Annotated in this window: 105 protein-coding genes, 1 tRNA gene and 2 pseudogenes (1 of these 108 cut by a window edge); 62 read left to right on the top strand and 46 right to left on the bottom strand. The window is 57.0% G+C overall.

Annotation, left to right across the window (positions count from 1 at the left end; all coding sequences use genetic code 11):
* The first annotated feature begins 357 nt into the window (after nucleotides 1–357).
* The 11 genes and pseudogenes from purU to CKW31_RS16700 all read left to right on the top strand — a co-directional run bounded on the left by purU (nucleotide 358) and on the right by CKW31_RS16700 (nucleotide 13,197).
* On the top strand, nucleotides 358–1,224 hold the full coding sequence (gene purU / locus CKW31_RS16655; protein ID WP_095097198.1) for a formyltetrahydrofolate deformylase: 867 nt from the start codon (nucleotides 358–360) through the stop codon (nucleotides 1,222–1,224).
* Nucleotides 1,221–2,126 carry a bifunctional methylenetetrahydrofolate dehydrogenase/methenyltetrahydrofolate cyclohydrolase FolD gene (folD, locus tag CKW31_RS16660; RefSeq protein WP_095097201.1) on the top strand — a complete coding sequence of 302 codons (906 nt, stop codon included), beginning with the start codon at nucleotides 1,221–1,223 and terminating at the stop codon, nucleotides 2,124–2,126. Before purU ends, folD begins: the two co-directional genes overlap by 4 nt.
* Entirely contained in the window at nucleotides 2,108–3,349 is a 1,242-nt protein-coding gene (locus tag CKW31_RS16665; RefSeq protein WP_095097204.1) for an FAD-dependent oxidoreductase, read from the top strand. The genes folD and CKW31_RS16665 overlap by 19 nt, the downstream gene beginning before the upstream one ends.
* Nucleotides 3,350–3,361: 12 nt before the next feature.
* Nucleotides 3,362–3,667, top strand: a complete 306-nt coding sequence (locus tag CKW31_RS16670; RefSeq protein WP_095097207.1) for a sarcosine oxidase subunit delta — start codon at nucleotides 3,362–3,364, stop codon at nucleotides 3,665–3,667.
* Nucleotides 3,664–6,585, top strand: coding sequence for a 2Fe-2S iron-sulfur cluster-binding protein (locus CKW31_RS16675; protein ID WP_095097210.1), 2,922 nt, complete (start codon nucleotides 3,664–3,666; stop codon nucleotides 6,583–6,585). Before CKW31_RS16670 ends, CKW31_RS16675 begins: the two co-directional genes overlap by 4 nt.
* A gap of 3 nt (nucleotides 6,586–6,588) precedes the next feature.
* Complete coding sequence (locus CKW31_RS16680) at nucleotides 6,589–7,170, top strand: sarcosine oxidase subunit gamma (protein ID WP_095097213.1); 582 nt, start codon at nucleotides 6,589–6,591, stop codon at nucleotides 7,168–7,170.
* 140 nt (nucleotides 7,171–7,310) lie between these two features.
* A complete protein-coding gene (locus CKW31_RS16685; protein ID WP_095097216.1) occupies nucleotides 7,311–8,093 on the top strand; it encodes an IclR family transcriptional regulator in 783 nt (260 codons plus the stop codon).
* A 314-nt stretch (nucleotides 8,094–8,407) separates the two neighbouring features.
* Nucleotides 8,408–9,340 (top strand): annotated as a pseudogene (locus CKW31_RS30400) (cache domain-containing protein); the annotation flags it as partial.
* A 129-nt stretch (nucleotides 9,341–9,469) separates the two neighbouring features.
* A complete protein-coding gene (locus CKW31_RS30405) occupies nucleotides 9,470–10,198 on the top strand; it encodes a methyl-accepting chemotaxis protein (protein ID WP_371856761.1) in 729 nt (242 codons plus the stop codon).
* 140 nt (nucleotides 10,199–10,338) lie between these two features.
* A complete protein-coding gene (locus CKW31_RS16695) occupies nucleotides 10,339–12,453 on the top strand; it encodes a TonB-dependent siderophore receptor (RefSeq protein ID WP_095097222.1) in 2,115 nt (704 codons plus the stop codon).
* 15 nt (nucleotides 12,454–12,468) lie between these two features.
* Entirely contained in the window at nucleotides 12,469–13,197 is a 729-nt protein-coding gene (locus CKW31_RS16700) for a DUF4198 domain-containing protein (protein ID WP_095097225.1), read from the top strand.
* A gap of 156 nt (nucleotides 13,198–13,353) precedes the next feature.
* On the opposite strand, the gene CKW31_RS16705 is transcribed toward CKW31_RS16700, so the two are convergent.
* Nucleotides 13,354–14,514: a DUF1624 domain-containing protein gene (locus tag CKW31_RS16705; RefSeq protein WP_095097228.1), complete on the bottom strand. Its 1,161-nt coding sequence runs from the start codon at nucleotides 14,512–14,514 to the stop codon at nucleotides 13,354–13,356.
* Between the two features lie 288 nt (nucleotides 14,515–14,802).
* On the opposite strand from CKW31_RS16705, the gene CKW31_RS16710 reads away from it, so the two are divergent.
* Nucleotides 14,803–15,840: an ABC transporter substrate-binding protein gene (locus tag CKW31_RS16710; protein ID WP_095097231.1), complete on the top strand. Its 1,038-nt coding sequence runs from the start codon at nucleotides 14,803–14,805 to the stop codon at nucleotides 15,838–15,840.
* 98 nt (nucleotides 15,841–15,938) lie between these two features.
* On the opposite strand, the gene CKW31_RS16715 is transcribed toward CKW31_RS16710, so the two are convergent.
* The gene (locus CKW31_RS16715; RefSeq protein WP_087265182.1) at nucleotides 15,939–16,694 is read right to left on the bottom strand and encodes an IclR family transcriptional regulator; all 756 of its coding nucleotides are present in this window, start codon (nucleotides 16,692–16,694) and stop codon (nucleotides 15,939–15,941) included.
* Between the two features lie 86 nt (nucleotides 16,695–16,780).
* Between CKW31_RS16715 and CKW31_RS16720 the strand changes: the two genes are divergently transcribed.
* The 3 genes from CKW31_RS16720 to CKW31_RS16730 are packed head-to-tail and all read left to right on the top strand — an operon-like array spanning nucleotide 16,781 to nucleotide 20,749.
* Nucleotides 16,781–18,310, top strand: a complete 1,530-nt coding sequence (locus tag CKW31_RS16720) for an MFS transporter (RefSeq protein WP_095097234.1) — start codon at nucleotides 16,781–16,783, stop codon at nucleotides 18,308–18,310.
* Nucleotides 18,307–19,338 (top strand): HlyD family secretion protein, encoded by a 1,032-nt coding sequence (locus CKW31_RS16725; protein ID WP_095097237.1) that lies wholly within the window; start codon nucleotides 18,307–18,309, stop codon nucleotides 19,336–19,338. The genes CKW31_RS16720 and CKW31_RS16725 overlap by 4 nt, the downstream gene beginning before the upstream one ends.
* 1 nt (nucleotide 19,339) lies before the next feature.
* A complete protein-coding gene (locus CKW31_RS16730) occupies nucleotides 19,340–20,749 on the top strand; it encodes an efflux transporter outer membrane subunit (RefSeq protein WP_095097240.1) in 1,410 nt (469 codons plus the stop codon).
* Between the two features lie 212 nt (nucleotides 20,750–20,961).
* Here the strand turns inward: CKW31_RS16730 and CKW31_RS16735 are convergent, their stop codons facing one another.
* The 4 genes from CKW31_RS16735 to CKW31_RS16750 all read right to left on the bottom strand — a co-directional run bounded on the left by CKW31_RS16735 (nucleotide 20,962) and on the right by CKW31_RS16750 (nucleotide 24,365).
* The gene (locus CKW31_RS16735) at nucleotides 20,962–21,363 is read right to left on the bottom strand and encodes a biopolymer transporter ExbD (RefSeq protein ID WP_095097243.1); all 402 of its coding nucleotides are present in this window, start codon (nucleotides 21,361–21,363) and stop codon (nucleotides 20,962–20,964) included.
* Between the two features lies 1 nt (nucleotide 21,364).
* A complete protein-coding gene (locus CKW31_RS16740) occupies nucleotides 21,365–22,090 on the bottom strand; it encodes a MotA/TolQ/ExbB proton channel family protein (RefSeq protein WP_095097246.1) in 726 nt (241 codons plus the stop codon).
* Between the two features lie 99 nt (nucleotides 22,091–22,189).
* Complete coding sequence (locus tag CKW31_RS16745; RefSeq protein WP_095097249.1) at nucleotides 22,190–23,008, bottom strand: energy transducer TonB; 819 nt, start codon at nucleotides 23,006–23,008, stop codon at nucleotides 22,190–22,192.
* Between the two features lie 310 nt (nucleotides 23,009–23,318).
* Nucleotides 23,319–24,365, bottom strand: coding sequence for a LacI family DNA-binding transcriptional regulator (locus CKW31_RS16750; protein ID WP_095097252.1), 1,047 nt, complete (start codon nucleotides 24,363–24,365; stop codon nucleotides 23,319–23,321).
* A gap of 216 nt (nucleotides 24,366–24,581) precedes the next feature.
* Between CKW31_RS16750 and CKW31_RS16755 the strand changes: the two genes are divergently transcribed.
* The 14 genes from CKW31_RS16755 (at nucleotide 24,582) to CKW31_RS16820 (ending at nucleotide 41,216) form a co-directional block, all read left to right on the top strand.
* The gene (locus CKW31_RS16755) at nucleotides 24,582–26,810 is read left to right on the top strand and encodes a TonB-dependent receptor (RefSeq protein ID WP_095097256.1); all 2,229 of its coding nucleotides are present in this window, start codon (nucleotides 24,582–24,584) and stop codon (nucleotides 26,808–26,810) included.
* Nucleotides 26,811–27,004: 194 nt separating this feature from the next.
* Entirely contained in the window at nucleotides 27,005–28,342 is a 1,338-nt protein-coding gene (locus CKW31_RS16760; RefSeq protein WP_095097259.1) for an LLM class flavin-dependent oxidoreductase, read from the top strand.
* The gene (locus tag CKW31_RS16765) at nucleotides 28,342–29,682 is read left to right on the top strand and encodes a dienelactone hydrolase (protein ID WP_141230161.1); all 1,341 of its coding nucleotides are present in this window, start codon (nucleotides 28,342–28,344) and stop codon (nucleotides 29,680–29,682) included. The genes CKW31_RS16760 and CKW31_RS16765 overlap by 1 nt, the downstream gene beginning before the upstream one ends.
* Nucleotides 29,679–30,716 (top strand): L-glyceraldehyde 3-phosphate reductase, encoded by a 1,038-nt coding sequence (mgrA, locus tag CKW31_RS16770; protein ID WP_095097263.1) that lies wholly within the window; start codon nucleotides 29,679–29,681, stop codon nucleotides 30,714–30,716. Before CKW31_RS16765 ends, mgrA begins: the two co-directional genes overlap by 4 nt.
* A 202-nt stretch (nucleotides 30,717–30,918) precedes the next feature.
* Entirely contained in the window at nucleotides 30,919–31,848 is a 930-nt protein-coding gene (locus CKW31_RS16775; RefSeq protein ID WP_095097266.1) for a sulfonate ABC transporter substrate-binding protein, read from the top strand.
* 143 nt (nucleotides 31,849–31,991) lie between these two features.
* The gene (tauA, locus tag CKW31_RS16780; RefSeq protein WP_095097269.1) at nucleotides 31,992–32,969 is read left to right on the top strand and encodes a taurine ABC transporter substrate-binding protein; all 978 of its coding nucleotides are present in this window, start codon (nucleotides 31,992–31,994) and stop codon (nucleotides 32,967–32,969) included.
* Nucleotides 32,970–32,983: 14 nt separating this feature from the next.
* Entirely contained in the window at nucleotides 32,984–33,775 is a 792-nt protein-coding gene (gene tauB / locus CKW31_RS16785; protein WP_095097272.1) for a taurine ABC transporter ATP-binding subunit, read from the top strand.
* Nucleotides 33,772–34,608: a taurine ABC transporter permease TauC gene (gene tauC, locus CKW31_RS16790; protein ID WP_095097275.1), complete on the top strand. Its 837-nt coding sequence runs from the start codon at nucleotides 33,772–33,774 to the stop codon at nucleotides 34,606–34,608. The genes tauB and tauC overlap by 4 nt, the downstream gene beginning before the upstream one ends.
* 147 nt (nucleotides 34,609–34,755) lie before the next feature.
* Complete coding sequence (gene tauD, locus CKW31_RS16795) at nucleotides 34,756–35,592, top strand: taurine dioxygenase (RefSeq protein ID WP_371856759.1); 837 nt, start codon at nucleotides 34,756–34,758, stop codon at nucleotides 35,590–35,592.
* Between the two features lie 383 nt (nucleotides 35,593–35,975).
* Nucleotides 35,976–37,064 carry an LLM class flavin-dependent oxidoreductase gene (locus tag CKW31_RS16800; RefSeq protein ID WP_095097281.1) on the top strand — a complete coding sequence of 363 codons (1,089 nt, stop codon included), beginning with the start codon at nucleotides 35,976–35,978 and terminating at the stop codon, nucleotides 37,062–37,064.
* Nucleotides 37,065–37,136: 72 nt separating this feature from the next.
* On the top strand, nucleotides 37,137–38,105 hold the full coding sequence (locus CKW31_RS16805; RefSeq protein ID WP_095097284.1) for an aliphatic sulfonate ABC transporter substrate-binding protein: 969 nt from the start codon (nucleotides 37,137–37,139) through the stop codon (nucleotides 38,103–38,105).
* 406 nt (nucleotides 38,106–38,511) lie between these two features.
* The gene (locus tag CKW31_RS16810) at nucleotides 38,512–39,507 is read left to right on the top strand and encodes an aliphatic sulfonate ABC transporter substrate-binding protein (protein WP_095097287.1); all 996 of its coding nucleotides are present in this window, start codon (nucleotides 38,512–38,514) and stop codon (nucleotides 39,505–39,507) included.
* Nucleotides 39,508–39,666: 159 nt separating this feature from the next.
* Nucleotides 39,667–40,500 (top strand): ABC transporter permease, encoded by an 834-nt coding sequence (locus CKW31_RS16815; RefSeq protein WP_095097290.1) that lies wholly within the window; start codon nucleotides 39,667–39,669, stop codon nucleotides 40,498–40,500.
* Nucleotides 40,501–40,502: 2 nt separating this feature from the next.
* The gene (locus CKW31_RS16820) at nucleotides 40,503–41,216 is read left to right on the top strand and encodes an ABC transporter ATP-binding protein (RefSeq protein ID WP_095097293.1); all 714 of its coding nucleotides are present in this window, start codon (nucleotides 40,503–40,505) and stop codon (nucleotides 41,214–41,216) included.
* A 125-nt stretch (nucleotides 41,217–41,341) separates the two neighbouring features.
* Here CKW31_RS16820 and CKW31_RS16825 read toward each other — a convergent pair whose 3' ends face one another.
* A complete protein-coding gene (locus tag CKW31_RS16825; RefSeq protein ID WP_095097296.1) occupies nucleotides 41,342–42,151 on the bottom strand; it encodes a class II aldolase/adducin family protein in 810 nt (269 codons plus the stop codon).
* Between the two features lie 304 nt (nucleotides 42,152–42,455).
* On the opposite strand from CKW31_RS16825, the gene CKW31_RS16830 reads away from it, so the two are divergent.
* Both CKW31_RS16830 and CKW31_RS16835 read left to right on the top strand, forming a co-directional pair.
* Nucleotides 42,456–43,352, top strand: coding sequence for a TauD/TfdA family dioxygenase (locus CKW31_RS16830; RefSeq protein ID WP_095097299.1), 897 nt, complete (start codon nucleotides 42,456–42,458; stop codon nucleotides 43,350–43,352).
* A gap of 277 nt (nucleotides 43,353–43,629) precedes the next feature.
* Nucleotides 43,630–44,316 (top strand): peroxiredoxin-like family protein, encoded by a 687-nt coding sequence (locus CKW31_RS16835; RefSeq protein WP_095097302.1) that lies wholly within the window; start codon nucleotides 43,630–43,632, stop codon nucleotides 44,314–44,316.
* Between the two features lie 180 nt (nucleotides 44,317–44,496).
* Here CKW31_RS16835 and CKW31_RS16840 read toward each other — a convergent pair whose 3' ends face one another.
* The gene (locus CKW31_RS16840; protein WP_095097305.1) at nucleotides 44,497–45,447 is read right to left on the bottom strand and encodes a D-isomer specific 2-hydroxyacid dehydrogenase family protein; all 951 of its coding nucleotides are present in this window, start codon (nucleotides 45,445–45,447) and stop codon (nucleotides 44,497–44,499) included.
* Nucleotides 45,448–45,829: 382 nt separating this feature from the next.
* Nucleotides 45,830–47,137: an LLM class flavin-dependent oxidoreductase gene (locus CKW31_RS16845; RefSeq protein ID WP_095097308.1), complete on the bottom strand. Its 1,308-nt coding sequence runs from the start codon at nucleotides 47,135–47,137 to the stop codon at nucleotides 45,830–45,832.
* Between the two features lie 354 nt (nucleotides 47,138–47,491).
* Between CKW31_RS16845 and CKW31_RS16850 the strand changes: the two genes are divergently transcribed.
* Complete coding sequence (locus tag CKW31_RS16850; protein WP_095097574.1) at nucleotides 47,492–48,391, top strand: AEC family transporter; 900 nt, start codon at nucleotides 47,492–47,494, stop codon at nucleotides 48,389–48,391.
* Between the two features lie 18 nt (nucleotides 48,392–48,409).
* Here the strand turns inward: CKW31_RS16850 and CKW31_RS16855 are convergent, their stop codons facing one another.
* From CKW31_RS16855 to CKW31_RS16880, 6 genes are all read right to left on the bottom strand, one after another.
* Nucleotides 48,410–48,751 (bottom strand): hypothetical protein, encoded by a 342-nt coding sequence (locus CKW31_RS16855; protein ID WP_095097311.1) that lies wholly within the window; start codon nucleotides 48,749–48,751, stop codon nucleotides 48,410–48,412.
* Nucleotides 48,752–49,089: 338 nt separating this feature from the next.
* Entirely contained in the window at nucleotides 49,090–49,926 is an 837-nt protein-coding gene (locus CKW31_RS16860) for an energy transducer TonB (protein ID WP_095097314.1), read from the bottom strand.
* Complete coding sequence (gene tolR, locus CKW31_RS16865) at nucleotides 49,923–50,369, bottom strand: protein TolR (protein ID WP_095097317.1); 447 nt, start codon at nucleotides 50,367–50,369, stop codon at nucleotides 49,923–49,925. The genes CKW31_RS16860 and tolR overlap by 4 nt, the downstream gene beginning before the upstream one ends.
* 13 nt (nucleotides 50,370–50,382) lie before the next feature.
* The gene (gene tolQ / locus CKW31_RS16870; RefSeq protein ID WP_095097320.1) at nucleotides 50,383–51,093 is read right to left on the bottom strand and encodes a protein TolQ; all 711 of its coding nucleotides are present in this window, start codon (nucleotides 51,091–51,093) and stop codon (nucleotides 50,383–50,385) included.
* Between the two features lie 96 nt (nucleotides 51,094–51,189).
* On the bottom strand, nucleotides 51,190–53,127 hold the full coding sequence (locus tag CKW31_RS16875) for a phytase (RefSeq protein ID WP_095097323.1): 1,938 nt from the start codon (nucleotides 53,125–53,127) through the stop codon (nucleotides 51,190–51,192).
* A 63-nt stretch (nucleotides 53,128–53,190) separates the two neighbouring features.
* Nucleotides 53,191–55,734, bottom strand: a complete 2,544-nt coding sequence (locus tag CKW31_RS16880) for a TonB-dependent receptor (RefSeq protein ID WP_095097326.1) — start codon at nucleotides 55,732–55,734, stop codon at nucleotides 53,191–53,193.
* A gap of 527 nt (nucleotides 55,735–56,261) precedes the next feature.
* On the opposite strand from CKW31_RS16880, the gene CKW31_RS16885 reads away from it, so the two are divergent.
* Together CKW31_RS16885 and CKW31_RS16890 are read left to right on the top strand one after the other, a co-directional pair.
* Nucleotides 56,262–57,176, top strand: a complete 915-nt coding sequence (locus tag CKW31_RS16885; RefSeq protein ID WP_095097329.1) for a GGDEF domain-containing protein — start codon at nucleotides 56,262–56,264, stop codon at nucleotides 57,174–57,176.
* A gap of 9 nt (nucleotides 57,177–57,185) precedes the next feature.
* Complete coding sequence (locus CKW31_RS16890; protein ID WP_095097332.1) at nucleotides 57,186–58,223, top strand: AraC family transcriptional regulator; 1,038 nt, start codon at nucleotides 57,186–57,188, stop codon at nucleotides 58,221–58,223.
* A 206-nt stretch (nucleotides 58,224–58,429) separates the two neighbouring features.
* Here the strand turns inward: CKW31_RS16890 and CKW31_RS16895 are convergent, their stop codons facing one another.
* Complete coding sequence (locus CKW31_RS16895; protein ID WP_095097335.1) at nucleotides 58,430–59,296, bottom strand: LysR family transcriptional regulator; 867 nt, start codon at nucleotides 59,294–59,296, stop codon at nucleotides 58,430–58,432.
* A 101-nt stretch (nucleotides 59,297–59,397) separates the two neighbouring features.
* Between CKW31_RS16895 and CKW31_RS16900 the strand changes: the two genes are divergently transcribed.
* Complete coding sequence (locus CKW31_RS16900; RefSeq protein ID WP_095097338.1) at nucleotides 59,398–60,789, top strand: aldehyde dehydrogenase family protein; 1,392 nt, start codon at nucleotides 59,398–59,400, stop codon at nucleotides 60,787–60,789.
* 456 nt (nucleotides 60,790–61,245) lie between these two features.
* Nucleotides 61,246–62,115 (top strand): oxaloacetate decarboxylase, encoded by an 870-nt coding sequence (locus CKW31_RS16905; RefSeq protein WP_095097342.1) that lies wholly within the window; start codon nucleotides 61,246–61,248, stop codon nucleotides 62,113–62,115.
* Here the strand turns inward: CKW31_RS16905 and CKW31_RS16910 are convergent.
* A complete protein-coding gene (locus tag CKW31_RS16910) occupies nucleotides 62,096–62,731 on the bottom strand; it encodes an NAD(P)H-dependent oxidoreductase (RefSeq protein WP_095097345.1) in 636 nt (211 codons plus the stop codon). The genes CKW31_RS16905 and CKW31_RS16910 overlap by 20 nt on opposite strands.
* A 131-nt stretch (nucleotides 62,732–62,862) precedes the next feature.
* Here CKW31_RS16910 and CKW31_RS16915 point away from each other — a divergent pair, with 131 nt between their 5' ends.
* Nucleotides 62,863–63,441: a TetR/AcrR family transcriptional regulator gene (locus tag CKW31_RS16915; protein ID WP_176469905.1), complete on the top strand. Its 579-nt coding sequence runs from the start codon at nucleotides 62,863–62,865 to the stop codon at nucleotides 63,439–63,441.
* Nucleotides 63,438–65,141, top strand: a complete 1,704-nt coding sequence (locus CKW31_RS16920; protein ID WP_095097351.1) for an amidase — start codon at nucleotides 63,438–63,440, stop codon at nucleotides 65,139–65,141. The genes CKW31_RS16915 and CKW31_RS16920 overlap by 4 nt, the downstream gene beginning before the upstream one ends.
* Nucleotides 65,142–65,154: 13 nt before the next feature.
* Here CKW31_RS16920 and CKW31_RS16925 read toward each other — a convergent pair whose 3' ends face one another.
* Nucleotides 65,155–65,583, bottom strand: coding sequence for an NUDIX hydrolase (locus CKW31_RS16925; RefSeq protein WP_095097354.1), 429 nt, complete (start codon nucleotides 65,581–65,583; stop codon nucleotides 65,155–65,157).
* A gap of 338 nt (nucleotides 65,584–65,921) precedes the next feature.
* Here CKW31_RS16925 and CKW31_RS16930 point away from each other — a divergent pair, with 338 nt between their 5' ends.
* Entirely contained in the window at nucleotides 65,922–67,034 is a 1,113-nt protein-coding gene (locus CKW31_RS16930) for an endonuclease/exonuclease/phosphatase family protein (protein WP_095097357.1), read from the top strand.
* A 42-nt stretch (nucleotides 67,035–67,076) separates the two neighbouring features.
* On the opposite strand, the gene CKW31_RS16935 is transcribed toward CKW31_RS16930, so the two are convergent.
* From CKW31_RS16935 to CKW31_RS16960, 6 genes are all read right to left on the bottom strand, one after another.
* Nucleotides 67,077–67,709 (bottom strand): response regulator transcription factor, encoded by a 633-nt coding sequence (locus tag CKW31_RS16935; protein WP_095097360.1) that lies wholly within the window; start codon nucleotides 67,707–67,709, stop codon nucleotides 67,077–67,079.
* Nucleotides 67,702–68,772, bottom strand: coding sequence for a sensor histidine kinase (locus CKW31_RS16940; protein WP_095097364.1), 1,071 nt, complete (start codon nucleotides 68,770–68,772; stop codon nucleotides 67,702–67,704). The genes CKW31_RS16935 and CKW31_RS16940 overlap by 8 nt, the downstream gene beginning before the upstream one ends.
* A 73-nt stretch (nucleotides 68,773–68,845) precedes the next feature.
* Entirely contained in the window at nucleotides 68,846–70,150 is a 1,305-nt protein-coding gene (locus tag CKW31_RS16945) for an AAA-associated domain-containing protein (protein ID WP_095097367.1), read from the bottom strand.
* 10 nt (nucleotides 70,151–70,160) lie between these two features.
* Nucleotides 70,161–71,825, bottom strand: coding sequence for an ABC transporter permease (locus tag CKW31_RS16950; RefSeq protein ID WP_371856762.1), 1,665 nt, complete (start codon nucleotides 71,823–71,825; stop codon nucleotides 70,161–70,163).
* 519 nt (nucleotides 71,826–72,344) lie between these two features.
* A complete protein-coding gene (locus CKW31_RS16955; RefSeq protein ID WP_176469903.1) occupies nucleotides 72,345–72,827 on the bottom strand; it encodes a hypothetical protein in 483 nt (160 codons plus the stop codon).
* Nucleotides 72,828–72,938: 111 nt separating this feature from the next.
* Nucleotides 72,939–73,820: a LysR family transcriptional regulator gene (locus tag CKW31_RS16960; protein ID WP_095097373.1), complete on the bottom strand. Its 882-nt coding sequence runs from the start codon at nucleotides 73,818–73,820 to the stop codon at nucleotides 72,939–72,941.
* 137 nt (nucleotides 73,821–73,957) lie between these two features.
* Between CKW31_RS16960 and CKW31_RS16965 the strand changes: the two genes are divergently transcribed.
* Nucleotides 73,958–75,058, top strand: a complete 1,101-nt coding sequence (locus CKW31_RS16965) for an NADH:flavin oxidoreductase (protein WP_095097376.1) — start codon at nucleotides 73,958–73,960, stop codon at nucleotides 75,056–75,058.
* A 205-nt stretch (nucleotides 75,059–75,263) separates the two neighbouring features.
* On the opposite strand, the gene CKW31_RS16970 is transcribed toward CKW31_RS16965, so the two are convergent.
* Complete coding sequence (locus CKW31_RS16970; RefSeq protein WP_095097379.1) at nucleotides 75,264–76,241, bottom strand: 5'-nucleotidase; 978 nt, start codon at nucleotides 76,239–76,241, stop codon at nucleotides 75,264–75,266.
* 591 nt (nucleotides 76,242–76,832) lie between these two features.
* Between CKW31_RS16970 and CKW31_RS16975 the strand changes: the two genes are divergently transcribed.
* Together CKW31_RS16975 and CKW31_RS30100 are read left to right on the top strand one after the other, a co-directional pair.
* A complete protein-coding gene (locus CKW31_RS16975) occupies nucleotides 76,833–77,183 on the top strand; it encodes a hypothetical protein (protein ID WP_176469904.1) in 351 nt (116 codons plus the stop codon).
* A gap of 115 nt (nucleotides 77,184–77,298) precedes the next feature.
* The gene (locus CKW31_RS30100) at nucleotides 77,299–78,048 is read left to right on the top strand and encodes a hypothetical protein (RefSeq protein ID WP_095097382.1); all 750 of its coding nucleotides are present in this window, start codon (nucleotides 77,299–77,301) and stop codon (nucleotides 78,046–78,048) included.
* A gap of 226 nt (nucleotides 78,049–78,274) precedes the next feature.
* Here the strand turns inward: CKW31_RS30100 and CKW31_RS16985 are convergent, their stop codons facing one another.
* Both CKW31_RS16985 and CKW31_RS16990 read right to left on the bottom strand, forming a co-directional pair.
* On the bottom strand, nucleotides 78,275–79,261 hold the full coding sequence (locus tag CKW31_RS16985) for a DUF6508 domain-containing protein (protein ID WP_095097385.1): 987 nt from the start codon (nucleotides 79,259–79,261) through the stop codon (nucleotides 78,275–78,277).
* A gap of 184 nt (nucleotides 79,262–79,445) precedes the next feature.
* Nucleotides 79,446–79,826, bottom strand: a complete 381-nt coding sequence (locus CKW31_RS16990) for a hypothetical protein (protein ID WP_095097388.1) — start codon at nucleotides 79,824–79,826, stop codon at nucleotides 79,446–79,448.
* A 294-nt stretch (nucleotides 79,827–80,120) separates the two neighbouring features.
* Here CKW31_RS16990 and CKW31_RS16995 point away from each other — a divergent pair, with 294 nt between their 5' ends.
* Nucleotides 80,121–80,675 (top strand): HD domain-containing protein, encoded by a 555-nt coding sequence (locus tag CKW31_RS16995; RefSeq protein ID WP_095097391.1) that lies wholly within the window; start codon nucleotides 80,121–80,123, stop codon nucleotides 80,673–80,675.
* Between the two features lie 389 nt (nucleotides 80,676–81,064).
* Here CKW31_RS16995 and CKW31_RS17000 read toward each other — a convergent pair whose 3' ends face one another.
* The 4 genes from CKW31_RS17000 to CKW31_RS17015 all read right to left on the bottom strand — a co-directional run bounded on the left by CKW31_RS17000 (nucleotide 81,065) and on the right by CKW31_RS17015 (nucleotide 84,179).
* Nucleotides 81,065–81,538 (bottom strand): SMI1/KNR4 family protein, encoded by a 474-nt coding sequence (locus tag CKW31_RS17000; protein WP_095097394.1) that lies wholly within the window; start codon nucleotides 81,536–81,538, stop codon nucleotides 81,065–81,067.
* 67 nt (nucleotides 81,539–81,605) lie between these two features.
* Nucleotides 81,606–82,316, bottom strand: coding sequence for a hypothetical protein (locus CKW31_RS17005; RefSeq protein ID WP_095097397.1), 711 nt, complete (start codon nucleotides 82,314–82,316; stop codon nucleotides 81,606–81,608).
* Between the two features lie 55 nt (nucleotides 82,317–82,371).
* Entirely contained in the window at nucleotides 82,372–83,088 is a 717-nt protein-coding gene (locus CKW31_RS17010; protein ID WP_095097400.1) for a hypothetical protein, read from the bottom strand.
* Between the two features lie 116 nt (nucleotides 83,089–83,204).
* Complete coding sequence (locus tag CKW31_RS17015; RefSeq protein ID WP_256582642.1) at nucleotides 83,205–84,179, bottom strand: hypothetical protein; 975 nt, start codon at nucleotides 84,177–84,179, stop codon at nucleotides 83,205–83,207.
* A 314-nt stretch (nucleotides 84,180–84,493) separates the two neighbouring features.
* Here CKW31_RS17015 and CKW31_RS17020 point away from each other — a divergent pair, with 314 nt between their 5' ends.
* The 6 genes from CKW31_RS17020 (at nucleotide 84,494) to CKW31_RS17045 (ending at nucleotide 88,178) form a co-directional block, all read left to right on the top strand.
* Nucleotides 84,494–84,925 carry an SMI1/KNR4 family protein gene (locus tag CKW31_RS17020; RefSeq protein ID WP_256582643.1) on the top strand — a complete coding sequence of 144 codons (432 nt, stop codon included), beginning with the start codon at nucleotides 84,494–84,496 and terminating at the stop codon, nucleotides 84,923–84,925.
* Nucleotides 84,926–85,046: 121 nt separating this feature from the next.
* Nucleotides 85,047–85,316, top strand: coding sequence for a hypothetical protein (locus CKW31_RS17025; RefSeq protein ID WP_256582644.1), 270 nt, complete (start codon nucleotides 85,047–85,049; stop codon nucleotides 85,314–85,316).
* A 15-nt stretch (nucleotides 85,317–85,331) separates the two neighbouring features.
* A complete protein-coding gene (locus CKW31_RS17030; RefSeq protein WP_095097409.1) occupies nucleotides 85,332–85,658 on the top strand; it encodes a hypothetical protein in 327 nt (108 codons plus the stop codon).
* A gap of 67 nt (nucleotides 85,659–85,725) precedes the next feature.
* The gene (locus CKW31_RS17035) at nucleotides 85,726–86,076 is read left to right on the top strand and encodes a hypothetical protein (RefSeq protein ID WP_095097412.1); all 351 of its coding nucleotides are present in this window, start codon (nucleotides 85,726–85,728) and stop codon (nucleotides 86,074–86,076) included.
* A 126-nt stretch (nucleotides 86,077–86,202) separates the two neighbouring features.
* A complete protein-coding gene (locus CKW31_RS17040; RefSeq protein ID WP_095097415.1) occupies nucleotides 86,203–86,544 on the top strand; it encodes a hypothetical protein in 342 nt (113 codons plus the stop codon).
* Between the two features lie 296 nt (nucleotides 86,545–86,840).
* Nucleotides 86,841–88,178, top strand: a complete 1,338-nt coding sequence (locus CKW31_RS17045; protein ID WP_095097418.1) for a GDSL-type esterase/lipase family protein — start codon at nucleotides 86,841–86,843, stop codon at nucleotides 88,176–88,178.
* 168 nt (nucleotides 88,179–88,346) lie between these two features.
* On the opposite strand, the gene CKW31_RS17050 is transcribed toward CKW31_RS17045, so the two are convergent.
* The gene (locus tag CKW31_RS17050) at nucleotides 88,347–89,369 is read right to left on the bottom strand and encodes an NAD(P)-dependent alcohol dehydrogenase (protein WP_095097422.1); all 1,023 of its coding nucleotides are present in this window, start codon (nucleotides 89,367–89,369) and stop codon (nucleotides 88,347–88,349) included.
* 40 nt (nucleotides 89,370–89,409) lie between these two features.
* On the bottom strand, nucleotides 89,410–90,330 hold the full coding sequence (locus CKW31_RS17055; protein ID WP_095097425.1) for a LysR family transcriptional regulator: 921 nt from the start codon (nucleotides 90,328–90,330) through the stop codon (nucleotides 89,410–89,412).
* An 84-nt stretch (nucleotides 90,331–90,414) separates the two neighbouring features.
* On the opposite strand from CKW31_RS17055, the gene CKW31_RS17060 reads away from it, so the two are divergent.
* Entirely contained in the window at nucleotides 90,415–91,212 is a 798-nt protein-coding gene (locus CKW31_RS17060) for an NAD(P)H-dependent oxidoreductase (protein ID WP_095097428.1), read from the top strand.
* 147 nt (nucleotides 91,213–91,359) lie between these two features.
* Here the strand turns inward: CKW31_RS17060 and CKW31_RS17065 are convergent, their stop codons facing one another.
* Nucleotides 91,360–93,684 carry a bifunctional diguanylate cyclase/phosphodiesterase gene (locus CKW31_RS17065; protein WP_095097431.1) on the bottom strand — a complete coding sequence of 775 codons (2,325 nt, stop codon included), beginning with the start codon at nucleotides 93,682–93,684 and terminating at the stop codon, nucleotides 91,360–91,362.
* Nucleotides 93,685–94,220: 536 nt separating this feature from the next.
* Here CKW31_RS17065 and CKW31_RS17070 point away from each other — a divergent pair.
* Nucleotides 94,221–96,596 carry a membrane-bound PQQ-dependent dehydrogenase, glucose/quinate/shikimate family gene (locus CKW31_RS17070; RefSeq protein ID WP_095097434.1) on the top strand — a complete coding sequence of 792 codons (2,376 nt, stop codon included), beginning with the start codon at nucleotides 94,221–94,223 and terminating at the stop codon, nucleotides 96,594–96,596.
* 195 nt (nucleotides 96,597–96,791) lie between these two features.
* Here the strand turns inward: CKW31_RS17070 and CKW31_RS17075 are convergent, their stop codons facing one another.
* From CKW31_RS17075 to CKW31_RS17095, 5 genes are all read right to left on the bottom strand, one after another.
* Entirely contained in the window at nucleotides 96,792–97,232 is a 441-nt protein-coding gene (locus tag CKW31_RS17075) for a tol-pal system YbgF family protein (protein ID WP_095097437.1), read from the bottom strand.
* Nucleotides 97,233–97,235: 3 nt separating this feature from the next.
* Nucleotides 97,236–97,667 carry a M48 family metallopeptidase gene (locus CKW31_RS17080; protein WP_095097440.1) on the bottom strand — a complete coding sequence of 144 codons (432 nt, stop codon included), beginning with the start codon at nucleotides 97,665–97,667 and terminating at the stop codon, nucleotides 97,236–97,238.
* 92 nt (nucleotides 97,668–97,759) lie between these two features.
* Nucleotides 97,760–99,259, bottom strand: a complete 1,500-nt coding sequence (locus tag CKW31_RS17085; RefSeq protein ID WP_095097443.1) for a M10 family metallopeptidase C-terminal domain-containing protein — start codon at nucleotides 99,257–99,259, stop codon at nucleotides 97,760–97,762.
* Between the two features lie 499 nt (nucleotides 99,260–99,758).
* Nucleotides 99,759–100,040, bottom strand: a complete 282-nt coding sequence (locus CKW31_RS17090) for a HigA family addiction module antitoxin (RefSeq protein WP_095097446.1) — start codon at nucleotides 100,038–100,040, stop codon at nucleotides 99,759–99,761.
* Nucleotides 100,041–100,055: 15 nt separating this feature from the next.
* A complete protein-coding gene (locus CKW31_RS17095) occupies nucleotides 100,056–100,334 on the bottom strand; it encodes a type II toxin-antitoxin system RelE/ParE family toxin (RefSeq protein ID WP_095097577.1) in 279 nt (92 codons plus the stop codon).
* Between the two features lie 491 nt (nucleotides 100,335–100,825).
* Here CKW31_RS17095 and CKW31_RS30105 point away from each other — a divergent pair.
* A pseudogene (locus tag CKW31_RS30105) lies at nucleotides 100,826–100,971 on the top strand (integrase); the annotation flags it as partial.
* 129 nt (nucleotides 100,972–101,100) lie between these two features.
* Here CKW31_RS30105 and CKW31_RS17105 read toward each other — a convergent pair.
* Nucleotides 101,101–101,188, bottom strand: a tRNA-Ser gene (locus CKW31_RS17105).
* A 122-nt stretch (nucleotides 101,189–101,310) separates the two neighbouring features.
* Here CKW31_RS17105 and CKW31_RS17110 point away from each other — a divergent pair.
* From CKW31_RS17110 to CKW31_RS17140, 7 genes are all read left to right on the top strand, one after another.
* The gene (locus CKW31_RS17110) at nucleotides 101,311–101,982 is read left to right on the top strand and encodes a Bax inhibitor-1/YccA family protein (RefSeq protein ID WP_027899209.1); all 672 of its coding nucleotides are present in this window, start codon (nucleotides 101,311–101,313) and stop codon (nucleotides 101,980–101,982) included.
* 103 nt (nucleotides 101,983–102,085) lie between these two features.
* Entirely contained in the window at nucleotides 102,086–102,478 is a 393-nt protein-coding gene (gene tusD, locus CKW31_RS17115; protein ID WP_095097449.1) for a sulfurtransferase complex subunit TusD, read from the top strand.
* A gap of 1 nt (nucleotide 102,479) precedes the next feature.
* Nucleotides 102,480–102,842, top strand: coding sequence for a sulfurtransferase complex subunit TusC (gene tusC / locus CKW31_RS17120; protein ID WP_095097452.1), 363 nt, complete (start codon nucleotides 102,480–102,482; stop codon nucleotides 102,840–102,842).
* Nucleotides 102,842–103,138, top strand: a complete 297-nt coding sequence (tusB, locus tag CKW31_RS17125) for a sulfurtransferase complex subunit TusB (RefSeq protein WP_095097454.1) — start codon at nucleotides 102,842–102,844, stop codon at nucleotides 103,136–103,138. The genes tusC and tusB overlap by 1 nt, the downstream gene beginning before the upstream one ends.
* Nucleotides 103,135–103,470, top strand: a complete 336-nt coding sequence (locus CKW31_RS17130) for a TusE/DsrC/DsvC family sulfur relay protein (RefSeq protein ID WP_095097456.1) — start codon at nucleotides 103,135–103,137, stop codon at nucleotides 103,468–103,470. Before tusB ends, CKW31_RS17130 begins: the two co-directional genes overlap by 4 nt.
* Complete coding sequence (locus CKW31_RS17135) at nucleotides 103,467–104,468, top strand: glycosyl transferase family protein (RefSeq protein ID WP_095097459.1); 1,002 nt, start codon at nucleotides 103,467–103,469, stop codon at nucleotides 104,466–104,468. The genes CKW31_RS17130 and CKW31_RS17135 overlap by 4 nt, the downstream gene beginning before the upstream one ends.
* Before the next feature lie 95 nt (nucleotides 104,469–104,563).
* Complete coding sequence (locus tag CKW31_RS17140) at nucleotides 104,564–105,571, top strand: glutathione S-transferase family protein (protein ID WP_095097462.1); 1,008 nt, start codon at nucleotides 104,564–104,566, stop codon at nucleotides 105,569–105,571.
* A gap of 182 nt (nucleotides 105,572–105,753) precedes the next feature.
* Here the strand turns inward: CKW31_RS17140 and cysG are convergent, their stop codons facing one another.
* From cysG to ftsK, 6 genes are all read right to left on the bottom strand, one after another.
* Complete coding sequence (gene cysG / locus CKW31_RS17145; protein WP_095097465.1) at nucleotides 105,754–107,148, bottom strand: siroheme synthase CysG; 1,395 nt, start codon at nucleotides 107,146–107,148, stop codon at nucleotides 105,754–105,756.
* The gene (serS, locus tag CKW31_RS17150; RefSeq protein ID WP_095097468.1) at nucleotides 107,149–108,429 is read right to left on the bottom strand and encodes a serine--tRNA ligase; all 1,281 of its coding nucleotides are present in this window, start codon (nucleotides 108,427–108,429) and stop codon (nucleotides 107,149–107,151) included.
* A 16-nt stretch (nucleotides 108,430–108,445) separates the two neighbouring features.
* On the bottom strand, nucleotides 108,446–108,820 hold the full coding sequence (gene crcB, locus CKW31_RS17155) for a fluoride efflux transporter CrcB (protein WP_095097471.1): 375 nt from the start codon (nucleotides 108,818–108,820) through the stop codon (nucleotides 108,446–108,448).
* On the bottom strand, nucleotides 108,820–110,142 hold the full coding sequence (locus tag CKW31_RS17160; RefSeq protein WP_095097474.1) for a replication-associated recombination protein A: 1,323 nt from the start codon (nucleotides 110,140–110,142) through the stop codon (nucleotides 108,820–108,822). The genes crcB and CKW31_RS17160 overlap by 1 nt, the downstream gene beginning before the upstream one ends.
* Before the next feature lie 19 nt (nucleotides 110,143–110,161).
* Nucleotides 110,162–110,785 carry an outer membrane lipoprotein chaperone LolA gene (lolA, locus tag CKW31_RS17165; protein WP_095097477.1) on the bottom strand — a complete coding sequence of 208 codons (624 nt, stop codon included), beginning with the start codon at nucleotides 110,783–110,785 and terminating at the stop codon, nucleotides 110,162–110,164.
* Between the two features lie 73 nt (nucleotides 110,786–110,858).
* Nucleotides 110,859–113,261, bottom strand: coding sequence for a DNA translocase FtsK (ftsK, locus tag CKW31_RS17170; protein WP_095097480.1), 2,403 nt, complete (start codon nucleotides 113,259–113,261; stop codon nucleotides 110,859–110,861).
* Between the two features lie 502 nt (nucleotides 113,262–113,763).
* Between ftsK and aat the strand changes: the two genes are divergently transcribed.
* The 3 genes from aat to infA form a co-directional block, all read left to right on the top strand.
* Complete coding sequence (aat, locus tag CKW31_RS17175; RefSeq protein ID WP_095097483.1) at nucleotides 113,764–114,474, top strand: leucyl/phenylalanyl-tRNA--protein transferase; 711 nt, start codon at nucleotides 113,764–113,766, stop codon at nucleotides 114,472–114,474.
* Nucleotides 114,475–114,505: 31 nt separating this feature from the next.
* Nucleotides 114,506–115,213 carry an arginyltransferase gene (locus CKW31_RS17180; RefSeq protein ID WP_095097486.1) on the top strand — a complete coding sequence of 236 codons (708 nt, stop codon included), beginning with the start codon at nucleotides 114,506–114,508 and terminating at the stop codon, nucleotides 115,211–115,213.
* A gap of 100 nt (nucleotides 115,214–115,313) precedes the next feature.
* On the top strand, nucleotides 115,314–115,343 hold the 5' portion of the coding sequence (gene infA, locus CKW31_RS17185) for a translation initiation factor IF-1 (RefSeq protein WP_002553999.1). It continues 189 nt past the right edge of the window; only the first 30 of its 219 coding nucleotides appear in the window; its start codon is at nucleotides 115,314–115,316; its stop codon lies beyond the right edge, outside the window.

Consider the following 115,343-nt stretch of genomic DNA (forward strand, 5'->3'; position numbering starts at 1 on the left):
ATGCATTTTCTGTAGGAGCTGCCGAAGGCTGCGAAGCATTTCTACTGGTATACCGCCATCGCAGCCTTCGGCAGCTCCTACAGGTCCTATGTTTGCTTCGCGACAGCGGTGTGTCTTGGACACAAGGCACGCTTCTGCAGGTTGAATGCTCTCGGCAAGTATTTCCCCGCCTTATAAAAATTCCCCACAGTAAAAAAAGTTTCCAGAAAATTCTGGACGCAGGATTTTCTTTCGCCTATAAAACCGTCTCATGAATATTTAATTCCTGATGGGAATTTTTATTCGCATAGAAAAAAAGTTTTTACTGATGAATTTTCGCCCTGCGCTGAGCTGCCGCCACTTCTCCGAGGACAAGCCATGCAACACGAAAAGAACCATTTCATTCTCAAGATCAGTTGTCCGGCGACGTCCGGCATTGTGGCGGCCGTGGCTTCTTATCTGGCGCACAACAGCTGCTACATCGGTGAAATGGCGCAGTTCGATGATGAGTTCAGCGGGCGGTTCTTTATGCGTGCGGTGTTCCGCTTCAACGATGGACATCTCGGCGATATCGCGGCACTCAAAGCCAACTTCGACGAGGTGGCCAAGGCATTCGATATGCAGTGGGAGCTGCATGACACCCGCGAGCCGATGCGCGTGCTGTTGATGGTCAGCAAATTCGACCACTGCCTGACGGATCTGCTGTACCGCTATCACAAGGGCGAGATGGACATGACCATCACCGCCATCGTTTCCAACCATCTGGACTTGCGGCCGATGGCCGAACGCGAAGGGATTCGGTTTATTTATCTGCCGGTAACCAAGGACAACAAAGCCAGTCAGGAAGCGGAGTTGATGAAGGTGGTCGACGATACTCGCACCGATCTGGTGGTGCTCGCACGCTACATGCAAATCCTCTCCGATGACTTGTGCAAGCAGCTTTCCGGTCGGGCGATCAACATTCATCACTCGTTCCTGCCCGGCTTCAAGGGCGCCAAACCCTATCACCAGGCCTACGAGCGCGGCGTGAAACTGATCGGCGCTACGGCCCATTACGTCACCAGTGATCTGGACGAAGGGCCGATCATCGAGCAGGAAGTACAGCGCGTCGACCACGCCTACCTGCCCGCTGATCTGGTCGCGATGGGCCGCGATACCGAAACCGTAGCGCTGTCCAAGGCCGTCAAATATCACCTGGAACACCGGGTCTTCCTCAATCAGGACAGAACGGTGGTGTTCCCATGAGCGCGAGCAAAATCATTGACGGCAAAGCCAGCGCAGCGCGAGTCCTCGCCCAGGTCAAGCTGGACGTCAACGACTTGAAGAAAGACGCCATCGAACCGGCGCTGGCGGTGATTCTGGTGGGTTCGGACCCGGCGAGTCAGGTCTACGTGCGCAACAAGCTCCTGCGCGCTGAAGAGGCTGGAATCCGCTCCCTGGAATACCGCCTGGAAGCCGACACCACTCAAACTCAATTGCTCGACCTGATCGCAAAATTGAACGCGGACCAAGCCGTGCACGGCATCCTGCTACAGCTACCGTTGCCCGCCCACATCCCGGAAGCTCGCGCGTTACAGGCGATAGATCCGGGCAAGGATGTCGACGGCTTTCACAGTGAAAACGTCGGTGGGCTCAGTCAGGGTCGCGACGTACTGACACCGTGCACGCCCAGCGGCTGCCTGCACTTACTGCGTGAAGCCTGCGGCGATCTGAGCGGCAAGCATGCGGTGGTCATCGGCCGCTCCAATATTGTCGGCAAGCCCATGGCTGCCCTGCTCTTGCAGGCCCATTGCTCGGTCACGATCGTGCATTCACGCAGCGCCGACGCCAAGGCGCTGTGCCGCCTGGCCGACATCGTGATCGCCGCCGTCGGCAAGCCCCGGATGATCGACGCCAGCTGGCTGAAGCCCGGCGCCATCGTGATTGACGTCGGCATCAACCGCATCGAGGACGAAGGGCGCAGCCGACTGGTGGGCGATGTGGATTTTGACAGCGCCCTGCCCCAGGTTTCAGCCATCACCCCGGTACCCGGCGGCGTCGGCCCGATGACCATCGCGTTCCTGATGAAAAACACGGTCACCGCTGCCCGCCAGCAGGCCCTCGCGCAACGTAGCCAATCGGAGGCCGCATGCCTTTCAACCTTCTGAAATACGGGCTGAGTTCGGAGTACCCGGTCGAAGTCGACCTACCGGCTCCCAAAGCGCTCAAATCGTCCTATGACGTGGTGATTATCGGCGGCGGCGGACACGGGCTGGCCACGGCCTATTACCTGTCGCGCTACCACGGCATCACCAACATTGCGGTGCTGGAAAAGGGCTATCTCGGCGGCGGCAACACAGCACGCAACACAGCGGTGATTCGCTCCAACTACCTGACCAGCGAAGGCGTGAAGTTCTATGCCGAATCGGTGCGGATGTTCGAGGGGCTGTCCAACGAATTCGACTTCAACATCATGTACTCCCATCGCGGCCAACTGACCCTGGCGCACACCGATGCCACAGTGCGTTCGTTCCGCCAGCGCGCCGAGGTGAACAAGCATTTCGGCGGCCGCACCGAGATGATCGACCGCCAGCAGATTCGCGAACTGGTGCCGAGCCTGAACCTTGATCCCGGCCACATTCCGGTGCTGGCAGGTCTCTGGCACATGGATGGCGCGACCGCACGGCACGATGCCGTGGCCTGGGGCTACGCCAAGCAAGCGGCCAAGCGCGGCGTGGAGATTCACCAGCTCACTGAGGTTCAGGAGCTGATCATCGAGAACGGCACCATCACCGCGGTGAAGACCAACCGCGGCACCATCAAGTGCGGCTGTGCCGTGCAGGCAGTGGCCGGGATGAGCTCACAACTGATGAAAAAGGCCGGCATTCGCTCACCGATTCAGACCTTCCCGCTGCAAGCCATGGTGACCCAGCCGTTCAAACCGTTCCTCGATCCGCTGGTGAGTTCTTCTGCGCTGCACTGCTATGTGCAGCAGACCAGCCGTGGCGAAGTGGTCTTCGGCGGCGGGTCCGATCCGTACCCACTGTTCAACACCCGTTCGACCCTCGATCTGAAAGAAAGCCTGCTGGCCCACGCGGTGGAAATGTTCCCGTTTCTGGCCAACGCCAAGCTGATGCGGCAGTGGGCAGGGATAACTGACATGACACCCGATTACAGCCCGATCATGGGGCTTTCACCGGTGAAAAATTATTACCTGGACGCAGGCTGGGGCACGTGGGGTTTCAAGGCGACGCCGATCTGCGGCAAGACCATGGCCGAGCTGGTCGCCAGCGGTGGCAAGACCCCGGATCTGATCAAGCCGTTCGGCCTAGAGCGGTTTTCGACCTTCCAGCAAGTCAACGAAATGGGCGCCACCGCGGCCAGCCACTAAGGAGAGCGGAATATGAAGATCATGAATTGCCCGCTCAACGGGCCGCGCAACATCACCGAATTCACCTATGGCGGCGAGTTCAAGCACATGCCGGACCCAGCCACCTGCAGCGACAGCGAATGGGCCGATTACGTGTTCAACAGCGAAGACACTCTAGGGGTAGTCCGCGAATGGTGGATGCACACGCCGTCCAGCTACTGGTTTCTGGTTGAGCGCCATACCGGCAGCGATGAAATCATCCGCACCTTCGATCCCAAAGAGGTGTTCACCTCAAGGGTCGAATTTACCGCCGCCCCCGCCAAGGAGACCGCCCAATGAGCACGCCTGAAGAATTCCGGGGGTCGCGACTGGCCGCGCCCATGGGCCTGCTGATCGACCGCAACAAACCCCTGAGTTTCAGTTTCGACGACCGGCTCTATCAGGGCTTTCAGGGCGACAGCGTGGCCAGCGCCCTGCTCGCCAATGGTCGTTTCCTCTTGTCACGTTCGTTCAAGTACCACCGCCCACGCGGGCCGCTGACCATGGCGGGCCAGGACGCCAATACCCTGATTCAACTGCCCCGTGAGCCCAACGTGCTGGCGGACACTTTAGCCCTTGAAGAAGGCTTGCAGGCCAGCGGGCAGAACTTCAACGGTTCGCTGGACAACGACAAGGATGCCTACCTCGGCAAATTCTCGAAATTCATGCCGGTGGGCTTTTACTATCGCTCGTTCTACAAGCCCAGGGGCGCGTGGAAAGTCTGGGAACCCATCATCCGTAAAAAAGCCGGGTTGGGCGTGCTCGACCTGAAGTTTCAACCGGAGTATTACGACAAGGCCTATCTGTTCACTGACTTGGCGGTGATCGGTGCCGGTCCTGCCGGGTTGCAGGCGGCACTGACGGCCGCCAACGCCGGAGCCAAAGTGCTGCTGATCGAGCAGCAACCCATTCTCGGTGGCTCGCTCACCTACGCCCGTTTCGACATCGACGGCCAGCGCAGCGAACAACTGCGTCGTGAACTGGTGGAAGCTGTCGAGCACCACACCAACATTCGCGTCCTCAAACAAGCCACCTGCAACGCCTGGTTCACCGATAACTATTTGCCGGTGATTCAAGGCGAGCGCATGTACAAAGTGCGCGCCAGCCAGTGCCTGATTGCCAGTGGTTCATTCGATCAGCCGGTGATTTTCCGCAATAACGACCTGCCCGGCGTCATGCTGACCAGCGCCGCGCAACGCCTGATGAAGCTGTATGCGGTCAAGCCCGGCAAACGCGCCGTGGTCCTGACCGGCAATGACGATGGCTACCTCGCCGCGCTGGATCTGCACGAACAGGGTGTCACCGTGGCGGCGCTGGTGGACATGCGTGCCCACCCGGCAGACAGGGGATTGTTGCTGGCCCTCGAACAACGGGGCATCAGCTGTCATCAAGGCAGCACGGTATATGAAGCGCTGCATGAAAAAGGCATGCGTCATGTCAGCGGCGTTGATCTGCGCAAGATTACCGGCCAGGGTCAGGTGGCTGGCAGTGGCCAGATCGTGGACTGTGATCTGCTGTGCATGTCCGGCGGCTACATGCCGGTTTATCAATTGCTGTGTCAGGCCGGCGGCAAACTCAGCTACGACGATCAACTGGCGGAGTTCACCCTGAGCGGCCTGCCGAACAACCTCAGCGTGGCCGGTTCGGCTCACGGCTACCATGCGCTGGACAACGTGCTGGCTGACGCGACTCATGCAGCGGCCAACATCATCGTCGCGTTGAATCTTGAACTGAGCGCCAAGCCGCTGCCCTTGCAGACCGAAGCGCAGGTCAACTTCCCGTGGCCGATTTTTCCACATCCAAAAGGCAAAGATTTCGTCGATTTCGATGAGGACTTGCAGGTGCGCGACATCATCAATGCCACCCGCATCGGTTATCGCGATGTGCAGTTGGTCAAACGCTACTCAACCGTCGGCATGGGGCCGTCACAGGGGCGTCACTCCGCGCTGCCGACGGCGCGGCTGGTGGCTTCGTCGACGCAACGCAGCGTCAGTGAAACCGGCGTGACCACTGCCCGCCCGCCGTTCGAAGCCGAGAAGCTGGCCCATGTCGCCGGGCGTGCGTTCGATCCGTACCGGCAAACCCCAATGCACAAACGCCATGTCGAAGCAGGTGCCAAGATGATGCCCGCGGGCATCTGGCAGCGCCCGGCCTATTACGGCAAACCCCATGAACGGGAACGCTGCATGCAGCAAGAAGCCCTGCATGTGCGCAACAAGGTCGGCATCATCGATGTATCTACACTGGGCGGCCTGGATGTGCGCGGCCCGGATGCCGCCGAACTGCTTAACCGCATGTACACCTTTGCCTTCATCAAACAGCCGGTGGGTCGCTCACGTTACGCGCTGATGACCAATGAGCATGGCGTGGTCATCGATGACGGCGTGTGCGCACGTTTCGCCGAAAATCACTTCTATGTCACCGCCACCACCAGCGGCGTTGATCGCATCTATCAGCAGATGCTCAAGTGGAACGCCCAGTGGCGTCTGGACGTGGACATCGCCAACGTCACGGCAGCAATTTCCGCAGTCAACGTGGCCGGGCCGGACTCACGCAAGGTGCTGGAAAAAGTCTGCTCCGATCTGGATTTATCAGCCGAGAGTTTTCCCTATCTGGGGGTGCGCGAGGGCACCGTCGCAGGGATCAAGGCACGCTTGTTGAGGGTCGGTTTCGTTGGCGAACTGGGCTATGAAATCCACGTACCGGCGCGCCACGCACTCAAGCTCTGGGATGTGCTGACCGAAGCGGGCAAAGAACACGACATGCGCCCCTTTGGCGTGGAAACCCAACGTTTGCTGCGTCTGGAAAAAGGTCACGTGATCATCAGTCAGGACACCGACGGCATGACCCACCCGGCCGAGATCGACATGGGCTGGGCGGTCAGTCGCACCAAGCCTTTCTTCGTCGGACGACGCTCGGTGGACATTCTCGAAGCGCAACCGATGAAACGCAAACTGGTGGGCTTTACCCTGCCGAAAAACAGCCCGCAACCACTGGAAGGTCATCTGGTGCTGAAGGGTCCGGACATCAGTGGCAACGTCACATCCTGCGAATACTCGTCGAGCCTGGGCAAGATCATTGGTCTGGCCTACGCGGCGTTCGATCAGAGTCAACCGGGGCAACAGATTCCGATTCGCGTCGAAGGTGGCGTGGTGATCCAGGCCACAGTCGTAAAACTGCCTTTCTTCGATCCCGAAAACCAACGCCAGGAGCTTTGAGTCATGTCCAGCCTGCAAGCGGAACGTTACATCGGGCCAGGCCCGCTCCAACAATGTGCCCTGATTGACCTGACTGATGTACCCAGAGTCGGTTTTCGCGGCCAGCAAAGCGCCGGGTACCTCAGCGCTCGTGGGTTCTCTTTGCCAGACGCGCCAAACCGCGCCGTAACCCAGGCCGACGGCAGCCACGTTGCCCGGTTGTCCCAGACGGAATACCTGATTCTGGGCAGCCTGGCGGATCAGGGCCAGCGCATCGCCGACGAAGAAGCCCGCTGGGAGCTGGATCACAACGCCAACTACATGCTCCCCCGGCAAGACAGCCACGCCTGGCTGCAGCTCAGCGGCATGCACATCACCGAAGTCATGGCCAAGCTGTGTGGCGTGGATCTGCGACCGCAGGCATTCCCGGCGGGCGCTGTGGCGCAAACCTCAGCGGCGCGTATCAACGTGATTGTGATCAACCTTGGCCCACCGGAGTTGCCCGCGTTCCAGATCCTCTGCGACCGCGCTTCACTGGAATACTTCAAGGGTGCCGTGCTGGATGCCATGGGCGAGTTTGACGGGGTGCTGTTAGAGAACGATTGACCTGTAGGAGCTCACCGAGGTTACGAGGCCAGCGATGGCGGAGTGTCAGACAGACCGCTATCGCTGGCCTCGTAACCTCGGTGAGCTCCTACAGGATTGGGTTCAACGCCAAGAGCCTCCTCCCACCTGTGGAATTGAACATGCTCGACACACCCGAAAAAGACACCGACTACAGCGTCCCTGCCCTGGCCAGGGGATTGAGCGTGTTGGGGATGTTCAACGCCCGGACCCGCAGCCTGAGCATTCAGGAGATCGCCGAGCGGCTGGGTGTCAGCACTTCGGCGGTGTACCGGATTCTGTTCACCCTCACCAGCATGGGCTATCTGAACAAGCTCAACACCCAGTATGAGCTGGGAGCCAGAGTCATCAGTGACGGCTTCAGTTATCTGGCCAGTCGCGACATCGTGGAAGTGGCGATGCCCCATCTGAACCTGCTGCGGGACCGTACTTCGCTGTCCTGCCATCTGAGCATTCGCGAGCAGACCGACAGCCTGTATCTGTTCCGCGCATTTGCAGCGCAACGGCTTTCGGTCAACATCCCCATCGGCACGCGTATTGCCTGTCACTGCACCGCCATGGGCCGGATGCTGCTGACTGCGTTGGACGAAAACGGTCTGGCGCAGTTGTATCAACACGTAAGACTGGACGGCTACCCCACACCCGCCCCGCGAACCCTGCCTGAATTGCAACGCCTGATCGCCGAAGACCGCGAACGCGGCTGGGTAGTGCATCGGTCCGATTACTCCACCGCGATTGCCACTGCTATCCGGGATCACAACGGCCAGGTGACGGCGGCGATCAATCTCTCCGGCCCGGATGCCGTCATGGACCCCGAAGGCGCTACGAACCGCTTCCAGGACCTGCTGTTTGAATGCAGCGCCAATATCAGTCGCGACTTGGGTTTTGCACCGCAAACAATTTGATTCAGGGTCAACGGATTTCCCTCTCGAGCGCACTCAAGAACTCCAGAATCCAGCCGATAGCGGCATACCATAATACTAATTAGCAACACATCTGCGTGCCTGCCAAAACCCTCCTGAGACTGCTCAGGGCGTTAGCCAGAACTGCAATCGGAGCATGGATGAACATCAAACAGAAACTGACGTGGGCATTCGCGGTCATCGCGTCCCTGCCGATCATCGTCGTCGCCAGCATCGTCATCATCAACCTGCGCAGCGATGCAACTGATGACTTCTCCGACAACAGCGGCCGCGAGATACGGCAGGTCGCCAATGCGATGCAACTGTTTTTCGAAGGCATCAGCCAGAATGCCGACTACGTTGCGCTCAATCCATTGGTCACCGGTGCCGGCGACAGTATCAAGAGCTACATGAGCGCCGACGCGCCAAGCCTGCCCGAATCCGATGCTCACAAAGCACTGTTTCAGTTTTTCGAAGGCATTGGCAAAAGCCATCCCGCCTACTCCTATGTTTCCTACGGTATGGCCAATGGCAGCTACGCGATCTGGCCCGCCGACGCGAAACTCGCCAATTACGACCCGCGTCAGCGCCCCTGGTACAAAACAGCCATGGCCAACCCTGGCAAAACCGTGCGCACTGACGCCTACTACTGGGCCAACGACGACGCGGTTCTGGTCAGCACGGTCCGCACGGTCGCCAACACCGTGGGTAACCCCGGCGGCGTGGTCGCGATTGACGTCTCCCTAAAGCAACTGACGACCATTGTCAAACAGATCAAGCTGGGCGAAAGCGGCTATCTGATGCTGATGGAAAACAACGGCACCATCCTGGTCGATCCGCGTAAACCCGAGCACAACTTCAAGAAAATCGGAGAGCTGGGCGACGGCTACGCGCAACTGGCCAAGGCTGGCAGCGGCCTGACCGAAGTGACGCTGGATGGCGAACGCTACATGGCCAACGTCTTCCCTTCCGAGCAGTTGGGCTGGAGCTTCATCGGCCTGATCAAACAAGAAGAGGTTATGAGTTCCGCCACCCGCCTGACCTGGCTGATCGGGGTGATCGCCGCGGTGTTGGCGGTTATTTTCGCCTTGGTCGGGGCCAGCTTTGCTTCACTCATCGTGCGCCCGATTCGCAGTGTAGCCAGCGGTCTGGAAGGCATCGCTCAGGGCGAAGGCGACCTGACCCACAATCTGGATGTGCGCGGTAACGATGAAACGGCGCAACTGGCTAACTGGTTCAACAAGTTCCTCGCAGCGATCCGCAGCCTCATTCAGCACATCGGTCTGGCCGCAAACAAGATTCTCGATACCTCCACCAGCTCCACTCAGGTGTCGAACAACATGGCAGACGCCGCAGGGCGCCAGCGTGAAGCCGTGGACATGGTGTCGACGGCCTTCCACGAAATGGTTGCTACGGCCAACGAAGTCGCCCGTTCGTGCAGTCAGGCGGCCGAATCGGCAGACAACGGCCAGCGTCAGGCCCGTGAAGGCCAGCAACAGATCGACGATGCGGTTACCAGTGTCGATCAACTGAGCGCTGAACTGTCTCAGTCAGCCACCGCGATGGTGCAGCTGGAGAAAGACAGCAACGCCATTCAGTCCATCCTCGACACCATCCGCTCCATTGCCGAGCAAACCAACCTGCTGGCCCTCAACGCAGCCATCGAAGCAGCCCGTGCCGGTGAGCAAGGTCGCGGCTTTGCGGTGGTGGCCGATGAAGTCCGGGCTCTGGCCAAACGGACTGCCGACTCCACCGCCGAGATCGACAACCTGCTCGGCACCCTCGCCCGCCGCACGTCGTCGGTAACGCAACAGATGAACGCCAGCCTCGCCGTGTCGCAGCAATCGGTGGAGAAAATCGGCCAGGCACGCAGCAGCTTCGGGCAGATTCGTGAATCGGTGGACGTGATCCGCGACATGAATACCCAGATCGCAACCGCCGCTGAAGAGCAACACCACGTGGCGGAAGACATCAATCGGCACATCAGTCAGATTCATGGCGATGCGCAGTTGGTGGCCGAACTTGCCGAATCAGCTCGTGCCGACTCCCGTAGCCTGGCAGCGCTGTCCAGCGAACTGGACGGTCTGGTCAAGCGTTTCCGGACTTGATTGATGGCAGCAAGTCGAGGGTGAATCTCGACTTGCTGCAACATCCAGCAACAATCAGCCGCGCCCACCTCTGAAACACAAATAGAAATAATTCCTGATAGACACGTTATACTATAACGAATCTATAAGGAATGTCAGAAATGCCCCCTCGCAAAATGGTCTCATTCGCAGGCCTCGCTTTTGGTCTTTTGGCCGACGCCAGCTACGCAGAAAATACACCGCACACTTATGAACTCGACACGATTACGGTCAACGCTGACGCCAACTATGAGTCAGCGACGGGACCGGTCAGCGGCTATCGTGCCACCCGCTCGGCCACCGCCACAAAGACCGACACCGCAATCAAAGACATTCCGCAATCCATTAGCGTGATCCCCGCCAGCGTGCTCAAGGACGTGGGCAGCTCTAACGTGGAGCGCGCTCTGGACTACGCCGGGGGCGTATCCAGACAGAACAACTTCGGTGGCCTGACCCTCTACGAATACAGCATTCGCGGCTTCACCACGTCCGAGTTCTACAAGGACGGTTTCAGCGCCAACCGGGGTTATCCGAGCACACCGGATGCGGCCAACGTCGAGCGCATCGAAGTGCTCAAAGGCCCCGCTGCCAGCCTGTACGGCCGTGGTGACCCCGGCGGCACGGTGAACATCGTCACCAAGAAACCCCAGGCCGATGCCTTCACCACCCTGCAAACCAGCGCGGGCAGTTGGGATCGCTATCGCACCGCACTGGACGTCAACGCCCCGCTGAACGAAGACAAGAGCGTACTTTCCCGGGTGAACCTCGCGGTGGAAGACAACAACAGCTTTCGCGATCACGTCGAAAGCAAACGGGTCTTCGTCGCCCCGACGTTCAGTTGGCAGTTGAGTCCGGACACACATGTGTCGGTGGAGACTGAGTTTGTCCGCCATAGCTCGACCTTTGACCGAGGCATCGTCGCCCCCAACAACAAGTGGAGCGGCATGTCCCGGCGAACCTTCCTCGGCGAGCCAAACGACGGCGACATCGATAACGACAACAACATGATCCAAGCGGCGTTGGAGCATCAGTTGAATGATTTCTGGTCGCTCCGTCTGGCCAGTCATTACAAGGAAGGCGAGTTGTCGGGCTTCGCTTCGGAGAGCCGTGCACTGAATGCTGACGGTCGCACAGTCAACCGCCGCTACCGCGAACGGGACATGAACTGGCACGACAGCATTACCCAGCTTGAGCTGCGGGGTCTGGTGGACATCGGCAGCTGGGAGCACCAACTGCTGATCGGCACCGAGTACGAGAATTACCGCAAGAACGAGCGCGTGACTAATACCGCCGGCAGCCCTTATGCCATCGATATCTACCAGCCGGTTTACGGCCAGCCCAAGCCCAACGGCATACGCTCCGGCACGGATTTTTTTGAGCACGTCGAAAGTCAGGCGCTGAACCTGCAGGACCAGATCGTGTTCACCGACAAACTGCGCGGGATGATCGGCGCGCGCTTCGAGCATTTCGAACAGAGCATCGACGACTACGCCGTGAACGTCACCAACAGGCAGCAGCACAACGCGCTGACCTACCGCACGGGCTTGCTGTACCAGATCACGCCGCAAATCGGCCTGTTCGCCAACGCCTCGACTTCGTTTAAACCCAATAACGGTACTGACGCTTCAAGAAAGACCTTCGACCCCGAGGAAGGCGTGGGTTATGAAGCCGGGATCAAGACGGAGCTGCTCGACGACCGCTTGAGCGCCACCCTCGCCGCTTTCCATATCGAAAAGGAAAACGTGCTGACGCTGGATCCGGGCACTGACTTCAATCGCGCTGTAGGCAAGGCGCGCAGTCAGGGTGTCGACCTGCAATTCACCGGGCAAGTAACCGATGCAGTCCGGGTGATTGGCGCATTTGCCTACATCGATGCAGAAGTCACCAAAGGCGACACCACTATCCCGACCGGTAGCCGCATTCTGGGCGTGGCCAAACGCAGCGGCAGTCTGCTCGGGGTTTACGAGTTCCAGAATGGTCTGCTTAAAGGCTCGGATCTGGGCGCGGCGTTCACGTATGTGGGCGACCGCTCCGGCGAGGCAGGTACAAGCTTTGAGCTCCCCGCGTACCACACCGTCGACCTGCTGGCCCATTACAAGGCCAATGAAAACGTCACCGTTGGCCTGAACCTGAACAACCTCTTCGACGAGAAATATTTCGAGCGTTCCTACAGCAACTACTGGGTCGCCCCCGGCGAACCGCGCAACTTGACCGTCAGCCTTACCCTCAGCCTCTGATCACAAGGACTTACCATGCACGCTAAAAAAACAATTCTGGCCCTGAGCCTGATAGGCGCCTTCACCGCACAACAGGCCAGTGCCCATGGCCTGTGGACGGAAGAACGTCGCGGCAACATCGAAGTGGTTTACGGCCATGGCGCCGAGGACAGCAAATTCAAAGCGGAAAAAGTCAGCGGCGCCTGGGCCTATGACATGAACGGAAAAATGATCCCGGTGACGGTCGAACGCCTTGCCGACCATGCCCGTCTGCAACCTTTGAGCAGGCCCGCGGTGATGTCCGTCGCGCTGAACAACGGCATGTGGTCACAGACTGCAGACAAGAAATGGACCAACGAAGGCCGCACGAAAGTCCCTGGTGCGGTCACGGCGCTAGAGACGTTCAAGTACAGCCTGGCGATTTATGAACCGGGAGTGAAACTGCCGCCACTGAAGCGTTTGCGGCTGGTCATCATGCCCCAGGCCGACCCGCTGAGTGTCGGGCCAGGCAAAGCGTTACCGGTGCAAGTGCTGCTGGATGGCAAGCCATTGGCGGGAATCAAACTGATCGGTGACTACCGCAGCCAGCCGGATGAGGTCAGCGCAACCACTGACGCCCAAGGCCGGGCCAGTGTCGTGGTACGTAACGAAGGCCTGAACATCATTGCAGCCGAGACTGTAGTGAAGGTCAGCGGCAACCCGGACATCGATGAGCAGGGGCTGTTTACTTCACTGACCTTTGTCGGTGAGCCGCATCACGAGTAACGGCTTGAGCTGAAATGCGATTTCATGTGGGAGCGGTGCTTGCCCGCGATAAGTCTAAACGCGGTTTCACATCAGACCGCGGTGCCTGTATCGCGGGCAAGCACCGCTCCCACAAGGAGAATGCATTCCCCTGTTGCACCCAGGTGTACCCAATACTCAAAAATACTTCAACCACGCAATATCCTTGCGCCGCGCCTTGAAGCTGGCGAACGCCTTGACGGCAGGAAACAATCCGACCGCCAGCAACACCGAGCACAGCCAAACCGCGCCCACCGAATCGAAGCCAAAGTAATTACCTTTGTTCGTGCCCCATATCGCCACGGCAATCAGGTACAGAATCTTCAGCACGTACAGGTGCAGCAGGTAGAAGAACATCGGTGCGGCACCGAACACCAGCAGCGGCTTGAACCACACGCGCCCTGCTGCCTTTTCGAACCAGACCAGCAACAACAGACCGATGCCCAGCGTCAGGCTGAGGAACAGCAGCGATGGCGGGTATTTGGTGATATTGAAGAAGCTCATCAGCGTCTGCACGCTGGTCTCACCGATGGACCACGGCTTCTCGCCGTAACCGTTTACCAGACGCAACAGGAAGAACAGCACCAGCAGACCTAAACCTGCCAGTGCGAGCCTGTTTTGACGCTGGCGCGCATCAGCTCCGGAAGCGAACCAAGGACCCGCCGCGTAACCCAGGGCAATCACACCAATCCACGGCAACAGCGGATAAGACGTGCGCAGACGCAAGCCATCCCAAGGCACCAGCCAACCGCGGTCATGCAGGATCGCCCACGGCACATACATTGCTGAGTCCTGGGTGAAGTGCAGCGTATCCAGCAGGTTATGCCCGGCAATGATTACCACACCGATCACCGCCAGCGCAGGTCTCGGCAGTTTTACCAGGATCGCCAACGCCACCATGCTCAAACCGATGGCCCAGATCACCTGCAGGTACACCGTGGTCGGCGGGAACTGGAAGGTCCAGGCGAAGTTGACCAGCGTGACTTCCAGAGCAATCAGGAACAGCCCGCGCTTGAACAGAAAGCCCGACACCTCTTTCGCACCGTAGCGTTCACCGTAGAGATAAGCCGACAGACCGGTCAGGAAGATGAACAGCGGCGCACACAGATGCGCCAGCGTGCGGCTGAAAAACAATTCAGGCGGCGTGGTGGTCACGTCCATCGGGTCCGAAACCTGGAGGTGCAGCAGGAAGGTTTCGCGAACATGGTCAAGCAACATGAACAGAATGATCAGGCCGCGCAACGCGTCGATCGATTGCAATCGAGTGGAAGCCAACGGCTTCAGAGAATGGGTCGTCATTGAAAAACTCATGGTGAGGGATTGATGCGAAAGCGGCTGCTATCCGTTCAAAACGAACGGCTGCGCAAAATCTTGAAAAAGCTGACAAATGTTATGTTATATCAACAGCCAACACAATTGACTGCGATGAGGCTATGCAGGATCTGCTCCAGAATGCGCAGCGTTGTGCGCAAACCAGCCAGTTAACAGCCATAACGTTATTCACTAATGTTATTTAAATATTTATTCTTATACCTATATCGTCTGCCTATCGCTCGCACATCCCTCTGTTAATCGCTGGAGCACGGCATGACAAACACCTCGACACGTCGCCCTCGAATTTCCCGTCTGGCCACCTCACTGGGCCTGGCGGCATCCCTGCTGACCGGCAGTCTCGCGATGCCGACCGCTGCCCAGGCGGAAGGTCAACTGCGCATCGCCGAACAGTTCGGCATCGTTTATCTGCTGCTCAATGTGGTGCGCGATCAGAACCTGATCGAAAAACACGGCAAGGCAGATGGCGTGGACATCAAGGTCGACTGGACGCAATTGTCGGGGGGCGCAGCGGTCAATGACGCACTGCTGACCGGCGCAGTAGATATTGCCGGTGCGGGAGTCGGGCCATTGCTGACCATCTGGGACCGGACCCACGGCAAGCAGAACGTCAAGGCCGTGGCTTCGCTGGGTAACTTCCCGTACTACCTGGTCAGCAACAATCCCAAGGTAAAAACCATCGCTGACTTCACCGAGAAAGATCGCATCGCGGTCCCGGCGGTGAGCGTTTCGGTGCAATCACGTTATCTGCAATACGCGTCCGCCAAACTGTGGGGCGATGCAGAATATGCGCGACTGGATAAATACACCGTCAGCCTGCCGCACCCCGACGCCGCGGCGAGCATCATTGCAGGTGGAACCGAGCTGACCGGTCACTTCTCCAACCCGCCGTTTCAGGAGCAGGAAGTCGCCGCCAAAGGCGTGCATGTGGTGCTCAACACCTACGACCTGCTGGGTCCGAATTCGCCGACACTGTTGTTCGCCACCGAGAAATTCCGCAACGAGAACCCGAAGACCTACAAGGCGTTCATCGAGGCACTGAGCGAAGCTGAAGACTTTATCCGCAAGGACAAAGGCGCTGCGGCAGACACTTACATCCGTGTCACCAAAGCAAAAATCGACCGGGATGCGCTGCTGAAAATCATCGACAACAAGGACTTCGAGTTCACCATCACGCCGAAGAACACCTACCCACTGGCTGAGTTCCTGCACCGCGTCGGCGCGATCAAGAACAAGCCTGAGTCGTGGAAGGACTACTTCTTCCAGGATGCCAAGCCGCTGCAGGGTAGCTGAGGGGTATACCTACCTGTAGGAGCTGCCGAAGGCTGCGATGGCGGTGTGTCAGGAACATCGCTTTCGCAGCCTTCGGCAGCTCCTACAGGGTCCTGCTCCTATTCAACACCCCGCAACCCACTCATCAACTCTTCCCGGCATTTCAGCAGCGCCTTCTCAATGCTCTCCCTGGCCTGGGCAATTCGCCAGGCCGGGCCGGCCACGTCAATCGAATAGAAGCCCTGCGGCGTCTGCAGACTCACGGCCACCGAAGCCACGCCTTGGGTGTGTTCTTCGTTGCCATAGGAAATCCCGGTTTTCCTGATGCTTTCCAACTGCTCGAGCAGCTCGGGCAATGTGAGGGTATTGGCCGTCAGCGGCTTGATCTTGCGGCCGATCAGTTTGACCACTGATTCATTGTCCATCCTGGCCAGCAAGGCTTTACCGCCACCAATGCCGTAGATGTTCAGAATGCCCCCCGGTCCGGAGGAAACCCTCAAGGAATGACTCGACACCACGGTGTGCAAAATCAATAGCTCAGCCCCCGCAGCACTGGCCAGCACAATGGTTTCGCCAGTCTCCGCCCCCAGCCTCTCAAGGTAGGGTCGCGCCTTCTGCACGATGTCCACATGGCTATGGGAAGCCAGACGCATCAACGCCGGCCCCAGACAGATTCCGCCTCGGCCGTGTACTTCCAGTAGCTCTTCCAGCGCCAGTGCATCGACCAACCGCTGCACCGTGGAACGAGGCAATTCACAACGCTTTGCGATTTCCCCAAGGCTCAAGCCGGCAGGCTCTCCTTCAAGGCTGCGCAGAATCGCTGCTGCCCGGGAAATAACCTGCACGCCACCGCGATCTGGATCCGTCGTTGTCATGGACACACCTTGTCATAAGTACCACTGATTGATACAGTGTACCGCCTTACAGTTAATAGCTGAAACACCCTCAGCAGGATTTTTACGTGTCAGCGCCTCCACCACCGCCCTCTCCCGCTCCCTTCACGCTCCGTCTGGCACTGGGTCTGATCGGTGTGCTGATTGCTGCGCTGACCTCGGGGATCAATGACCGCGTCACTGACATCACGCTGGCCGACATTCTAGGCATGTACGGTCTGGGACACGATGACGGCACCTGGGTCAGTTCGGTCTACGCTGCTGCCGAAGTCTCGGCCATGCTGCTCGCGCCCTGGTTTGCAGTGACCTTTTCCCTGCGTCGCTTCGCCATCGTCGCAACTTTCGCCTTCACGTTTTTTGGGGCAATCATCCCTTTCGCGCCCAATCTGGAAAGCCTGGTCACCCTGCGCGTATTGCAAGGCATCGCTGGCGGTGCGCTGCCGCCGTTGCTAATGACCGCCGCATTACGTTTTCTGCCATGGCATATCAAGTTGTACGGTTTGTCAGCCTATGCGCTGACGGCAACCTTCGGTCCTAACCTGGCGATGCCGCTGGCCGCATTGTGGACCGAAGGTGTCGACTGGCGCATGGTCTTCTGGCAGATCATCCCGTCCGGGCTGATCGGGGCGGCGCTGATTGCGTATGGATTGCCGCAAGATCCGTTGCGCCTGGAGCGCTTCAAACAGGCAGACTGGCGCGGAGCATTGCTGGGGGTCAGCGGCGTCACCATGCTGATCATCGCCCTGACGCAAGGCGAGCGCCTGGATTGGCTCAACTCACCACTGATCACCACGCTGCTGCTGGGTGCTGCGGTGTGTCTGCCCGCGTTTCTGATCAACGAATGGTTTCATCCGCTGCCGCTGTTCAAACTGCAATTGCTCAAGCGCCGCAACTTCAGTTACGGCCTGATCACCTTATGCCTGTTTCTCTTTGTCGGGCTGGCAGGCAGCGCAATTCCGGCGTCTTATCTGACCCAGATTCAAGGCTATCGCCCGCTGCAAACCATGCCGACCGCATTGATCATTGCCTTGCCGCAATTACTGATCGCGCCGCTGGTGGCACTGATGATCAACCGCAACTGGGTCGACTCGCGCTATGTGATTGCCTTCGGCCTCGGGTTGCTGGCCGTCGCCTGTCTGGGCGGCTCGCAGATCACCAGCGAATGGATTCGCGACGACTTCTACCTGCTGCAATTACTGCACACCTTCGGCCAACCCATGGTGGTGGTGCCGTTGCTGATGAACGCAACGGGGGTGATTCAACCCCTTGAAGGGCCCTTCGCCTCTTCGATGGTCAACACACTGCGCGGGCTGTTCTCGGTGATTGCCGGGGCCGCACTGGAAAACTTCGTCACCCATCGCGAGCACTACCATTCCAACGTATTGCTCGACGGTGTGGGGACAAGGCTGCAAGGCCTGGAGCCTCTGCACAGCGTTCAGAGCACCGCAGCGCTGGCCCGCCAAGTCAAGGAACAAGCCTACGTATTGAGTTTCAGCGATGCCTTCCTCGCATTGCTGGCCGTCATCGGCGTTTTGCTGGTCATTCTGCTGACCCTGCCCAAGCGCGCCTACCCACCGCAACCTCCGGTACCGTCATGAAACAGCACAGAACCGCCATTTCCCTGGCCTGCGTCGCCGTCGTCGTTTGCCTCGCTTACATCGGTTATCGCCTGATCAGCGGCGGCACCGTGCAACAGACCGACGATGCTTATATCCGCGCCGACTCGGTATTGGTGTCGCCGCGTCTTTCCGGGCAGATCAGCAAGATCGCCGTTGACGACAACCAGTGGGTCAAGGCTGGCGACCTGCTGGCTGAAATCGACAATGCCGATTACCGGGTCGCGCAGCTGTCGGCCAAGGCCAATGTTGAAGCGGCTGCGGCACAGATCCAGAACCTCAAGGCCAGTATCCAGCGTCAGGCTGCGGTCATTGATCAAGCCTCTGCAACCACACGCGCCACGGCGGCATCGCTCAAATTTGCCCAGGAAAACGCCAAGCGTTACCTGAACCTGTCCAACGCTGGAGCGGGTACTCAACAGGAACGCCAGAAGGCCGATGCCGAACTGCTGGGCTGGCAGGCCGCCCGTGATCGCGATGAAGCCTCGCGTGTCGCGGCGTCCAAGAGTCTCGACGTACTCAAGGCGCAGCTGGAAGTTGCCAAGGCAGCACTGGCCAAAGACGAGGCCGCCTTGCAACAGGCTGATCTGAATCAGTCCTATACGCGCATTACCGCGCCGCAAGACGGCATGGTAGGTCAGCGCTCGGTCCGCGTCGGCGCGTATGTTTCTCAGGGGCAAGCCTTGATGGCCATTGTTCCTTTGCAGGACGCCTTCGTGGTCGCCAACTTCCGCGAAACCCAACTGGCTCACATGCAGCCGCAACAGAAAGTCGAACTGAGCGTGGACAGCTTTCCTGACCACACCTTCAGCGGCTACATCGACAGTATTGCCCCGGCGACCGGAGTCTCGTTCTCGCCTATCGCGCCGGATAACGCGACCGGTAACTTCACCAAAGTGACCCAGCGTCTGCCGGTGAAAATCAGGTTCGATGCCGATCAGGCAGATCTGCAAAAGCTGCGGATCGGCATGTCGGTCGTGGCGCGAATCGATACCGCGCAGGAGCATTGAGATGAAACGTTGCCTCCTGTTCGCCGCTATGGTCAGCCTCGGTGCCTGCTCGGTCGGCCCTGATTTTCAACGCCCGCAAGCGCAGCTGCCGCAGACCTGGCAAGGTAGTGTGCGCCCCGGCGCTACGCCGGGCAGCCCTGCGGACAGCCAGTGGTGGCAGCAACTGGGCGACCCGCAATTGACCGCACTGGTGGAGCGCGCTGCCAAGGCTAATCTCGACGTGCGTGCTGCCAGTAATCGCCTGGAGCAAAGCCGGGTGATGCGTCAGGTCACCGGCAGCCAGCAATTGCCCGGCGTTGCTGCCAATGGCAGTTATCGCCGTGCGCGCAACAGCGCCGAAGGTCTCAATGATCCTTCCGGCGAACAAGGCCAGTCCCCGTTTGAACTGTGGAGCGCGACGCTGGATGCCAGTTGGGAGCTAGACCTCTGGGGCCATGTACGGCGCAACGTCGAAGCCGCCGATGCGGAAATCGAACTGACCCAGGCTCAGCGCGACGGCGTGCTGTTGAGCATCGCCGCCGAAACCGCCACCGATTACATTCGCCTGCGCGGCGTGCAGGCCAAGCTGGGCGTCGCGCGGCAGAACCTCGAGATCGCCAGACAGAGTCGGCAGTTGACGCAGGCTCGTTTCGACAATGGCGTGACCACCAATCTCGATACCTCCAACGCTGCTGCGCAAGTGGCGACCATCGAAGCGGTGATACCAACCCTGGGGGCCGAACAGGACCGCCTGATCAACGCCCTGAGCTACCTCCTCGCCGAGCCGCCTCGCGCACTCAGCACCGAGTTGCTCGAACCGAAAGGCATCCCTCATCCCGCACCGGATGTGCCCCTGGGCCTGCCCTCGGAACTGGCCCGGCGGCGGCCGGATATTCAGCAAAGCGAAGCTGCCCTGCACCGGGCCACTGCGGCAATCGGCGTGGCACAAGCTGACTTTTATCCACGGATCAGCCTGGGCGCGAGCTTCGGTACGCAAGCGCTGGACGGCTCGGATGTGGGGGCATGGAGTTCTCGTCAATGGACCTATGGCCCAAGTCTGTACCTGCCAATCTTTCAGGGCGGACGCCTGACCGGCACTTTGGAACTGCGCAAACGCCAGGAGCAGGAAGCAGCACTTAATTATCAGCGCGTCGTACTGGGTGCCTGGCATGAAGTCGATAACGCCATGACGGACTATGCCGCAGAGAAGCAGAAGCACACCGCCCTGCAGGAAGCCGTCAGCCAGAACAACATCGCCCTGAGCACCGCCCGGGATCGCTACACCCAGGGCGCGGCGGACTTCATCAACGTGCTGAATGTGCAGCGGGCGTTGCTGGATACCCAAAGTGCTCTGGTGGACAGCGCAACGGCGGCGGCGATTGATCGCATCAGACTGTACCGCGCGCTGGGTGGTGGTTGGCCGAAGGGTTAATGCGTCGGCGTGGGACCGGCTTTAGCCGGGAAAGCGATATTTCTGACGACACAAATTGAGCGGCTGTACTGGCCTCTTCCCGGCTAAAGCCGGTCCCACAAGGGGACTCCATTTCAATTCGAAATTGAGTTTGCATAAAAAAACAGGCTGCCCTCATGCCAAAGGAACAGCCTGTAAAAACAACGAAGTTTTTTGAGTAACGTTTCAGCCCATCACTTGGCAGTGATCACCGACAATTTGGTAATCCCCGCCCGCTCAATAGACGCCATGGCCCTGGCCACTTCCCCATAATTCACACCATCGTCAGCCTGCAATTGCACGCGTACGTCGGGGGCTTTTTCCTTGGCGGCCTTGAGGTTGGTTTCCAACAAGTCAGGCTGGATTTCGTCCTTGTTGATGAACAGCTTGCCCTGCCCGTCGATGCTCACCACCAGCGGGTCTTTCTGTTCCACCGGGGCGACCGATTCGGTCTTCGGCAAGTTGATCGGGATCGAATTGGTCAGCAGTGGCGCGGTGACGATGAACACCACCAGCAGCACCAGCATCACGTCCACCAGCGGCGTGACGTTGATCTCGCTCAGGACTTCATCGCTGTCTTGTGTGGAGAAAGCCATCTCAGGACGCCTCCTGCACTTTCTGGCCTACAGCGGGTGCGCCGTGCTTGTTCAGCACCGGATGCAACAGGACGCGGAACGAGTTCTTCTGGGCCAGGCTGTAAAAGTCGTGAGCAAAGTCATCCAGGTCAGCGGCAGTCAGTTTCAAGCGACGCAGGAAGTAGTTGTAAACCAGCACCGCAGGCACCGCGACCGCGATACCGACACCGGTGGCGACCAGTGCCGTGCCGATAGGGCCGGCAACGGTTTCAAGACTTGCCGAACCCGCCGCACTGATGCCTTTCAACGCCGACATGATGCCCCAGACCGTACCGAACAGACCGATAAACGGTGAAGTGCTGCCGATGCTGGCAACCACCGCCAGACCGGTTTCCAGCGAGCGGCGTTCACGCACGATTTGCTGACGCAGGGCACGCTCCAGACGGTCCTGATGATTGATCGCCTGGCTCAGGTCCGTGGCCTGCGCGCCATCCGGCACTTGGATGGCGGCATAACCGGCCAACGCCACACGGGCGGCTGCGCCTGGTTGTTCCTGAGCCAGTTGCGCGGCGGAATCAAGGCTCGATGCGGCCCAGAACTGCTTGTGGAATTTACGATCCTGATTCTTCAGGCGGGTGAACTGCACCCCTTTGAGCAGGGCCAGGCCCCAGGTCACAACGGAAAACAGGACCAGCAGCCAGATGACGGCGTGCTCGACGGATTCGAAAGGGGAAGCAAGTAGGTTCATGGCGCGGCTCTCTCTGAAAAAGGCATGTCTCAGAACAAGACAGGTTGTGTAGCGATGCGCCTTTTGTTCAGGTAGCTCGCAGATTCAAACGAATAAGGGTTAACGAATCTTGAAATCGATGGGCACGCTGACCCAGCCGTCCTGGGCAACATCGCCCTGCTTGGCCGGTACAAAGCTCCAGCGTTTAACCGCTGCCAGGGCCGCGTCGTCGAGTTGATCGCGTCCGCTGCTTTTCTGCAGTTGAATCTCACCCGGCTTGCCGCTGGCCAGTACATGCACACGCAACAACACTGTACCTTCCCAACCGCGACGCATGGCCAGTGCAGGGTATTCCGGGGCCGGGTTTTTCAGGTAACCGGCGTTGGCAGAGGCTGGCGTTACCGGCTTAGGTGCAGGTGGCGCGGGCGGCGCAGGTGCTGCAACCGGTTGCGGCGGCGCCGGTGGAGCTGGCGGTTGCTCAACGGGTTTCGCGACCGGCTTGGGCACAGGTTTTACAACCGGTTTGGGCTTTGGAATCGGCTTGGGCGGCGGCGGTTTGACCGCGAGTTCGTCTTCCACGGGCGGTGGTGGTTCCTCCACCACCGGCTGCACGATGGGCTCGGGCAGCGGCGGAGGCGTTTCTACCACTGGCGGCGCAGGCTGGGAAAACTCGATGGTCATCGGTGGAACTTCGGGTGGTGCGACCGGCAGCGGAGCAGGCGGATTCTGGTTGACCCAGTAAATGACCGCACCGTGCAACACCAGGGCGAACACCCCCAGCAAAACGGCTTCACGACGGCTCAAAATCCTTTTCGGCGTGCTGTGCAGACGCGACAGCGCCAAGGGACCGCGATAAACGCGCCCCAGATCGAGCAGCTCGCCGCCCGGTGCCGGTCGCCACAGCACATCGAGTGCGCCGGCGCTTTGGACATTGCCCATTGTGTGCTCCTGCAAAACCTTCAAATGAAAGCCCGAGCCAGAGCGGATGGCTCTGCGACGACGCTTGAGTTAAATAATCCACGAGACGATATATTTCTTAAAAGAATATTTTCTCAGATGGATATTCGTTAATTGCATAACACTCGATATCAAGTTGCGAATAGGCCTGCGGAAATGGAGATGCCACTGAATGGCGCATAACCTGTGGGAGCGGTGCTTGCCCGCGATACATGAGACGAAGCAGGAAGACATACCGCGTTATCGTTTATCGTCGGAATGCCGCCCAGACCAAGCACCGCTCCCACATGAATCACGTACTCTCCCGCTCAATCACTTCACACTTGAGCAGGTTCAAGCGCTGCAATTCCCCTTCCAGCCCAATCACGCCGAGACTCTGTAACAGCCGTGTGGCAGCCAGCACGCCGATCTCCAGCGCGGGTGGCTTGATGGTGCTCAAACTGGGCAACAGCATCTCGGCAAACGCGTAATCACCAAATCCCAGCACCGCACAATCCTGCGGAATACGCAGCCCGGCCCGCTGCCCTGCGAGCAGTCCGCCCGCAGCCAGGTTGTCGTTGGCAAACACAATCGCATCGGGTTTTTCAGCCGCGCTCATCAACACCTGCATCGCCTGTTTGCCCGCTTCGAACGGGGCTCGATCCGGGTCCGGTGCAAACAGGATCGGCGTCAGCCCCAGCTCGATCAGCGTCGCCGCGCAGCCGTCACGACGCTCAATGGCACTGAAGTCACCCGCAGCGCTGTTCTGCACAAAAGCAATCCTTCGGTAGCCCTTGCCGTGCAGGTAACGCGCAGCGGTGACACCCACCTCGTAGTGGGAAAAGCCGATCTGGATCGGCGCACGATCCGGCTGGTAATCCCAGGTTTCCACCAGCGGAATATCCGTGTCAGCCAGCATTTTCTCCGTGCCAGCGCTGTGAAAATGGCTGGTCACTACCAGTGCTGCAGGTGACCAACCGAGAAAGGCGCGAACAGCGTTTTCCTCCTGCTCGGCCGAGAAGTAACTCGACGCCAGCAGCAACTGATAACCGTGTCGTGTGAGGGTGTCGCTGAAACCTTGGATGGTGCTGGCAAAGATTGGCCCGGAGATGTTCGGCACCACCATGCCGACAATCCGCCCGCGCGCCGACGCCAGACCGCCGGCCACAAGATTGGGGACATACCCCAGCTCAGCCACCGCGGCCGCAATACGCTCGCGGTGCTCGTCAGACACCTGGTCCGGCTGATTGAAATAGCGCGAAACCGTCATCGTCGAGACGCCCACATGTCTCGCTACCGTATCCAGCGTGATACGCCCTGCTCCACGACGTTTACGCGGAGGGCTTTTCTGATCGCTCAAGGCTCGTGCCCTTCTAACAAAAAAGAATATAAAAGTAATTTTTGAGTATTGGACGATCTATCGCGTCCTTGCTGATACTGGCGATGTTAGCGCTAACGGAATGATCTTGTCAGCTACTCGCTTGAGCGAATGCCGCCGGAACACAGCCAACGCCTACATCAGGAGCAGTGACCGAAGAGTCACGGCAGTCAGGGCATCTTTCAAGCGAGCATAGACATGCAACACACCTCTGGGGACATCATCAAACCGGCGCGTCTGGCGCAAGCCATCGCTGCAGCACTGGCCTTGACTTCACTGCCAGGCATCGCCGCCGACGGCAGCACAACCAATACCGACGGCCAGACGGCGACCTTGCAGGCAGTGACCGTGACGGCCACCCGCCGTGAAGAATCGCTGCAGAAAGTACCGGTGGCGGTCTCTGTGGTCGATGGCGAACAGCTGGAACGCGATAACCGCAACGGCGTATCGAGCATCGTCCAGCAGATCCCCAGCCTGAACTTCCGGACCGGCACATCGAACAAAGACACCTCGTTGTTTGTCCGGGGTGTCGGCACCATTTCCACCTCACCCGGCGTGGAGCCGACGGTTGCGACGGTGGTTGATGGCGTGGTCTACGCAAGGCCTGGGCAGGCGACGCTGGACCTGCTCGATCTGGACCGCATCGAAGTGCTGCGCGGCCCGCAAGGCACGCTGTTCGGCAAGAACGCGTCGGCGGGCGTGCTTAACGTGATCAGCAAGGCGCCCACTGAGGAAACCCATGGTTACATCGATCAGTCGTACTACAGCGGCAACGAAAGCCGCACCCGTTTCGGCATCGGCGGCAGTCTGATTCCAGATACTCTCAAAGCCTCGGTCACGACCCTGTTCGGCAGCTATGACGGCAACGTCGATAACAAGACCAACGGTCAGGAAGTCAACGGTTACAACCGCAAGGGCGCGCGCGGCAAGCTGGAATTCACCCCCAACGATGACGTCAAACTGACGGTGATCGCCGACTACATGCAGTCTCACGATGACGCACCAAACGGCGTCGTCAGCTCAACGCTCAACCCGGCCTTTGCCAGAGCCCTCGCGCCGGTTCGCGCCAGCGACCATAACCGGGACATCGTCAGCGATTACCGCAGCCATGTTGAAGACATCAACAAAGGTCTTTCTGCCCAACTGGACTGGAATCTGGGTGACTACACCCTGACGTCGATCACCGCCTGGCGCGGCTGGAACAACACGCAGTGGCAGGACGGCGATCGCTTGTCGAACATCACGGCAGCATTCCCCGGCACTGAAGACAAAGGCGATCTGGACTTCAATCAGTACTCGCAGGAATTGCGCCTGGCTTCACCAAAAGGTCAGTTTCTGGAGTACGTTGGCGGCCTGTATTACATGCACGGCAAGGATGAAGAAACCTATCGCCGCACGCTGGTAATGCCAACCGCCAGCGCCGTGGGTGTCGCCGATTACGGGACGACCAGCGACAGCTACTCGGTGTTTGGCGAAAGCACCCTGAACTTCACTCCAGCTTTTCGCGGGATCGCCGGGTTACGCTGGACTCACGATGAACTTGAATACGATCACCGCAGATTATCGACCTCGCCTACCGCAGTGTCAGGCATCAACCCCGGCACCAGCAGTTCCGGTTCGGTAGATGAAGATGGCTGGTCCGGCCGTCTGGGTCTGCAATACGATCTCACCGACAACGTCATGACCTACCTGACCTACTCGCGCGGCTACAAAGGCCCGGCTTACAACGTGTTCTTCAACATGCAGCCGCGTGATACCGACGCGCTCAAACCGGAGACGTCCAATACCTGGGAACTGGGTGTCAAAGCCACCAGTTGGAACAATCGTCTGGTCACCAACCTGGCGGTATTCCACAGCGACTACGACAACTATCAGGCGAACTTCCTCGACACGGTGGCCGGCAGCGTGGTGACACGCTTGATCAATGCGGGCAGTGTTTCCACCGAAGGCGTGGAAGCCGACTTCGCCTTGCAAGCCACGCAAAACCTCAAGCTTTCCGGCGCAGTGGCCTACACCAAGGCTCGCATCGACACCTTCTCCTGCCCGGCGGGCGCGGCGGCATCGTGCAACGTCGACGGCAAAACCCTGCCCTTCTCCCCAGACTGGAAAAGCTACGTGCGGGCTGACTACAGCATCCCGCTGGACAACGGGCTGGATGTCGAGCTGGGCACTGATTACAGCTGGCAGAGCGAAGTGCAGTACGACATCACCCAAAACCCGAACACAGTACAAGGCGCTTACGGCATCTGGAACGCTAGCGTCGCACTGGCCGACTACAACAACGGTTGGCGCTTGGCGCTACTGGCCAAGAACCTGGCAGACAAGTCCTACTCCCCCGGCCTGGCCGCTACCGGCAACTACATCACCCGGGCGGTACCGCGTGATGACGAGCGGTATTTCGGGGTGCAGTTGCGTAAGGATTTTTGACCGCTGGAGCGAGCGGGCGGCGAGCTGACGTGGGACCGGCTTCAGCCGGGAAGGCGGCATTTCTGACTTATGAAGATGTAATGACTTCAAGGGCCTCTTCCCGGCTAAAGCCGGTCCCACGTCGCATGCAAACATTGGACTCACCACATGAGACCTCGGCTTCAGCAGATGAACGACGAAACAAGGAACACCAAATGAGCAACACACCTCGCCAACTCAGCCTCGGCGCTTTTCTCATGGCCACCGGGCACCATGTGGCGGCCTGGCGGCATCCGGATGTACCGGCCAACGCCGGGCTGGATTTCAAGCATTACAGACATCTGGCCCAAGTGGCCGAAGCAGCAAAATTCGACGCGCTGTTCGTCGCTGACAGCGTGGCTGCTGCAACAGGTGCTAGCGCCAGTCACATGGCGCGCTCCGATCATTTCGAACCGCTGACCCTGATGTCAGCGCTCAGCGCAGTCACCGAACATATCGGCCTGATCTGCACTGCAACCACCAGTTACAACGAGCCGTATCACGTGGCGCGCAAGTTCGCCTCACTGGATCATCTGTCTGGCGGCCGCGCTGGCTGGAATCTGGTGACCTCAGACGCAGCCGCTGAAGCGCAGAATTTCGGCCGCGACGAACACATCGGTCACGCCGAACGCTACAGCCGCGCTCGCGAGTTTCATAAGGTCGTGACCGGGCTGTGGGACAGTTGGGAAGACGATGCCTTTCTGCGCGACAAAGCCAGCGGCGAATATTACGACCCGGCCAAGTTGCATGTGCTGGATCACCAGGGCAAACATTTCCGGGTCAAAGGCCCGCTGAACGTAGCCCGCTCACTTCAGGGTCAACCGGTGGTTGTGCAAGCGGGCTCTTCGGAAGTCGGCCGCGACCTGGCGGCTGAAACCGCTGAAGTGGTGTTCACTGCGCAAACCTCACTGGCCAATGCCCAAGCGTTCTATGCCGACATCAAAGGTCGCATGACGCGCTTCGGCCGCGATCCTGACAGCCTGAAAATCATGCCCGGCGTGCTCGTGGTGGTGGGCGACAGCGAAGCCCTGGCCCAGGATAAATTCGAAGCGTTTCAGGAACTGGTGGAACCCACAGTCGGCGTTGCCCTGCTGGGGCGGATGCTGGGCAATTTCGACCTGTCCGGTTACGCCCTCGACGAACCGCTGCCGCCGCTACCATTGACCGATACCGGGCAGCAAAGTCGCCAGAAGCTGCTGACCCAACTGTCCCGAGATGAAAACCTGACCCTTGCCCAATTGGGCCGTCGCATTGCCGGAGGTCGCGGTCATTACAGCCTGATCGGCACTGCGCCGCAAATTGCTGATCAACTGCAAACCTGGTTCGAAGAACGCGCTGCCGACGGCTTCAATGTGCTGGTGCCGCACCTGCCCGGCGGTCTTGAAGACGTTGCTCGTTACGTGGTGCCTGAACTACAACGTCGTGGCCTGTTCCGCACGGAGTACACCGGCAGTACGTTGCGGGAAAACCTCGGACTGCAACGTCCACGTCATCGTTTTGCCGGAGGATTCTGATGAATTACGGCCCCTTGAAAGTTGTCAGCCTGCTGCTGGTATGGAGCCTGTCGTGCAGCGCGCTCGCGCTCAATGGTGACCCGCGCCCGGATGCACCTGAACTGGCGGCACGCGGTGCTTATCAGGTGGGCGTGCGGACCGTTGACGTGATTCATCGAGATCAGCTCAATATCCTCGCGGCTACCAGTGCCGACAGCAATCCGCGCTATGACAGGCCGCTGCGTCTGGAAGTCTGGTATCCCGCACAACTGAAAACCGGGCAGGCCGAGCTGAGCACTTATATCGATGTGCTGGGTGCGGGCGCCAACAATCCGGCCCGGCCCAATACCGCGTTCACGTTCGAAGGCCGCGCTGCACGCGAGGCACAGCCGCTCAAGGACAAAGCGTTTCCGCTGGTGATCGTGTCCCACGGTTATCCGGGCTCACGCTTGCAGATGAGTTACCTGACCGAGTTCCTCGCCTCCCACGGCTATGTAGTCGTCGCCATCGATCACACGGAATCCACCCGCGCCGACCGGGCCGGTTTCGCCAGTACGCTGCTCAACCGTCCTCTGGATATTCTGTTCGTGCTGGACCAGGTCACGGAGTGGGCGAAGTCAGGCAGTGGCAATCCATTTGCCGGGAAGATTGACGTCAGCCACACCGCGCTGCTCGGTTACTCCATGGGCGGCTACGGCGTGTTGAACGCAGCAGGCGTCGGCACTGGCGCGGCGGCGTTACGCTTTGTCCCCGGCGCTGCCTTGCAGGCCAGACAAGCGGGCAACCCGGATTTCGAGGCTAAAAGAGACATACGCATCAAAGCGCTGATCGCCTTCGCCCCATGGGGAGGACAGCAAAACCTGTTCGATGAGAAAGGGCTGGCGGGATTGCGTGTACCCAGCCTGTTCATCGCCGGTGATCAGGACGATGTGGCCGGTTACGCTGATGGGGTCAGACGCCTGGCGGAGGGCGCAAAAAACGCGGACCGCTACCTGCTGGTTTACGAAAACGCCCGACATAACATTGCGCCTAATCCTCCGCCTGCAGCCGCGAGCAGCCACCCCGACGATTTTTCCGCCTATGCTGAGCCGGTCTGGGACAGCAGCCGCATCAACAACATCAATCAGCACTTTGTCCTGGCCTTTCTCGACCAACAACTCAAAAGCATTGATCGCCAGCCGTGGTTGACGCTTGTGCCACGGGCCGCCGACGGCAAATGGTCGAAAGACGAAACCGGACGCGAAAAACCTGATCACACTTATTGGAAGGGCTTCAAAAATCGCAGCGCTCTGGGCCTGGAGTTTTATCACTGGCCAGCGCAAGCGACCCCGTCTTCGACTACCCAACGAGACCCACAATGACTTATACCGCTGCCGAAAACCGCTACGAAAAAATCCCCTATCGCCGCACCGGCCGCAGTGGGCTGGTATTACCTGCACTGTCGTTGGGCCTTTGGCACAACTTCGGCGACAGCACACCGCTCGACACCCAACGCGCCATGCTGCGTACGGCGTTCGACCTGGGCATCAATCACTTCGATTTGGCCAACAATTATGGCCCGCCGTACGGCAGCGCCGAGAGTAATTTCGGCAAGCTGTTCCGGGAGGACTTCAAGCAGTATCGCGATGAGCTGGTCATCTCCACCAAAGCCGGCTGGGACATGTGGCCCGGCCCTTATGGCCAGGGCGGAGGCTCGCGCAAATACGTGCTGGCCAGCCTCGATCAGAGCTTGCAGCGCATGGGCCTGAATTACGTGGACATCTTCTACTCGCACCGCTTCGACCCGGACACGCCACTGGAAGAAACCGCCAGCGCTCTGGCCACTGCCGTGCAACAGGGCAAGGCGCTGTATATCGGTATCTCTTCTTACTCCGGCAGCAAAACCCGTGAAATCGCTGCGCTGCTGAAAGAGTGGAAAGTGCCATTGTTGATTCACCAGCCCGCCTACAACCTGCTCAATCGCTGGGTAGAAAAGGACTTGCTGGACACCACCGATGAGCTGGGCGCCGGGGTGATCGTCTTCACCGCACTGGCTCAAGGTTTGTTGACGGACAAATACCTCGACGGTGTGCCGCAGGATGCCCGGGTCAATCGTCCGGGTGGCGGTTCGTTGCAGGCTTCTCATTTGTCAGAAGCCAACATTGCTCACGTTCGCGCATTGAACGAGATCGCCAAACGTCGCGGCCAGAGCCTGGCGCAAATGGCGTTAGCCTGGACCCTCCGTGATCCACGCGTGACCTCGGCCTTGATTGGTGCGAGCCGCCCGGAGCAAATCGTCGAGAACGTCGAAGCGCTGAAGAACCTTGAGTTCAGCCAGGAAGAACTGACCGAAATCGACCGCTTCGCCCAGGAAGGCGGTATCAACCTGTGGGAGAAGCCGTCGTTGGCGGAGTGAATCCAAAGCCAATAAATGCACCTCCCTGCGGAATGCAACCTCCCTTGTGGGAGCGGTGCTTGCCCGCGATAAACGATAACGCGGTATGTCGTCAATCCGCGTCTCATGTATCGTCGGAATGCCGCCCAGACCAAGCACCGCTCCCACAAGGGATCCTCATTAGCCTGACGATTTTTTTGCAGTCAGAGATAAGCGAGCAAAAATGAAATCCATCGCATTACTCTTCGCAGGCCTGATTGGCCTTGCATCCGCCCACTCCGCTCTGGCAGATGACCCGCAAACCCTGCGTGTCGGCTACCAGAAAGGCTCCATCGCTTTGGTAATTGCCAAGGAAAAAGGCCTGCTGGAAAAACGCTTTGCCGACACAAAAATACAGTGGATTGAATTTCCCGCTGGCCCTCAAATGCTTGAAGCGCTCAACATCGGCGCGCTGGATTTAGGTTCCACCGGCGATATCCCGCCACTGTTCGCTCAGGCGGCCGGCGCCGATCTGGTTTACGTGGGTGCTGAGCCCGCAAAGCCTGCCGCGGAAACCATTTTGGTGCGCAAGGACAGTCCGCTGCAAAGCGTTGCCGACCTGAAAGGCAAGAAAGTCGCCTTCCAGAAAGGCTCCAGCTCCAACAACGTCTTGTTGCGAGCACTGAACAAAGCCGGGCTGAGCTTCAAGGATATTCAGCCGATCTACCTCACCCCCGCCGACGCCCGTGCCGCCTTCGAGCAAGGCAGCGTTGATGCCTGGGCAATCTGGGACCCGTATGCCTCGCTGGCCCTTATCGAAGGCCACAGCCGTCTGCTGGCCGACGGCACCGGACTGGACTTGTCCGGCCCGATCTACAGCGCACGTCGCGACTACGCCACACAGCATCCGGACTTTATTCACGCCGTGCTGGAAGAGCTCACCGCCGCCGAAGCCCTGACCCGCAGCCAGCGTCAACAGAGCATCGACATCCTGACCGGCTCCATGGGTCTGCCGGAACCGGTGATTACCCGCTACCTGGACAACCGGCCACCGTCGCCGATCCTGCCAGTGGACGCAAAAATCATCGCCGCACAGCAGGCGACGGCGGATCTTTTTTTCCAGAACAAACTGCTGCCGAAAAAGATCAACGTCGAAGAAGCTGTCTGGAAATAACGTTCGTATTTGCGGGGCGGCATATGAGCGATCCCTCAACGAAATCGCTCATAAGCTAATGCAAAAAGGTTATTTATTTAGAGTTTCTTAGATCATTTAGTCTCCTGCCTCAGCCAGTCCCCGGCCTGATTCGGAGCTTCATGATGAAACTGCACTTCCCTCTTCGCCTCCTGGTGGCGCTGTCGTTGACTGGCGCTTCGTATCTGGCTCAAGCCGCGGACTTCACCGTCGCCTATCAAACCACCGTCGACCCGGCCAAAGTTGCTCAGGCCGATAACGCCTACGAAAAAGCCACCGACTCGAAAATCTCCTGGCGTAAATTCGAAAACGGTGCCGACGTCATCACTGCCATTGCCTCCGGTGATGTGCAGATCGGCTACCTCGGCTCCAGCCCTTTCACCGCAGCTGCGACCCGCAAGCTGCCGGTTGAAACTTTCCTGATCGCGACGCAGATTGGCGCCGCCGAAGCCTTGGTCGCACGCAACGGTTCGGGGATCAATTCCCCTCAGGATCTGATCGGCAAAAAAATCGCCGTACCGTTCGTCTCAACAGGTCACTACAGCCTGCTGGCCGCGCTGAAACACTGGAACATCGACCCGTCGAAAGTCACCATTCTCAACCTCGCGCCACCTGCGATCGCTGCAGCCTGGAAACGCGGCGACATCGACGCCACCTACGTTTGGGACCCGGCGCTGGGTGTTGCCAAGGAAACCGGCAAAGTGCTTATCACCTCCGGTGAACTGGCCAAGGTCGGCGCACCGACCTTCGACGCCTGGATCGTGCGCAAGGACTTCGCCGACAAGCACCCTGAAATCGTCAAATCCTTTGCCAAAGTCACCCTCGACGCTTACGCCGACTACCGCAAGGACCCGGCCGCCTGGCTGGCCAAGTCCAGCAACGTCGACAAGCTGGTGAAGCTCTCGGGCGCGAAAACCTCGGACATCCCAGGCCTGCTGCAAGGCAACGTCTACCCGCTGGCCGCAGATCAAAGCGCCCTGCTCGGCGCACCGACCATCGACGCTGTGACCAAAACTGCTGCGTTCCTCAAGGAGCAAGGCAAGGTCGATGCAGTACTGGCTGATTACGCGCCTTACGTCAGCGACAAATTCATCACCCAATAAGCGGAGTTCAGACAATGGCTTTGCTCAAACTGGAGCGCATCAGCGCACAGTACCCCGGCGCGACCGAGCCGGTGCTGGCGGATATTTCCCTCAGCCTCGGTCCCCGGCAATTGCTGGTAGCGCTGGGGCCGTCGGGGAGCGGCAAAACCTCGCTGCTGAATCTGATTGCCGGTTTCGTGCCGCCCAGTGCTGGCAGCATCAGCCTCGACGGCGTCAGGGTCGAAGGCCCGAGTGCAGAGCGTGGCGTGGTGTTTCAGGACGATGCATTACTGCCCTGGCAGGACGTGCTGACCAATGTCGCCTTCGGCCTGCAGCTGGCTGGTGTACCCCGCGAGCAGCGTGAAGCCAAGGCCAGAGAGATGCTCGCACTGGTGGACCTCGCTGGTTTCGATCAGCGCCAGATCTGGCAACTGTCCGGCGGTCAGAAGCAGCGTGTTGGTCTGGCCCGAGCGCTGGCGGCTGATCCCCGCGTACTGCTGATGGATGAGCCGTTTGGTGCACTGGATGCGTTCACTCGCGAACAGATGCAGGAGTTGCTGCTGCAAGTCTGGCAGCGTACTGCCAAGCCGGTGTTCCTGATCACCCACGACATTGAAGAAGCGGTTTTTCTCGCTACCGACCTGATTCTGTTGGCACCGAATCCGGGGCGTATCGCCGAACGTCTGCAGCTGGACTTTGGGCAGCGTTATGCCGATGGAGAGTCGGCCCGCTCGATCAAGTCTGATCCGCGTTTTATCGACACCCGGGAGCATGTCCTGGCCAGCGTGTTTTCCCAGCGCGGCGTCTCTCGGGAGCAACACGCATGAGCAGCTATGAATTGCAGAACACCGCAACTGCAACCGATAAACCAGGCGCCACTCCGGTGAGCTGGAGCCTCGGCACCCGCGCAATCAGCGTGCTGACGCTGGTTGTGCTGTTGGTCGCGTGGTGGGCAGTGACGGCTGCGGCGTTTATCGAACCATTGTTTCTTCCGCCGCCCTCGGCTGTGCTGGAAAAAGCCTGGCTATTGATGACCACCGGCTACATGGACTCCACGCTCTGGCAGCACTTGGGGGCGAGTTTGCAACGCATCGGCCTGGCGCTGTTGGTCGCCGTACTCACGGCTATTCCGGTGGGTATCGCCATTGGCCGCAACCGCATTGCCCGCGGCATCTTCGATCCGCTGATCGAGTTCTACCGCCCTATCCCGCCGCTGGCCTATTTGCCGCTGATCGTGATCTGGTGCGGCATCGGCGAGTTCTCCAAGGTGTTGCTGATCTACCTGGCGATTTTCGCCCCCATCGCCATCTCCACCGCGACCGGCGTGCGCACCGTAGACCCGACCAGACTGCGCGCCGCGCAATCTCTGGGCGCTACTCGCTGGCAGTTGATTCGCCATGTAATTCTGCCCAGCGCCCTGCCGGAAATCCTCACCGGCGTGCGCATCGGGCTGGGTGTCGGATGGTCGACCCTGGTCGCTGCAGAACTGATCGCCGCGACCAGCGGCTTGGGGTTCATGGTTCAGTCTGCGGCGCAGTTCTTGGTGACCGATGTGGTGGTACTGGGAATCCTGGTCATCGCCCTGATCGCCTTTGCCATGGAAATGGGTTTGCGCGCGCTGCAACGCAAGCTGGTGCCGTGGCATGGGCAGAGCCATTAATGATTCTGCCCCATAGATCTCCACAGACCTCGTAGGACCGGCTTTAGCCGGGAGGGGGCCGGTACATTCAATAAACTACTTCGTCAGGAATACTGTCCTCCCGGCTAAAGCCGGTCCTACGACGAACTCCGCAGAAATCCGGATCTTATGATGAACTTCCAGATCTCCCCCCTAAGCCCTGCCCTCGGCGCACAGATCAGCGGCATTGATCTGAGTCAGGAACTGACCCACGAACAACGCGATGCCATCGAGCAAGCGTTGCTCAAGCATCAGGTGCTGTTCTTTCGCAATCAGCCACTGACACCCAGACAACAGGCGCGGTTTGCCGCCAGTTTTGGGGATCTGCACATTCACCCGATCTACCCGAATGTGCCAGAACAACCCGAGGTACTGATCCTCGATACCGCCGTTACCGACGTACGCGATAACGCCATCTGGCATACCGATGTGACGTTCCTGCCGACACCGGCAATGGGTGCAGTGCTCAGCGCAAAACAACTGCCGGAATACGGTGGTGACACATTGTGGGCCAGCGGCATCGCAGCCTACGAAGCATTGTCATTGCCTTTGAAAACGCTACTCGAAGGCCTGACCGCGACGCATGATTTCACCCGCTCGTTTCCGCTGGCTCGCTTCGGCACCACACCTGAAGACATCGCCCGCTGGGAACAGACCCGCCGTCAGTACCCGCCGATCTCGCACCCCGTGATCCGCACGCATCCGGTCAGTGGCCGCAAATCGCTGTTCGTAAACGACGGCTTCACATCGCGTATCAACGAGCTGAGTGAAACGGAAAGTGCGGCGATCCTGAGCTTTCTTTTCAGCCACGCGACCCGCCCGGAGTTCACCATTCGCTGGCGCTGGCAGGCCGATGACGTGGCCTTCTGGGACAACCGCGTCACTCAGCATTACGCCGTGGACGACTACAGGCCGCAGCGACGAGTCATGCACCGGGCGACGATTCTGGGGGATGTGCCGGTTTGAAGATTTGAGCGTCAGGTTACAGAAAACGTTTCCTGTAGGAGCTCACCGAGGTTACGAGGCCAGCGATAGCGGTTTGTCTGACACTCCGCCATCGCTGGCCTCGTAACCTCGGTGAGCTCCTACAAGTCCATATTTGTTAAAGACGAGGTGCCATTCCCACCTGAACGGCGTCCGGGCCAATACTTAGTGGCTGCATTCATGATAATAAAGTCTCATTTAAAAATTTTATTCACATGCAATATTTTTATAATAACCTTAGGCCAAAATAGAATTTCACAGCTCGCTTCTATAGCCATATGTTGCAGGCACGGATTCAGGTTTCGGAATGTTCCATCCCCGACACCTCCCCCCTCATACGGTATGACTACAAGAAGGAGCTGTTCATGAGCATCGAATTCATCGGCTACATCGCCACTCAGCCTGGCTCGGAAATCCACCCGCGCAGCGGCCCGACCATACAGCCCGAGTACGTGGCGAAAGTCGCCAAAGCCCATGAAGACGCTGGTTTTGATCGTGCGCTGGTGGCTTACCATTCCAACAGCCCGGACAGTGCCTTCGTTGCAGCTCACGCATCGAGCGTCACGACAAAACTCAAATTCCTGATCGCTCACCGCCCTGGCTTTATCTCGCCCACGGTGGCGGCGCGTCAGTTTGCGACCCTCGACGTGTTCAACGGCGGGCGCACGGCGATTCACATCATCACCGGTGGCGACGACAAGGAACTGCGCGCCGACGGCAGTCACATCGGTAAAGACGAGCGCTATGCCCGCACCGACGAATACCTGGGCATCGTGCGCCAGGAATGGACCAGCGAAAAACCGTTCGACCATAAAGGCGAGTATTACCAGTTCGAAGGCGCGCACTCGCTGGTGAAGTCCCCGCAACAGCCACACATCCCGGTGTATTTCGGCGGCTCCTCGCCTGCCGCCATCGCTGTAGCGGGCAAGCACGCGGATGTGTACGCGTTGTGGGGCGAGACTTACGAGCAGGTCCGGGCGGTCGTCAAAGAAGTTCGCGCTGAAGCGGCCAAGCATGGCCGGACCGTGCGTTTCAGTCTGTCGTTGCGACCAATCCTGGCGGAAACCGAAGAGAAAGCCTGGGCCCGTGCCGACAGCATTCTCGAACGCGCCAAAGCCATCGCCGAAAACAATGGTTTTGTACGTCGCGAACCACCGAACGAAGGCTCACGTCGCTTGCTGGCTGCCGCTGCACAGGGGTCGCGTCTGGACAAACGCCTGTGGACAGGCATCGCCAAGCTGCTGGGAGCGCAAGGCAATTCGACGTCACTGGTCGGCACGCCTGAGCAAGTCGCCGAAGCCCTGCTGGATTACTACGACCTTGGCATCACCACCTTCCTGATTCGCGGTTTCGATCCGCTGGACGACGCCATCGACTATGGCAAGAAACTCATTCCGCTGACCCGCGAACTGGTGGCCAAGCGCGAGCGGGAAGCTCAGGAAAAAGTCGCCTGATCCGCTTACAAAATCTATCGAGGGCGCGTTGCGCCCTCTTCTTCGTTTGCACACGCCTGTCTTGAGAGTGCCATGTCGAAACCGTCATTGAATATTCGCCTGCGTCGTCCCTTGCTCGCCGGCCTGGCGATTGCTGCAGTCTGGACGTTGATGCTGCCAGCTCAGGCCAGAGAAACTGTACGCATCGGCTATCAGAAGTCCTCGACCCTGATCACCGTGCTGAAAACCCAGGGCACCCTGGAAAAGGCCTTGAACGAGGCGAACATCGACGTCAGCTGGCATGAATTTCCCAGCGGCCTGCCGTTGCTGGAATCGCTGAACATCGGCAACGTCGACATCAGCGCGGATGTTGCCGATACCGTGCCGATCTTTGCCCAGGCTGCACAGGCCAGACTGACCTACTTCGCCGAAGAAACCCCGTCGCCCTCTGCTCAGGCCATCGTGGTGCCCAAGGATTCTCCCATCAAGGAGCTGTCGGATCTCAAGGGCAAGAAAGTCGCCGTGACCAAAGCTGCCGGTACTCACTATTTGTTGATCGCGGCTCTGGCCAAAGGAGGTCTGAAGTTCTCGGACATCCAGCCTGCCTACCTGACGCCTGCCGATGGCCGAGCCGCGTTCGAAAACAACAAGGTTGATGCCTGGGTGACTTGGGAACCCTTCCTGACCAGCGTGCAGCGCCAGTTGCCCACCCGCACCCTGGCGGACGGCACCGGCCTGGCCAGTTACAAGCGCTATTACCTGACGAGCACGCCGTACGCCAAGGCCCACCCCGAAGTGCTCAAACTGGTGTTCGATCAGTTGCAGAAAGCCGGTCACTGGGTCAAAGGCAACCCGAAAGAAGCCGCTGCGCTGCTCGGCCCGCTGTGGGGCAACCTTGATCCGGCCACAGTAGAAATCGCCAACAGCCACCGTACGTATGAAGTACGCCCGGTGAAAGCTGATCAACTAGGCGAACAACAGAAAATCGCCGACGCATTCTTTGCTGCAGGCTTGCTGCCCAAGGCGGTGGATGCCAAGGATGTGGAGATCTGGAAGCCGTAACACCACCAGACCTGTAGGAGCTGCCGAAGGCTGCGATAACGGTGGGTCAGGACGGACGATTTCGCGGCCTCGCGGTGCTCGTGCGCTCCTACAGATTCTGTGGTTACTGCGGAACAGCGCAGTGCAATGGACACTGGGGCATCGATCCTACAGAAAATGCGTGGCAGCCAAAATGACTATCGTCCGTCATCACCGCGAACTGTTGCCCCAGCAACAGTCGTCCAACAGACTGTTCCCCCACCGACAGCAACCCCTTACCCCGCCTCTTCCCAGCCCTTGTATTTCCACGCCCGGCCATCTGGCACAGAGCCTGCAATATTCCTTTTAAGCAGGCAGACGATTAACCGACTGCCATTTTTGTGAATAAGAAAAACCTCCGATACCGCCTTGCCTGGAGCTGTTCCAAATGAACGCTAAAACCCTGTTTTCCTTTACTCGCGTAAAGCTGCTGATCGGCGCCGGTGTGTTGGCTCTGGGCTTGAACCCGCTGGCCTTTGCGGCAGAAACCGCCCCGGCCGAAGTGAAGCTGGATTACGCCTATTACTCGCCGGTAAGCCTGGTGCTCAAGCATTTCGGCTGGCTGGAAAAAGCCCTGCCCGACAGCAAGGTGGGCTGGGTGTTAAGCCAGGGCAGCAACCGCTCGCTGGAATACCTGAACAGCGGCGGCGTCGACTTCGCGTCCTCGGCCAGCCTGGCAGCCGTGCTCAGTCGCGCCAACGGTAGCCCGATCAAGTCGGTGTATGTCTACAGCCGCGCCGAATGGACCGCGTTGCTGGTGCGCAAGGATTCGCCGTACAAGACCATCGCCGATCTTAAAGGCAAGAAAATCGCCGCCACCAAGGGCACTGATCCTTACCTGTTCACCTTGCGCGCCCTGCAACAGGCGGGTCTGAAAAAGGACGACGTGGAGTTGGTGCACTTGCAGCATCCGGATGGCCGCACCGCGCTGGAAAAAGGTGATGTCGACGCGTGGGCCGGTCTTGATCCACACATGGCTGCCAGCGAAGTCCAGGCCGGTTCGCGCCTGCTGTACCGCAACAAGGACTTCAACAGCTATGGCGTGCTGAGCGTTACCGAGAAGTTTGCCAAGGAACACCCACAGACCATCGAAACCGTGCTGAGCGCTTACGAAAAAGCCCGCGAATGGTCGGTCAAGCACCCGGAAGAACTGGCTGAACTGCTGGCCAAGGAATCCGGTTTGCCGCTGGACGTTGCCAAGCTGCAACTGACCCGCACCGACCTGAGCACCCCGCAATTGAGTGGCAAGGATGTCGCGTCTTCCAAAGGCGCAGCGCCGATTCTGGTCTCTGAAGAACTGGTTCGTCGTGGTGTGAACGTTGATCAGGTTATTGATCAACTGATCGATCCTGCCTTCAGCAAGACCTTGACTGCGAGTAAGTAAACCCGGAGCTGCTTCATTCCCTTGTGGGAGCCGGGCTTGCCCGCGATAAGGCTGGACACGATCTAAAGTGAATCGCGTCCAGCCTTATCGCGGGCAAGCCCGGCTCCCACAAAGATCTCCATGATTCAAATAGCTATGCGCTGCCTGATGAGATAACCCATGAACAGCAAAAGCAAAGACCTGCCAGCGCCGCTCGCGCTGCCCATTCCGTCATCCGGCGCTGCATGGAAGCGACGCGGCAAGGGCCTGGTGCTGCCGCTACTGATCATCGTTTTTCTGGAGATCATCGTGCGCATCGGCTGGCTGCCGTCCTATCAAATGCCAGCGCCCAGCGAGATCGCTATGACCCTCGGCGATCTGGCTGACGGGCCGTTGTGGAAGCACATCAGCGCCAGCCTGTTGCGGGTATTGATCGGGTTCGCCATCGGCACCAGCCTGGCATTGATTTTCGCTGCCTGGGTCGGCCTGAGCCGTGAGGCCGAAGCCTACCTGGAACCGACGTTCGCGGGCCTGCGTTCGATCCCGAGTCTGGCCTGGGTGCCGCTGCTACTGTTGTGGCTGGGCATCGACGAGACCTCGAAAATTGTCCTGATTGCGATCGGCGCGTTCTTTCCGGTGTACCTCAACGGCGTGGCGGCGATTCGTAATATCGACCGCAAACTGGTGGAAGTCGGCCAGATGTATGGCTTCAGCCGGGGTCGGCTGACGCGACGCATTCTTTTGCCTGCCGCCCTGCCCGGCCTGTTTACCGGCTTGCGCAGCGGCATGAGCCTGGCGTGGATGTTTCTCGTGGCAGCGGAATTGATCGCGGCCACCAAAGGTCTGGGCTATTTGCTCAGTGACGGCCGCGAAACCTCGCGGCCTGACATCGTGCTGGCAGCCATTATCGTATTGGCGGTGCTCGGCAAGATCAGCGACGGCATTCTGGCAGGTCTCGAAAAACGCTTCCTGGCCTGGCGTGACACGTTCAGCGGCCAGAACACAGGAGAATAGAGATGAGCGAAGTCCTGTTGGATATCAACGTGCACCGCAAGTCGTTCGGCAGCACCACCGTGCTGCACAACGTGCATGTGCGATTGCACGACCGGGAAGTCATCAGCCTGCTGGGACCCAGTGGCTGCGGCAAGAGCACACTTTTACGGATCGTCGCCGGGCTGGAAAAAGACTATCAAGGTGAGTTGAACCGTACCGCTGATGAAATAGCGTTCGTGTTTCAGGAGCCGCGCCTGATGCCGTGGCTGACGGTGGAACAGAACATCGGTTTCAGCGACGACAAGCAGTACGACAAGGCCTGGGTAACCCAGTTGATCGAAGAAGTCGGTTTGACGGGATTTGCCGACGCGCTGCCCAAATCGCTGTCCGGTGGCATGGCGCAACGCGTGGCCATTGCCCGCGGGCTGTACTCGCACCCCAAGGTCTTGCTGCTGGACGAACCCTTCAGCGCGGTGGACGCCTTCACTCGCATGAAGCTGCAAGACCTGCTGCTACAGCTGGCCCAGCGACACGCCATCGCCTTGTTGCTGGTGACCCATGACGTGGATGAAGCGCTGTACCTGAGTGATCGGGTGCTGGTGATGGGCAACCGGCCGAGCAATATCCGTCAGGAGCTGGCCGTGGAGCTGGCGCACCCGAGAGATCGGAGGGATGCCATGTTGGCGAGTCTCAAAGCGCTATCGTTAACCGAGCTGCAGCAGGCACATGTGATTTGATGAACGGGGGTGTCACCCTGAAATTCACTTCTCTGTGGGAGCGAGGCTTGCCCGCGATCGGGTTACAGATTATCGCGGGCAAGCCTCGCTCCCAAAGAACCTACGCAGCCCCGTAGGACCGAGGATCACTCTTTGTAAGAAGTGTCTGAACGTTCCAGTTCGCGAATCAGGGCATTCCAGTGACGGGCAACCCCCGGGCCATGGCCATCAGCGAAAACCTTGGCCTGCTCTTCAACCCGCGCCACGACTTCAGCCGGTGGATAAATCAACTCGTCATTACCCGCCGATTGAGCGGCCACCTGAATGTTGCAGGCATATTCCAGACGATGCAGTTGCTGGAATGCGTGCTCAACGCTGACACCGCCCGTCAACAGGCCATGATTGCGCAGGATCATGACGCTCTTGTCGCCCAGGTCTGCTACCAGCCTTTCGCGCTCATCAAGATCCAGCGCCACGCCTTCGTAGCCGTGATAGGCGATGCGACCCGAGAAGCCCAGCGCGTGTTGGGAGATCGGCAGCAGGCCACCTTTTTGCGCTGAAACGGCGATGCCATCACGGGTATGGGTGTGCAGCACAGCCACCAGATCATGGCGGGCAGCGTGGATGGCGCTATGGATGACGTAGCCTGCGTAGTTGATGCCCAGGCCGGTCGGGTCATCAACGATGGTCCCGTCGATATCGACCTTGACCAGATTCGACGCGCTGATTTCATCGAACAGCAAGCCGAAGGCGTTGATCAGGAAGTGCTCTTCCTTGCCCGGCACCCGCGCCGAAAAGTGCGTGTAAATGTGGTCGGTCCAGCGTTTCTGCGCCGCCAGACGGTAAGCCGCCGCCAGCTTGACCCTTACCTCCCACTCTTCCGGCGATACGCGCTCACGGACACTGCCGGAGCCAGACTGTTGGGATTGAAGAGGCAAGGAACTGACATTGCTCATGGGGCTGCTCCGTAGAAGTTCGGGACCGACAGTGCGGTACGTGTCGGAGCAGCCTAAACGCATAAGAAAACATTTAAAAAGCACATTTTAATCTAAGCTAATTATTAAATTTACTGATCTTGAAATACGCACCGGATTTACCGAATGGAATCAACACATGCATTTTTGTTCTATAGTAATCATTAAAAAGTAGCATATTAAAATAAATCATTATGCTTAGATATCCATCAGCAAACAGTATTCCTATCCGACCCCTCTCCAGGCGGAGGTTAACCCTTGACAAAAAAGAGAGGTGTCATCCGTCATGTCCGCAATTCTCCAACAGCAGACCCAAGCAGCAACTCGTCAGCAACCTCCACTTCAGATCGTCAAATCCCTGGACGTCACCCGCCTGGAACCTACCATTGGCGCCGAGATTGCCGGAGTTGACCTGACCCAGCCGCTCACCGCAGCACAACGTGACGAGATCCGCGCCTTGTTGCTGGAGCACAAAGTGATTTTCTTTCGTGACCAGAACATCAACACCGAGCAACAGATCGCCTTCGCCAAGGCTTTCGGCGAACTGTACGAACACCCGACTACGCAACAGAACGACATCAGCAGACCCTACGCGCACTTGATTCAGGGCCAGGATGCACGTGAGCTGTACGGACCAAAAACCACCGGGCGTTGGCACACCGACACCAGTTGGCTATTGAAGCCCACTTTCGGCGCGATCCTGCGGGCCGTGGACCTCCCGGAAGTTGGCGGCGATACCGTCTGGGCCGACGCTGGTGCGGTGTATCGGGCGCTGCCGGATCAACTGCGCGAAGAAATAGACACCCTGTTTGTAGTCCATGACTTCAAGAAATCCCTGGATGCGGTGGGCTACGACTACCCGATCCTGGCCCATCCACTGGTGCGTACCCATCCGGAAACCGGCGAAGACAGTCTGTTTATCAACTTCTCGCAAAACCCGTCGGTGATCGGCTGGGAACCCGAGCGCAGCAAGCGACTGATCGAACGCCTGCTTCAGGAATTCAACAAGCCCGAGCACCACGTGCGCTTCAAATGGCGCGAGCATTCCATCGCCTTCTGGGACAACCGCTCCACCCTGCACTACCCGGTCTACAACTACGGCGACTACCCGAGACGCATGGAGCGTGTGCTGATCGCCGACGACGATATCCCGCATCGAGTGCGGCGTCCGGCTGACGCCTGAAGTTTCGAAGTTCCCACAGGACCCACTGACGTGGGACCGGCTTCAGCCGGGAAGAGGCCGGGACAGAAGCTGAATCTTCATCTGCAGCAATATCCTCTGCTTGCGGACAAACTTACAACGCCCTAAAGGCTCAGCGCTAGCCGCAAAGATGACCCAAGCAGGCACAGCGCGCAGCTGTGCTGCTCATCGGCGTCCGGCTGGACCGGACTTGGGCAGCCGTCACCGCCGCCCGCTGTTTTCCTTACCGAGTAAAAAACTGACATCAGGAGCATCAACCATGAGCGAATCATTGAACCAGCTGTTGGCAGACCTGCATGCCGAACGCCTGGCCACCTGGGCGCCGGAAGCCTTGCAGGTCAATATCAAACAGCGCCAGACCCTGGTAGATGCCGCGCAACATGCACGCTTTGTGCAGAGCGGCGATCCGATCCCGGACTTCCAGTTGCTCAACGTCGAAGGCGGTACGCTGACGCGTGAAAAACTCACGGCCTATGGCCCCGCAGTGTTGATTTTCTTCCGTTTCGCGGGCTGCCCGGCGTGCAACATCGCCCTGCCTTATTACCAGCGCCAGTTGTTCCCGAAACTACAGGCATTGGGTGTGCCGTTGGTGGCGGTCAGCCCGCAAGTACCGGAGCGACTTATCGACATCAAACAACGTCATGACTTGCAGTTTCAGGTTGCGACCGACAAAGACAATACTCTGGCGCGGCAGTTGGGCATTCTCTACAGCTTCGACGAAGCGTCGCGCAAGGCGGCGTTGAGCAAGGGTGGCGGCGGCATTGGCGAAGTCACCGGCACCGGTACCTGGGAATTGCCACAACCGGCAGTGGTGGTGATTGGTCAGCACGGCGAAGTGATCTTTGCCGACATCAGCCCGGATTGGCTGGTGCGCACCGAGGCGCAGGTGATTGTACAGGTGGTCAGCAAGGCGCTGGGTGAGCGGGCGGTGCAGATCGCAGTTTGAGTGGGATCTGAGCGATTCTGAGTTGGAATACGCCCCTGTGGGAGCGGTGCTTGCCCGCGATAAGGCTGGACACAATCCAAAGTGAACCGCGTCCAGCCTTATCGCGGGCAAGCACCGCTCCCACAAAAAAGCCGCATTTAGTCAGTGGGTTATGTTTTGTTTGATAGGAGTTGTGCCCCTTCAATACCCCCGCTTGAAATCCACCCGTTCAGCCAGCGGCTCCCCCTTGTGAAAGCGCAGCAAGTTGCTCACGAACTGGTCGACAACATTGCCCCACAGGTCGTCGGTAGCCGGAGAAACGTGTGGCGAAAGGCGGATTTTCGGGTGACTGTAGAACGGATGGTCGGCGGGCGATGGCTCCTTCTGGGCGACATCCAGCGTTGCACGGCTCAACTGCCCTGCATCCAGCGCAGCTACCAGTGCGTCCTCATCCACCAGGCTGCCCTGCGCGATATTGATCAGGTGCAGACCCGGCTTCGCATGACTTAGTAGTTCCGCATTGACCAGATGCCGCGTCTCCTCCGTTGCCGGAGCCGCGACAACCACATGATCAGACTCCGCAAACAGTGCCTGCAAAGTCTTCGCACGCTCAACGCCCGGCACATAGAACGGCTTGCCGGAATGGTTGGTGGCAATCACCCTCACGCCCAAGGCTTGCGCGCGAATCGCCAAGGCACTGCCGATCGCCCCGAACCCTACGATTCCCAACACGCTGCCGCTGACCAGTTTTAGAGAATGCCGCTGCCACTGCTCGGCTTCGGATATCCATACCTCGGGAAAACGCTTGGCGCTGGCAAGAATCGCGGCCAACGCAAACTCCGCGACAGCCACCGCAGAAGTGCCTCGGGCCGAAGTGACTTTCGGGACCTCGAACAGCCATTCCGGGTAGGTATCGATCCCTGACGAAGACAGGTGAATCCATTGCAGGTTGAACGGCCAGCCTTCTGGACGTGGCGGTTTCTCACCACTCCCCGCGCGGAACACCGGTCGCGCCAGCAAAATAGTCGCCTCGGCAGGAATCGAGCTCGGCGTACCGGTGACAACCGGCACAAATGTGTACTCAGGCAAACGCTGGCGCAGCAGCTCGTTGACCTCTTCGTCATGCTGAGTGGCGATTACGATCTGTGTCATGAAAACCTCGTGGCTAAACGCGGGGTGGCGCGCAAGGCCACCCGTTCATGGTTAACGGCCATGAGGCCGGATTGAGCATGAACATAAGCGTTGAACACAGGCCTGTGAAATGCCAATGCGATCTAACCTAATATTATTTCTTATTATTACTTTATTTTTTTATATCAGAATACAGCATGAAAATGCATCTTCCGAGGTGAACCCGGTCCTGTAGGAGTGAGCTTGCTCGCGATCCGGTGCGTCAGCGAAAATGTGTTGCCTGACCCGATGCGATCGCGGGCAAGCGCGCTCCTACAGCTGAAAAACCATCCCATGCCGGATAGTTATTTCATATCTGATGAGAGCTCGCGGACTCCTACAGAATCGGACTCAGCCTCGAAGGCTACCCGTGCCGATTAGCCGGAACGGGCAAGCCAAGGTGTTCGCGCAACGTCGTGCCGGTGTAATCCTCGCGGAACAACTTGTGCTTGCGCAGGATGGGCAGCACGCCGTCGATGAAGTGATTCAGGCCTTCCGGGAAGTAAGCCGGCATCAGGTTGAAACCGTCAGCAGCCTCCCCTTCAAACCAGGCGATCAATTCGTCGGCCACGGTTTGTGGCGTACCGATGACAATTTTGTGGCCTCGGGCACCCGCTGCCAGGTTGCAGATCTGTCTCAAGGTCAGCCCGGCGCGATGGGACAGGTCCAGCAGCAACTGGGCGCGGCTTTTCATGTTCTGCGGCAGCGGCAAATCAGGCAATGGCTGGTCCAGATCGAATCCGGAGAGATCGTGGCCAAGACGATCAGCGACCATCAATAGCGCGGCTTCCTGATCGGTCCAGCTTTGCAGTTGATCAAAACGCGCCTGCGCCTCGGCGGCCGTTGCGCCAAGGATCGGCATCACGCCAGGCATCACCAGACAATGTTCGGGCTTGCGGCCCTGCGCGACGACCTGCCCTTTGAGGTCACGATAGAACTCCTGAGCCTCGACCAGGCCCTGCTGCGCGGTGAACACCACTTCGCCGATTCGCGCGGCCAATGCCATGCCCGGCCCAGAGGAACCGGCCTGAATCAACACCGGATGACCTTGCGGCCCGCGCGTGACATTCAAGGGCCCGGCGATGGAGAAAAACTCGCCTTTATGATCCAGCCCATGCAACTTGGCCGGATCTAAAAAGACGCCGGAGTCACGATCCTGGACATAGGCGTCATCCTCCCAACTGTCCCACAGACCGCGCACCACATCGACAAACTCTTCGGCAACCGCGTAGCGCTGGGCGTGGTCAGGATGGGTGGCACGGGTGAAGTTGGCGGCGCTGTCATAACCGGTGGTGACCACATTCCAGGCCGCTCGCCCTGCGGACAGATGATCCAGCGTGGCGAACTGCCGGGCGATAGTGTACGGCTCGCTGTACGTGGTGGACGCCGTCGCAGCCAAACCGATTCGCTCGGTGATGGAAGCCAGTGCGCCGAGCAGTGCCACCGGCTCAAGACGCACAATCATCGACGGGTGTTCCTTGCCGTTGGTGACCAGCTTGTCGCCAAAAAATACCATGTCGAACTTGGCCCGCTCAGCGGCGAGGGTCAATTGGCGGATCAGTGGGAAGTTCTCGCTGCCGGCCTGCGCGCCGGGATATCGCCAGCCAGCGGAATGATGGCCTGCAGCCTGAATGAACAGGCCAAGGCGCATTTGTCGGTCAAGCTTGCTCATGGAATGGCTCGGCAGTTGAGTGGGCGAAAAGTGGTTTTAAGCATAGAACTTAAAGTTATAAAAAAATTTAAAACCTTTCGATTAGATAATAAAAACAATTGCCGGCGGCTGTCCATGTCTTAAATTCCAACAGGGCCATACCTGACACATCGCCCCCGCACAGCAGACGAAGCCCTGTAGGAGCTGCCGAAGACTACGAAAGCGATCGTCCTGATACACCGCGATCGCAGCCTTCGGCAGCTCCTACAAGATCCGTGTCTGCCGCGCGACGGCGTGGGGTCGGGAACCCCAAGATAGGAAACCAGGCCATCCACGGTAATAATGCCCGCACATTTTTTCCCGGAGCCTTATGCCGTGGCCGTGCCGCAAGCTATTTTGCCGATCTTTCTGTTGATTGTTCTGGGCTACTTCCTGCGTCGCCGCGGGACGTTGTCGGCCGAGAGCAACAAGGCCTTTGGCGAACTGGCGTTCAAGTTGTTCATGCCCATGGTGCTGTTCATCGGCATGGCCAAGGCGCCGTTGCACGAGGGTTTGAACACGACGATTCTGGCGGCCTACTTCATTCCGGCGCTGATCATCTTTGCCGGCGTCAATCTGGTTGCTCACTGGCGCATCGGCCACCCTACACCCTTTGGCCTGACGGCGGCCTTCGGCAATAACGGGTTGATGGGTATTGCTCTGGTCGCCAGCCTGTTCGGCAACCCCGGTCTGGTGCTGCTGTTCACTATTCTGGCGGTACACAGCCTGTTGCTGTTCAGCTTTCAGAGCCTTTACAACAGTCTTGCCGGTGATGAGCCTTTCAGCTTTAAAACCCTGGTTGGCAGCCTGGCAAACCCGATGATCATCGGCTTGCTGCTCGGCGTGTTGCTTAACCTGTCGGGGCTGACGATGCCGTTATGGGCGGAGCATCTCACCACCTGGCTGGCCCAGGCTGCCCTGCCTTGCGCCTTGATCGTGCTCGGCGGCAATCTCGCCGGTTACCGCCTGCGCCCCAGCATCGAAGCGGTCGGTATTACCTTTGCCAAACTGCTGATCATGCCAGTGCTGGTATTGGTGACCTGCATGATCATCGGGATCAGCGGCATGCCACGAGCGGTGTTGATGCTGATGGCAGCGACGCCTTGCGGCTTGAATGTATTGGACTTCTCAAGGACGCAAGAAGACGTGCAGAAAACCAGCTCGGCCATTTGTCTGTCGACGCTGGTATCAGCGGCGACCATGCCAATGTGGATGTGGGTTGAAAGCTGGATTTGACCACCCAGCCTTCAATCCTTACAGGCATTCCTGCGCAGCCTGTTCGAAACTGGAAGGCGTAAAGCTGGAAGCCAGCGGTCGGCGTTCATAAAGAAACACTTTGCCGCCAGTTGGGGCTTTGTAGGCCTCAATCACGTTGTCGGCCGCGATAGCGCTGGAAACCACTACCCGATAATGACGCTGACTTTGCGACAGTGTCGGCGTGAACTTGCGGTCCTGCAATTTGGGCATCAGGCAGTCTGTGTACTGCTCAGGGGATTTCGCCGTCTGCAAAACCAGCGTTGGCTGATTGGGAGCAGTGGCACAACCAGCCAACAGTGAACCGGCAATCGCGGCAGTGAAGATGAGGGAAAGGCGCATGGACGAAATCCTGAACTAAAAAAATCTGCCAGCTGGGCAGGGTCTTCAATGCAGGGCATTTTCCGGATTTGCGGAGAAAACAGAAGCTGTACGTCGTGATGATGAATATTGTCGGGAGCAATAGTTCTGCGGGAGCGGTCCCGGTGTCCATGGCACCGCACGGCCTCGCGGCGAACAGAGAGCCCTGTGGGACCTGATTTATCCGGGAAGAGGCCCGTACTACGCTACATAATCGTGGTCAGAACGCTGCCTTCCCGGATAAATCCGGCCCCACATGTCCGGCGTAATACAGATATTTACGCGAAGTTTGACAGGCAGCCACGGCGGCATTTAACCGCTCACTTGATCCGGTAATGAAACGTGTTACGCACCGCAGGTACTGAAACTGCACGACCGTCTACGGTCCGAGGCTGATAACGGAAGGTGGTGGCCGCCGCCAGCGAAGGACGCATGAACATCGGGTGGCAGCCGTCCAGCACCTTGGGGTTTTCCACTTTGCCCTCGGGGGTGACGGTGTACTCCACGGTGCAGTCGCCCTCGATGTTCTTGTCCAGTGCGCGCTGCGGGTAATCGGGGGCTTCCTTGCTCAAGGGTAGATATTGACGACTGTCGACGCTAGCCTGGGCTGCTTGCTGCCGACTGCGTTCGGCGGCCTGGCGGGCCAATTCGGCGTTTTTTGTCTGCTGTTCCTGCTGTTGTCGTTGCTGCGCGAGGCGCTGCTCTTCGGCTTCGCGATTGCGTTTTTGTACTTCCAGTTGTTGCTGCTTTTCGGCCTGGTGCTCGAGCTTCTTTTCCTCTACCCGCTTGCGCGCCAGCGCTGCCTGCTCCAGTTTTTGCGCCTGAACCTGCGGATCCACTCTGGGTTTTGCAGGTTCCGGGATCGGCACAGGGGGCGCTGGTTGCACGACGGCAGGGAGTGGTTCTACCGGCTGCGGCTCGGCGACGGCAACCGACGGTTCGGGCTGAGCAGCAGGAGGCAGCATCACCAAATGGGTTTTCAGCACCATAGGCTGTTCAGGCTTGGGGGGTTCCACCGACCAGCCAGTCACCAGCAGGGCTAATACGACCGCGTGCAGCGCGACAGCCAGACTGGCCGCCAGGCTGTTTTTCCAGAAGCGATTGCGCACAACATCGCTCACCGCAAAGGTCGGGGGGTGCGTGGTCATCGTGCTCATTGCGGGGCCTCGGTCACCAGCCCGAGGTTGCTCACCCCGCTCTGCTGCAAGGCCGACATAGCGGCCACCACGCTGCCGTAACCGGCGTCTTTGTCAGCGCGGATGTAAACCTGGGTGTCGCCGCGCTGCGCCATGATTTGCGCAATCTTGCCGCGCATTTCGTCCAGCCCTACCGCGCTGTCAGTCTGACTCTGGGTATTCAATTCGCTTCCCAGGTTCCAGTAGTAACCGCCTTCGGCCTTCACCGACAGCGTCACGATCTGCTGCCGAGAGTCGTTGGCCAAGGCTTCACTGGCGACTTTGGGCAGCTCGATCTTCACCCCCTGAGTGAGCATCGGTGCAGTGACCATGAAGATCACCAGCAGCACCAGCATCACGTCGATGTAAGGCACCACGTTCATTTCGGCCTTTGGCCCGTGCTTGCGTTGCTGCCTGACTAACATGTGCTTGCTCCTCTCAGGCGGCTGCCGCCAGATTCACCGGCGCACCGTGCAGTTTGCGATGCATGCGTACCTGCAACTCGTTGCCGAAGGCGTAATAGCGGGTCAACAAGGTTTGACTGCGAGCAGAAAAGCGGTTGTAGGCAATGACCGCCGGGATGGCCGCGAACAGGCCAATCGCCGTGGCAATCAGCGCCTCGGCAATGCCCGGCGCTACCGTCGAGAGCGTGGCTTGTTGAACCTGAGACAAGCCGAGGAAGGAATTCATGATCCCCCACACAGTGCCGAAAAGACCGATATACGGGCTGACCGAGCCCACAGTCGCGAGAAACTGCAGACCTTTTTCCAGTTGCACTTCCTGCTCGCTGATGGCGACGTACAACGAGCGCTCGACGCCTTCGAGTACCACCTCTGGCGAACTGTTCGAGTGCTGGCCAAGCTGTTCATAGGCCTGGAAACCCGCCTGAAAAATCGGCGCTACACCGCCGTCACGATCCGTCGACTGCAGGCTGCTGCGGTACAGCGCCTGCAAATCCGGCGCTTGACGAAAGCCCAGAATGAACGTGTTGAGTTGCCGCTCGTTTCGGTTGAGTACCTGGCTGCGCTGGATGATCAGATACCAGCTCAACAACGAAGCGAGCAGCAGCGTCAGCATCACGGCCTTGACCAACAGACTGGCGTCGCTGATCAGTCCCCAAATCGTCATGTGTTCCAGTGTCGCGTGCATGTTCCGACTCCTTTTCCTGCGCCACGCAGGCCGTCAGCGGGCGACGGCCAGGGGCTATTCGATGAAATAGTGATGACCGGGTGATGACAGCCCGGATCAGGGCAAGGCAGCACCCGGCAAACTCAATGCCTTGGTGACTTCGCCCCAAGGAACAAACTTGAAGTTCTGGGTTTGCTCGGGCATACGCTTGCGTCCGTCTTGAACAACCAGCATGCCGCGGCTCCAGGGACCACCGAGGTTGACCGAGGTCACTTCAAGGCCGTCGGTTTCCGATGCGCCATCAATTCCCGTCGTTGCGTTCAAGCCGACTCGGAAAGCGCCATGGGAGGCAAATGGCGGTTCGGCCTCCAGCACCAGGTAGCTGTCATTGCCCTGGCTGGAAATCACCAGATAATCACGGGCATCACTCTGGTACAGCGCCAGCCCTTCTACGTCGGCGTGCAGTTGCGGGCCGACGCGAATTACACTGCTGAGCTTCGCCGACTGATCCGGTCTGGCGTCCAGCGCCCATACGCCGACATCTTCTTCGCCAATGAACAGGCGTTGACGCTGATCATCAGCGACGCAACCTTCAGGCTGGCTGTCGACTTTGAATTGACGCACCAACTCGCCATGGACTTTGCCGTCTGGTGCACTCAGGCGGTATTGCAGGAAGGTGCCATCCTTATCGTTGGCGAAAGCGTAGATCTCGCCGCTGGCGGGCTGGAACAGGCACATGCCATAGATGTTTTTCAGCGGCGTCGGGATCTCGCCCGCCACCTTCAACTCACCACTGGCGCGGTCGATGCTGAACAGGCTCAGGCTGTTGTGATCGCGATTGCTGGCCACGGCCAGGTCGACCGTTTGCTCTCCGAGGTTGAAATGGGGTCGCACATCAACGTTGTTCAAACGCCCGACGGGCAAGTCCTGAAGCAGCTTGCCCTGCAGGTCATATGTCAGCAGCCCCTGTTTCTTGTTGGTGCCCAGCACCCGGCTCAATTCGGGTTGCAGAGGGTGTATCCAGATCGCCGGATCATCCGCTGCATCACCCTGACGCCCCACCGGATCGCTCTGGCTGAGGGCGCCGACACTTGGCAGCACCGGTGGCAGTTGCACCGCGCTGGCTTGCCAGTTGATGTCGCCCTGATAAAGGCGACCATCGTCATCGTCACGTACGAGCACCTGTAAACCTTTGGCGGTGCGGCGAACGGCGATGCTTTCCGGTTCCTTCAGCCCCGGCAATGGCAACGCCGCTTCGGCTGACCAGGTATCACCCTGCTGCTGATAGAGGTGCAATTGCGCCGCGTCGGGGTCCAGCGCCACAACGCCGCCCGGCACCAGCGCCATGGCTCCAGCGGTTTTTTTGACCTGGCCAAAGGGGGCGCGAAGCGCCACAGGCAATCGGCTTGCATCTGCCTCAGGGTGCGCGGAATACGCCCACCAACCGAGGTTTTCTTCATTCACAAACAGTCGGTTTGCAGCGTCATCCACCTGGCAAAACTGAGCCTGAGGGGGCAACGGCAGACCGCGTACCCGCTGCGCGCTGGCATTGAGTTTTTCCGCACTGCCGACCAACCATTGCTCGCCCTTGCCCTCCTCGCCCACCAGAAACAAGAACAGGTTGCGGGCTTCATCGCGGTACAGGCACACACCGTTCACCGGGTAATCGCGAGCAGGCAGATACATCGGCTGCCCCCAACTGCGGTTTTGCGCATCAAGGCTGACCAGCACCGCTTGTTGACGATCATTGTCCAGGCTGGCAACAAGCACCTGTTGACCGACAGCCCGGACATCCAGGCCACTGAAAGAGCCCGGCAGGCGCGCCAGTTCCTTGCCCTGCTCGTCGAGCAACAGCAGGCCGTTGCGCTCGCTGGCAGCGATGCGCTCCGGGCCGAGGTTGTCCGGCAGAAATGCCACAGCACCCACGGCAAGGTTTTGCCCGGCAGCCCAGGGTTGCAACTGGAGACGTGGAGCGGCCGTCGCGGCCAACGCCGATCCAGCAGCGAAACTGATCAGCAAGGCCAACAAACACGTCTTGGGTAGAAAAGCTTTCATCAACGAAAAATCCTTGCGGTTCATTCACACGTGGCGGCCGCAGCAGGTGCGGCTGCCAGGGTCTTAGAAGTGAGTAAAAGTCAGGCCAAGCTTGTAGGTCGGGCCGTACTCTTCGTATTGGGCGTTGTAGGTACCGCGGCCGGTAGAAACGAAGTACGGCTGGTCGGTGAGGTTCTGGGCCTCGAAGCTGACTTGCAGGTTTTTGGTCAGCGAGTAACGGGCGCTGAAATCGATGAACGTCTGATCGTTGACGTACAGGTCATGAGCCTTGTCATTGATCGAGGCCAGCTCGTAGAGGTAGTCGGACTTGTAGTTGGCGGAGACGCGCAGGCTCAGCTTGTCGTTTTCCCAACCCAGCATGAGGTTGCCTACGGTGTCGGACTGGCTGGGCAAATCGATGTCGCGCTTCATCTGTCTGCCGCTGGCCTGATCAAAGCCTTTGATGCTCGCGTCAGAACGGCTGAACGTGGTGTTGGCGCCGATCAGCAGGCCGTTCCAAGGGGCGGGTAGCCAGTCGAATTTCTGTGAGTACGCCAGTTCCAGGCCGTAGAGCTTGGCGCTGTCGCCGTTGGCGAACGTGTTGGCTTCGGAGAAGTTCGCCCAACTGCCGGTACCGGCCTGATCGCTGTTGTAAACGAAGTTCTTGATGTCCTTGTAGAACACGAACGCAGACACGGTCCCGGCATGGCCCATGTAGTGCTCGATGCCCAGATCGAGGTTGCTTGATTCCAGCGGTTTCAGGTCCGGGTTACCAAAGGAGGCTTCGTCGCCGTCGATGACGAAGCCCGGCGCCAGTTGACCAAACGTTGGACGCACCACGGACTTGGTCCAGGCCGCACGGACCTGAGTGTTCTTGTCCAACTGATAGCGAGCGTGCAGCCCCGGCAACCAATGATGGTAACTGCGTTGGGTATCGCTGGCTGTGTAGACGCCGTCGGTAACCCCGGTGCCCTTGGCTTCCATCTCAGTGCCTTCGTAACGCATGCCTGCGATGAAACGCCAGTCGTCGATGTCGATGGTGTTCATCAGGTAACCGGCATTGATGTCTTCGCTGATCTTGAAGTCGTTGACCGTGGATTCTTCTTCATCGTAGAAGTCCGCAGGGTTGAGCCCGCTGATCACGTTACGAATGGCGCCGCCACTGATCCCTGGCCCGTAATTGCCAAGCCGATAATCGACGCTGCCCTTCTGGAATTGCGTGAGGTTGAGCTGATCATCGGTCAGGCCCAGCGCGCTGAAATCCTCATACACCCAGGCTTCCAGATCGTTGTCTTTATTGCGACGGCTCACCTTGCCGCCGAACTTGACCTGCGAGGCGTAACCCTTGAAGTCGTAATCACGGGCCAGATCCAGCCGCAGGTTTTTCTCTGTGTCCGTGGTTTTCTGTTTTTCCCACTCGACACTTTCAAGGGTGAAGTTGGACGGATCGTAGAAGGACGAACCAACGATCGGGCGCGGCTTGTCGACGTCATAAAAGCCACTGTTTGCGAAGGTGCTGTTGCCGGCAAACGTGGCATCGGCGATATGGCCGGGGCTGTCTTCGCCGGAGCGGCTGTAGCCTGCCTGACCGCTGAGGGTCCAGAGCCCCATCATCTTCTCGCCGCCGAAAACGTAGGACTGGATTTCCTGGGTTTCTTCACGCTGCTTGAGGTGCCGCGCGCCTTCGGCGTCGCCCAACTGCCATGCCGCCTGAGCGTCATCGAATTCAAGGGTGGTGGCGTTGCGGGTTTCGCTGTCCTTGAAGCGGCTGTACAGCGTGCGCAGGTAGTAGCTGCTGGTGTCGTCGGGCTTGTAGTCGAAGTTCAAGCCACCGCCAGCGCGTTCGCGGGTGATGTCGTAGTCGCGTTGTTCGAGTTCCTCCAGCCGGGCACCCTGCCCGAAATCCCAGCCACCGCCAGTCTCTACGTTGTCCGAGCCGAAGTCGCGCTTCTGCCAGCTCAGGGCCGCCGCGACGCCGAAGTTATCAATGCCGTCACCGAGGCTGAAACGATCACTGATGGCACCGGAAAACTTGGGGCTGGTCTGGCGAGTATTCTTGTCGTAGCTGGCTTCGCTACTGCCGGTGTAGAACAGGCCTTTGTGATCGAACGCCGACAGGCTTTTGACATCCACGGTGCCACCCAGGGAGTTGGCATCCATGTCCGGCGTCAGGGTCTTGATCACCGACAGCGACTGCACCAACTCGGAAGGCAACACGTCCAGCGCGACGGCGCGGCGCTCACTTTCCGGGGATGGCACCAGCGTGCCGTTGATGGTGACGCTGTTGAGGTCCGGCCCCAGCCCCCGAACACTGACGAAGCGCCCTTCCCCCTGATCACGCTCGACGCTGACACCGGGCAGGCGCTGCACGGCTTCGGCAACGTTTTCATCGGGCAACTGGCCGACGCCATCGGCATGCACCACGCTCTTGATGCTATCGGAGCTACGCTGTTCCTTGAGCGCCTGATCCAGGCTGGCAGCCTGGCCGACCACTTGAACGTGCTCAGTGTTGGCAGTGCTTTCTGCGGCGCTGAGTCGCTCACTGGCGATTGCCATGCCCAGTGCAGTCAAGGTGAAGCTGACGATTGCGGCAGAACTGCGGCGCGGCTGATAGCTAGGCGGGTACATGGTCATCCTCTCCCCAAACGCCAGGCAAGTGGCCCGGCAACTGGAAGGGCAAGCTAGGGTCAGGCAATGACGATTCTGTGACAGCGCTTTGCCGGGAGAGGCGAGAACAGGGGGTTCGCGGAGGTTTACAGGGGAAATTGAGCTGAAATGACCTTTATTACGTGAGCCGTCTCCTCCCCCTTCGCGAAATCAATTCGCTCCCATCAAACAAGATGCCATTTTCTGGGTTGACCCAAATTCTGTAGGCGCTCACCGAGGTTACGAGGCCAGCGATGGCGGAGTGTCAGACAAACCGCTATCGCTGGCCTCGTAACCTCGGTGAGCGCCTACAGTGCAATGTTTGTGTCAGGGTCGCCGGGACCGCTCGTGCAGATCAAGGCCAGTCATAGAGTGCCGCCTGATAAAAAAACTCACCATCCCGCATGAGCTGATTCGACCCCTGACCTACCTTTGCGCCCGGTCACGCACCTGTCACAAACATCTGCTGTGCTGGCGCGCACTGCCTCTGTTCCGAAAGGATCACTGCCATGTTTACCGTGCTCAAACCCCACCGTTGGAAACTGGGTGCTCTGCTGCTGGCAGCCAATCTGGGTTTACTCCTGCACCTGGCCTTCGGCAGCCTCAAGTCGGTCAGTGAATGGGTCTGGCTGGACATCATCGGTGAAGGTGGCACGACGCTGCTGGCATTGGTATGGCTGGGCCTGGTGCTGAAAAGCCGCCCGGCAGGACGGGTCACCAACTACCTGGCGTTGGGATTGAGCTGCATATTTTTTTCGTGGTGGATAGACAGTCTCGATGAGTTCATCCGCCTGCCTGACAGCATCACCTGGGACCACTGGATGGAATCAGGGCCCATGCCAATAGGCATGATTTTGCTGACCATCGGGATCTATCACTGGCACCGCGAGCAACTGGCAATCAGCGTTCAGATGGAGAAGCGTGAAAAGCTGTTCCGCGAGCATCGCCTGTTCGACAAACTCACGCCGCTGGGCAGCGCTGATTATCTCAAACGCCAACTGATCGCCAGCCTTGAAGAAAGCCACGAACAACATCAGCCGCTATCACTGCTGGCAGTGGACCTGGACAATTTCTCTTCCATCAATCGAGCTTTCGGGCATGCCGAAGGCGATGCTGTGCTGCAAGCGATCAGTCATTTGCTGTTACTGAACCTGCGCCGCCAGGACCTGCTCTGTCGGCTGGCAGGTGACCGCTTTGTGGTGCTACTGCCTAATACCGGCGAAAGCCAGGCGAAATTGCTGGCACTGGAGTTACAACAAGCCGTTGCCGGGCTGGCTCACAAGACGCGGCAACAGGGCGAGCGGCTGCGTCTGGCGGCTACTACTGCAGTAGTCATGGCCATGGAGGAGACACCTGAAGCGCTACTCAAACGCCTCAACCTGGCACTTGCACGCAACAAACAGCCTCTGGCAAACATCGCCTGAGGCCCGGTCATGACCCTGAAAAACAGCTGGTACGAAACCGATAGCCGCTTTATTCCCGGGCATTACCAACCCGCGACCCTGATTGACCTGGCGCTGTCCCGGGATATCGACAGCCATCGCCTGCTGCGCGGTACCGGCCTGTTCCACGAGGATATTCTGGCAGGCCAGACACGCCTGAGTCCGCAGCAGTTTCTCGGCCTGATCGGCAATAGCCGACGGCTGCTGGATGCTGATGACACAAGCTTCCTGTTCGGCCAGCGTTTGCTGCCTGGTCATTACGGTGCCGCCAGCCATGCGCTGCGCCACGCACAGAATCTGCATCAAGCGCTGGACACGCTGATCCAGCAACAGGCATTGCTCAGCCCGCTGGCAGCGCCCCGGCTGATGCTGGATGAAAAGCATGCCTGGTTTTACTGGCTCGACAGTTGCGGTGCTGGCGAGCAGTGGCGTTTTTTGCTGGAGGCCAGCATGACCTCACTGGTGTCCATGAGTCAGTGGCTCAGCGGCCAGCGCTTGCCGTGGGAATGCAGTTTAAGCCACGCAGAACCGCGTTATGTCGAGCAGTACTGGGTGCATCTGGGCGAAAACGTCCAGTTCAATCGGCCAATGGATATGATGCGTATTCCACGAGCTTTTCTGGCCATGCAGTGGCCGGATGCTTCAGCTACGGCCGGGCAGGTTGCGCGGCAGGAAGCGCAAATCCAGATTGAACAACTGGGCTTCGACACCAGCTTTCTGGACTGCCTTTACCGCTACCTGCAAACCCATGTCCGTCAGGCGCCCAACCTGGAACAAGCCGCCCAGCAGTTCGCCATGAGCCCGGCCACCCTCAAGCGCAAACTGCAGAAACATGACACTGGATTTCAGCAACAAGTCGATCTGGCGCGCAAGCACATGGCCCTGTACCTCTACCAGATCAAAGGGCTGAGCAACGAAGAAGTGGCCGAATACCTTAACTTCACCGATGCCGCCAACTTTCGGCGCTCATTCAAACGCTGGACCGGCAGCACGCCCAACCTGATTCGGCAGTTGTTCAATGTGAGGTGACCTATGTATGCCCGCAGGTTGACGTGGGACCGGCTTCAGGCGGTATTTCTGACGATGAAAATGCAGTGAATGTGCTGGTCTCTTCCCGGCTAAAGCCGGTCCCACGACGAAGGTGCGTACGCAAACATAGAAGTCTCTAGCAGGTGCAGTATGATTTCTAGAAATTACTGGATTTTCCGAAGCCCCGATTATTGCGAAACAGCCGGCTAAACCACCCCCCGCTCCTCCAGCATGCGCACAAACATGGTGAGGCTGCGGGACACGGTGCCTTTGCGCCACACGAGCCAGGTGCGCAAAAAACGGAACGCTTCTGCCATCGGCCAGACGCTGACAGTGGTACAGCCCGGCATGCTCTGCAACATGCTGCGCGGCATGAGCGCCAGACCAGCACCGGCACTCACACAGGCGAGCATGCCGTGATACGACTCCATCTCAAATATCTTGCCGGGCACTGCGGCGTCATTGGCGAACCACTGTTCGAAGTGATGCCGATAGGAACAGTTGGAGCGGAACGCGTAAATATTCTCGCCGCTGACATCCAGCGCGCGACTGATCGGCGCATGGCTGAGCGGCGCAATCAGCACCATCTCTTCCTCGAACGCAGGCACACCTTCAAGTGCCGGGTGCAAAACCGGACCGTCGACAAAAGCCGCCACCAACCGACCGGCCAGTACGGCATCGATCATGGTGCCAGACGGCCCGGTGGAAAGATCCAGTTCGACTTTCGAGTACTGCTGGTTGTAGGCCGCCAGCAGTTCGGGAATCCGCACCGCCGCTGTGCTCTCAAGTGAACCAAGGGCAAATGATCCCTGAGGTTCTTCACCGGCAACCGTGGCGCGGGCCTCCCCCACCAGGTCAAGAATGCGCCGGGCGTAATCGAGAAAACTCCAGCCTGCGGGCGAAAGACGCAAGCGGCTTTTCTCCCGGATAAACAGATCCACGCCCAGATCCTGTTCCAGTTGTTTGATCCGGGTGGTCAGGTTTGAAGGCACCCGATGGATGTGTTGCGCCGCAGCGCTGATGCTGCCCTGCTCGGCAACGGCCTTGAACATTTCCAGCTGAACCAGATCCACGCCATTCTCCTTTCGTGAAAGATACGATCAGTATTATTCAGTTTTCATAAAAATAACAACGCCGTAACCTGAACTCATTCCCCACCCAGCAGGACGGTGCAATGACTACTATCTCCAGCGTTTCCCATGCCATTTCGATCAACCCCGCCAATGGCGAACAGATCGGACACTACCCTTTTGAATCTGATTCAGCCCTGGACGCCACCTTGTCACGAGCCTCCAGTGGTTTTGCTGTCTGGCGTAAAACGCCGGTCACGCAGCGCGCACGGCTCATGATCGCCCTGGCCAAAGCCTTGCGGGACAGCGCCGCCAACATGGCGAACATGATCACTCAGGAAATGGGCAAGCCGATTACCCAGGCCCGAGGCGAAATTGAAAAATGCGCACAACTTTGCGAGTGGTACGCCGAACACGGACCAGCCATGCTCAGCGCCGAGCCGACCCTGGTTGAAGGCGGAAAAGCGCAAATTGAATACCGCCCGCTCGGCCCGATTCTGGCGGTAATGCCATGGAATTTCCCGATCTGGCAGGTGCTGCGTGGCGCTGTTCCGGTATTGCTCGCCGGTAATACCTACGTACTGAAACACGCACCCAATGTGATGGGCAGTGCTTATCTGATGCAGGACGCCTTCAAGCGCGCGGGTTTTACAGACGGTGTTTTTGAAGTCATCAACGTGACACCTGAAGGCGTTTCCAAAGCGATCGCCGACCCGCGCATCGCAGCGGTGACGCTGACCGGTAGCGTGCGTGCTGGCATGGCCATCGGTGCCCAGGCCGGTGCCGCTTTGAAGAAATGCGTGCTGGAACTGGGCGGCTCCGACCCGTTCATCGTGCTCAATGATGCGGACCTGGATGACGCGGTAAAAGCCGCCGTCATCGGGCGTTTCCAGAACAGCGGGCAAGTTTGCGCAGCGGCCAAGCGCCTGATTGTCGAGCAAGGTGTGGTCGAGGAATTCACCCGCAAATTCGTCGAAGCAACACGTCAGCTGTCGGTCGGCGATCCATTGCTGGCGGACACTTACGTCGGCCCGATGGCGCGGTTCGATCTGCGTGATGAGCTGGACGGCCAGGTCCAGGCCACTCTGAAAGAAGGCGCAACGTTGTTGCTTGGCGGCAAAAAAGCCCAAGGCGCGGGCAATTTCTATGAGCCGACAGTTTTTGCCGATGTCACCGACCAGATGACTTCGTTCAAGGAGGAGTTATTCGGCCCGGTTGCCTCGATCATTACCGCCCGGGATGCCGAACACGCCCTGGCATTGGCCAATGACAGCGAGTTCGGTCTCACCGCGACTGTCTATACCCGCAACGTTGATCAGGCGCGCAAAATGGCTGATGAACTGGAAACCGGTGGTGTATTCATCAACGGCTACAGCGGCAGCGACCCGAGGGTGAGCTTTGGTGGCGTGAAGAAAAGTGGTTTTGGCCGTGAGCTGTCGCACTTCGGTCTCAGGGAATTCTGCAATGCGCAGACTGTGTGGCTGGATCGTCGTTAAGCGACAGGTGACAATTCTGCCTTCCCTGCCCTCATCAGGGTGTCCTGTGGGCAGGGCTTTTACACAGGATTCACTGACGTGGGACCGGCTTTAGCCGGGAAAGCTGCCTGTCAGATGCCACATATTCAGCGGATGTCCCGGCCTCTTCCCGGCTAAAGCCGGTCCCACGTCAGTGAGTCCTGTGGGAGTAACCGGGGTGACGCTCCACCTTGCTCGCGACAGCGTTTAATCAAACTATAGAGGGCAAGAACCAGCACTCGGGTCGCAGTTCTCTGATAAAAAGCCCGTTGCGCGAATATACGCAATGAAAATCGTTTCAGCTCAAGCATAACCCCTTGCCAGACGGCGATCATGCAGTTTGTGCATGGGTCATTCTCAAACGTCATAACCCTATATTTTCGTGCGTGGTAGTCTCGCGCCACTACGAATAGAAGATGCCTAGAATCAGGAAACCTCATGCCCAGAATTTCCCATTTGGCGCTGCGCCAGAATTTTCGCGCGCTGCTTGCTTCACAAACCTGCTTCGAAACCGCATCTGTCTTCGATCCGATGTCTGCACGCATCGCCGGAGACCTGGGTTTCGAGGTTGGCATCCTGGGAGGTTCAGTGGCATCGCTGCAGGTATTGGCAGCGCCGGATTTCGCGCTGATTACCCTGACTGAGTTCGCTGAACAGGCCACCCGGATCGGCCGCGTTGCACAGCTGCCGTTCATCGCAGACGCCGACCACGGTTACGGAAATGCCCTGAACGTGATGCGTACCGTTGAAGAGCTTGAACGCGCCGGCGTTGCGGCACTGACGATTGAAGACACGCTGCTGCCTGCCCAGTTCGGCCGCAAATCCACCGACCTGATTACCATCGAAGAAGGCATTGGCAAGGTCAAAGCCGCTCTGGAAGCACGCATTGACCCCGAGCTGTCGATCATTGCCCGGACCAATGCCGGCGTCTTGCCGGTCAAGGACATCATCGAACGCACCAAGGCCTATGAAAAGGCTGGCGCCGACGGCATCTGTATCGTTGGCATCAGTGACTTCGAACACCTTGAACAGATCTCGGAACACCTCACCGTGCCGCTGATGCTGGTGACTTACGGCAATCCCAAGCTCAATGACTCACAGCGTCTGGCAAGCCTGGGCGTGCGCATCATCGTCAAGGGCCATGCCGCCTACTTCGCAGCGATCAAGGCGACTTACGACTCACTGCGCGCCCAGCGCCAGGTTACACACAGCACGTCGAACCTGAGCGCTACCGAACTGACCCACACTTACACCCTGCCTGAGAACTATGTGGCCTGGGCCAAAGAGTTCATGGATGTGAAAGAGTAATCACGGCGCGAGGCTTAGGCTGACATTCACAAGGGAAAATGACGCTTCCTTTCTTGTAGGCAGCGTTCAGATGAACGGCTGGTTCCTGCGTTTCTGAATCGAGCATCAGCTCTGACGTGATCACCCTGGCCCCGCAGTAATCAAAGATGCCGTGATCTATCTGCGTCTTCATGGCTGACGCATAGCCGTGACGCTCATAGGTTCCAGCATCTGCACCGCCGACTCCTACCAGATGCACCTCGAGGTCCGTGAGTTTCTTGATCAGGGTCGCCTCAGCGCTGAAGTCGAACGCCCAGCCGTTGGAGAAGACCCGATCTATCCATCCCTTAAGCAACGCGGGCATGGACCACCAGTAAACCGGATACACGATGATCAACGCGTCTGCGCGATCAATGCGTGCCTGCTCGGCTGCCACGTCTGCCGGGAACGGCCCTTCTTTTCGATGAACTGCGATATCAGCAGCGGTAAAGCGTGGATCGAACCCCGCAGCGGCCAGGTCGACCAGCTCGACCGTGTTGGCCTCGCTTGCATCGCTGATGCCTTCTGCGATGCGCCTGGCAATGCCATGAGTGAGGGAGCTGGAATCGTGGTGGCTGACGACGATGAGTGCGTGCATGGTAAAGCTCCGACGCTGGATGGATTGCTGATGAATGTTCACAGCTATATACTTTTCGTAAATTAAAGCTAAGTTACCTTTGGTATATAATCGTGTCAAGCCAGCCACCAGACGCAAAGCCGCGCCAACGCATGTCCCGGGAAGGTCGCCTCAGTCAACTGCTGGAAGTGGCATGGCAAATCGTTCGCGAGGAAGGCACGGAAAGCCTGACACTGGGGCATCTGGCGCAAATCGCAGGGGTTACCAAACCTGTCGTATATGATCACTTCCCCACTCGCCCGCTGCTGTTGGCCAAACTCTATGCAGATTTTGATGTTCGACAAACCGCTCGCCTGGACGAAGCATTGCGCAACAGCGATTCGACCGTGCAGGCACGAGCGAGGGTCATTGCCGACTCCTACGTCGATTGTGTGCTGCTGCAAGGCCGGGAAATTCCTGGCGTGATCGCAGCGCTGAGCAGCTCTCCTGAACTGGAGAAAATCAAACGTGATTACGAGCTGATCTTCATGGGCAAATGTCGAGCAGCACTGGGAAGTCACAGCAAACCGAGTCAGATTTCGAACGCCCAGTTACGCGCCATGCTCGGCGCGGCGGATGCACTTTCCAATGCCGCCGCAGTGGATGAAATTTCCGCAGACGAGGCGAAGTCCGAGCTTTATGAAATTATTCTGGCCATGACTGAAAGAGCTCATTACGTGAGAACCCAATGATCAACGTCACAGAAGTTTCCATCGCGGATCTGCGCGCTGCGCTTGAGTCAGGCCAGACCACGGCCGTCGAGCTGGTTGAGGCGTATCTTGCCCGGATTGACGCTTACGACGGTCCGGATACACCTACCGCGCTGAATGCCGTGGTGGTTCGCAACCCTCAAGCCATTGCCGAGGCCCGGGCGTCTGACGCTCGTCGCGCGAATGGCCAAACGCTTGGCCCGCTGGACGGCATCCCCTACACCGCCAAGGACAGCTATCTGGTCAAAGGCCTCACCGCCGCGTCAGGAAGTCCTGCATTTGTCGACCTGGTCGCTCAGCATGACGCCTTTACCATCGGCCGACTTCGCGCCGCCGGGGCGATCTGTCTGGGCAAGACCAATATGCCACCGATGGCTAACGGCGGCATGCAGCGTGGGGTCTATGGTCGCGCCGAGAGCCCTTACAACGCTGAGTACCTGACCGCTCCGTTTGCTTCCGGCTCATCGAATGGTGCTGGCACCGCAACCGCCGCCAGCTTTGCCGCGTTCGGCATGGCTGAGGAAACCTGGTCCAGCGGCCGAGGTCCTGCCTCCAACAACGGCCTGTGTGCATATACCCCATCGCGAGGAGTCATATCGGTGCGTGGCAACTGGCCGCTGACGCCGACCATGGATGTTGTGGTGCCCTACGCCAGAACCATGGCTGACCTGCTTGAAGTGCTCGATGTGATCGTCGCAGAAGATCCCGACACCCGAGGCGATCTCTGGCGGTTGCAGCCGTGGGTAGAGCTTCCGAGTGTGGCTTCGGTGCGCCCTGCTTCCTATGGCGAACTTGCAGTGAGTTCACAGACGCTCGCGGGCAAACGCTTCGGTGTGCCGCGTATGTACATCAACGCCGATCCGCTGGCAGGCACCGCAGAAAAACCCGGGATTGGCGGTCCAACTGGCCAGCGCATCATCACTCGCCCGTCCGTCATTGATCTGTGGCAAGAGGCGCGCAAGGCGCTCGAAGCCGCCGGGGCTGAAGTGATCGAAGTGGATTTCCCGCTGGTGTCGAACTGCGAGGGTGATCGTCCCGGTGCGCCGACGGTGTTTACCCGCGGGCTGGTCTCGAAGGAGTTCCTGCATCACGAACTGTGGGATTTGTCGGCCTGGGCCTTTGATGAATTCCTGCGGGCCAATGGCGACCCGGCGCTGAATCGTCTGGCCGATGTCGACGGGGCGAAAATCTTCCCCCACGACCCAGGCACCCTGCCCAACCGTGAAGACGATCTGGCTGCCGGTATGGATGAGTATGTGCGCATGGCCAAGCGCGGGATCACGCCCTGGAATGAGATCCCTTCCCTGCCGGATGGCCTTCGCGGGCTGGAGCAGACGCGTCGCATCGACCTGGAAGACTGGATGGAAGGCCTGGGTCTTGACGCGGTGCTGTTTCCAACGGTGGCCGATGTGGGCCCGGCCAATGCCGATGTCGACCTGCAATCAGCCGATATCGCCTGGAGCAATGGCGTGTGGGTGGCCAACGGTAATCTCGCCATTCGCCACTTGGGCGTGCCGACCGTCACTGTGCCAATGGGCGTGATGGCAGACATTGGCATGCCGGTGGGGCTGACGTTCGCAGGACGTGCGTATGACGACTCGAACCTGCTGCGCTTTGCTTCGGCATTTGAGGCGATCGGCAGCAAGCGGATAATTCCGCCAAGAACGCCGACACTTAAGTGACGCTATTTAGAGCTCAGCACGCGAGACGGGCTGAGCTCTTTTCCATATTGGCTGCGCAATGTTTGAGCAAGGCTTTGATTGAGCCACGAACATTACGCTTGCCCAGTTCTTTGGCTTTAAACCAGCGGCAGTCATCAATCTCGTTGGACGCTCGCGGCTTCTGATGCTCTGCGCGCTGAGCCTCAAAGAGGAAATGAACCGCCTTGTCGTCCTGGTATTCCGAAACGTAGGCAAGCTGATCGAAGGTCAATCCGGTCTCTTCTGCCATTTCACGCATGGCAGCCTGCAGCGGTGTCTCGCCCTGCTCGACGCGGCCACCAGGCAGGTTCCATTTGGCGTTGCGCTTGCGAACGAAAAGGATCTCGCCCTGATGCCGGCAGATCACGGTGGCACGTCTTTTCAGGCTTTTATGCCCGGAGGTTGCAGCTTCCGTTGCGCCCATGTGCGTTCCTTCAAACGTTTATCCAAAGCCAATCCGGCAAATGCTCTTCGACGACAGTGCGCCATGCTTGTGTCGATATGATGACCACAGGGCTCGACGGGAAGTTCAGCTTCAGGGCGGGATGCGATGCTCTGAGCTAACCCTCATAATTGTAGGAGCGCACGAGCAATGCGAGGCCGCGATGACGGTGCGTCAGGCAGAACGCTATCGCGGCCTCGCGGTGCTCGTGCGCTCCTACAGGCCCCTTGTGTGCTGAGCGGCATTCATCTCACTGTCACTACGCCGTGCAACGCTGGACGCTATCGGTCCGCCATCGCCCCATTGCTTGAGGTATGCCCATGAGACTCGCCTCCTACAACGTCGAAAACCTGTTCAATCGCGCCAAGGCGATGAACCTTGATGGCTGGGCGGAAGGCAGGCCAACACTGGAGCGCTTCGCGAAACTGAATGCGCTGCTGGGACAGGAAATCTATTCCGTCGCCGACAAGACAGCCATGGTCAAATTGCTGGTTGAGCTAGGTCTCAGCCGCTCCGACCGGGGCCCATTCGTGATGCTTCGGCAAAACCGCGGCAATCTGGTCAAACGCCCTCGCAACGGCGACATGACAATCGTCGCCAATGGCCGTGCGGACTGGACCGGATCGCTTGAACTGATTCAGGCCCCGGTTGACGAAGAAGCCATGCGAAATACCGCCAGGGTGATGATTGACCTCCAGGCAGACGTGCTGGCGGTGGTAGAAGCAGAAAGCAGGCCAGCCCTCCGTGACTTCAATGCCGAAATCATCGGCGGGCTTGGCGGCGATGTGTACAGCCATGTCATGTTGATCGACGGTAACGACGAGCGTGGCATTGATGTCGGCGTCACGACCCGGGCAGGATTCCCCATCGGTCTTATGCGCAGCCACGTTGACGACAGCGTTGACGGAGGCCAGCTGATTTTCTCCAGGGATTGCCCTGAGTTCTACCTGTCCATGCCTTCCGGCGCGCAACTTGTGTTGCTCGTCAATCACCTGAAAAGTAAAGGCTACGGCAGCCTCGCCGACTCGGCGAAAAGACGGCTTGCCCAGGCCTGCAGAGTGAAGGAAATCTACAACTCGCTCATCGAGCAGGGCGAACAATATGTTGCCGTGGTGGGCGACTTTAATGACACCCCCGACAGCGAAGCCTTGAAACCGCTGCTTGAGGATACGACCCTGAAGGATGCATTTACCCACGAGCATTTCAACGACGGCGGCTATCCGGGAACGTACGGCTCGTGCAACGCTTCCAACAAAATCGATTACCTGCTGCTGTCCCCGGAACTGTTCAAAAAAGTCAGTGCTGGCGGGGTTTTCCGCAAGGGCATGTGGCCGGGATCCAGACCTGTACGCTGGGAAACGTACCCCGAGCTGACCCGCAAAGACAACGCCGGCTCTGATCATGCGGCGGTCTGGGTTGATCTGGATATCTAGCCATGAAGAAAACCCGGAGCAGCGCAACGGATACTCGAGGAATCAATTCTCAAGCTTCAAACGTTCCGACATCTTGACCAACGTCGCCAGCGAGTCCGCGCTCATTTTGCGCATCAGCGCACCGCGCCGAACCTTTACGGTTATTTCGCTCAAGCCCAGTCGTGCGGCCACCTGCTTGTTGAGCAGCCCTTGAACCACTAATTCCATGACCTCTCGCTCGCCGTCGGTCAGGCTGGCGTAGCACTGCTTCAACTGATCAATCCGGGCCGCCGCTTCACGGGTTTGCTTGTCCTGACTCAAGCCCTGGCTGATGGCGTCGAGTAGATCCTGCTCGCGGAAAGGCTTGGTCAGAAACTCGATGGCGCCCGCCTTCATGGCTTTTACCGACATGGGAATATCACCATGGCCCGTGATGAAAATCACGGGCAGTGAAATGCACAGGCGCGCCATTTCCCGCTGGAAATCCAGTCCACTCATGCCCGGCATACGCACATCCAGCACCAGACAGCCGGGCACATCGGGCAATGTGGCGTCAATGAATTCGCGAGCGGAGCCGAACGTCATGCATGCCAGACCAACCGACGCCATGAGGTCCTCCAGGGACTCACGCACCGATCGGTCGTCATCGACGATGTAAACCATGTCGGCAGCGATTTCAGTAACAGTTTCAGGCATCGGATTCTCTGGCAATAGCGGGCAGCGTGAAGTGAAAGGTAGCGCCAAACGGCGAGTTGTTCGAGGCCCAGATCCGGCCATCATGGGCTTCGATAATGGAACGGCTGATGGGCAACCCCATTCCCATGCCTTCCGGTCGGGTCGTGTAAAAGGCGTCGAACACACGCTCGCAATCCCGTGGCGACAAACCATTGCCTTGATCGGTAATCGAGAAGCGCAGTTGCTGGGGCGACTCAAGCACTACGTGACAGTCCAGTGTTCGCCGCTCGGAGCTTACCTGGCGCATCGCATCGACCGCATTCATGGCCAGATTGAGGATGACTTGCTGAATCTGCACCTCATCAGCCAGCAGCGGAGGCAAGCCTTCTTCAATCTGCACGTGCAGCGCGATCTCTTGCTCAGCCAACTCACCGGCGATCAACCGGAGCGCCCCCTTGACCGCATCTTCGACGTTCAACCATTGCTTGCTCGGCGCCTGATGCCTCGCAAGGCTGCGCAGCCGGGCGATGATTTCACTGGCGCGATGTGTGTCTTCGATGATGCGCTCCACTGCCTGTCGGGCTTTGGGCAGGTTGGGAGGATCAGCCGCGATCCAGCGCAGGCAAGCGCTGCCGCTGGTCGCGGTGGCAGCCAGGGGCTGGTTCAATTCATGGGCAATCGAGGCGGCAAGCTCACCCAGCACATTGACCCGGGCGACATGCTCAAGGTGCGCACGGGTCTGATGCACTGCGCTAACGGCTGCGGACAGGCGCAACGCCAGCCATGTCGTGCAGCCAATGGCCGCGAGGCTGATCAGCACATTGACCAGCCCCGACTCCATATCGCCAAAACGCGTGAACCGGTAACTCAGAATCGTCAGCACCATACAGACGAGGGATATCCCCGCCACCGCCCGCGCGGGCAGGAACCTGGCGGCGATCAGCACCACGATGACCTGAAAGACCCCAACCGCAATTTCAAGATCGGTGACCGTGTCAATCGCGGCGATGCCCAATGCCAACGCAAACAACAGGACCAAACGAAGCGTTAATCGAGTCCGTTTCACTGGATCACCATCGCGCATCACCCCCAGCAGGATTGCAGACGCAGAGTGTATAGCGGCCGCCGTCGCCTGCTCACTGGAAACTTCAATCCACTCAGGAAGGATTGTCCAGGCTGAACTGATCGGCCACGTCGTCATAGGCGAAAAGCTCGGCGTAGCGCCCCCACTGGGTCACGCAGTCCAGTGTGACGGCCGCATCGATCTGCGACATGAAATCTTCCAGCTCGTCACGGAAGCGTCTGGCCGGTGCCGTGCGCCCAGGACGATCATCCAGCACCCGACGGATATGGCTGACCAGCGGCACATACCTGAGCAGGTGCTGGGCAAACAACTGTTTGCGCTCATCCACGTCCGACTGGGCATAACGTCGCCCGGCTGGCAGAAGCGTGATATCTCCCTCCCGCATTTCGGCAAATCGCATCAGTTGCAGCACTTCGGCCAACGAAAAAAGATCACCCGAGGTGGAGCGCAATGCCGTGGCCAGTTCGCGCAAATCGGCCTGCCCGTCATACGGGGGATTGTCTACTGCCTCGATCAGCCCTGCCAAAGCGTTGGTGGAAGTCAGGGGCAAGACCATGCCGATGCCATTTCCTGCAAACAGACTTTCACGCGGCGAATGAACGGCGCTGCCGCCCGCCATGTGCACGTAAATGCTTTCCACCAGTGCCTGAAAAGCAGGGTCTGCGCGGTTTCGCGGCTGGGCGAGATCGACCTTGACCTCACACATGATCCGCCCCGGATTGGAGGAAAGAATCAGGATGCGATCACACATCAACACCGCTTCTTCGATGTTATGGGTGACCATCAGAATTGACTTGATCGGCATCCGGCCTTCGCTCCAGAGATCGAGCAAGTCAGTGCGCAGTGTTTCGGCGGTCAACACGTCCAAGGCGGAAAACGGCTCATCCATCAGCAGAATATCGGGGTTGACCACCAGTGCACGGGCCAGACCGACTCGCTGGCGCATGCCACCGGACAACTCTTTCGGATAGGCACTCTCAAACCCGTCGAGGCCGATCATATCGATGGCCGCCAACGCCCGCCGACGCCGCTCGGGCGCTGCCACGCTCAATGCCTCAAGGCCGATTTCCACGTTCTGCAGCACAGTCAGCCACGGGAACAAGGCAAAGCTCTGGAACACCATCCGCACCGAGGTGGAAACGCCCGGCGTATTTGCCGGGAATGCTACGACACCGGTGGTGGGCGACACCAGCCCGGCGATGGAGCGCAACAACGTGGACTTCCCCGACCCCGACCGCCCCAGCAGCCCGATGACCTCGCCGTCGTTGAGACGCATGGCGACATCATCCAGCACCACGCGTTTGGTGCCCCCAGCCGTGCCGTAAACATGACCGAGCCCCTGCACGTCCACCAGACAACGTTTTTCGATTACTTCCATTGGAATACCCTCAATCAATTCGAAGCCGACGTTCGGCGAAACGGTACAGCGGACGCCATAGCAGGCTGTTGAAACCGACCACAAATACGGACATCACGACGATGCCCAGCGCCACCCGCTGGAAATCACCCGCCGTCGTGGCCTGGGCAATGAACGACCCCAACCCCGACGCATACAGATGATCGCTGCCCCATGACACCGCCTCGGCGACGATGCTGGCGTTCCAGGAGCCACCCGCAGCCGTCAAAGCGCCGGTCACGTAATAAGGGAAAACACCCGGCAGCACGACTTTGCGCCACCATTGCCAGCCCCGCACCCGGAACACCCGTGACGCTTCGAGCAAGTCGGTCGGCAACGCGCTGGCACCGGCAATCACGTTAAAAAGGATGTACCACTGGGTACCCAGGATCATCAGCGGCGACAGCCATACATCAGGGTTCAGCTTCAAGGTGACAATCGTGACCACGGCGAACGGGAACAGAATGTTTGCCGGGAACGCTGCCAATAATTGCGCGATGGGTTGCAAACGTTCTGCCCAGCGCGGATTCAGGCCGATCCAGACACCAACGGGTACCCAGACAAGACTGGCCAGGACGATAAGCACCGCCACACGCGCCAGAGTGGCGAGCCCCAGACCAAACGCATTGACCACCTCCTCCACACCCAGCGTGCTGCCGATGAAACATGCCAACTGATAGATGCCGGTCATGCACGCAGTAACAATCAGGACTAGCCACGCCAGATCGATGTAACGCTGCCACCGGCTATTGATCGTGAAGCCCATGCGCGCCATTTTCGGTATGCGCATCGCTGGCATCCACTCGCTCACACTGCGCAGCGACGCGAACAACAACGGGACAATTCGTGTGGACCTGAGCAGGTCATAAACCCGGGACCGCGGCCGTTTATGGGAAGCGGTCTGTTCAAATCGAAACTTGTCCGCCCACGCCACGATCGGCCGGAAAAACAACACGTCGTACAGAACGATTACCCCGACCATAGCCAGCACCGCCCAACTAATCGCGGCGATATCCTTCTGCTGAATCGCGAGCGCCAGCCATGAACCGATACCCGGCAAATTGACGGTGCTGTCCCCAACCGTGATGGACTCGGACGCCACGACAAAAAACCAGCCGCCTGACATGGACATCATCATGTTCCACACCAACCCGGGCATCCCGAACGGCAGTTCGACCTTGATGAACCGCTGCCAAGGCGAGAACGAAAACTGCCGACTGACATCGTAAAGGTCGTTAGGCACTGTCCTCAGGGATTGGTAAAAACTGAAGGTCATGTTCCAGACCTGGCTGGTAAAAATGGCAAACACCGCAGCGCATTCCAGCCCCCACTGCCGCCCCGGAAAAAGGCTCATGAAGAACACCACGGTAAACGTCAGGAAACCCAGCACCGGTACCGATTGAAGAATGTCCAGCGCCGGTAAAATAACCATCGCGGCCCTGCGACTTTTGGCGGCCAGCGTGGCGATAACAATGGAAAACACAAAAGACACAAACAACGCGGCAAACATGCGCAATGTGGTACGCAAGGTATACGAGGGCAAGTGCGCCAGATCGAGTGACACAGGCGCAGAATCAAGGACGCTGAGTGGCTGATTCATTTGTCCGGCACTGTAAAAAACAAACAGCGCCAACAAAGCGATCGCGGCGACCAGCATGCCCTCGGCGAGCAAGGATGCAGAGCGGGGTTGAGCCGTGTTGTTTACCGGGCTTCTCAGGGATAAAGGCAGGGAGAAACGCATAAAATAGCCTCTGTCGGGCGTCTCAAACGTAGGCATCCACCTGTCAGGTGAAGCAAACGCATGAAGCACTTCGATCCAATAATCAGTTTTGCTTTACTTGGGTAAAGCATAAGGACTGACGCTGATCGGATCGACAGAAACTAAGGACGTCAAAATATACGTTGGTATATCAGGTACGCGTCTGGGTTATTGAATTATGTGTGCCGTTACTATCCATGAATGACGCAATTGAATGGCGGGTAACATTACTCACACATGGGACTTAAATTCCAGGCTAAGGCCTGATAAGAACATGGCCGGAATTGAAATTTCACAATGGCATCTGGCTGTTACCTTAGAGCCATATCAGCGTTGACTGAATAGCATTTAAAAGAAAAAGCCCTGAAGGGTTCAGGGCTTTGGCCTTCACAGTCTTGGCGCAAGACTAGCGATTGCTTACTGGCTTTTCATTGCCAGCACGGCAGCCTGTTTCGCCTGTGTTGCATCCATGGTGCCGTTTTTTGAGGCTTTATCGAGCGCAGCAGACGCGGCCATCAGACCAGAATTGAGCGACGCCAAAGCTGTTTGCAAGCCGGCCACTTTCGCCTGCCGAGCCTCTGGGCTCATGCTTTTATTAGCCATTGCCGCTTGCAGCTCAGCCATCTTCTCGGCGATCTGCTGCTTCAATTCACGGATCCTGATCAGAGTTTGCTGGACCGAACCGGGCAAGCCACTTTCGGTGATGTCGCTGTTATCGTTTTTAGCCTTGGCTTTGTTCAGACCTGCCGCGGACAGCGAGACCTTTACGCCCACTGGCGCAGCTGCAGACTCTGCAGCATTCGGCTCACCCTGAGTGGCTTCAGTGTCTGCTTTTTTCGTGACGCCTTGCAGTAACGTCAGATCGTTGTTAACAGGCGATTGGGTACTAATAGTGGTCATGGCCATCCTTATCAGAAAAAGCTCTGGAAGGCGTATCGGCAGATGATTACGTATGTTTAGTGATCAGTGTGAGCTGCTGAATAAATACTTCGCGCTTAAGTTATTAGCGCCTCAAGCAGACGGGTCCAGAGCACTTTCAAGAATGTCCAGGAAGGCAGTCACTCGCAGTGGTGTGAAATGCCTTGAGGGGATCGCAGCCCAGACCGATAACGATTCCATGTCGGCGTCCAGAAGGTCAACACGTAAAAGTGAGCCCTCTTCCAACTGCTGACGTACATCCCAGTAGGTCAGCATGGCCAGCCCGAGACCTTGCAGGCATGCCGCTCGAATTGAATCGACGGAGCTTGCCGAAACACTCCCATGCACGCTAAGTAGTCGCACCTGACCATCAACGACGAAGGGCCACTGCGGCATCGCGTGCAATACAAGACATGAATGGCCGACAAGATCCTTCATCACTTTTGGCACACCGTAGCGAGTCAGGTAATCAGGTGATGCGCAGAGCAATCGCGGGTTGTCTGCAAGGCGCCTGGCGATTAATCCGGAATCCCGCATGGGGGCGATTCGGATCGCCAAATCCAGGCCTTGACCCACCACGTCCATCAGGCTGTCAGAAAAGGCCAGGTCGACTCGCGACGCAGGATTTCTGGCAAGAAACGCCGGAATCAGCGGCATTATCACAGCCTGACCGAACACTGATGGCGCAGTCATTCGTAGCGTGCCGCTTGCACCACTTGAAGTGGGTGCCAGCATCGCCCGTGCAGCCTCCTCTGCCTCCAGCATGGTCTGGGCGTAGGGAAGAAATGCTTCGCCCTCGGGTGTCAGTGCAACGGAGCGCGTGGTGCGATGCAGGAGCCGAACACCCAAATCATGCTCCAGTGCCGCCAGACGGCGAGAGACAGACATAGGACTCGTGCCCAACTGCCTGGCAGCGCCGGATAAGCTTCCGCAAGACGCAATGGTTGCGAGGACAGCAATATCAGTTAGTTGCATGGTTATATCACTTATCGTTAAACAGGCTTATCAGCTCCAGACAGTACTCCCGCTGAAGGGTCATCGCTATCCTGTTGCTATCTATCAACAGCCGCTGGCAGTCGTCTACTTTCAGCTATCAGATTCAGGATAACTCGATGACCGATCACAACAACCATGCTTTCTCATCATTCGATATAAACGGCACATTCATCAGAAACCGCTTTGCGCTGGCGCCGATGACTCGCGTCAGTGCAAGTGAAGACGGCACTGTGACGAAAGAGATGGTGCAGTATTACGAACGCTTCGCCCGGGGCGGCTTCGGACTTTTGATGACTGAAGGTCTCTATACAGACCAACGCTATTCTCAAGGCTACCGCTCACAACCCGGCATGAGCGACGACTTTCAGGCGCAGTCGTGGCGGGCGCTTATAACAGCGGCTCACACCCATTCAACACCGGTCTTCGCACAACTCATGCATGCAGGAGCCTTGTCGCAAGCCAACCGGTTCAAGCCCGAAAACATTGCCCCGTCCGCCATCCAGCCCAGCGGCGAGGAAATGGCGTTTTACTATGGAAACGGACCATACAAACAGCCACTGGCAATGACTGATGAGCATATTGCTGACGTAATTGCAGGCTTTACGCAGGCGGCACATCGGGCAATTTCAGTAGCAGGATTTGATGGCTTGGAGATCCACGGCGCGAATGGCTATCTTCTGGACCAGTTTCTGACCGATTACACCAACGTGCGCGGGGACAAGTGGGGCGGCGATCTTAAAAACCGCCTGAGGCTAACGGTTGAAATTCTTAAAGCCGTGAGGCTAAAAGTGGGAGACAACACCCCGGTCGGGGTGCGGATATCGCAAGGCAAGGTCAATAACTTCCTGCACAAATGGGAAGGCCGTGAGGCTGACGCTGAAACCATCTTCGGAACGATCGCCGACTCTGGCGTCGATTTTATCCATGTGACTGAGCATGATGCTTTGGCTCCCGCCTTCGATAATGGCGGACACAGCCTGAGCCGGCTGGCAAAGCGATTCGCACCCGGCATAGCCATTATCACTAATGGAGGTCTGCATGACCCCGCCAGAATTGCACAAGCCCTCGAAGAAGGCGGTGACATGATTGCTATCGGCAAAGCGGCGCTGGCCAATCCTGACCTGCCTGACAAACTTCAAAAAGGCATTGCGCTGGATGAGTTTGACGCCGCCATTCTGGGTCCAATTGCCAACATCAAAGAGGCAGAACTCGCCTGAAAAACATAACCTGCTGGATAAATGGTGGGCCTGTAGGACTGGGTTTAGCCGGGAGCAGGCCAGTACATTCGCCGAGTATCCTTCTCCAGACATGATGCCCTCCCGGCTAAGCCGGTTCTACGGGTAATGTTTCCCGCGCGATCTCTTGTCAAACACAACGCAATCGCCGCAAGTGCCACGCCGTCATAAATCCATCATTTGACGCTCAAACGGTGTGATGTGTGACGGCACCCTCTACAGGCAACTCAACCGGCTTCCGATTGGTAATCCCGAACGGAATATGAACCGACGGTGCCACGGCACTCGCGGACTTCAGGTGCCCGGACTGATCATCGAAGAAGATGTGTGGCTTCAGTACGGCAAGCACTTTGCCCTTCTCGATGCCACCCAGGAAGAACGCGTCGTTGACCATCACGCCCCAGCTTTTCAGGGTGTTCAGCGCGCGCTCGTGTGAAGGTGCGCTTCGGGCAGTGACGATGGAAACCCTGATCCGGTTTTCATAGTCAGGATTGAGCTTTTTGTGCTCCTCCTCAACGGACTGGATCTTCGCCATCCGGACCATGAATTCCTTCAGAGGACCTGGGTTGTGCGGTTCCATGGCGTTTTTCACTTCATGCGCATGGAATTCCACCAGACCGGACGATTGCATGACAGTCTCGGCCTCATCCCCCGCCAGCACCCCATCAAAGTCGAAAGCGATACGCAGGGTCTTGTCGTCTTCATCGTCATCAAACTGCGAATCCAGCACTTGGCCAGCCGGATGCCCGGCCTTGATCGCAGCCTCGACGTCAGCCTTGTTACCTGACAGAAACAGGGCGATGTTCAAAGCCGGAATGTATTCGTACGGCGACCGACCCTGCATGAAAATAGCGCGGGTCATGCCCAGCCCGTAATGCTCGATGGTCTTCATCACCCGCAATCCCGTGTCCGGGTCGTTCCGGGATAACAGCACCACCTCGACCAGTGGATCGGACGGGTCTTCACACAAGTCATTCAGCGATAGCAAACGCTTGATGAAAGGAAAAGCGATCCCCTTGGGCAGCGGATTGTTCAGGTTCTTCTCCTGAAACTTCCGGTACTCCTCCTCACCCTGACTGCGAAACACAGCGTCCGAGTCCAGCAGATCAAATACCGCGCTGGAGGCGACGCCGATGACTAACCGATTGTCCAGCTCGTAAGGCATTAGGGTTCTCTTTGTCAGGCCGTGGGATACACGATGAAGTGCGTCAGGGATGAGTGATTTAAATAAACTTTCGCGTGCCTGCCTTTACGGCAAGCGGTCAGGCAGGTTATAGCTTTTACGCCATGCGCACCTCGTTTAACAATTCTGCGTGACGGTCCAGAACCTTAAGCAACTTTTGGACTTGGCGCCACGACGACATCAGTGATCCGCTCAAAATCGAAACCTGAGGATGGTCCGAAGGACTGACTCCGTAGAAGCCCTGCGGGACGGCTGTGGTACGGCTCTTACGAGCTTTTAGGAGACTTTACTCTTCTCGAATCGGCGTCAAGCGTAGAAAAATATTTCAAAACGAAATATTTTACAGACAGGCTGAAGGCATCAGCGTCGCACCTTTGGCCAGCATTTCTCCGCGGTAGAAGCCTTAGGTACATTCGAAGGATATCTAAATGATCATGGATAAAGCCAAACCGCCACAGCCTAGCCGCTGGTCTCAGGAACCTGGGTATCCCATCTCTTCCTTGCAGAGCCTGAGCTTCCATTGGTGTATAGACTCAACGGGCTATGTGATCTGGCAGCCATCAAGGCGCGCGCATGAATAGATTCTTGACCCCGCCTAGCTCCGCAAGCATGAGCTGCGAACGTAGCCAACCCGGGTTACTTGGTGGAGGTCATCGACCTTTCGCGGGAGAGTCGGCCAGCAGCTTTTACATGCCGCTTCAGAACTTTGCAAGCACTTACGAAACCGACGACTACAGCGCGGCATTGTACATAGTTAACTTGCTGTTATCTAAAGATGAGGAGTATAAAAATTTCGTTATTCAGTTAAGAGGGTATTTAAACACGCTTAAAGAGTCGGTGAACGTCCCGATTGAGGCGCTGAGATCTCTCCAGCAGATGACTGGAAGAATTCCAGACATTGCACCGCAGGAACAATCACGCTAATCGGCATTATTATCGGCGCGGGTGCTGGTTTGCTCACGCAATGGGCGATGGGCGATGGGAAGGTATGAGGGTGACAAGATGATTGGCAGCAAACTAAAAACAATGTTGATAGATAATGATTAATTCTGAAACAATCAAAACAGGCGGCTGGGCAGCCTTTTTCCTGCTAGCCTTGTTCATGGCTTTAGGCAACCTTGCACTGGGCATCCGCTGGTATGCTTACTTTATTTTGACGGCCCCCATGCTTGCATGGACATTGTATGTAATCTACGCATGCGAGAGTTACACGACATATATGCGATCGCTTTTAGCCTCCTGCACTGGGGGGTTTACATTACCTGCGTGCATTATTGCATCCGATTTAGCCGCAGACGCATCGTCCGATTTAAGTCCATACCGCTTTATAGCGGGCTTGGTGCCGGCTGCTATAGTTAGCATCTTTTACATAGTGCTGCTTAATACGAAGCCAACATGCCAGCCTTTCGAATATAAGGGAAACAGAATCCAGACGCGCCAAGATATTAATACACGGCCTTCTACAAATTACAACATCCCTCTTATTGGCGGCTTGACTACTCTTGCAGCGAGTGGCTTCTTGAAAATGGCGGGGATCCTAACAAGCGGATTCTTAGCTATGTTTGTTATGACGGGGGCCAGCATTTTTATACTGGTCCACGGCCGTCATGTCATCCGAGGTTTGCGAACACTCCGTATTCAAGAGCGAAATATGCCCACCCCATATACGTTCATGCAGCTCGACGAAATTCGCGAAGCACGCGGCAAGTGGTGGCTAGGCAGGTTATTCAAATGGGTAGCCTCCCGGCGCAAGCCGTCGGCACCTTTCCAGCCTCCACCAGGCTCTTGACGACCACTGGCTTGCAATGCGGTGTTTTTTCTCTACGAGCAGAAATCAACCTACCAGGTTTAATTGGGCAAGTAGGTTAACGACATTGCTCGCGGGTCAATACATAACTATTTATATGAGCGCATGGTTTTTGCAGTGCCCTATCTGCGTGGCAGCTGAATGATGATTCTTGTCGCTGCCTCGCTTAGATGTGTGCCACTAAACAGCTACAGCCGTGAAAAAATCCTCACACTTCCTCCCGCAACACCGCCAACCTGTTCAGTACATTAAGCACATAGCCCTTCTCGATAACCAGGCCATGATGCCCGTCAGAGAACCGCTCTCCCCTGAGGCACAGCGTCAGCATCGCCTGAATGTCTGCCAGGCTCGCCCGAGCGATGTAGCCTTCGTCCTTGAGCATGATTGCGGCACCGTGCTTCATGTAATCGATATCGGTCCAGCATTCTTTTTCCAGCACTCGGAAGAAGTCCTTGACGACATCGAAGTACACGGGCCAACGATCCTCAAGCACATGGGTTTTTATCGCCACCCCGCCGGGATAGAGCGTGGGCAGCCAGGCCAGCAGTTCGTCCATGTCGGTGGCCTGAGGCACGGGCTCGCTGGGCGGACGCACTAATGGGGCGGCACTCTCCGAAGTGGCGCTGTGCAATTCAACTCTGTGGAGATGTGACGCTACGTATAGCTCAAACGCCTGGACCTGACCGGATCTATAGGGGTTTTTACCGTAGGAATGAACATCTTTGCTGTAGCGGAGAAAAGCTTCCGATTGTGACCCCTCTGCAAACAGCGAAACGATCGCCGCACTTTGCAGCAGCCAGTAAATATCCTCCGAGCCCTCTCGCCCCTTCATGCTGGAGAGATCGAGAACACTCGAAAACAACTTCCCCGCCAATTGGCGACCTGCCTCACGAAACTCCCAACTCAAATCATGGGGTTCAGCTTGTTCAGCCTGGGCGACCCAGGCTTCGTAGCGACTGATCAGGGTGGTGTCATCCAGCCCTATCGGCGGGCATGCTGGCGGAGTGAGTGACAGTGGTTTTGGCTCCTCATAGACCGGCAGCCAACTCAGGTTTTGGGCAACACGCGACAGCGGCTCGCCTTCGGCGCGGGTCGGGGAATTCGAAGCAACCTTGGGCTTGACAGGGCTTTGCTGGGGCTCAACGGGGCTTTGTTTGTGGCCGAAGTACGCTTTCAAACGATCCAGAAGTTTCATCTATGAAATCCCACCTTAGTCCAGCTCCTGCACTTTAAGATTTTTGGCATCAGGTCAGTATGAGATACCTGCGATGTTCGGCCCGCTAGCAAATCCGATAATCGATGAGTTAGCAGCGGGGGTAATATTGAAATGATTGTCCGGCGTTTCATGACGTGGAGCGAAGGTAACAGGCACTGTTTTTTCATAACCAAGGCCATAACTTGCAGGCTTCATTGAACAGTGCCATAGCGAGTGAAAAAAAAGTCAGGATCAGAATGACCATGGATATGCCCCGCCCCGTATAACTACGACTCCACGGAACAACGTGTCGGAGCTCTTCACTGGGCAGGTTTTTCAGATAGCGATGACGGATAACAAAAAAAACCACACTGATGACCGGGTAGATGAATATCACAAGCTGGGCCATTTTTTTCCCACCAAGAAGCCCCAATAGCAAAGGCGTCACCAGATAGGCGCAACCTACCCAGAAATCCATCTTTTTCAGAACCCGTCGTGCGTTGTCGCCTGGGCACGGCCTTGCCTTTCGCGGCTTCCTCGGTTTCCTGGCCTTTTCCGTTATCATGTAATACTCCTTTGCCTCCCACTCAGCCTCTGCCCGCGATACGTTGTAGTACAGTATCCCCCGGTCACCTATCGGGAAACCAGAAAGGCCGGGGATGAATTTTCGTCATCGGCGTGATGACGAGTGCCACGCAACACCGCATAGCTGACCGACGACCCGGAGCTGGCCAATGCTTTGGGAGCCGCCTACTACATCGGCATGCAAATCGCCCGGGGCCTGAAAATCCAGTTACCCAATGGAATGCCACCTGAAAAGGCTTCCCCGCAATTAACCACCTGCTCTGGAGACAGCCGCATGCCTGGTGATGACCTGCAACGCCTTTATAACAAAGCCTGGCTATACGCCTCTCACGCCCACCTTGGGCAGAAAATGACAGGCTCGGACCTGCCCTACACCACCCACGTGGCGATGGTTGCCAATGAACTGATTTTTGCCGCCCGGGAGTCCTCGGTCGGCGATCTGGCAATTGCCTTACCCGCTGCGTTGCTACATGACGTGCTGGAGGACACCCCCACTACGCAGGAAGCGCTGACAGACGCCTTTGGTCCAGAGGTGTCTTCGACTATCGCGAGCTTGAGTAAAAACCTGATTGTGCCGTTCTCCGAAGAGCGCTATTTCAAGGGTATCGCCAGCCATTCTCGTGAAGCTGCTTCGATAAAACTGTGCGACAGAATTACCAATCTGCAGTCGGCACCCGCCACATGGGCCAAGGCAAAACGCGCTTCATACCTCGTCGAATCCGAACAGATTCTGGCCGCGCTCGGGCAGGCTAATGACTACCTCAGGCAGCGACTGACTGACACCATGGCGCGCTATGAACAGCTTTACGTCAGGGAACTCAGAGGCTGAGATCATCAGGAGCAACTAAAGAGCCTCTGACACAACTCTGCCGAGAACCAGACACAGACCTATAGGAGCGCGCTTGCCCGCGATGGCGTCAGGTCAGGTTACACATTTTTCGCTGAGGCACCGCACCGCGGGCAAGCGCGCTCCTACAGATCCTATGTTTGCTGCGCGACAGCGCGGTGTCAGGGACACTGTGCGACCTCCTACAGATAAACTCATTCTTTCGTTGAAGACCGCGCACGAGCAACGCTAGGCCGCGATGGCGGTGTATCAGGCAGGACGCCATCGCTGCCTCGCGCTGCTCGTGATCACCTACAGAAAGTTTTAATTCAGTTAGGAATTTTATTTTTGATCAGAGTCGCACAGGATTCAAAGCGTTCTTCCCAGGCCGGTTACTGACTGAGCTCTTCTCTAAGACCCTCAGCCCATTCATTCAAGGACTGGTACGCGATACTCCGGTCGTCCCAATCGTGCCAATAATGGATGAGCTTTCCAGTGCCTGAAGGCGACGCATCCACAACGACATAGTCCCCTGAATCATTGGTCAGGAACGGTACCCAATATCGCTCCCATGGCTCACAGAACTCTTCCTCCGGGTCGAGAAAAAATTTCAATGCATCCATTATTTCACTGGCGGCGAGCAAGCGCCGGTTGTCACTTTCGCGCAGCTCCGCATTCCACTCCTGGCCGTCATGCCAGAGCAACAACTGACGTAAACCCAATGGCAAAGGCGCACCCAGCAATTGTTCTATCTGCTGGATTGAAGTCTCGCTTGCTGGAGGTCGAAGTGTCGCGAGACTATCGGGTGGCAGCAACTTCTCGATAGCGGTGAGGCATTCGGTAAAGGCTTGAGGTGTTGTAGGCATGACTCTTTTCCTTGCGATTAACCATGAAGGCACGACTGGAAGAGTGCGGGATTGACGTGATGAACCATCAGCGACCTGAGGTCTTGCTCAGCGACATCAGCCAATTCAGCAGCCTGCTGATCCACCAGCGGCGACGAGCCTCCCTAATTTCGTCGATGTTTTCAAAGGTCAACTCCGAAGCACGCTTCTCCTTGGCCTTGATAGCCTTCAACATACGAATAGAGTTTCGGGAGATATAGAGTAAATAAAAGACACTCAGTGTCAGCACGTAAACTCCAACGAACCCATCGCTAACCTGCCACACTATCTTAATCCCGAAAGCTGACACCAGCGCTATAGATGCCAGCACGTTCCCTGCGAGCTGGCTGTACTGTCCGCCTGCCACCAGTACTTTATTATCTCTGACCTCGTAACCGGCCCTGCCGTCTGGAGAACGGGTAAAGTAGAAAAAACCGACTTCGACTGCAAAGAGCAAAACAGGCACCATGGCCAGAGAGATGGAGTCAATGAAAGACTGTTCATAGTCGCCCCGACCCACCATATACAAACAGCCTGAAATCATGAGGGTAAACGAAGCAAGCGAACACTTCTGAAAATGCGAGAGAAACGCTACATAACTCTCGTTTATATAGATCAAATACAGGGTACGTAACAGCAGCACCAGCAACGCAATGCCAACGACCCAGAAATACCCGGAGCTGAAAAAAAATATCGAGCTGAACAGCGCTGTCAGGGCCCATATACTATAAAGTCCAGTCTTCAAGCTTTCTGAATCCACCTGCACTTCCTCCGCCGCTCTCAGGTTAACGCTAGTGAAACAATCTGATTCGGGCTCAACGCCCTGAGGCCTTGCTCAGCGAAATCAGCCAATTCAGCAGCCTGCTCATCCACCAGCGACGGCGAGCCTCCCGAATTTCATCGATGTTTTCAAAGGTCAATTCCGAGGCGCGCTTCTCCTTGATCCTGATAGTGTTCAATACCCGAAACCAGTGTCGGCGGATATAGATTATATAAAGGGTCAACAGTGTTAGCACGTAAACCACAAATACCATCTCGCTGAGCTGCCACGCGATCATCATTGCAATACCCGAAGCCAGCACTATCGATGCCAGAAGGTTCCCCGCAAAGTGGCTGAACGGTTGGTCTACCACCACCACTTTATTACCCCTGACCTCGTAACCGGCTCTGCCCTTCAGAGGGCGGGTAAAGTAGAAAAACAATACCTCAACCGTAAAAAGCAAGACAGGCACCATGGCCAAAGAGATAGCGTTACTGACAGATTGTTCATAATCGCTCCGCGCCACCAGATACAAAGAACCTGAAATCATGATAGAAAACGACACAACAAAGCCCACGTGATAATGGGTGACCACAGCGACAAAACTCTCACTTATATGTATCAGGTAGACGGTACGTGCCAGCAGCACCAACAAAACCCCACCCAAAACCCAGAAATACCCGGTACCTGCAAACATGAATGAGCTGAACATTGCTGTCAGGCCGAAGACACCATAAAGGCTCTTCCTGAGGTTTTCCGGGCCCATGTCCATCAACACTTCCTCCGTCGTCATCAGGTGACGATCTTAAAACAATCTGATTCAGACCCGGATATGGACGCTTAACCTGAAATAGGAGCAGTGGCCATGGCCACTGCTCCCGATACCGATCAAGCCAGAACGGGCTCTACCTGGTCGCGGTTTCCGGTTTCAGCGCCAAGCAGCACGTGCAGCGTATTGAGGAACAAGTCATGACTCAGAATGCCGGTGCATATCGTCGACAGCACCACTTTTCCATTCTCGTCTTTGATAACGACTTTCTCGGTCCAATTGCTCAGGTCAATCGTGCGCAAGGTTGACATGGGTACCTTGCTTCCCTGTACCTCAAGAAAATCTCTGGTGACGGTGATCGGCGAGGTCTTGATGTTCAGGAAGTTGCCAGACACACGTTTGCTCCAGACTTGCCCGGAACTTATGTAGTTGAAGGTCACCGCACGCCCCGACTCTAGCGTGTCCATCACTTCAGGAAAACGAGCCCGTACGTGCAACTCACGCACCAACTGTTCAAAGTCATGAAAGCCTTTCAAGGTTTCAATGACCCGATGGAAAGGCTCGCTTGCATTACGACGGTAGGCGACGTTGGTGATCATGCCGGTCATCACGGTCTGGCCGGAACCAAAGAGGTAGAGGTCCTCGATATCAGCAAACGCAGTGTACTCCCGCTCGCCCTTGATCAAACGAGCGATGCCATGCTCAAACACTTCGTAAACCGGCTCACGCAGTTTTTTATGCCATACGTAAATGGCAAACGTGCAAAGCCCTAAAATAGCCAACCCTGCGCTCGTTAAATTGATCAGCATCTGCGGGCTTGAAAAGTTGAGTGTCATGCCACGGCTGACGGTGGTTACCGGACCATTGTTGCCAGGCGGCAGGATCGTGCCCAGATACAACACGAATGCAGCCAACCCCAATAATACGACGCCGAAAATCAAGCTAAACACCAGAAACCCTTTGCCGTGGCGAAAGGTAGCGATCAATTCGCCAGTTTCTGGAGACTGAGAGGATTGCTGCATAAATTCTGCTTCCCTGTATAGAGTTTGAAGAGCAAAGCTGCCCAGGCAACCTGCCACATACGTGGCGCTCATGAGAGTTTCAAATGGACCTGAACATTGCCTGAGCAATCTCTGTCGGCGGTTGGAACATGGCTAAACGATATCGTTCACCAACCGATGGTAATTTTTCAATTCAGAAGAGTTTTCGAGGACCACGGCTTGCCGTACTTTCGAATCAAAATCGCTCTCGCCGCAGAGGCACTGGCTCGAATGCATGAGCAAGTGGTTTAATCCCTTATTAGCCAGCCCTGTCGGTGCTGACAAAGCCTGGTGCGAGTTACGGATATTGAGCTAACGATCAAGTGAGAACCTGTTTAAAACAGGTAAGGAGAGTAAGTATTAATAACTTGAAAGAAAAATACCTGAGCCTCCACAAAGCCGACACCTCATCTGCCGAGGAGATAAGATGGGTAGAGAACGCCTTAAGCGTGCGTTTGCCCGACGACTTCAAAGAAATCGCAACATTTTATACGGGTGGTCTTTTAGGTGGCATTAGTCATCATGCGTTTTTTAGCGCGGCTAACCCATTGAACATTGTCAGCGAGACGCTACGTCTCAGGAAGGCGATAAATCTGGCGAAGGAATATATTGTATTGGCGGAACCCGCTGAAAGCCTCATCGTTATGAACCTATCAGCGCCTCCTGCGATCATCTGGTGCGATGCCAATGACGCTGAGCATTTGGACACAGGCGAATTTTCAACACCTCCCGACTATTGGGAAAACTATGCCAGCTTTTTTTCCTATCTGCTGGAACGAGAAGCGTCCGAAGATTATTAAATCTTTGGATAGGATCAACCGGGAGAAGAAATGTCTATTTTAGCTATCGTTATTGACGAACCCACCCTCAGGCCCGCCACGCTCATTAAGCTTCATAAATTCTTGACGCTACCATTACAGAATGGTTAAGAGTCTTTGCACTGCTGGCAATCCTATCCTGGAAATCGAGCTCTTTGACGGTGATCTTCAGGACACTTCAACATTCGTACGCGGTGTATTAAAAATAATTTCCGATGAGAAAATCTCGGTGAAATTCTATGAGATACCGTACGGGGAAAGGTATGCAGGCAACAAAAATCTGCAGAAACGTGAGGTGACGGCAGACCTGGTCAATAGTATTCTAGACGCGGCAGGTGAAGAATTTGAGCGCCAGCAAGACGGCCAAGCTTAACCTAAGGATAAGACAATGATAGACTTTACGCTGTTTAGCGTGCCCATGTTGTACAGCAGAAACAAGAACACCCAATACAAAGAATATGTAATTCAGATGTCCACTGCGCTTTTAAAGTTCTTGCATGACGAGGGGATAATAAGCACGCTTCCTTTCACCGAGAATGGTGACCTTAAAATGGATTTTTTAATTCGCAAATCCGACGTGACTGAAGAAGGCGTCGAGCTATTTAAAACCGCCATACCCAAATGGTGGCAAAAAATAGACCGTGGGCTTGATCGCTCAGATGTTAGTTATCTCAAGCGGGAGCTTGATAAAATGAGAGCCTCCAAGAAACACTAAACCAGGCACCTAAAAAAAATTTACAAAGATCATAAAGCTAAAACCCAGAGATACCAGCGGAGTGTTTATGTCTTCAGACCAACATTTTGTTAACGCTGTATACGATGAACTTTTTAAAGATAATTTCAACCGGTACCAAGCATCGTTGAACAGCCCCCCGGATAACGGCACAGATCCCTTCGCAAGGGCAAGAAATGCTCTGGCTTCACTGGATGACGCTCAAAGGTCTGACGTTATAAACTTTTTGAAAGTCGTGATATCCGATAGCGCCTGCGTAATTTTAGGAACGTTGGACGGCGTACACTTCCCCGGCTACCTGGACGGAGAGTTTCTACTTTCTTGCGACGGCGAAGAAGTTCAGGGTGATCTGATGGATACTTTCATTGGAAAAGCACAAGACAATGGCGTTTATGAATAACATCCCGGTCCAGTGACTCGCCAGGAATACTGAATACGATCCCGAAAACTCGTCACTCGGGCTTTCAGTCTGGCGATCCCTCTGCGATGATTAGCGCTAATTACAACCTGGAAGTAGGCAAGCATAATGATCACTCTTGTTTTTTTCGCAGTCACCCTGGCTGGGTTAGCTTACCCGGCTATCGTAATGTTCCGGGTCGTCAATGCCGATGCCAAAGGCGGCCTCTCAAAGGTACTCACTGCGGGTACTTTATTCAAGATGTCGCTGTCATTCATGGTCTTGTGTCTGGCGTCGGGAGCTATTTTTCTGGGCGGCAGTGCCAGCGGCATCAGCGGGAGTGGAGGCAACGCGGAGAACCAACAGTTTATTGATACAGCCTCACACATCAGTGAGTTCTGTTTGTATACAAGTTTGGCACTTGCTGTAATAGCACTGATTAGTTATGCCCTTAAGAAGAATGCCCTATAGGTGCGTCAGTTGGAGTGGTGACGGCAATTCACGTAACACAAGCTGCACCCTCCGTTACTAAAATAATAAAATTGCCTGCAAGCGTTTCAACGTTTGAAACGGATACGCGCGCCAATATCTTACCGCCGATACCGCAAGATTCCCAATGATGGGTAATTGTCAATTGGCAGTACGTCCTCAGCTGGCGGCTAGCGAACCGGGATACGGGTCGATATAGTCGTTTAATAACGCGATTCATCTAGCATGAGTACGGATTAGCGCGTGGCGCGGCCGAACAAAAAAATGAGGAAGTCACCATGAGAAAAAAACTGGCCTGTATTTCAATGGTTCTGATCTCTGCATTTCTCCCGGCAGCGGCCCAGGCCGAGACGAATGACAAGTGGGTTGCAGCGTGGCTGGGTGCCGTTCAAGGGCCCTATCCGGCAGGCAATCCCTCTGCGCAACCGGACTTGAGTCTCGCCTTTCCCGTACCTGAGCAAGGTGCGCAGGATCAGACATTCCGCTTGATGGTGCGACCGGACATCTGGGGGACACACGTGCGGATACGTCTGTCCAACGTGCTGGGCACCCGCCCCGTCACGTTTGATGGCATTTATGCCGGGTTACAGCAAGGCAGTTCAGCCGTCCTGAAAGGCACTAATCAGCCGGTTTCTTTCGGCGGAAAATCAAGCGTTGATATTCCCGCTGGATCGTCAGCCTGGAGTGATCCCATAGCGCTGCCATTTGTGAAGCCTGATGACGTCCCGTTACTCAACGGGCGTCGTCTGGCAGTGAGTTTTCATATCAAGGGTCAGAGCGGGCCGATGACATGGCACGCCAAAGCGCTGAATACCTCTTATGTAAGCCAGCCTGGAGCAGGCTCTGTCGGCCAATCCGAGAGCGAGGCAGCTTTCCCGTTCAGTACAACCTCCACTTATTTCCTGGACGCGGTAGACATGATGGCGCCTGCCGATACTCAGGTTGTGGTTGCCTTTGGAGATTCCATCACTGACGGCACAGGTACGACGCTGAACGGCGATGATCGGTGGTCAGATGTGCTGTCGAGAAAACTTCATGCTGTTCATGGGAACAAGGTATCGGTTGTCAATGCGGGTATTGGCGGCAATCAGGTCACTGGCCCAGCCAGCTACTCGCCTCAGACGCCATTCTCTGGCGGCCCCTCTGCACAAATGCGCGTCGAAAGAGACGTGATAGGTGTATCCGGTGTTACCAGCGTCATATGGATGGAGGGCATCAATGACTTCAGCAAAAATGGCAATGCTTCAGCCGAAGCTGTGAAGGCCGGAATGAAGGATGTTGTTGGCCGAATCAAGTCGCAGCTTCCAGGTGTCAGAGTCATTGGAGGCACCCTCACTACGGCCCTTGGCAGCACCAGCGCGGCACATGGTCACGCTGAGCAGAATGCCAAGCGAGAAGAGTTAAATGAGTTCATCCGTACGTCGGGCCTCTTTGATGGTGTAGCGGATTTCGATGCAGCGACGCTCGACCCATCGACGGGCGGCATGAAAAAGGACTATGTAGCGGACAGCACAGTAGGTGGGCCCGGGGACAAATTGCATCCCAATAGAGCCGGGTATCAAGCAATGGCTGAAAAAATAGATATTTCGCGGTTATTCAAGCCTGAGGCGAATTGAGTCTTCAACCTTCGGAGACACGCCCCCATACATGCAAACTACTGGATTGAAATGCATTTTCTGCAGGAGCTGCCGAAGGCTGCGATGCATTTCTCCTGATACACCGCGATCGCAGCCTTCGGCAGCTCCTACAGGCCCAATGCTTGCCGCGAGACAGCGTGGTTGGCTTCAGCGGTGATCGAACTCGATAAGAACCTTGCCGATGTGCTTTGCAGCCGCAAAATAGGCATACGCCTCAGGCGCTTCATCGAACTTGAACGTCTTGGCGACGACGGTTTCAATGCCGTTCACTTCTATGGCGCGCAGAAGCTCTTCAAACATTTTCCGGTTGCCGTTGGCGATGCCCCGAATGGTTACATTTTTCAGAATGAGCGATACATAGTCAGGTATTGGCGACTTCTGTCCAGGGCTTACACCGATCACGGCAATACGCCCATTCACCGCCGCTGCCGCGATGGATTGGCCCAACGTGTCCTGCCCGCCCGTCTCGATGATAACGTCGGCACCTGCGTTATCGGTAAGCAGCATCAACTGTGCGGCCCAATCGGTATGGGTGCGGTAATTGACGGTGATGTCCGCTCCGAGTTGGCGAACAAATTCCAGCTTCTCATCGCTTGAGGAGGTCATCGCCACGCGCGCGCCCAAGACCTTGGCGATTTTCAAAGCTGCCAACGACACGCCCCCGGTGCCCAGGCAAAGAACCAGTTCGCCCGGCTTGACCTTGAATACCTCGACCAATGCATTCCATGCAGTAAGCCCGGCGGACGCGAGTGCGGCGACGTCTTTATCGGTCAACGCTTCCGGGACACGGATCAACGCTGCGGCCGGAAGTACAACCCGTTCAGCAAGCCAGCCGTCGTGGCTTACACCGACATCATGACTGAAGACGTCAGCGCGAAACGCTCCGTCCAGCCAGTTGGGAAAATGACCGCAGATGACTCGGTCACCTTGTTTGAATCCTTCAACTCCTTCGCCGACGGCAATGACTTCTCCCACGCCCTCGGACACCGGAATACGTTCGGGCGCCTGCATGGGACCATAGACCCCCCGGAGAATCTGGACGTCTCGACTGATGAGGCTCACAAGGCGGGGAGCGATAACCACCTCACCTGCCCCGGCAGACAATTCCGGGCGGGTAGTCGCGGTCAGCGAGTCCAAGCCATTCTGAGCACCAATCTGGAAAGCTTTCATCAAGTAATTCCCTGTGTAGTGAATAAGAACTTCGAGTCAATCAAACCGATGAGTTGGGGACGGTTTGCAGCGTCGAGGCGATAAGGTCGCGTAGCCACATATGGCCGGGATCTCGATGCAGTCGTTCGGGCCATAACATGAGCATTTCGAAACCCGGAATGGCGAGTGGAGGCGCCTGGACGTGAAGTGCTGGCTCATCTCGCACCAACCTTTCTGGCACCACCGCAACGAGATCGCTGTGCGCCAATGCGCAGACAAGCGAATTGAAATTCGAGACTGATAAAACAACTCGCCGCTCCAGACCTTCAGCGGCCAGTGCCTGGTCAGTACTTCCAACGAACCCGGCGCCATTCGGCGACATAACGGCATGTTCAAGTTCGCAGAACGCTTTGAGCGATAGCTGGGTTGTCAAAGCGGGATGACCGCGCCGACCTGCCAGCACATAGCGTTCGTGAAACAACGAACGCTGGCGCATTTTCGGCGGCGCGTCATCCCGAGTGTGCAGCGCCAGATCGAGTTGGCCGTTTTCAAGATCATGGGCAAGGCTGACGGGGTTTTTATTCAAGAGTGCCAGGCGAGTATTCGGGGCCAGTCGCCTGAGCATTGCCAGCGATGGCCAGACTAACGCAGTCGCGGCGTAATCACTGGCAGCCACCCTCCACGTCTGACTGGACAGTGCGGGCTCAAATGTACCCCCAGGGCTCAATGCGCCCTCCAGCGCTACCAGCGCTTCACGCAGTGGCCCGCGCAATTCACGGGCACGCTCGGTGGGCGACATCCCACGGGGGCCGGGTAGCAGCAATGGGTCGTTCAGGATTTCCCGCAGCCGCCCCAGTTGCAGGCTGACCGTCGGTTGAGCAAGGTTGAGCAATCGCGCCGCCCGAGTCACGTTTTGCTCAGACAACAGCGCATCCAGCGTGACCAATAAATTAAGATCCAGACGACGCAAGGTATTGTGCATGTAAATACCAGATGTTTCGGAAATTCATTTCTATCATACCGGGTTCGTCGATACGGTTGGGACTGCATTCACCTGGAGTCCCTCATGAAGTTACTGCTGATCTACGCCCACCCTGAACCTCGTTCCCTCAATGGCTCGCTCAGGGATTTCGCGATCGCTCATCTGAAAACTGCGGGTCACGAGGTCAAGGTCTCGGATCTGTACGCTATGCGCTGGAAAGCGCCCATTGATATGGACGACGCTCCTGGCTATGACGACGAGAAACCTTTCAACCCGGCCATAGAATCGCAACGTGTATTTGCCGCTGGCACCCAACCGACAGACATCGAAGAGGAGCAGGCCAAACTGCTATGGGCGGACGCCGTGATCTTTCAATTCCCACTGTGGTGGTTCTCGATGCCTGCGATCCTCAAAGGCTGGGTCGAACGCGTCTACGCCTACGGATTTGCCTACGGTGTCGGTGAACACAGCGAAAGCCACTGGGGCGATCGCTACGGCGAAGGCAGCATGGCCGGAAAGCGGGCGATGTTGGTGGTTACCATGGGCGGGTGGGAATCCCATTACAGTGGTCGAGGGGTGAACGGTGCGCTGGATGACCTGCTATTCCCTATCCAGCATGGGGTGCTTTTCTATCCTGGGTTCACTGTCATGCCGCCCTTCCCGATTTATAAAACCAGCAAAATGGACGCCGCTCGGTTCGAAGAGCTATGCACCGCATATGCTGCTCGGCTGGATAACCTGTTCGTTGATCAGCCGTTGCCATTTCGTCGCCAGAATACCGGGGACTATGAAATTCCGGCGTTGACACTCAAGCCGCATCTTGCACCCGGCCGTCACGATTTAGGCATCCATATTGATGAGGGCATGCCACCTGAAGGCTAGAAGTTTGCAGTTGGATAGAGACCTTGCTGCCACATGGGTGGCAGCCGGTTTAATCATGCAAAGAGTGGTGCCCGCCCGCTTACATTTGAGCGCCAAAGGCTATTGCCTCCCAACGGTCAACGAAAATGACGATCAGGACTCAACTGGTTATTGGACGGTTTGATGTGCGGCACAACCATCCGCATCAAGTGCTGACGCCTCGGCGCCCTGACAGGCGACGCGCTCAACGGGTGTCCATGCTCGCAAAAGCGTTGTCACCTCCTCCGCACGCACAGGAGGACTGAGGAGATAGCCCTGCACGAAGGGACATTCCATTTCCTTCAAACGCTGAAGCTGGGCAAGGGTTTCAACGCCCTCGGCGGTAATACCAAGACCTAAAGTCCTGCCAAGGGACAGAATGCTTCTGACAATCGCATCGCTTCGATCGTAGGACATCATTCTGGACACAAACGAACGGTCTATTTTGATAGCGTCGATGGGATATCGATCGATATAACCAAGAGAGCTGTAGCCCGTTCCGAAATCATCAAGAGCTACTCTTATGCCAAGTTCCCGAACACTTTCCAATACCTTTGCCGTTTCATCAGGCTCGTGGAGAAAAACCGACTCCGTGATTTCTATCTGTAGTTCATGAGGGGCAATGCCCGTTTGCAAAAGTATTCTTGCTACCTGGGCTACATAACCAGGACGATTGAGCTCATTCCCCGACACGTTGACGTTTAGATGCAACCCCAGTGCGGAGAACTCGCCTTTCCAGCGCTGCAGTTCAGTACACGCCTGAAGCATGACCCAACCTCCGAGCTCATGGATGACGCCGTTATCTTCGGCGACCGAAATGAAGACGTCGGGCGGCACATGCCCCAGTTCTGGATGAAGCCATCTGACAAGCGCTTCGACACCACTGATCTCGCCTGTCGCCACGTTGTAAATGGGCTGATAAACCACTGACAACTCATCGCGTGCAATGGCTTGTTTGAGCGCGTTTTGCATGAGCAGAGCATCTACAGCGGCTTTACGCATAGAGGCGTCAAAAATTGCCCAGCGCCCCCTACCCTGTTTTTTTGCGGCATACATGGCAACGTCTGCATCGCGAAGAAGGTCTTCCGGTGATGCATGACTGAGGTCAGCTGACACGATCCCCAGGCTGCATGAGGTGAATATGTCCTGCCCATCGATGACAACGGGCATACGCAATCGGGTAACAATCCTTTGTGCAAGTTCGATCGCCAGATCCAATTGACCCTCACCCTCAAGGAGGATGGCGAATTCGTCGCCCCCCACTCGCGCGAAGACATCCTCTTCTCTGATACACATCTCCAGACGCCTGGCGACGACGGTCAGCAGCAGGTCGCCGGCCCTGTGCCCGAGGCTATCGTTAACGTATTTGAAGCGGTCCAGATCGAGGAATAACACCGTAGCAGCAGGAGCCTGGCTGCTGCCATCCTTGGTGAAGATGCTCAGCAAACGTGACATGAGATAGGCCCGGTTGTACAAAGACGTCAGGTCGTCATGAAACGCCGCATAGGACAACTCTTCTTCTATGCGCTCTCGTTCAAGCAAACGTGTTTCCAGTGCAACCTTCTCCTCCCTGTCGGCATTGCCCTGCCGAATCAACGAGTCGGCCTCCTTTCGCTCGGTGATGTCCCTCTGCACGGATACCCAATGGGTGAACCAGCCACGTTCGTTGGCAACCGGGACAATACTCAATTGAACCCAGAACCGGCTGCCATCACTACGTGTGTTGATGAGCTCAACCTCTATGGGTTGCCATTTGGAAAGCGCCTCACGTATCAGGTCTAACGTCTCGCGGCTGGTCTCTTCACATTGAAGAATCCGAGGCGTTTTACCTATCACTTCGGAGGCGTTGAATCCTGTAGTGCTCAAAAAAGCCGGGTTGCAGTAGACGATTCTGGGGCCGGGTTCACCAATTGGTTCAGCCTCCGTGATGAGAATCGCATCCTTGGCGTTGACCACCACGGACTCCAGCAAACGCAGGCGCTCAATGGAAGGGCTATTACTGCGCAAAGCCGTTTCGGCGCTCAGTTTAAAAAACTCACTGATGATCGCGGCATGGGTCTGGAGTGCGTATGTCTGTGCAGCACTTAACCGTTGAAGCGGGTCAGCACTGGTGACAAATATCACCCCTACCAGATTTGCCTGCTTGTCACGGACAGCTACACCGACGAAAAAAACCTGGCCGGCGTGCCTGATCCGGTGAAACCACATGGGCAACGTCTGACCCAAAACCTCGTTCAAAATCACAAGGTCACCGCTTGTGAACGCCGCCACCAGCCAATCGTCAATTGATGACTCAAACGACCCGGGTTGCTCCGCGCCATAACGCGCGACCTGCTCCCAATGATCAAGATCACGCCGCACCAACAGCCCATTGGTGCAGTCTGCCGAGCGTGCTGCCGCCTGCAGTAACATGTCCAGAGCATTTTTATGCTCATTGTTTAAGACTTTAGCCATGGTTACTGCCTGATGAGAAATATAGGCCAGCAATAGCCGGGCCATCTGAAGACGTACTATCACTTAGCCATAGCCCAGTCTACTTGTAAACATGACTCATGTACTTAATGGGAGACCGGAAATTAAACCACTCAAAAAGATAGAGTTCTATTGAATATTATCTAAATGAATATCTATTGAGTCAGCAACGGCGGAGATGAGGTGATTAGACGCACTAATATCCACGCCCATTGAGGGTCGCCAATATTTCATATAAACGGAACTGGCCAGGTACACATGGGTAAATAATGCCTTCAATATCGGACTTTCATATTAGTGCGCGAAATATCAATATCACCAGATCAGTCAGATAAGGGATAAGCCCGCAAGACTTCAATTCCAGGCCAACGGCGGTACCCTCTCGCGTTTATTCCGACCTCGAATACGGCGCTGGTTGGGTTCACCAGGTCTCTAGCCCAAGGCTCTCTGCATCGAACGATTCGTGCCGTATTCAGGTCTGGTTGTCATTGGGAGCTTGAATGGATGGCAGGTAGATCATGGTGCTGAAAATAACTGGTGTCGTCATGGCGGTAGTCGCTGTCGCCATTTTATACATGGGCGGCGCTCTGGTTGCGGCTGGAGGGAGTCCTGCCTATGCCCTGATCGGGCTTGGTGTGCTGATCACGGCAGTGTTGTTATTTCTCAGGAAAAAGTCGGCACTCACGCTCTATGCGCTACTCATGTGGGCGATTCTGATCTGGATCATCTATGAAGCGGGCTTCGACAAATGGCAGTGGATTCCACGTGGTGATCTGTTCGCGTTGTTGGGGTTCTGGCTTGCGTTGCCATGGGTCGTGCGCCGTTTGTACTTAGCGCAGACACCGGCAGAGTCAAGAAGCTTTCACCCGTTCCTTGGCGGCACGGTGGCGGTGATGATCGTGATCGTTGTCGGCATCATGTTCTACGACCCATACCCTGTTCAGGGCGAGATCACAAATCCGGTTTCTGCAAAAGGGGCCAGTGGCGCTGCAGAGGACTGGGTTGCCTACGGGGGCACCAACGACGGTCAGCGGTTCTCCACACTTGATCAAATCGATGCGGGGAATGTCAAGGAACTCACGGTCGCCTGGGAGTACCACACCGGCGACCTGCGTGATCCGGAGAAGGACGCCAGCGAATACACCTTTGAAGCCACTCCGTTAAAGGTAAACAATCGGGTTTATGTCTGCACTGCACACAACGAAGTCCACGCGTTAAACCCCGAGACGGGAAAACCGGAGTGGAAGTACGAGCCTCAGAAAGACCGTTCATACCTGCAGCAGCATCAGACATGCCGAGGGGTCAGCTATTACTCTGCTGCGTCTTCCAGCAATCTCAGCGGCGACGCTTCGGCGCTCTGTGACAAGCGCATCATTACCGCGACAGCGGACGCGAGGCTGGTGGCACTGGATGCCGATACGGGTAACGCCTGTAGCGACTTCGGTAATAACGGTGTGGTCAACCTGAGCGACAACATGGGCGAGATCCGCCCTCATGCGCTCATGCAAACCGCCGCTCCGCTGATAGCCGGTGACCTGATCATCGTCGGTGGCTCGGTGATGGACAACGGCTACAACGCCGGTAATCCGTCCGGAGTGATCAGGGCGTATGACGTTCTCAGCGGCAAACTGGTCTGGAATTTCGATCCTGCTACGCCTCAATCCACCCAGCCCATTGCGGCTGGCCAGAACTATCCACAAGACACGCCCGTGGCCTGGGGCACTTTGAGTGCCGACCTGCAGAACGGCCTGGTTTACGTCCCCTTTGGTAACGCCTCCCCCGATGAACTCGGCATTCAACGCGACCCGGCCAGCAATACCGAAAAATTTCGCGACACCCTGGTTGCTCTGGACCTGAAAACTGGCGCGTTCAAATGGAAATTCCAGACCTCTCATAACGATTTGTGGGATCGCGATAACCCTTCGCAACCTTCACTCATCGAACTCGGCAAGGACGGCAATAAGCAGCCCGCTGTGGTGCTGCCGACGAAGGTAGGTAATATTTTCGTGCTTAACCGATTGACTGGTGAGCCGATCATTCCTGTCGACCAGGCCAAGGCGTCGGCTGAAGGCGGTGTTGCCGGTGAGCGTTTCGCGACCCATCAGCCGGTCTCCAGGCTCAACTTCATTCCTGAGCCTTTGAACGAAAAATCCATGTGGGGACTGACACCGTTTGATCAGATGTCCTGTCGTACCAACTTCAAAAAGCTTCGGTACGATGGCAACCCATGGACGCCGAGCACCGAATCCGGGACGCTGGTGTTTCCGGGAAACATCGGCGCCTTTAACTGGGGCTCGGTGGCCATTGACCCGGAACGGCAAATCCTGATTGGCGCGCCCGTGCGCCTGGCTTACAAGTACACCCTGATCAAACGGACGCCGGAGACCGAAGAAAAACGGCTGTTTACCGCAGAAGGTAAGCCCTACTGGAATGAAAATTTCAAAGGCGACTATGCGATCAGGATTCAGCAGTTTGCCTCTGATCTGGGTATCCCCTGCATCGCTCCACCTTGGGGCCGCATGGTTGGAGTTGATCTAAATACCGGTAAAACGGAGTGGATGCGCCGCATCGGTACCACCAAAAACCTGAAGACCAGTTTCCTGCCAGGAGGCTTTCCGATTGGTTTCCCCATGGGCATGGTGGCGCACGGCGGGCCATTGATCACAGCCGGAGGATTGGTGTTCCACGGCGCAACCGCAGATGGCTTCATGCGCGCCTACGACATCAATACCGGAGATATTCTCTGGCAGACCGAATTGCCAGCGGGCGGCCAGGCGACTCCGTCGACCTATATGGGAAGTGATGGCAAACAGTATGTGATCATTGCTGCTGGCGGTCACGGCTCCCTCGGTACGACAATGGGCGACAGCGTGATTGCTTTCAAGTTGAACTGATTAACAGGCGTTGAGCAGCGCCTGCAAGATTGCTACCTGTGGACATCGTGTAGAACTCTGTCTTGAGGATTTTGGCAGAACATCACATGTCCATGGGGAGCAATATATTCTTGCGTGAGATACTTCTTTTTGCACGTTGCAGTGCTATTGCCGATGCATAACGATTGTTTTTATTGACAGGTGTTTACTGTGACGCTAGTGAAGGTGGTTTTTATTAACTGCCAAACTATGCTTTACAAGATTCAGGTATTTCTCATCTTCTTCTGAAAAAATCTCCTCACCTTCCAGCATATAAGCTTTGCATAAATAGTCGACACCTTCATGTTTGCCCTGTTCATGAAGTGACTGCCCTAAACGCATCATGATGAAAGGGTTGAATGCACCTTCGGGCCCATTCATGGCGTCATGGAGCGCCTCAATGGCATGCACATAGTCCTTCATGCCAAACAGCGCGTCAGCGATGCCAGCTTTTAGCCACGTGTAGGCTTCCCAAGTGTTGCAAGGAGCGGGCAATAAACTGAGTGCTTCTTCGAAAATATTCAAGGCACTTGGGTATTCACCATCGTCCATAAACGAGTTTCCCAACTCACTCATTTCAGAAATTTTCTCGTACAGTTCGTCATCGAGTTCCAGCATGATTTACACCTCTATATTGTCAAGATAGAAGTTCAGGTGCTTATTATCGTAGCCCTGAAAAGCTCTTTTCTTACCCAGCTTGTAAGCCTTGTCAAAATATTCAATGGCAAGCTCTTTTTCGCCAAGCTTATGGCATATGATTGCAAAATCGATAAAACTGCTGGTTTCTCGTGGTGGTTTTGTCTCCATTGCAATAACGGCCCATTGCCTGGCTTCCGTATAGTTTCCCAAATCGACAAACACGTGAGAAATACAACTGGAAATCCAGTTGGCAAGATCCCATTTCGTGGGCGGAGCAGGCAGTAACCCCCACGCCTCGTTATACTTTTCAAGTGCCTTGGCGTGATTGTTCTGAATTTCCAATCTATTACCAGACTCTACCAAGTCTACAATTTTTTGGGAAAGCTCACTATTTGAAATGTCCAGGTCTTCCATAAAGTCCTCAGTCACTAAGCTCCAGTATGTTGCCTTGACAATACACGATCTAAACTCGCCTCGGTCTCCAAAACCTCGACGAGTTTGATACATCACCAAGCCAACTGGGCATCTACCGGCGTAACACCTACCAATTCAATAGCGCCATCGGTGGCATGCTCAACCGATGAAGTGGTATTCGCGACGACCAAGTTATCTGCGGTGAAGGTCTTGGTAAAGGTGCCTTGCAAGCCAATCTCAAAACGCTGGCCGTCAGTATTCAGGTCATAATCCTTTAGGTAAGTGCGGTGAAGGTCTTTGTCATACACCAGCTTCAACGTACCGTCAGTGCCATCGCCCAGGCCTGTATAACCGAGAGCCGATACATCAATCTTGTCATGGGCCACGTCAAACCCCGTAATCAGGTCAGCGGCGCCATGAACGCTGTCACTGCTATCCAGATAACGGAAAACGTCAACCCCTGCACCACCTGCAAGTGCATCGCCTGCCCCGCCGCCAATCAGGACACCGCCGTCGTTCGGGGTGTGCAGCGAATCCCAACTTTGTTTCCCGGTCAGCGTTTGCCCGGCGTTGTCGTGGTTGTTATCACCCGCGAAAATAAATCCATCGGCATCCTGATACGCAGTGCTGCCGTGCCTGTCAGCCTGGTCTATGTACACTTTGAAGCGGTTGCCTTGCGCATCGGTTTCAAAAGACTGGGCCACAATATGCCCTGCGGTTTTGTCATAGGCATAACTGAGCGTGCCATTGTAACCATCACCCAAGCCGGTGAAGCCGAGCGCGGACACATCCAGTACATCCCCGCGAAACAGGTTGAATCCGCTGATCAAGTCGACACTGGAAACTCCGGAAGCATCGTTGACGTAACTATCGCTGACTTGGTGGTAAAGGAAGGTCTCCGTATTGATGTTGCCGATCATGTGATCGGCACCTGCACCACCATCCAGTACGTTGTCGATCTTTCCGCCATGCAGGGTGTCGTCTCCGTCTCCACCATTGAGCACGTAGTGCTTGGTGCTCGAACTGTAGTCGAGGACATCGTTGCCGACGGTGCCATCGTGACGCAGTACAAAATTTGAGGTACTCAGTTTGCCTGAATAATCGCCAGCCAGCCGAAGCTCAAAGAAATCGCCGACGGCATCCTTGTCCAGCGAACGCAGGTAGGTGATATCCGCAGATGCGTCATAACTCACGGCCAAATCCCCATTGTGGCCGTTACCGACCCGCTCCAGGCCAAGGGCGGTTAGATCCAGCACGTCATACTGACTAAAGCCGGTAATCAGATCGGAGTGGGAGCCTTGGGCGTTGGCGTAACTGTCGGTGAGCGATGTGAACACGAATTCCACACCACTTCCGTAGGTTGCGCCGCCAACCAGAGTATCTACCCCTGCCCCGCCTACCAATTTATCGTCATCGCCGTGGCCATCCAGGGTGTCATTCCCGGCACCGCCGAACAGGTAGTCTTTCACATAGGTACCGCTCACTACATCGTCGCCAGCCGTACCGGTATAGGTGTTGAAAGATGGCCTATCGTGAAAGGCAGCTTGCTCGTCCAATACGGTTGGCAGGGCAGATTTAAAAACCGTCGACATAATAGTTCGCCTGAACAGGAAGGAAATTCACCATGGATAGACTTCTCAGCCGTTCCTGAATTCAAGGGCTCGCATCAATGTGCGCGATTTTATCGAGGCGCCGTGCAGATCAGGGGTGTGAGCCGAATTCCCGACAGTTGGAATCACCCCGAGCACACTGGGTTCCAGTCCTAGGTATGAAGTAACGCCCGTCACGGCCCCGCGCCTGACTCAGGCAGCGGCGGTGGCAGCTTGCGGGTTTTGCCACACACCGACCAATGCACCGTTGCTCAGGGACAGATCGTCAAAGCGAACGGTTCGAATACGGCGCAGGGCAGCAGCGGATGCGGATTAACGACGTGTAGGAGAGATAGTGAAAGCGGGTCGATAGGCACTGGAAAAGCGATGAACTGCGGACGTTTTGGCAGCCTTGCGCCACCAAACCCCAAAACGAAAAAGCCCTGAATAAACAAGGCTTTTGTCACAGAATTCACCCAATAAAAGATGGGTATTCAGACGGCTAAGCAGCGACCAAGCGATCAACATCTGGCTGAGAACGATGTTCAGCCTGCCAAAGGTCATAATTCATTTGAAGCCCAAGCCAAAAACGAGCAGTAGAAAGGCCCGCTCGCTCAAGTCGGACAGCCAAATCAGGACTAATGGGAGACCGCCCATTGATGACTCGCGAAAGCATTTCCCTTGAAAAATGCAGACGCCGAGCCATTTCGGCAATCTTGATATTAAGGTCTGGCAACATGTCGTGGAGCATTTCACCAGGATGGGGTGGATTGTGCATGGCCATCGGCGGCCCTCCTTTTCAGTGGTAATCAAGGTAATCGACCAGTTCGACGTCCGTTTCGATGAATCTAAAAATTATCCGCCAATTACCGCTTATGGTCATCGACCAAAACCCTGCCAATTGGCCTTTGAGTGAGTGCAGACGGTAGCCTGGCAAACCCAATTCAATGGGGGCGCTTGCCTCGTCCAAGGCTGCGAGTACAAAGCGCAGACGCTTTTCATGATCGGCTCGAATCCCTTTCGTCGTACCTGTTTCGTAAAAAGCCTTAAGGCCCTTGTGTTGAAAACTTTTGATCATCGCCCAAGCCTTGAGTGTGAAACGATTATTCACGGTTTGCAAGCATTGAGATGTTCGGATAACGACTGCCTGGCTCGTATGCTTACTAAGAGGGATTACGAAGACCAAGCCATGCAGCTGCCATTCGAGAGCTGTTCTTGAAGCAACAACCATCACCTCTGCATGCGCAAAAGGTAGTCCCTATCGGACTCGGACAAATCTCTGAGTAGTGCCAGAAAATTCTGCTCTATAGGGGTTAAATCGGAACTCTCGTCTACAGTGCGATCAAGATCGTCCTTGATATCGTTTTCTGGCCGCAGGTGTGCAGCTCCGATGAGTAAAACCCAGTGGAGGTCACATGCGGTTGAGGGGGCAGGAGCGTAAAAGCCGAGGACGCCTCGGGGAAATCGAATCGAGTTATTTCTTAAGCCAAGCAGCCTTGGCCATAGCGCCGATGATGAGGTGGATGGCCTGCTAGTCAGCGTCGGAAATGAGCCCTGTACGACGCTGTCAGAAATTTCCAGTCTAGGGACATCCGCCCCAGGATGCGTATGAAATTGATGATCTGGGGGACGCCAGTCGGCTCGTGGGGCACAGCGATAAGCGGATTACTGAGACTTTCTATCGTCGCTTAAGGGAGATTGTGAAACAGACCCGATTAAGCCTTTTTTCGCTTTATTTTAGGAAACGATCCAAAAGATGCGAAAACGATCGTGATTTCCCAAACGGGATTCTCAACCCCACAAACGAAAAAGCCCTGAAATTCAGGGCTTTGACGTATCTAAGATGGCGGAAGCATAGAGATTCGAACTCTAGGACCTGTTACAGTCGGCAGTTTTCAAGACTGCTGCCTTAAACCACTCGGCCATACTTCCGTTTGCATTGCGGGCGCCATAATACCGGAATGAAACACGCTGTCAAACTCTCTGGGTGGCTGATTTCAAGTCGTCTGTTATGATCTTTGCAACTCAACATTTCAACCACTAGGAGTTTCGCCATGCGCGAACAGGATTACGCAGTTAATAACGGCGTGCAGGCCGATCAGCTAGAGGTTAGCCGCGTCCTGCGCAACACATACGGCCTTCTGGCTCTGACCCTTGCTTTCAGCGGTGTCATGGCTTTTGTCGCGCAGCAGATGCGCGTTGGCTACCCAAACATTTTCGTTGTGCTGATCGGTTTCTATGGTCTGTTCTTCCTCACCAATAAACTGCGCGATTCGGCGTGGGGTCTGGTGTCGGCATTCGCGTTGACCGGTTTCATGGGTTTCCTGCTGGGCCCGATCCTCAACCGTTACCTGGGTATGCAGGGCGGCGCTGAAGTTGTTAGCTCGGCATTCGCCATGACGGCCCTGGTGTTCGGTGGTCTGTCGGCTTACGTGCTGATCACCCGCAAGGACATGAGCTTCCTGGGTGGCTTCATCACCGCTGGTTTCTTCGTCCTGCTGGCGGCGGTGCTGGCGAGCATGTTCTTCCAGATCAGCGGCCTGCAGTTGGCGATCAGCGCTGGCTTCGTGCTGTTCTCGTCGGTCTGCATTCTGTTCCAGACCAGCGCGATCATTCATGGTGGCGAGCGTAACTACATCATGGCGACCATCAGCCTGTATGTTTCGATCTACAACCTGTTTGTCAGCCTGTTGCAGATCTTCGGCATCATGAGCCGTGACGACTGATTCAGCTGTCCCGCTTCATCATAAAGCCCGCTTAGCGGGCTTTTTGCTGTCTAGTGCTCGTGAATTCTTTATCATTGGCCAAGTTTTCTGCTCAGAGCCCGTCATGAAGTTCGCGATCAATCTGTTCAGCGCAGCCCATGCGCCCTCCTCGCGCCGCGCCCTGCTATTTGCACAGGCGGCGCTGGCAGGGGGGCATGAGATTGTGCGGCTGTTCTTCTATCAGGATGGCGTCCACAGCGCGTCGGCCAATGTCGTGACGCCTCAGGACGAACACGACCTGCCCTCACAATGGCAAGACTTCATCAGCCGGCATCAATTGGACGGCGTGGTGTGCATCGCGGCCGCTTTGCGCCGTGGCGTACTCAATGATGAAGAAGCGCAGCGCTATCAGCGACCAGCGGCCAATCTGCTGACCCCGTGGGAATTATCCGGATTAGGTCAGTTACACGACGCCGCGCAGACGGCCGATCGCGTGATCTGTTTCGGAGGGCCTTGAAGTGGCTAAATCAATGTTGATCATCAGCCGCCAGGCGCCATGGTCCGGACCGGGCGCGCGCGAGGCGCTGGATATCGTATTGGCCGGTGGTGCGTATGATTTGCCCGTCGGCTTGCTGTTTCTGGACGATGGCGTCTTTCAGTTGTTGCCGGACCAGAATGCCAAGGCTTTGCAACAGAAGGACCTGACCGCCAACCTCAAGGCGCTGTCGATGTTTGGCGTCGAAGATATCTATGCCTGCGGCACCAGCCTTGCCGAGCGTGGCATCCTGCAGGAAGCGGTGGATGAGGAAATCATTCAATTGCCGCAATCTGCGGAAATCGCCGCACTCATTGACCGCTACGATCACGTGATCACAATCTGATGTCGACTCTGCATGTTTTATCTCATTCGCCCTTCACCGACACCCGCCTGACCAGTTGCCTGCGCCTGCTCGGCCCGGCTGACGGCGTGCTGCTGTGCGGCGAGGCCACTTACGCGCTGACGGACTCGACAGCGCCACTCCAGGCACTGCAAGCGCTGAGCGCCAACGAAGTGTTCGTGCTTGACGAGGATATTCAGGCGCGGCGCATGGCGGCGCCAGACTGGGTCAAAGTCGTTGACTATCCAGGCTTCGTCGAGCTCTCCATTCGCTTTGACAAGGTCAACACGTGGCTATGAACGAGCTGAACATGGCGGGGCAAATCATTGCTCTGGATAAGGACGGCTTCCTGCAAGACCTTGATGACTGGTCGATGGATGTTGCCAACGCGCTATCCGCCCGGGAAGGTATCGACCTGAGTCCCGAGCACATTGAAGTGTTGCTGTTGCTGAGGGACTTCTACAGCGAGTTCCAGCTTTCACCCGCGACCCGGCCGTTGATCAAATACACGGCCTTGAAGCTGGGTCCGGAAAAAGGCAACAGCATGCACCTCAACCGCCTGTTCAACGGCACTCCCGCCAAACTCGCCGCCAAGCTGGCGGGCCTGCCCAAGCCGACTAATTGCATATGACTGACTACGCCCCACTTGTCCTTGAAACACCCGTCGAGCATCCGTTCGCACAATTCGTCCGCATCCTGGGCAAAGGCAAACGCGGAGCGCGCAATCTGACCCGCGAAGAAGCCCGTGAAGCCATGGGCATGCTCCTTGATGAAAAGGTCGAAGAAAGCCAGCTAGGTGCTTTTCTGATGCTTTTACGCCACAAGGAAGAAAGCCCGGAGGAATTGGCAGGCTTCACTGAAGCATTACGCGAACGCTTGAACGCCCCGCCACTTCAGGTCGATATCGACTGGCCCACTTATGCGGGCAAGAAGCGCCATTTGCCCTGGTACCTGCTGGCGGTTAAATGCCTGGCCCAGAACGGGATACGTATCTTGATGCACGGCGGCGGTGCACACACAGCCGGGCGGCTGTACACCGAACAATTGCTGGATCTGCTAGGCATTCCATTGTGTCGTAACTGGCAAGCGGTGGATCAAGCGCTGCAACAGCACAACCTGGCGTTTTTCCCCCTAGGCGACTGGGCTCCACAATTACAACGCATGATCGATCTGCGTAACACCCTCGGATTGCGTTCGCCGATTCACTCTCTGGCTCGTATCCTCAATCCGCTCAACGCAAGGTGTGGCCTGCAAAGCATTTTTCACCCCGGCTACCAGGGCGTTCATCGTGACGCCAGCGGCTTGCTCGGCAACCACACCATCGTCATCAAGGGCGATGGCGGCGAGGTGGAAATCAATCCAGACACCATCAGCCATCTTTACGGCACTACAGACGGGCAACCATGGGATGAAGAATGGCCAGCCCTGTCGGATCGTCGCCATGTGAAACCGGCAACTCTGGACCCGCAGCAACTCGTCGCGTTGTGGAAAGGTGAAGTCGAAGACAGCTATCCGCAACTTGCACTGATTTCGACGATGGCTCTGGCCCTGCGCGGCTTGGGATTGCCCCGCGCAGAGGCATTTGCACAGGCTGAAGTTTTCTGGAAAAACCGTAACACATCAATTTAACCGATCATTACTCCCCACCCTTTGCGTTATTTGTTCGAACGAATCGGCCTAGACTCTTCTCCAACGCACATAAGCACACCATTTTGGAGTTAGATATGGGCCTCCTCGTTGAAGGACGCTGGCAAGACCAGTGGTACGAAAGCAGCAAAGATGGCGCGTTTCAGCGCGAGCAGGCGCAACGCCGTAACTGGATCACCGCAGACGGTCAGCCAGGACCGTCGGGTGAAGGCGGCTTCAAGGCCGAAGCCGGGCGCTATCATCTGTACGTATCGCTGGCCTGCCCCTGGGCTCACCGCACGCTGATTTATCGCAAGCTCAAAGGCCTCGAAAGTGTAATCGACGTGTCCGTGGTCAGTTGGCTGATGCGCGAGCACGGCTGGACCTTCGATACCGAGAAAGGCTCGACGGGCGATCCACTCGATAATCATGAATTCCTCTATCAGCGCTATCTGGCTGACACGGCAGACTACACCGGCCGCGTCACTGTGCCCCTGTTGTGGGACAAAAAGCTGCAGCGCATCGTCAGCAACGAATCAGCGGAAATCATCCGCATGTTCAACAGTGCGTTTGATGACCTGACCGGTAATCGTCTGGACCTCTATCCGGACGCCTTGCAGTCGCCGATCAATGCGTTGAACGACCGCATTTATCCGGCGGTAAATAACGGCGTGTATCGCGCGGGCTTCGCCACCTCTCAAGGAGCCTATGAAGAGGCTTTTGATGACGTGTTTGCCGAACTCGACGCACTGGAAAAGCTACTGGGCGAGAAGCGCTATCTGACGGGTGAATACCTGACTGAAGCGGACGTGCGCTTGTTTACCACCATCGTGCGCTTCGATCCGGTGTATCACGGGCACTTCAAGTGCAACCTGCGACGGATTTCGGACTATCCGAACCTGAGCAACTGGATGCTGGAGTTGTATCAGTGGCCGGGCATTACCGAAACGGTGGATTTCACGCACATCAAGCATCACTACTACGAGAGCCACGGCACTATTAATCCGACTGCTGTGGTGCCTAAAGGCCCGCTGCAGAATCTGGACAGAGCGCATGATCGCGAGCGACTGACAGGACGTGGTATCTGGAGCAAGACAGGCGCTTAACCTTGGCGCTGTCTTGCGCCACCCAGGGTCAAAACCACTGTAGGAGCGCACGAGCACCGCGAGGCCGCGATTGCGATCTGTCTGATACACCGCTATCGCGGCCTCGCAGTGCTCGTGCGCTCCTACAGGTCAGATGTTTGCCCCGAGACACCGACAGGCATTACTTCAGGTGGTCGACTGAATTAGACCGTAGCCTGAGCCCCTTCAAACCAGGCGAGTTTTTCACGCAGCTTGACCACTTCACCCACGATTACCAACGTCGGCGCATGGACTTCATGCTCCGCGACCATTCGTGGCAGATCGGCCAAAGTGCCTGTGAACACCCGCTGACTGGAGGTGGTGCCCTGCTGAATCAATGCTGCCGGGGTATCAGCGGATCGGCCGTGCTTGATCAGTTGCTCACAGATAATCGGCAGACCGATCAGCCCCATGTAAAACACCAGGGTCTGTGCGGGCGCTACCAGGTCACTCCACGGCAGATCACTGGTACCGTTTTTCAAGTGCCCGGTGATGAAGCGTACTGATTGCGCATGATCACGGTGAGTCAGCGGAATACCGGCATAGGCCGCGCAACCGCTGGCTGCCGTGATACCCGGTACCACCTGAAATGGAATGCCGTGAGCCGCCAGTTCTTCAATCTCTTCTCCGCCACGGCCGAAGATGAACGGATCACCGCCCTTCAACCGCAGAACACGCTTGCCCTGCTTGGCCAGATCAACCAGTTGCTTGTTGATCTCGTCTTGCGGGACGGCGTGATCAGCACGGCGCTTGCCTACATAGATCCGCTCGGCATCACGTCGGCACAGATCCAGAATCGCCGGCGCCACAAGGCGGTCATACAGCACCACATCGGCCTGCTGCATGAGGCGCAGCGCACGGAAGGTAAGCAAGTCCGGGTCACCCGGTCCTGCACCTACCAGATAAACTTCACCGGGAGCATGCGGCGCGTCGCCTGCAATCTTGGCGATCAGCAAACGCTCTGCTTCAGCGCCCTGCCCGGCCAGTTGCCGGTCAGCAATCGGGCCCTGGAAAACCTCTTCCCAGAAGGCACGGCGCTGGGTTACGTCCGGAAACAGATTCTTCACCTGACTACGGAAACGCGCCGCCAGCCCGGCCAGTTGACCGTAAGTCGACGGAATCCAGGTTTCCAGCTTGGCGCGAATCAAACGCGCCAGCACCGGAGCATCGCCGCCGCTGGAAACCGCGATGACCAGAGGCGAGCGGTCGACAATGGCCGGGAAGATCACGCTGCACAGAGCAGGCGCATCCACCACGTTGACCGGCACACAACGCTGCTTGGCATCCTGAGACACCTGAGCGTTGAGAGGCTCGTCATCGGTGGCAGCAATGATCAGCACGCAGCCATCGAGATCACTGACGTTATAGCCGCGCAGAATCAGGTGCCCACCACTTCGCTCAACCAGTTCGCGCAGTTGCGGCTCGATCTCTGGCGCGACTACCCGAATCACAGCACCGGCCTCGGCAATGAGGCGGGATTTGCGCAATGCAATCTCGCCACCGCCCACGACCAGCACTTGGCTGCCACGCAGGTTATGGAACAGCGGCAGAAATTCCATCTAGCCGATGACCTCAAGGCCGCCCATGTAAGGTTTGAGCACGTCCGGCACGCGGATCGAACCGTCGGCCTGCTGGTAGTTTTCCAGCACAGCAACCAGGGTGCGGCCAACCGCCAGACCCGAACCGTTCAGGGTGTGAACCAGTTCTGGCTTGCCGGTTTCCGGGTTGCGCCAGCGAGCCTGCATACGACGCGCCTGGAAATCACCGCAGTTGGAGCACGACGAAATCTCGCGGAATTTATCCTGGCTGGGAATCCATACTTCCAGATCGTAGGTTTTAACTGCGCTGAAGCCCATGTCGCCCGTGCACAGCGCCAGAACGCGGTAAGGCAGCTCCAGCAGTTGCAAGACGCGCTCAGCGTTAGCCGTCAGGCTTTCCAGGGCTTCCATGGATTTTTCAGGCTCGACGATCTGGACCATCTCGACCTTGTCGAACTGGTGCTGACGGATCATGCCGCGAGTATCACGACCCGATGCGCCTGCTTCGCTGCGGAAGCACGGAGTATGAGCCACGAACTTCAACGGCATCTGCTTGGCGTCGAGGATTTCGCCGGACACAATATTGGTCAGCGAGACTTCCGCAGTCGGGATCAGGTACAGATCCGCCTCGCCTTCGCGGGAGATCTTGAACAGGTCTTCTTCAAATTTCGGCAATTGACCGGTGCCCTGCAACGCTGGCGCCTGAACCAGATAAGGCGTGTAAGCCTCTTCATAGCCGTGCTCGTTGATATGCAGGTTGATCATGAACTGCGCGAGTGCACGATGCAGGCGCGCAATCGGACCACGCAGCAACGCGAAACGGGCACCGGACAGCTTGGCGGCGGTTTCAAAATCCAGCCAACCGTATTTCTCGCCCAGCGCAACGTGATCCTGTACCTGGAAGTCAAACGAGGCTGGAGTGCCCCACGTACGGACTTCGACGTTCTCGTCTTCGTCAGCGCCAACCGGAACCGATTCGTGAGGCAGGTTCGGCATGCTCAGAAGCATGGCGTCCAGTTCTGCCTGAATACCATCCAGTTCTTTCTTGCCGGTGTTGAGCTCTTCGGCCATACGGTCGATATCGGCCATCAGCGGCGCGATATCTTCACCGCGTTGCTTGGCCTGACCGATGGATTTGGAACGGGAATTACGCTCGGCCTGAAGCTGTTCAGTACGGGTCTGAACGGTCTTGCGCTGAGCTTCCAGCGCTTCGATGCGGGCAACGTCCAGTGTAAAGCCACGGGAAGCCAGGCGATCCGCTACGTCCTGAAGTTGGGTACGTAACAGTTTGGAATCGAGCATATCGTTCTCTCGTTTATTAAAGTCTGGTGAGGGACAGGCCAACCCACGTCGCGAGCAGCCCGCCGAACACGCTGATACCGGCATAGCCAAGAGCTAACGGCATTTGCCCGCTTTCAAGCAGGCGCAGCGTATCCAGTGAAAAGGATGAAAAGGTCGTAAGACCCCCAACAAAGCCGACGATCAGGCCGGCGCGAATCTCTATCGGTACTTCCGGGCGCAGCAAGAAAAGGCCGTAGAGCACACCGATGATCAGGCAACCGACGATGTTCACCGCCAGGGTTGCCGCGTAAAAATGCCTTGGCCAGTTCGCGCTGACCCAAGTGCCAGCAGCGAAGCGCAATAATGTACCAGCGATACCGGCAATCGACACCGCAAGAATGGTTTTGAACACTACTTTCTCCGTTGACGAGGGCTGGAAGCATCCAGAGCAGCCAGATGCTTGAGCTTTTCACCGATTTTCAGTTCCAGGCCACGCGGCACCGGCTGGTAATAATGACGTGGCTCAAGGTCGTCGGGAAAGTAATCTTCACCCGCCGCATACGCATCCGGCTCGTCGTGGGCATAACGGTACTCTTCGCCATAGCCCAGCTGTTTCATGAGTTTGGTCGGCGCATTGCGCAGATGCAGCGGGACTTCCAGCGAGCCGTGTTCAGTGGCTTCGCGCATTGCCGCCTTGAAGCCCATGTAAACGGCATTGCTTTTCGGCGCACAGGCCAGATAAACAATCGCCTGAGCCACTGCCAGTTCCCCTTCCGGGCTGCCCAGTCTTTCCTGAACATCCCAGGCCGACATGCATAATGGCAACGCGCGGGGATCAGCATTACCGATGTCTTCACTGGCCATGCGCACCACGCGGCGCGCCAGATACAGCGGGTCGCAACCGCCATCGATCATGCGTGCAAACCAATACAATGCGGCATCGGGGTTGGAGCCGCGAATGGATTTATGCAGGGCAGAAATCTGGTCGTAGAACGCTTCGCCACCTTTGTCGAAACGACGACGGCTATCGCCCATCAGGCTTTGAAGTAGCTCCAGGCTGATTTCCGAGCCGTCTTCCGCAAGGTCTGACGCGTTCTCCAGTAAATTCAGCATGCGCCGACCGTCACCGTCGGCAGCGGCCATGAGCATGGCAAAACCTTCGTCACTCAGACTCAACTGGTGCTTGCCCAGTCCGCGCTCTTCGGTCAGCGCACGATTCACCAGCTTGCGCAGCGCGGCTTCATCAAGGCTCTTGAGGACATACACCCTGGCCCGGGACAGCAACGCGTTGTTGAGCTCAAACGAAGGGTTTTCAGTGGTAGCGCCAATGAAGATCAGCGTCCCGTCTTCGACATAAGGCAGAAAGGCATCCTGCTGGGACTTGTTGAAGCGGTGTACTTCATCGACAAACAAAATGGTGCGACGGCCGTACTGTCCGGCTTGCTGTTTGGCGACTTCCACCGCCTGACGAATCTCTTTGACCCCGGCCAGCACCGCAGAAACCGTCTCGAAGTGCGCATCCGAAACTTTCGCCAGCAACCGGGCCAGTGTGGTTTTGCCGACACCGGGCGGTCCCCAGAAAATCATCGAATGCAGAGCACCCTGCTCCAGCGCCTCGCGCAGAGGCTTGCCGTGAGCCAGCAAATGCTCTTGACCGACATACTCGTCCAGATTGGTCGCACGCAACCGCGCGGCCAATGGTTGAGCAATCGGTTCACTTCGAAACAGGTCCATGGACAACCGTTAAAACCTCTTATTCCTGAATGACGTCAGCGCCTTTCGGAATCTGGAACTGGAATTTGCTCGCCGGAATCGCCTCATTGGCTTTCACCCCGGTGAACAGGATATTGGTGCGCTGGCCGACACTGTCAATCAACTGCATGTCATTGATAACGCCGTTACGGAACGACAGACGCAGGCTGTCGAACAGCGTGTCCTTGGTTTTAGGCTTGAGGGTGAAATCAATCACGCCGCCGGCTTCCTTGGCAGTAATGTCAAAACTTTCGCTGATCTTCGACACGTCACCGGACAGCAACAGTGCAGGCGTCTGGGTCAGACGCTGGTCGAGGGTCTTGATCGTGACCTGCTCCAGGTCCGGGTCCCACAGGGAAACCTTCTTGCCGTCGGAGACCATCAGTTGCTCCTGCGGCGCGTCGGTGTGCCAGTTGAACAGGCCCGGACGCTGCAAGGCCATTTCGCCCGACGTTTCCTGCAACTGAGTGCCGCCGCCGTCCAGGGTCAACTGGGAAAAACGCGCAGTCAGGGTTTTGGACGTCTCCAGCAACTGGGTCAGACGAGCGACGTCTTTGCTATCGGCGTGCGCCGGAATCGCGGAAAAGGTCAGTGCAGTTACCAACAACATGCGGAAAAGACGCATGGGAGTCCTCATTGAGTTCGGTGGAGTCTCGCCAGCAATCGAACGCTGGCGAGGCATTTATGGACGTGCGCGATCAGTCGCGCATCGGGCCCGGCGCGATCACTTCACGCGAGCCGTTGGTGTTCATGGAGGTCACTACGCCCGCCATTTCCATCGCTTCGATCATCCGGGCGGCGCGGTTGTAGCCGATCTTCAGCTTGCGCTGTACCGCAGAAATCGAAGCACGACGGCTTTCAAGCACAAATTTGACCGCCTCGTCATACAGCGCATCGCTTTCGCTGTCTTCGCCACCTTCACCACTGCCGCCGTCGAAGCCGCTACCGGCCTCCTCGACACCCGCAAGAATGTCGTCGTTGTAATCCGGCGTACCACGCAGCTTCCAGGCCTCCACTACACGGTGTACTTCTTCATCGGAGACAAAAGCGCCGTGGACACGAATCGGCAGGCTGGTGCCCGGAGGCATGTAAAGCATGTCACCGTGACCCAGCAGTTGTTCGGCGCCGCCCTGGTCGATGATGGTCCGCGAGTCGATCTTGCTCGACACCTGGAACGCCATACGCGTCGGGATGTTGGCCTTGATCAGACCGGTGATCACGTCAACCGAAGGGCGCTGGGTCGCCAGAATCAGGTGGATACCCGCGGCACGAGCCTTCTGGGCAATACGCGCAATCAACTCTTCGACCTTCTTGCCGACGATCATCATCATGTCGGCGAACTCGTCCACCACCACAACGATAGTCGGCAGTTTGGTCAGCAGCGGTGCTTCGTCATGAATACTTTCACGCTTGTACAGAGGATCGGCCAGCGGCGTACCTGCTTCCTGAGCTTCCTTGACCTTCTGGTTGAAGCCCGAAAGATTACGCACGCCCATCTTCGCCATCAGCTTGTAGCGACGCTCCATCTCGGCAACGCTCCAGCGCAAGGCGTTGGCGGCGTCCTTCATGTCGGTCACGACCGGGCACAGCAGATGCGGAATGCCTTCGTAGATCGACAGCTCAAGCATTTTCGGGTCGATCATGATCAGCTTGGCGTCTTCCGGTCCGGACTTGAACAGGATCGACAGGATCATGGCGTTCACGCCCACCGACTTACCGGAACCGGTCGTACCGGCCACCAGCAAGTGAGGCATTTTCGCCAGGTCAGTGATGACCGGCTTACCACCGATGTCATGGCCCAGCGCAAGCGTGACCGGTGACTTGGCGTTGTCGTATTCAGGCGTCGACAGGACCTCGGAGAAACGCACGATCTGCCGGTCTTCGTTGGGAATCTCGATACCGACCGTGGTCTTGCCTGGAATGACTTCAACCACACGAACGCTGGTCACGGCCAGGGAACGCGCAAGGTCTTTGGCCAGGTTGGCGATACGGCTGACCTTGACGCCTGCTGCTGGCTGGATTTCGTAGCGGGTAATCACCGGCCCCGGATGAATGGAGTCCACCGATACTTCGACACCAAACTCCTTGAGCTTGATTTCCAGCAGGTGGCCAACGGCAGCGAGGGACTCAGGGGAATAATTGAGCTGCTTCTTTTCCGCCGGATCAAGGATCGAGATCGGCGGCAAGGTGCCTTCTACAGCGCTATCAACGAACAACGGGGCCTGTTTTTCCTTCAGCACACGCTTGCTTGGCTCGGGAGCCTTGGCGGGAGCTGGAGCAATGACGGCCGGAATATGGGTTTCACGAGCGGCCATGTGCGTGCTCAAGGCCTTCTCACGCTCGATCAGGCGTTCCTTGGCCTTGGCCTGCTCACGACGATCAGATGTAGCAGGCGCGACCACTTCGTTCACGCGGTCATCCACTTCACGCAGTTGCGCAACCATCTGCTTGCGCTCATTGCGCGCCGCCCACCAGTTGTTGACCGCGTCGTAAAACAGCTCGAACAGATCAAGGGTGATCTTGCCGGTCACATCCATGACCTTGAACCACGACAGATCGGTAAACACCGTCAGGCCAAACAGGAACAAGGCAATGAATAACAGTGTGCTGCCCTGGATATTCAGGGCTTTCTTGGCCATATCACCAAGAATCTCACCCAGTACACCGCCGGCCGAGCCCGGGAAACCTGCTGCGAAATGGAAGTGGATATGCGCCAGCGCAGCACCGGCAAGCACCAGAAATACCAGACCGATCAGCCGCCACGAAAACAGCCAGCCACTCCACTGCCATGGTTCATGACGATGACGAAACACCTGCCAGGCCTTGACGGCCAGCAACAGCGGGAAGATGTAGGCGAAGTAACCCAGGACCATGAACAGAATGTCGGCGCAGAATGCACCAGCACGGCCAGCAGCATTCTGAACTTCAACCGAACTGCTGGTATGACTCCAGCCAGGATCGTTCTGATCATAAGTCAGCAACGCCATCATCAAATACAGGCACAGCGCGCCAAAGGCGATCAATGCACCTTCCTTGAGCCGGTAGTGCAATTGCTGCCGCCAGAGCGGAACGGGGCTGGGTACTGCGGTGGATTTCTTCAAAACGCTTTTATTCCTGCGCTATAGCGCGAACATCTGGTGATTGACTACCAACGACTGAATCTGCAAAACGATTGTCAGGCCATACAGCTTGAACGGCAGACTGCAAAGCGCGCATTGTACGGATTTGTACGCCTGATGCCACGGTAGCATCCTGCCTTGTAAACAGCGTTCTGGCCGGGTAGTTTCGGATTGTGGTGCAGGACGAAGCTTGCCTTGGCTGATGGTCAGACGCCCCTTGATTGCTGAACACTAGTCTGGCGTGGACATGGCCCATCTTCAAGCACCGTTGCAAACGTTGAATTTGAGCATGCATTCTCTTTCGTGACAAAGACTTATGCCGCATTTTTTAACCGGACGATCAATTGCCCATACCGCTTCACGTATCAAGGACCACGCACAGGACGCTTGCGTGTAACAGACGACCGATTATGACCACGACTGCTGCATGGAGTTGCAATCGCGCTGCCTCCCCCGCCCTCCCCTTCTGCAAAGTGCTGCCCTTATGCTGACCTGGTTAAAACGTGACAACCTGACTTTTCCACCGCTGGAAAAAGCCTTGCGCGAACCCGACGGCCTGCTTGCTGCCGGGGGCGACCTGTCTCCGGACCGATTGGTGCAGGCTTATCGCCATGGCTGCTTCCCGTGGTTTCAGGATGAGCAGCCCATTCTCTGGTGGTCACCCGACCCTAGAACCGTGATATTCCCTGAGGAACTCCATGTTTCGCGCAGCCTCGCTAAACTGATACGTCAGGAGCGCTATCGCGTGACTTTCGATGAGGATTTCGCTGCCGTGATCCGTGCGTGCGCCGGACCGCGTGCCTATGCCGACGGCACCTGGATTACCGGCTCAATCCAGGCCGCTTATCTGGAACTGCATCAACGTGGCTACGCCCACAGCGTCGAAGTGTGGGACAACGACATGTTGGTTGGCGGGCTTTATGGACTGGCGATGGGTCAGCTATTTTTTGGCGAGTCGATGTTCAGTCGGGCCGACAATGCCTCCAAGGTTGGCTTTGCAACACTGGTCGAGCGCTTGAAAGCCTGGGGATTTGTACTGATTGATTGCCAGATGCACACCAATCATCTGCAAAGCTTCGGCGCCCGGCCTATCTCACGCAAGACTTTTTCCGATTTCCTGACTCGGCACCTGGATCAGCCCAATCAAGCCGACTGGTTGCCTAGGCGAGTTCACCAGGCTGACATACACTCTTGATAACGATTTATTTTTTGCGGTGGGGGCAATCATGACAGAGCTGGCGCGGCTGAAGTTTTATGCCACTCAACCCCATTCGTGCAGCTACCTGCCGGAAGAACAGGCTACTACGTTGTTCCTGGACCCCAGCCAGCCAATGGACGTGCAGGTTTATGCCGATCTTTCCGACATGGGCTTTCGCCGCAGCGGCGACCATCTCTATCGGCCACATTGCCAAAACTGCAGTGCTTGCGTGCCTGCGCGCATCCCGGTAGACCTCTTTGTGCCTGACAGGCAGCAAAAACGCATTTTCAAACGCAATGCCGACATTGAAGTGCACTGCACTAAACCGCGCTTTACCGAAGAATATTTCGACCTTTACCAACGCTATATCGAACAGCGTCATGCTGACGGGGACATGTTTCCGCCTAGTCGCGATCAATTTTCGACTTTTTTAGTGCGTGACTTGCCGTTCTGCAGATTCTACGAGTTTCGCCTGGATAATCGTCTGCTGGCCGTAGCCGTTACCGACGTATTGCCCAACGGTCTTTCTGCGGTTTATACCTTTTACGAACCCACCGAAGAACGCCGCAGTCTGGGGCGTTACGCCATTTTGTGGCAGATAGCCGAAGCCGCACGCCAGCAGCTGTATGCGGTGTATCTGGGCTACTGGATCAAGAACTGCCAAAAGATGAATTACAAGACCCAATATCGGCCCATCGAGCTGCTTACAAACCAAAGATGGATCACTCTTTATTGAAGACCTTGGCTTAACCGGCATTTTTCGGGCACAATGCACGCCGCTTTTGCCTGGCGCCACTTGCACCGGGCCACTCATTAGATACCGAGGGCTTTACTGCATGTCGAAAGAAGACAGCTTCGAAATGGAA

The organism is Pseudomonas sp. Irchel 3A5, from assembly GCF_900187575.1.
In the GTDB taxonomy this organism is placed as follows: domain Bacteria; phylum Pseudomonadota; class Gammaproteobacteria; order Pseudomonadales; family Pseudomonadaceae; genus Aquipseudomonas; species Aquipseudomonas folii.

Coding starts and splice junctions, on each gene's coding strand:
- CKW31_RS16875 (WP_095097323.1), bottom strand. CDS start 53,127: ATGAAAGCTTTTCTACCCAAGACGTGTTTGTTGGCCTTGCTGATCAGT.
- CKW31_RS16815 (WP_095097290.1), top strand. CDS start 39,667: ATGAACAGCAAAAGCAAAGACCTGCCAGCGCCGCTCGCGCTGCCCATT.
- folD (WP_095097201.1), top strand. CDS start 1,221: ATGAGCGCGAGCAAAATCATTGACGGCAAAGCCAGCGCAGCGCGAGTC.
- CKW31_RS16740 (WP_095097246.1), bottom strand. CDS start 22,090: ATGAACCTACTTGCTTCCCCTTTCGAATCCGTCGAGCACGCCGTCATC.
- CKW31_RS16820 (WP_095097293.1), top strand. CDS start 40,503: ATGAGCGAAGTCCTGTTGGATATCAACGTGCACCGCAAGTCGTTCGGC.
- CKW31_RS16760 (WP_095097259.1), top strand. CDS start 27,005: ATGAGCAACACACCTCGCCAACTCAGCCTCGGCGCTTTTCTCATGGCC.
- CKW31_RS16880 (WP_095097326.1), bottom strand. CDS start 55,734: ATGTACCCGCCTAGCTATCAGCCGCGCCGCAGTTCTGCCGCAATCGTC.
- CKW31_RS16995 (WP_095097391.1), top strand. CDS start 80,121: ATGCCTGGTGATGACCTGCAACGCCTTTATAACAAAGCCTGGCTATAC.
- CKW31_RS17110 (WP_027899209.1), top strand. CDS start 101,311: ATGCGCGAACAGGATTACGCAGTTAATAACGGCGTGCAGGCCGATCAG.
- CKW31_RS17085 (WP_095097443.1), bottom strand. CDS start 99,259: ATGTCGACGGTTTTTAAATCTGCCCTGCCAACCGTATTGGACGAGCAA.
- CKW31_RS16915 (WP_176469905.1), top strand. CDS start 62,863: ATGTCCCGGGAAGGTCGCCTCAGTCAACTGCTGGAAGTGGCATGGCAA.
- CKW31_RS16890 (WP_095097332.1), top strand. CDS start 57,186: ATGACCCTGAAAAACAGCTGGTACGAAACCGATAGCCGCTTTATTCCC.
- CKW31_RS16800 (WP_095097281.1), top strand. CDS start 35,976: ATGAGCATCGAATTCATCGGCTACATCGCCACTCAGCCTGGCTCGGAA.
- CKW31_RS17015 (WP_256582642.1), bottom strand. CDS start 84,179: ATGAGCGCCACGTATGTGGCAGGTTGCCTGGGCAGCTTTGCTCTTCAA.
- CKW31_RS16985 (WP_095097385.1), bottom strand. CDS start 79,261: ATGAAACTTCTGGATCGTTTGAAAGCGTACTTCGGCCACAAACAAAGC.
- CKW31_RS17065 (WP_095097431.1), bottom strand. CDS start 93,684: ATGGCTAAAGTCTTAAACAATGAGCATAAAAATGCTCTGGACATGTTA.
- CKW31_RS16755 (WP_095097256.1), top strand. CDS start 24,582: ATGCAACACACCTCTGGGGACATCATCAAACCGGCGCGTCTGGCGCAA.
- CKW31_RS17055 (WP_095097425.1), bottom strand. CDS start 90,330: ATGCACAATACCTTGCGTCGTCTGGATCTTAATTTATTGGTCACGCTG.
- purU (WP_095097198.1), top strand. CDS start 358: ATGCAACACGAAAAGAACCATTTCATTCTCAAGATCAGTTGTCCGGCG.
- CKW31_RS16925 (WP_095097354.1), bottom strand. CDS start 65,583: ATGGGCGCAACGGAAGCTGCAACCTCCGGGCATAAAAGCCTGAAAAGA.
- CKW31_RS16675 (WP_095097210.1), top strand. CDS start 3,664: ATGAGCACGCCTGAAGAATTCCGGGGGTCGCGACTGGCCGCGCCCATG.
- serS (WP_095097468.1), bottom strand. CDS start 108,429: ATGCTCGATTCCAAACTGTTACGTACCCAACTTCAGGACGTAGCGGAT.
- CKW31_RS16885 (WP_095097329.1), top strand. CDS start 56,262: ATGTTTACCGTGCTCAAACCCCACCGTTGGAAACTGGGTGCTCTGCTG.
- CKW31_RS16900 (WP_095097338.1), top strand. CDS start 59,398: ATGACTACTATCTCCAGCGTTTCCCATGCCATTTCGATCAACCCCGCC.
- CKW31_RS16955 (WP_176469903.1), bottom strand. CDS start 72,827: ATGACCACTATTAGTACCCAATCGCCTGTTAACAACGATCTGACGTTA.
- CKW31_RS17135 (WP_095097459.1), top strand. CDS start 103,467: ATGACTGACTACGCCCCACTTGTCCTTGAAACACCCGTCGAGCATCCG.
- CKW31_RS17070 (WP_095097434.1), top strand. CDS start 94,221: ATGGTGCTGAAAATAACTGGTGTCGTCATGGCGGTAGTCGCTGTCGCC.
- CKW31_RS16930 (WP_095097357.1), top strand. CDS start 65,922: ATGAGACTCGCCTCCTACAACGTCGAAAACCTGTTCAATCGCGCCAAG.
- CKW31_RS16680 (WP_095097213.1), top strand. CDS start 6,589: ATGTCCAGCCTGCAAGCGGAACGTTACATCGGGCCAGGCCCGCTCCAA.
- CKW31_RS16730 (WP_095097240.1), top strand. CDS start 19,340: ATGAAACGTTGCCTCCTGTTCGCCGCTATGGTCAGCCTCGGTGCCTGC.
- CKW31_RS17090 (WP_095097446.1), bottom strand. CDS start 100,040: ATGGCCATGCACAATCCACCCCATCCTGGTGAAATGCTCCACGACATG.
- CKW31_RS16705 (WP_095097228.1), bottom strand. CDS start 14,514: ATGACGACCCATTCTCTGAAGCCGTTGGCTTCCACTCGATTGCAATCG.
- CKW31_RS16735 (WP_095097243.1), bottom strand. CDS start 21,363: ATGGCTTTCTCCACACAAGACAGCGATGAAGTCCTGAGCGAGATCAAC.
- tusB (WP_095097454.1), top strand. CDS start 102,842: ATGTCGACTCTGCATGTTTTATCTCATTCGCCCTTCACCGACACCCGC.
- CKW31_RS16845 (WP_095097308.1), bottom strand. CDS start 47,137: ATGAGCAAGCTTGACCGACAAATGCGCCTTGGCCTGTTCATTCAGGCT.
- CKW31_RS16745 (WP_095097249.1), bottom strand. CDS start 23,008: ATGGGCAATGTCCAAAGCGCCGGCGCACTCGATGTGCTGTGGCGACCG.
- tolQ (WP_095097320.1), bottom strand. CDS start 51,093: ATGCACGCGACACTGGAACACATGACGATTTGGGGACTGATCAGCGAC.
- CKW31_RS16830 (WP_095097299.1), top strand. CDS start 42,456: ATGTCCGCAATTCTCCAACAGCAGACCCAAGCAGCAACTCGTCAGCAA.
- CKW31_RS16700 (WP_095097225.1), top strand. CDS start 12,469: ATGCACGCTAAAAAAACAATTCTGGCCCTGAGCCTGATAGGCGCCTTC.
- CKW31_RS16945 (WP_095097367.1), bottom strand. CDS start 70,150: ATGGAAGTAATCGAAAAACGTTGTCTGGTGGACGTGCAGGGGCTCGGT.
- CKW31_RS17080 (WP_095097440.1), bottom strand. CDS start 97,667: ATGGAAGACCTGGACATTTCAAATAGTGAGCTTTCCCAAAAAATTGTA.
- CKW31_RS17025 (WP_256582644.1), top strand. CDS start 85,047: ATGGTTAAGAGTCTTTGCACTGCTGGCAATCCTATCCTGGAAATCGAG.
- CKW31_RS16940 (WP_095097364.1), bottom strand. CDS start 68,772: ATGCGCGATGGTGATCCAGTGAAACGGACTCGATTAACGCTTCGTTTG.
- CKW31_RS16715 (WP_087265182.1), bottom strand. CDS start 16,694: ATGACAACGACGGATCCAGATCGCGGTGGCGTGCAGGTTATTTCCCGG.
- CKW31_RS30405 (WP_371856761.1), top strand. CDS start 9,470: ATGGTGTCGACGGCCTTCCACGAAATGGTTGCTACGGCCAACGAAGTC.
- CKW31_RS16935 (WP_095097360.1), bottom strand. CDS start 67,709: ATGCCTGAAACTGTTACTGAAATCGCTGCCGACATGGTTTACATCGTC.
- CKW31_RS16825 (WP_095097296.1), bottom strand. CDS start 42,151: ATGAGCAATGTCAGTTCCTTGCCTCTTCAATCCCAACAGTCTGGCTCC.
- tauA (WP_095097269.1), top strand. CDS start 31,992: ATGAAACTGCACTTCCCTCTTCGCCTCCTGGTGGCGCTGTCGTTGACT.
- CKW31_RS16965 (WP_095097376.1), top strand. CDS start 73,958: ATGACCGATCACAACAACCATGCTTTCTCATCATTCGATATAAACGGC.
- CKW31_RS16695 (WP_095097222.1), top strand. CDS start 10,339: ATGCCCCCTCGCAAAATGGTCTCATTCGCAGGCCTCGCTTTTGGTCTT.
- CKW31_RS17050 (WP_095097422.1), bottom strand. CDS start 89,369: ATGAAAGCTTTCCAGATTGGTGCTCAGAATGGCTTGGACTCGCTGACC.
- CKW31_RS17180 (WP_095097486.1), top strand. CDS start 114,506: ATGACAGAGCTGGCGCGGCTGAAGTTTTATGCCACTCAACCCCATTCG.
- CKW31_RS16765 (WP_141230161.1), top strand. CDS start 28,342: ATGAATTACGGCCCCTTGAAAGTTGTCAGCCTGCTGCTGGTATGGAGC.
- tauD (WP_371856759.1), top strand. CDS start 34,756: ATGATGAACTTCCAGATCTCCCCCCTAAGCCCTGCCCTCGGCGCACAG.
- CKW31_RS16835 (WP_095097302.1), top strand. CDS start 43,630: ATGAGCGAATCATTGAACCAGCTGTTGGCAGACCTGCATGCCGAACGC.
- CKW31_RS16970 (WP_095097379.1), bottom strand. CDS start 76,241: ATGCCTTACGAGCTGGACAATCGGTTAGTCATCGGCGTCGCCTCCAGC.
- tauB (WP_095097272.1), top strand. CDS start 32,984: ATGGCTTTGCTCAAACTGGAGCGCATCAGCGCACAGTACCCCGGCGCG.
- tusD (WP_095097449.1), top strand. CDS start 102,086: ATGAAGTTCGCGATCAATCTGTTCAGCGCAGCCCATGCGCCCTCCTCG.
- CKW31_RS16805 (WP_095097284.1), top strand. CDS start 37,137: ATGTCGAAACCGTCATTGAATATTCGCCTGCGTCGTCCCTTGCTCGCC.
- CKW31_RS16960 (WP_095097373.1), bottom strand. CDS start 73,820: ATGCAACTAACTGATATTGCTGTCCTCGCAACCATTGCGTCTTGCGGA.
- CKW31_RS16950 (WP_371856762.1), bottom strand. CDS start 71,825: ATGCTGGTCGCCGCGATCGCTTTGTTGGCGCTGTTTGTTTTTTACAGT.
- CKW31_RS16860 (WP_095097314.1), bottom strand. CDS start 49,926: ATGAGCACGATGACCACGCACCCCCCGACCTTTGCGGTGAGCGATGTT.
- CKW31_RS16855 (WP_095097311.1), bottom strand. CDS start 48,751: ATGCGCCTTTCCCTCATCTTCACTGCCGCGATTGCCGGTTCACTGTTG.
- CKW31_RS16840 (WP_095097305.1), bottom strand. CDS start 45,447: ATGACACAGATCGTAATCGCCACTCAGCATGACGAAGAGGTCAACGAG.
- mgrA (WP_095097263.1), top strand. CDS start 29,679: ATGACTTATACCGCTGCCGAAAACCGCTACGAAAAAATCCCCTATCGC.
- tolR (WP_095097317.1), bottom strand. CDS start 50,369: ATGTTAGTCAGGCAGCAACGCAAGCACGGGCCAAAGGCCGAAATGAAC.
- CKW31_RS16685 (WP_095097216.1), top strand. CDS start 7,311: ATGCTCGACACACCCGAAAAAGACACCGACTACAGCGTCCCTGCCCTG.
- CKW31_RS17000 (WP_095097394.1), bottom strand. CDS start 81,538: ATGCCTACAACACCTCAAGCCTTTACCGAATGCCTCACCGCTATCGAG.
- cysG (WP_095097465.1), bottom strand. CDS start 107,148: ATGGAATTTCTGCCGCTGTTCCATAACCTGCGTGGCAGCCAAGTGCTG.
- CKW31_RS16665 (WP_095097204.1), top strand. CDS start 2,108: ATGCCTTTCAACCTTCTGAAATACGGGCTGAGTTCGGAGTACCCGGTC.
- aat (WP_095097483.1), top strand. CDS start 113,764: ATGCTGACCTGGTTAAAACGTGACAACCTGACTTTTCCACCGCTGGAA.
- CKW31_RS16975 (WP_176469904.1), top strand. CDS start 76,833: ATGAATAGATTCTTGACCCCGCCTAGCTCCGCAAGCATGAGCTGCGAA.
- CKW31_RS17010 (WP_095097400.1), bottom strand. CDS start 83,088: ATGGACATGGGCCCGGAAAACCTCAGGAAGAGCCTTTATGGTGTCTTC.
- CKW31_RS16810 (WP_095097287.1), top strand. CDS start 38,512: ATGAACGCTAAAACCCTGTTTTCCTTTACTCGCGTAAAGCTGCTGATC.
- CKW31_RS30100 (WP_095097382.1), top strand. CDS start 77,299: ATGATTAATTCTGAAACAATCAAAACAGGCGGCTGGGCAGCCTTTTTC.
- CKW31_RS17075 (WP_095097437.1), bottom strand. CDS start 97,232: ATGCTGGAACTCGATGACGAACTGTACGAGAAAATTTCTGAAATGAGT.
- CKW31_RS17095 (WP_095097577.1), bottom strand. CDS start 100,334: ATGATCAAAAGTTTTCAACACAAGGGCCTTAAGGCTTTTTACGAAACA.
- CKW31_RS16920 (WP_095097351.1), top strand. CDS start 63,438: ATGATCAACGTCACAGAAGTTTCCATCGCGGATCTGCGCGCTGCGCTT.
- CKW31_RS17160 (WP_095097474.1), bottom strand. CDS start 110,142: ATGGACCTGTTTCGAAGTGAACCGATTGCTCAACCATTGGCCGCGCGG.
- CKW31_RS17060 (WP_095097428.1), top strand. CDS start 90,415: ATGAAGTTACTGCTGATCTACGCCCACCCTGAACCTCGTTCCCTCAAT.
- CKW31_RS16775 (WP_095097266.1), top strand. CDS start 30,919: ATGAAATCCATCGCATTACTCTTCGCAGGCCTGATTGGCCTTGCATCC.
- CKW31_RS17045 (WP_095097418.1), top strand. CDS start 86,841: ATGAGAAAAAAACTGGCCTGTATTTCAATGGTTCTGATCTCTGCATTT.
- CKW31_RS17035 (WP_095097412.1), top strand. CDS start 85,726: ATGTCTTCAGACCAACATTTTGTTAACGCTGTATACGATGAACTTTTT.
- CKW31_RS16725 (WP_095097237.1), top strand. CDS start 18,307: ATGAAACAGCACAGAACCGCCATTTCCCTGGCCTGCGTCGCCGTCGTC.
- CKW31_RS17130 (WP_095097456.1), top strand. CDS start 103,135: ATGAACGAGCTGAACATGGCGGGGCAAATCATTGCTCTGGATAAGGAC.
- CKW31_RS16710 (WP_095097231.1), top strand. CDS start 14,803: ATGACAAACACCTCGACACGTCGCCCTCGAATTTCCCGTCTGGCCACC.
- lolA (WP_095097477.1), bottom strand. CDS start 110,785: ATGCGTCTTTTCCGCATGTTGTTGGTAACTGCACTGACCTTTTCCGCG.
- CKW31_RS17030 (WP_095097409.1), top strand. CDS start 85,332: ATGATAGACTTTACGCTGTTTAGCGTGCCCATGTTGTACAGCAGAAAC.
- CKW31_RS16670 (WP_095097207.1), top strand. CDS start 3,362: ATGAAGATCATGAATTGCCCGCTCAACGGGCCGCGCAACATCACCGAA.
- CKW31_RS17140 (WP_095097462.1), top strand. CDS start 104,564: ATGGGCCTCCTCGTTGAAGGACGCTGGCAAGACCAGTGGTACGAAAGC.
- CKW31_RS16905 (WP_095097342.1), top strand. CDS start 61,246: ATGCCCAGAATTTCCCATTTGGCGCTGCGCCAGAATTTTCGCGCGCTG.
- CKW31_RS16910 (WP_095097345.1), bottom strand. CDS start 62,731: ATGCACGCACTCATCGTCGTCAGCCACCACGATTCCAGCTCCCTCACT.
- CKW31_RS16990 (WP_095097388.1), bottom strand. CDS start 79,826: ATGATAACGGAAAAGGCCAGGAAACCGAGGAAGCCGCGAAAGGCAAGG.
- CKW31_RS17040 (WP_095097415.1), top strand. CDS start 86,203: ATGATCACTCTTGTTTTTTTCGCAGTCACCCTGGCTGGGTTAGCTTAC.
- tauC (WP_095097275.1), top strand. CDS start 33,772: ATGAGCAGCTATGAATTGCAGAACACCGCAACTGCAACCGATAAACCA.